Below are 115343 nucleotides of genomic sequence, written 5' to 3'. Positions count from 1 at the left end.
AAATTACATTTTGATTGACCAAACATTTTGGCTACCTCGATACAATAGCGAACCGCTTCTTCCACATCCGTGACGCGACTTGCACCGGTACCACATCCTGCAACAGCAGTTTCAGCCGTTATTGCAACACCCACTACAGGTTTGTCCGTCGCAACGGCTGGCTGAAGGATACTGTTAATATGATAAACACCATTCCCATAAGGTGTAATGTCTTGTGTGGTAATTGGCATTGTAACAGGTAATTTTCCAACTGATTGTGAATAAATATGAAGGAGGTCATCGCTTACTTTAAGAATATAGCCTTCTTTTACAGTCGGAGTAATTGCAAAACCTCGATGATTAATAATTTGATTTCCTTTTGTCGTATCAACAGAAAGAATGGCATCCATTTCCTCTGTCACTTCATATTCATTCATTGTTAAAATATCTACAGGGGAATCCATGAATGGAACAGGATCATGCGGTCTCGTTGGTGCATTTGGACAAATATGTGTTGTTAATATGACATCACCCTCTAATTGATCACCTTTATTTGACATGTCCAAAAGTTTCGCAGCAGATGACATACTCGTTAGTGCACCATCACCATCTGATACATAGCCTATCATTTCTGGACGTGCTCCAATTCCTCCTAATCGTCCAATTATTCCAAGGGTTGGCGCACTTCCACCTTTTGATTTTCCATTTTTCCCCGGAACCACTACTTTAATGAAATCAGTTGAGCCCTCTTTTCCTTCAATCGTGTGAATTGCGATTTGCCCGTTTTTACTAATGCTAGACAAATACTCTTTCACTTTTTCTCCTGTTACCGTTTGATCATCCATTATTTCGTACATTTCCATTACATATTTTAATGACATCTTTATACCTCCAAAATTAGTTAATTAAATGACATGATACTTGATGTGTATTTTCTGGTGTCACCACTTTTGGTACTGTTGTTTTACAAATATCTACCGCGAATGGGCAACGTTCGTGGAAGCTGCAGCCAGAAGGCGGATTGAGCGGACTTGGAACCTGCCCTTTTAAGATGATACGCTCTTTTTCTTCAAAAGGATTTTCTTTAGGAATTGCTGAAAATAAAGCCTTTGTATATGGATGTCGGGGATTTGAATAAATTTCTTCATATGTTCCAATTTCTACAATTTTTCCTAAATACATCACGGCAATTCGATCACACATATAACGTACGACATTTAAATCATGCGAAATAAATATATATGTTAAATTAAATTCTTTTTGCAATTTTTTTAATAGATTAATAACCTGTGCTTGGACAGAAACATCTAATGCCGAAACAGGCTCATCACATATGACTAACTCGGGATGCAGAGCTAATGCTCTAGCTATATTGATACGCTGTCTTTGCCCCCCAGAAAATTCATGAGGATATCGTGCCGCATATCTTTTGTTTAGACCTACCGTTTCAAGCAATTCTTCTACTCGTTCTCTCCTGCTTTCTTTGTTCCCTACATTGTGAATGACAAGAGGCTCTGCGATTAGTTCACCAATTTTCAAGCGGGGATCAAGGGAAGCATAAGGATCTTGAAAGATCATTTGAATTTTCTTTCGTGTCGCTCTTAATGTTCGTGCATCCATTTCAATCAGGTTTTTCTTTTTGAAATTAACCTCGCCACTAGTTGGCTTGATCAATTGATTAACAAGACGCGCCATCGTAGATTTACCACAGCCTGATTCACCGACGATTCCTAAAGTCTCGCCCGGATAAACTTTAAAATTAACGCCATCAACTGCTTTAACACTTTGCGTTGATTTTTTAAACGGAATATGATTTGATACTGGAAAATGCTTTTTCAAATCCTTAACTTCAAGTAGTGCTTCCATCAAAATATGCATCCTCCTTTCGTTCCAGCTTCTGATCCGATGTTTGAAAATGACAAGCAACCGCATGTCCCTTCGTTGGTTCCATTAACTGAGGGGTCTTCTCAAAACATACAGTTTGAGCGTACGGACAACGCTCTACAAATGGACATCCTTTGACTTCGAAGCTCAAGTCAGGCGGACTACCAGGGATTGTAGCCAGTGGTTTCAAATTATTTTGAGATTCAGTAATTTGTGAGTCTAATAACCCCCATGTATACGGATGCAACGAGTTCTTATATAGCTCCGCTACCGTCCCCGATTCTACTACTCTCCCTGCATACATGACGATGATTTTGTCACATGTTTCCCATACTACCCCTAGATCATGTGTAATCATAATGATCGACATGTTTAACTTTGCTTGTAATTCCTTCATTAGATTCAGTATTTGAGCTTGTACGGTTACATCTAATGCAGTCGTTGGCTCATCAGCTATTAAAAGCTTTGGATCACATGATAAAGCGATGGCAATCATCACTCGTTGACGCATTCCCCCAGAAAATTCGTGCGGATACATATCAATCCTTTTTTCCGGAGCTGGTATACCGACCAACTCTAACATTTTAATCGCTAATTCTCTTGCTTCTTTTTTCGAAACAGCCTTATGTGTTCGAATCGATTCAATAATTTGATTCCCAACCGTAAATACTGGATTTAAACTAGTTGAAGGGTCTTGAAAGATCATTGATATTTCATTTCCGCGAATCTCTCTTATTTCCCGATTTGATAATGTCAATAAGTTTTTACCTTTAAAAATAATCTCTCCACCTGTTATTTTCCCTGGAGGATTCGGTATAAGACGCAGGATGGAAGTCGCTGTCACACTTTTACCAGAACCAGACTCTCCAACAATGCCTAAACTTTCATTCTCATTTAGTGAGAAAGTAACCCCATTTACCGCTTTCGTAACAATGGATCCAGATTTAAATTCGATTTGTAAATCTTTTACACTTAAAATTGGTTCTGACATACTTTTGCCACCCCCATCCTATAACTTCATTTTTGGATCAAGAGCGTCCCTCAATCCATCCCCAAATAGATTAATACCTAGTACTGTAATCAAAATGACTAACCCAGAAAAAGTTGCTAGTTCTGGACTTAGCACGAGAAAGTTCTTACCTTCTTGAAGCATGCTACCCCAAGATGCAGTTGGTGGCTGTACTCCCAATCCTAAGAAACTCAATGATGCCTCTGATATGATCGCTCCCGCAACACTCATCGTTGCATAAACGATTAAAGGAGCAACACTATTGGGAACGACATGTTTAAATAAAATTCTTCCGTGCTTAGCTCCTAAGGAACGAGTTACTTCTATAAATTCTGATTCTTTAACAGTTAAGACTTGACCTCTAACAACCCTAGCAAAACCAGGAATATTCGATATTCCGATCGCAATGATGACATTCACTAACCCTTGTCCTAAAACAGTCATTAAGACGATAGCTAATAAGATAAACGGAAAAGCCATCATTCCATCAATAATTCGCATGATAATAGCGTCTGTTCTTCCTCCGAAATAACCCGAAATTAACCCTAGTAATGATCCAAGGACAGCTCCAAATAATACAGCAGCAACTCCAACTAATAGCGATATTCGGGCACCAAATACAATCCGACTAAAAGTATCGCGTCCGTAGCTGTCTGTTCCTAAAATGTGGCCGTCCTCTCCTGGTCCTAATAATGTTTTTGTGACATCCATCTCATACGGATCATGAGTTGCGAAATACGGGGCAAAAATTGCTGTCGCCGTTAAAAGTAAGATCACAAATAATCCGAGTGCAGCAAAACGATTTCGCAGCAATTTACGAATAAAGGATTGTTCTTTTTTTGATTTTCTATATTGAATGTCTCTCGCTTCTTCGATTCCTTGAACATTGTTCATTCTTACTTTCCACCTCCACTATTGGAGTCAAGATTAACTTTTGGATTCACAACTTTATAGAGGATATCAACGATTAAGTTAATCACTACGTATATAACGGCGATGAAAATAACTGTGCTCTGAACGACGACAAAATCTCGCTTTTCTATCGCATCTACGATCAATAACCCCATTCCTGGCCAACTAAAAATTGTTTCAGTTAATACAGCCCCACCTAATAAGCCAGAAAATTGCAATCCGATAACTGTTAATAAAGGGGTCAACGCATTTTTAAAAGCATGTTTATTAATCACTTTGAATTCTTTTAATCCTTTTGAACGTGCTGTTTTTATATAATCCTGTGAAATGGTTTCCAGCATACTTGAACGTATAATTCTCGCAAACTCAGCAGTAGGGATAGTCGCCAATGCCACACTAGGCAAGATTAGATGGCGGATAAAGCTCCCGAACCCTTCCTCAAGAGATCCCATTCCTGTTGCAGGAAACCATCCTAAATTAACACTAAAATAGAGAACTAACATGACACCTAACCAAAATATCGGCATCGAAACCCCAATTAAAGAGAGAGTTGTAACAGAGTAATCGATAATGGTGTTTTGTTTTCTTGCTGCAATAATCCCTGCTGGCACACCAATCATTACCGCTAGCAATAAAGCACTGACTGCAAGAATAATAGTGTTAGGAAAACGTTCAATAATTAAATCCATAATTGGCCGGTTATACGTAAGTGAATTTCCAAAATCGAACGTCGCTAAGTTTATTAAATAATCAAAAAACTGTTTGTGAAGTGGTTCATTTAACCCCAGCTTTTCCGAATACGCCGCTATATCCTCCGCACTTGCCTGTGGCCCAAGCATAACGGCAGCTGGATCACCTGGTAACATTCTAGTTATAAAAAAAACGATAATCGCTACGATTAATAAAGTCGGTATTAGTTGCAGTATTCTTTTATAGAGAAAACCTTTCAAAATATCCCCTCCTTGATTCATTATCTGAACTATTGTTTTATTATGTGAATTAATAGAATGTTATCATCCTTTTTTTTGTTCGTAAAGTAAAATTAAAAATTTTTTGACTATACCAAACAATTTATATTTACATTATTAAAAATTTTGTGTAAATTATTTATATATTCATTATTTGAACTTTTGTATCACTATGTGAATCAATTAAAAAGGGGGAAAACTAGTGAAAAAGAAAATATGGAGATTAGCACTATTGTCTATGATCATCACGATGGTATTAGCAGCATGTTCTTCTGGAGAAAATTCAACGGAAAATAAAGGTACTGAAAATGAAAGTTCAAGTAATAGCGGCGGTGTTTTAAATATCGGCCTATCATCTAATGCAGCCACTTTAGATCCGACCCTATACACTGGCGTATATGAATCTCAAATCATGCGTTCAATTGCGGATACATTAATTGTCTATGATAAAGATTTACAGAGCTTCGTACCGTCATTAGCAACTGAATGGGAAGCAGCTGATGATATGATGTCCTACACATTTAAATTGAGAGATGATGTACATTTCCAACCAGGTGAATATCAAGATGGTAGACTAATGACGGCAGAAGATGTGAAATACAGCTTAGAACGCTCCGCTAATAAATCAGCACAAAATCGTCTATCTGGTGTCGCAGGTGTCGAAGTTGTGAGTGAGTTTGAAGTAGTAATCCACTTAGTGGCTCCTAATTCAGCTTTACTGGCTATGCTAACTGACCAAGGAAATATCATCATTCCAAAAGAAGAGGTCGAAGGTTGGGGCGATCAATTTGGGGCACACTTAGTCGGGACGGGGCCCTTTATGCTTAAAGAGTGGAAAACAGATCAACAAGTAGATTTAGTAAAGCATGAAAACTACTGGGGTGAAGAGCCTAATTTAGATGGGGTAACTTATAAATTTATTTCTGATCAGTCCATGATGACGAATGCTTTACGTTCCGGTGATATAGATATTGCTACAGATATTAAAGGGCAAAATCGAGAAGTCATTGAACGTGATGAAAATCTAGAATTGCTTTCAACTCCAGGTCTTTCTATTACGTATCTTGACATGAACTACAAACAAGGTCCTACAGCAAATCCGAAAGTCAGGGAAGCTATTTCAAAAGCTACTAACATCGACGAAATTGTTCAAGGTGTTCACCAATGGGGCGGTGGGACTCCAGCATACGGTCCACTCCCAAAAAGCTCTTGGGGCTATGATCAATCTTTCGAATCATTGCGACCAGAGTATAACCCTGAGGAAGCGAAAAAAATCTTAGATGAAACTGAATATGCTGGTGGATTTGAAATTGATCTTTACGTATTAGAAACGCGCCAAAACTATGCTACGATCTTCCAAAATCAAATGAAAAAAAATCTAAATATTGATGTTAATATCAAGGTCTCTGAATGGGGAACATTAACAGAAACAATCTCTAAAAATAACGCGCCAATGAACATCGGTGGATGGTCTTGGTATCCTGACCCATATTTCTTCCTTAACCCACGCTTTCACTCTGACCAAGTAGGAAGCAACGGAAATGGAAAAGCTTACACTAATGAAAAAGTTGATCAATTACTAGACAGAGCGGTATCTGAGACAGTGGACCAAGAAGAACGGGCTAAGTTATATCAAGAGGCAGTCACAGAAATCTTAAATGATTACGCTACTATTGAATTCGACTACTTAGATATTGCAACAGGCATCAACCCAAAGGTAAAAGGATTCAACCTTTCTCCAGATGGAACAATTTCTGTTGTCAGTCCAAACGGGGTCAACATTTCGATAGAAGAATAACAACAGAGAGAAGCAGGAGTGACTCCTGCTTCTCTTTAATTAAAGGAGAGGAATAAATGTGAAAAAACAAATCGGTGTGATTACCATTGGCCAAGCTCCACGAACTGATCTATTACCTGAGATAGAAAGATTCTTTCCAACAAATGTTGAATTTATTCAACGGGGGGTTCTCGATGATTTTAATCAGGAAAAATTACAAAAAATAAAACCAGAATCCGGTCAAACAACACTTGTGTCAAGACTTAAAGATGGAACATCAGCCACAATGGCAAAAGAGAAAGTAATTCCGATTATTCAACGAATCATTGATGATTTTAATCAGAATCAAATCCAATTGATTATTGTCGCATGCACAGGTGAGTTTCCTCCTTTTGACTCGAAAATTCCAATCATCTATCCAGATTATTTATTAAACCATGCAACTCAAGGTATTTTTAGAAAGAAAGAGCAAATAGGTGTCATCATTCCTTTACCTGAACAAGCTGACTCTATTCAGAAAAAATGGCATACTGCAGGCTTCAAAACAATAACGGTCGCCAGCTCTCCCTACCAATTCGACGAACAATCACTTATTCGCGCAACAAAATATCTCGAACAATCTTCCATCCAGACGATTGTACTTGATTGTATCGGTTATACACAGAAAATGAAAGCAATAGTTAGAGAACATTCAACTAAAAATATACTATTATCACGAAATATCGTATTTAAGAATGCCGGAGAATTGTTTTAACGATAAGCTATGCTACATCATGAGAATGACAATTTAAATATACCGATATTCATAAACTGCATTCCAAATGTTAGCCTAACATATAGAGTGCAGTTTTATTTTTTTACCTAATAATTTTCAATCGCCATTTTCCTGTGCAGACGATCATGATTGAATAAGAGACTTGTGATTGCTTAAGCATTTGAAATGGAACTATCCTTAAAACCCTTTTTCTATACGACCTACAAGCTTTTCGCCTCTCCACTTTTTCATTATTTACACATTTCAAGCTGAATAATTTTTTAAAGCGGACATCAAATAGCTGCTCGTCTATTTAATTTGCAGTTGTGAAGTTCATTCAATGGACTGGACAAACTGAATAAGTAAGTGATTAAACTCCTCATAGTTGTCATAATTTGCATTATGAGAGGCATTCGAAATTATTTTCAACGGATATCCTGTTTTTTCAGTCCATCGATTGCAGTATTCTTGAACATACCCTGTATGATCATATTCTCCATAAGTAATCAAAACAGGACAATTAAATTTTACTTCGTCTTCTATCTTAAGAAACTCTCCATATACTGCACTACTAGCTTTTAGCATGCCTTCCTTACCCAATTTTACTAATGACCGGTACATACTTTCTCTCGCTTCATCAGATACAGTAATACTTTTCGCAACAGCTTTACAGTAGTAACGATAGGGATATAAACGTGCAATGGTCGAATAATGTTTTAGAAAAAAAAGTTCTGAACTCTTATAGTAATGTTTACCAAAAGGGGTTGTACCGATTCCTAAAAACCCGATCACTCTCTCTCCATGCTCTTGAATAAAGGACTGAGCGATATACCCCCCTGCCGACTGCCCTACCAGAACTATTTTTTCAATCCTCTCCTGTTCAAGGATAGCTAATAACTCTTCGTTTACGTTCTTGAAGCTGAAATTTGCATACGGTCTCGACTTTCCATGTAAAGGATAATCCCAAGTAATTAACGGATATTCAGGTTTAAGATGATCGACTTGCTTATCAAAAAGGGTATGATCGGCGGTTAATCCGTGACAGAATACAATCGCAAATTTATTTGATGCCACCATTTCGTTCTTCCAATAATAGACGACTCCCCTTGATGATTGTATTCTTCTTTCCCTCATTAACAGCCCTCCAGATAATAATTTCGTTTTAAACTTGTTAAATACAAACGAAACTCCTCTAATACCACTTCTTTCTTCGTTTCACCCTGATCAAAGACTCTAACATAAAATCCATTTGATAAATCTAGGAGGATATCATAGAGTATCCCTAAGTCCTCTTCAAATTTAAATTTAGATTTATCAACAAGATTTAATACTTCGGTTTTTCTTCTACTTATATCTTCCAATATAATCCGATTGATTTCTTCATTATTAATTAAATTATTTTCATCGTATACCCTCATAATAAATTTGTATTGAAACGGGAACGTCTCAACTAATTTTACACGTTGATTAACTTCATTTTCTATTAGTTCAAAAAAATCTTGTCCTCTATCTATTTTGATTCTTTTTTCCCCTTGAATTATTTCCATAGCTGATTGAAACAAAAATTCATATAATGTTTGCTTGTTACGAAAATAGTGGAACAATAAAGATTTAGATATTCCAGCATCATCTGCAATCAGTTGCATGGATGCTTTTTTGTAAGTATGACTTGAAAATACTTTAAAACCTGCGTTAAGTATTTTCTGTTGCTTTAATTCAGGTAATGTTAAAAAACGTTTATTCATTTCCAACCTCTTTTGACCGAATCGGTTTATAATTATAGGCTTTGTTTAATGTCGGTGCTAATTTTCTCTTATCATAGAATCAGAGGAACTTTTTGCATGGTGTGTGAAAACAAGGCTTCACACAAAATGAGGCAAAAATCGGCCACAACATTGCTTAACATAACGTAATTATAAAAAAGATACACGGATTGACCGATTTTGTGAAGGGGACAAATCTCTTTTCACGTCAAAATTCCGTTACGAAAGTACTTTTGTTTGAAATAAAAGGAAAAATAAATTGACAGGAAACACCGTGTCATAAAAAAAGAAAAGACCGGTTACTTGATAAAATTCCTTTCAAGTAACGGGTCCTTAAAATCAGCATTCGCATTTCTATCTAGCTAGTTCTTATTTTCCAGCGGCAAGGCCTTCCTTAGTAATGACTTCGTCAATACGTGCCATTGCCTCTTTTTCATCTTCACCTTTTGCCATTACTTTGACATTCGCCCCTTTTGGGATTCCGAGCGACATAACACCCATAATGGACTTCATATTCACCTGTTTACCGTTATATTCAAGAGTTACTTCCGACTTAAACGGTGAAGTACTATTCACTAATAATGTCGCCGGTCTCGCATGAATACCTGCATCATCAACGATCGTATAATTTTTTTCTATCAATGTTTACTCATCCTCCTATAAACCTTTAATCTAATTGCTCTCCATTACTTGCTATTACGTTTTTATACCACTCAAAAGATTTCTTTTTAATACGGCGTTTCGTTCCTCTGCCCAGATCATCTTGATCTACATAAATGTATCCATATCGTTTCGACATTTGGCTAGTTGAAGCACTTATCATATCAATACAACCCCAGCTCGTATAGCCAAATACATCGACTCCATCTATGATGGCTTCTTTTATTTGCTTGATGTGATCCCTTAAGTAGGAAATGCGATAATCATCAATAATTACATCGCCTTCTTCAACAACATCTGCTGCGCCCAATCCATTTTCGGCAATAAATAATGGCTTTTGGTAACGATCGTATAGTTGGTTTAATGCGGTTCGCAATCCTTTAGGATCAATCTGCCATCCCCAATCACTAGTTGGCAAGTATGGATTTTTAATTCCTCCCGTTATTAAATTCCCCACTGCTCCTTCTAGATTTTCAGGATGGGCGCTTACTGCACTAGACATATAATAACTAAAGGAAATAAAATCAACCGGAAACTCTTTAATCATTTGTTCATCTTCTGGCTCTGTTTCGAGTTTAACACTCTTTTCAGCAAACATCCTTGCTGTATATGCTGGATAATAACCTCGTGCCAGAACATCTGTAAAAAATAGGGATTCACGCTGCTTCTCTATTGTTTTTTGAATATCATCTGGATCACAGCTATATGGAACAAGGAGTTGATAACTAATCATACACCCAACTTTTGCAACAGGGTTAATTTCTTTACAAGCTTTAGTTGCCAAAGCACTGGCAACAAATTGATGATGCGCCCCTTGAAACTTTGCTTGTTCAATATGAGGGTGATTTTCCTCAACAACACCGATACTGACAAAAGGATGATGTTTCACGCAATTTATTTCATTAAAAGGAATCCAATATTTTACTTTACCTTTGTATCGATTAAAAACAGTCGTTGCAAAACGGACATAGAAGTCGATTACTTTACGGTTTACCCAACCGCCGTACTCAGTGGCTAAATATAGGGGCATTTCATAATGTGATAAAGAAACGAGCGGTTCAATGCCATATTTCTCTAGTTCATCAAAAACGCGATCATAAAAAGCCAACCCCGCTTCATTCGGTTCCAGCTCGTCTCCATTTGGAAAAATCCTTGTCCATGCAATCGACATTCGGTATACTTTAAATCCCATTTCAGCAAATAAAGCGATATCTTCTTTATAGTGATGATAAAAGTCTACTCCATGTCGCTTCGGATAATATTTATCACTGGAAGGATCTTGAGCTTCTTCAACTTGTCGGTGGGTCATCATATGCCATTGATCCGTCCAATTTTCTTTCGGCATGCTCTCATCAAAAATATAAACATCAGAGACAGATAAGCCCTTACCACCAACATCACTCGCTCCCTCTACTTGCATTGCAGAAGTGGCTCCTCCCCATAGAAAGTTATCTGGGAATTTGGTTCTCAAGTGAAACATCTTCATAAACCTCCACTTTTTTATTTCTCACATTTGAATCGATTTCATCATCTACAACTGTTCATTCATTTAAACGAATTTACTTATTAACGTTCGTTTTTAATTCCTGACGAATTGACTCCGTTACAAACAGGCACTCTTCCTTTACGTCAAGCCATTCCTTTTAATCACATCTTGGTACCAGTAGAAACTTTTCTTTTTAATTCGGCGCAAATCTTTTTCATCCACTTCATTGCGATTGACATAAACAAAGCCGTAGCGTTTTTGATAACCATTCAACCAGCTTAACAGATCGGTGAACGACCAAGCACAATACCCTATTACATTCACTCCGTCCGATATTGCATCCTGAATGGCCGATACGTGGGATTCCAAAAATTTAATGCGGTAATCATCATTGATGACATCACCTTCTTCAACCGTATCAAATTCACCAAGTCCATTTTCTGTAATTAATACTGGAAGATGATAGCGTGCTTCGATACGTCTAAGAGCAATACGAATTCCCATTGGATCAATCTCCCAATCCCAATTCGTGGTTTCAACGAAAGGATTGTCAGTCGTTTTGTACATACCAGGTACTCCAGAATGCTTCGTAGAGCCCTTTTTGCCGGTTGTATTTTTCACGCCCGCACCGACTCCGCCTACCAATGGATTCTTCTCGACAGCAGTCGTACGGTAGTAGTTTACTCCCATAAAATCAGGCTTTGCTGAACTCAATAATTTGAAATCTCCTTCTTCAACTGTCGGAGTAAGGCCATTCTCCTCTAGGTATTTCCAAGCGGCAGTCGGATATGTTCCCCAAGCGTAAACATCCATCCAAAAATAATTAAGGAGATCCTCTGCGTTTTCAAACGCCATAATATTTTCCGGGTTTGAATTGATTGGATAGTACGGTCTATACGCAAAACTTGGTCCAATTTTGCCATCTGGAACATATTTTCTAAACGAATGAATGACGGTAGCGTTGGCTAAGTTTGCAATATGGTTTGCTTCATACATTCTCTTTTTATCACGAATCCCAGGTGGATGAAGCCCCGAGTCATAACTATAACCTACAAAATAATTTTGCTCATTAAGCGATACCCAGTATTTCACTCGGTCACCGTAGCGCTTGTAGAGAATGACCGCATATCGATTGAAATCCTCAATAATCTTTCTTGATTCCCAGCCACCATACTCTTCAAGAAGTGCTTGTGGCAGATCCCAATGATACAGAGTTAGAATGGGCTCAATATCATATTTCAGAAGCTCGTTAATTAAATCATCATAAAACTGCAAACCCTGTTCATTGACCTCTCCATTACCATCAGGAATAATACGGCTCCATGCGACCGAGAACCTGTAAGCTTTAAGACCCTGTTCAGCCATCAGCTTTACATCTTCTTTAAAACGGTGATAATGATCAACAGCCACATCTCCATTAGAGCCTTTATACGTTCTCCCTTCCTCTCGAACAAAAATATCCCAAACAGATGGACCTTTACCATCTACATTCCATGCACCTTCAACTTGATAAGCAGCAGAAGCCGCTCCCCATAAAAAATGAGGTGGAAAATCAGCCTTATTTTTATGTTCCAAGATAAACCCTCCTTCAATAATCTTGATTTTCGGTTCTTGTGTGGCAAAAAATGAGGTTATTTTTTTTCGTTCCTCTCATACAACGCTCTGCCATCTGTTTCAATCACATTCTTGTACCATCCGAAGCTCTTCTTTTTTCTACGTTCCAGTGTCCCATTTCCATCATTATCTTTATCGACGTAAATATAACCGTAGCGTTTCTCCATTTCTCCTGTTCCAGCACTGACAATGTCTATTGGTCCCCACCATGTATAACCGATAACTTCACACCCATCCTCGATCGCTTCCTGCAATTGAATTAAGTGTTTACGGATATAGTCAATTCTTGCGTCATCATGAATCTCGCCATTCTCGTCAATTTCATCACGTCCACCATAACCATTTTCAACGATGAATAGTGGTATTTGGTAGCGATCATATAGTTCATTACATACGTACCTTAAGCCTTTTGGATCAATGGGCCATCCCCATTCCGTTTTTTCCAAATATGGGTTTTCAAGACCGATAATGCCGCCCGTGTTTCCTAGGATTGGCATCCCAGCTTTATGGGTGGAACTTCTGTAATAACTGAAGCCAAGATAATCCACCGTGTTTTCCTTAATTAGTTCCAGATCTCCGTTCTCCATCACTACTGAGATTCCATGCTCCTTCCAAATCCGCTTCGCATAGCTTGGGTAATAACCTCGAATCATCACATCTGAATAAAATAGCGATCTCCTTCTCAATTCATAAGAGTCGAAAATATCATCCGGATTACATGTGTGAGGATATATCGGACTTAAAGAAAGCATGCAGCCCATTTTGGCATCTGGTGAGATTTCATGGCAGAGTTTCTTAGCAAGAGCACTTGCGACAAATACATGATGTGATGCCTGGTAAATATCTTGCAATTTCTGTTCTTCATCCTTTATCAAAATTCCCCCTGCTGCAAGTGGAATGGTATGAAAATGATTTATTTCATTGAAGTTCATCCAATATTTAACTTTATCCTTGTATCTGGTAATGATCGTTCTTGCATACCTTTCATAAAAACCGATTAGTTGCCGATTCTTCCAACCATCATATTTGAGTATTAAATTCAAAGGGATTTCAAAATGCGAAATAGTGATCACTGGTTCAATCCCATATTTCAGAAGCTCATTAAATAGATCGTCGTAAAATTGCAACCCTTTTTCATTGGGCTCTTCTTCATCACCATTGGGGAATATTCTTGACCACGCAATCGAAGTTCTAAAGCACTTAATCCCGCTTTCTGCAAGTAATGCAATATCCTCTTTGTAACGGTGATAAAAGTCAATCGCTTCATGACTGGCATAAAAGTGTTCTTCATGCACTTCTCCATCAAAATGCCCGCCTACTATCCCGTTTCGATACACATCCGATATAGCCGGTCCTTTACCATCTTCGTTCCATGCGCCTTCCGCCTGATTCGCGGCAATGGCTCCGCCCCATAAAAAATCTTTTGGAAATTCCTTCATACTAAAACCTCCTTAGTTTTCACTAAGAACCGCTGCGCTGAATTTACACAGCGGTCCTCATTGCTTACAAAACAACTGCGGTCAACAATACATCTTGCTTCTTAACCGATTGTTGCTCGGTTTCTATGACATCTGTATAATCATTTGAATTCGTAATAATAACAGGAGTGGTCACATCATAGCCAGCTTCCTTGATTTTCTCTAGATCAAATTCAATCAAAAGTTGACCTTGCTCAACATCATCATCTTGGTTGACATGTGTTTTAAAGAATTCTCCCTCTAGTTTGACAGTATCAAGGCCGATATGAATTAAGATTTCAGTATTAAGATCTGAAGTTAGACCTATTGCATGTCCTGTGTGAAACAGGGTTGTTACTTTCCCTGAAACTGGAGAGAAAACTTTTCCATCCTCTGGCAAGATAGCAATGCCTTTGCCCATCGCTTCAGTAGAGAAGACAGGATCATTTACTTGGTTAAGTGGAACAATTTGTCCAGTCATTGGAGAAAGAATTGTTGAGCGTTCAACGGGCTTCGTTTTTTTCGGTTCTTCTTTTGGTGAAGGCTCTTCTGTCCCTTCTTCATCAAAACCTAAAATATAAGTTAATGCAGCAGTTACAGTAAATGCGATCGTAATACTAATAATGTAATACACAAACGTTCCTGTCATAAATGCAGGGAGAGTAGTTAACGCAGGGAAAACATATGCCATTACCGTTGTATTCATTGCCCCTGCAAAACCTCCACCAAGCATTCCCCCAATTACTGCCGCGATCATAGGACGCTTGTATTTAACCGATAAACCATACACAATCGGCTCGGTGATACCAGCAAGAATAGCAGGCATTAACACTGATATCGCTGTTGATTTTAGCTTTTTATCTTTTGCTTTCAAGAATACACCAAATGCAACACCAGCTTGGGCAAACGTTGCATTCGCAACCGGTGGGCGAATCGTATCAAAACCGGTTGTACTAAGGTTGTTAAGCATTGCTGGTACAATCCCCCAGTGAATACCAAACATAACAAGGAATGTCCAGCCGGCTCCTATGACAGCACCTGTCACCATACCACTAGTGCCACTCAAGTAAGAGATCGCATCACCAATCCAGTTCCCAAGGAATACACCTACAGGACCGATCACACCGGCTGTGAGTGGGACCATAATTAGAAGTGATAACATTGGGACCGCAAACATTTTGATTAAATTAGGAATGTAACGATTCAAGAAACGCTCTAAATATGAAAATGCCCAAATCGCTAAAATAGCAGGGATGACGGTTCCGCTATAACCCATTAGAACGATAGGAAGTTTCGCAAATTCAACGACATCACCAACTTCACTCATTAGACCCGTAAACTTTGGTTCAAGTAGAGCCGCCATAATCGCAAATGACACAAATTGGTTTGTGCCAAATGCCTTCGCTGCTGAAAAAGCGAGCACAAGTGGGAAAAAGTAAAATACTGCGTTAGAAGCTGCACTTAATATCAAATACGTACTGCCTTCTTCAGACATCCCGAAATAGGTTGTCATGATTACCAGCAGAGCTTTCAGCATACCTGAACCTGCCAGTAATGGGACTATCGGGGTAAAGATACTTGACATGATATTAAACATGCGGGCAATTGGATTGCCTTTCTTTTCATCTGTTGCTTTCTCTGAAGATGCTACTTCAATTTTGTACATGCTCTTAATCGTTTCAAAAACATCCGCAACATGATTGCCGATTACAACCTGAAATTGACCGTTGCTTTCGACAACCGTGATAACACCATCGGTATTTTGCAATTCCTTTTTATTGAACTTGCTTGCGTCTTTAAGTTTAAAACGTAGGCGTGTCATACAGTGATATAAGCTTTGTACATTTTCTTCTCCACCTACACCATCGATAATTGACTTAGCCAGATTTTTATAATCTGCCATTGTAGTTTTCCTCCTATCTGTCATCTTTCTTAGTTTTTCAATAAAAAAACCTGAAATGAATACAGAGTCCACAGCTTGCGACCGTTGTTGATCGCTGCTGTTTCCTTCTCTGTTTCATTTCAGGTAATGCCTTTTACAGTAACACCCTGAATAATTAAGTTGTTTGTATCGTTATCCTTCGTTTCGGCTCGTTACACGGTTTATATGAAGGACTAGATAGACCATTTCTGCTTTTGAAAGAGAAACCCCATAACCATTTGCCACATATTTTTCAATCTTCTTGATACATTCAAAAGCTTTTTTATACTTATGCTGAACTTGCTCGTATAAATAGTCATCATCCTGATGTCCGGTATCACCGGAAAGTATTCGTTGTGCAAAAAATTTAAGATGGGTGACAAGTCTTCCATAATTCCAGGAATCCTCATCGAACTCAATTCCAAAGTGGTATTTTATAATTCCGAGAATATCTTGAACGAATTGAGTAATTTTCACCGTCCTGTTGACTTCCTCCCCTTCCATTTGTGCATTGGCAAAATGAAAGGCGATAAACCCCGCTTCATCCTCACTGAATTCGACACCGACTTTAGCCTTGATAATCTCGAGTGCTTTCAGGCCAATCTCAAATTCTGTCTTGTACAATTTCCTCGCTTCCCATAGCAATACGTTATGGATATCTAGGCCATCCTTATATCGTGAAACAGCATAGTAAATATGGTCTGTCAAAGCCAAGAAAAGATAGTCACCTATTGGCGTTTTGATTTTTGTCCTTGCATACTTAATAATTTCTTCGGCAATCTCAGCGTACACAACCGGAACTTCTTTTAGCAGATTTGCCATTTTCAATGAAAGGTTCTGGGATTGAAGGGTAAACACCTTGCTGATCTTCGACTCATCAATAATATCTCCCGGCTTACGATTAAAGGCTATCCCATTTCCGAAAACAACAACTTCCTGGTGGTTTTCGTTTTTGGCCAGTACAACATTATTGTTCAGTGTTCTCTTAAGAATCACAGCACCATCCCCCCTTTTCATTTCAACATTGCACTTGATTCTAAAAAATTTACCCTTTTAATTTGGACAAAATAACCTATTTTTATGTTCCCACCACAAATCAAGAATAAAATAAAAAACCCGAATCTGCATGCAAGAAAAAATGTTCCCTTGCTTGTTTGCAAATTCAGGTTATGCCTTCTTCAGTAACACCCTGATAATCATTAAATTATAAGTGAAGCGCTTACTTATGTCATTATTTTAATATATGATGAAACTCTTGTCAAATATATTTTAGATCGCTCTTAATTCGTCCAATAAAAATGGGTCACGTTTGCTTTCCTGATTAGAAAAAAAGAACTTTGCCGAGAGAAAATATGAAGAATAGCTATTAATATACTTGACTACCATTGTCTTGTTATACTAATTAAAAAAGGAGTTTGCTAATACATATGTTCATTCTTATTTTGCTCATCGCCATGCTGTTGTATGGCGCGATTGTCTACTATATCGGTTGGGTAGGCTATCGTTGGATTCGACCAGAATCATCAAGCCGGCGCTTTAAAGCGCTTTATATTATCATCGTTGGATTGACAGCAAGTTCATTTATTGTCGGCCGCATGTCTGGACTCACATTTGTAAATATTGTTGGCGCATATTGGATGGCTTGCTTGTATATGTTAATACTTTTAGTTCCACTTGCCCATATTACGGTTATCCTATTACGATTCACCCCATTACCAAAGAAGAGAACGCAAAAATGGGCTGGTTATGTTACGCTTGGCCTACTCATATCTTTTTTAGGATATGGCAGCTTTAACGCGTACAGCCCTGTTGTTAACAGCTATGAGATTACAGTCGAAAAAGGTTCTTCCTCACTTGATAATCTGACAATTGCAATGGCAGCTGATACTCATTTCGGTCTGCTCTCCGGAAAAGATCACGCAGAGCGGTTTGTCAAAGAAATAAATGCACTTCATCCAGATTTAGTCCTTCTACCAGGTGACATTTTTGATGATGATATCCAGCCATTTCTTGATCAGAAGATTGATCAAATCTTAAGGAAACTCGAAGCACCTTATGGTGTCTATGCTTCACTCGGTAATCACGACAAACATGATGGCATGATGCAAGAGCTTATCGATGCGTTGGAAGGCAGTGGAATTCATGTGCTATATGATGATGCAGTGAATATTGAAGATCAATTGACCATTATCGGTCGAAAAGACAAAACGGATACCAACAGGCTTTCTTTAAATGCCCTAATGAATGATGTCGATCTTACAAAACCAACCATTTTACTTGATCATCAGCCATATGAGCTTGATATTGCCGAGCAGGAAGGCATTGATTTAATGGTGTCCGGTCATACACACGGAGGGCAGGTCTTTCCCGGAAATCTAATTACGAATGCGATGTATGAAAATGACTGGGGCCATTTGCAAAAGGAGCAGATGCACTCGATCGTCACAAGCGGCTTTGGTTTCTGGGGGCCTCCTATTCGGATTGGGACACGTTCTGAAATCGTCAATATTCAAGTAAAATTTGAATAAAATTTTGTATTAATGCTTTCGCAAAAAACTATTCTCTGCCAATTTCAAACAAAAATAAGCAATGAATGATGATTGTTCAACTAGAGAATTAATTCACTTATCCAAAAATCAGGAGCTTGTGTATTGACACACAAGCCCTTTTTTGAGTTCCCTATCCAAGCTTGCGTTCTTCTTTATCTTCTTCCTTCAATTCATCATACCAACGGCCATGATGCTCCTCCGCATACTTCTCTGTCACATCCCCTTTAAAAATTCCATTTAATGATGGTTTTGCTAGCTTTACAGACATATAAATATGAGCAATAGCAACAGCTGCTGAAAGTCCTAAGCCGACATTATGGACTGGATATGCCCACAACACAAAACCTTGAGGGAAATATTGAGGGAACCACATTACAATACCAGAGCCAATTAGCATAATCGCTGTCACAATCATTAACCAAGAGTTAATTTTTTCTCCCCCGTTAAAAAAGTCTTGCTTCGGCGTCTTAGCCTTCAAACCAAAAAATTCTTTAGGAAATTGGATTAAAAACTGAATATCATGTTTTTTCCATGAAAATATATTTTTGCTCCACCTTCTTAACCCTTGGCGGTCAAAGAAAATTAAAATCGGGAGCGGCAGCATAAATGTCACTGCTGCAATACGGTGCACTAAACGGGCGCCAGCTGGACCACCGAACACAGGGTAAAGCCAATCGAAAAATTCAGTGTACATTGGCAGGGCAGAAATATAGAGTATAAAAAATGAGCCTGCATTTACCCAGTGTGAGATAATAAAACCTTTATTAAAGCGTTTTACCATTCTCGGATTGCCTCTATTGCTCATGATCCTCTCCTCCTTCTGCTCCTCCTTTTTCTTTTTTCATCGCATGGGTGATAATGGAGCCGACAACCGCCATTGTAGTTGCTCCTAACATCATTTTTCCTGCTGGTTGAACGACATCTTTCCAGATTGCTAGACTCGTAGGAACTTTTGGACTTTCAGGCAGGCCAAACGTTGAAGGATGATCAGTCAAAACATACATCATTGTTGTCCCTCCAACACCATTAGACTGATCGACCCCATAAAGCTGTGCATTCGGGTAATCCTTCTTAAGCGCCTCTAACCTTTTTTCTGCTATCGCTGTCATTTCTTCTCTTGTCCCATACAAAATTGCATCCGCAGTACAGGTTTGTGCACAAGACGGCACCATCCCATTTGCAATTCTATCCTCGCACAAATCACACTTGGTGCTCTTATTTGTTGTTTTATCAATTTTGGGAACGCCAAATGGGCAGTTGGTTGCACAATATCCACAACCGACACATTTATCATAATCAAAGGAAACGACACCGTTATCTAATTTTGTTAATGCATCCTCCGGACATGCCTTCGCGCATGCAGGGTCGCCGCAATGCATACACTGGAACTTAAGAAAATCCCAGCGGAATTGGCCATTTTCATATGTTTCTTTCATTTTTATTAAATTATAAGTTGTTGGACTTAAATCACTATGGGACTGAAATTCTCCCTCAAATGGCGTAGGATCTGCTGGGAGGTTTTTCCATTGTTTACATGCAACCATACAAGCTCTACAAGCGGTACATTTCGAGATATCATGCAGCATTGCTATTTCCTGTGCCATACATTCACTCCTTTCCTTAATACCAACCTACTTTTGTTGACGTTATATTTTTTATCGCCTTTAGGAATTCTTTTAATTCTAATTTAGTCGTAAAAAAACCTGGACTGACTCGTATTGTTCCTTCTCCATCATCACCGTATGTGCCGATTGTTTTATGTGCTGACGGAGCACAGTGAAGACCCGTTCTCACATATATTCCATAATTTTGATTAAGCATATGTCCGATATCCTCAGGATCCCAGCCTTTGATTGTAAAAGATAGAACGGCTACTCTCGCTTCATCGGGTGAAGGCCCGTACAGGATAACTTCCTCGTTATAAGATAGCTTTTCCCAAAGATAACGTAAATGGGCGAGTTCTGTATCCGCAATGGTCTCTATACCAGTATTTTCAATAAAGGTTAGCCCTTCTCCAAGGGACAGTATTCCTGGAATATTATGTGTTCCAGCCTCGAAGGCTTCCGGCCAATTAACAGGCTGTGATTCAGATTTAGAGTCAAAGCCTGTTCCTCCTTCTCTCCATGCTTTCAAGCCTTCAATACGAGAGCCAATCACAAGTCCTCCTGTCCCTTGCAGCGCAAATAATCCTTTATGTCCTGCAAAAACAAGCATATCGATATGCTGCTTTTCCAGATGCAGAGGTAAAACACCAGCTGTTTGAGCGGCATCAACTAATAGAAAAGCACCGCGCTTCCGTACCTCTTTCCCAATTTCTTCAATCGGTTGAATTGCCCCTGTCACATTTGACGCATGACTGACAACAACCAACCGTGTTTTTTCATTTATTTTTTCATATAAAGCTTTCGTATTGAGATATCCTTTCTTATCACAAGGAATAATATCTAAAACAATTTTTCCTTGTGATTCAAGGCCACGGAGCGGACGCAGGACAGAATTGTGCTCCATGCTCGAGATGATGACATGGTCACCATCTCGAACAAATCCCTTTATTGCCATATTTAAAGCATCTGTTGCACTATAAGTAAATACAACGCGAAAATCCTCTAGAACGCCAAAAAACTTGGCTAACTGCTTTCTTATCACAACAATCTCATCGTTTGCTTTTGCTGAAATTTCATGCATGCCTCGACCAGGTGTTCCAACGCCACGCGAAATCGTTTCAAATACTCTTTCTAAAGAATGAGGCGGTTTTGGAAATGATGTAGCTGCATTATCTAAGTAAGCTTTCATTATATGTTTATTAAGTGAGTACCCATTTTTACATACCCACGCTCCTTAAGTAATAAATCGAGATGTAAAGTCATCCAATCAAGAAGTGCAGCCTCTTCCTCTCCTTTATTGGTATAGACTTTGATATAACTGTTGCAGCTATTGCATACATCAACACGTATATCCTCTTCCTCATTTATTTCCATAATGCGCAGCAAATTCGGATCTTCATTTTTACAATAAGGGCACCCCATTCTTTTATAGAGCCATTGTGACCTACAGCATCCACAAATTAAATGTCTTTTTCTCCCTTTATTGCTTCGTTTTAATTGAGCCATATTAGGAAGTGCCCCACAAGTAGGACAGTACTCTCTATTCCATGATTGCTGCCTTTCCCATTGTTGTAGCTCTGATAGATGTGGCTGTAAAACATAAGAAAGTGCCGTCCAGCCTAGAAACCAAATGATCCCTTCATTCAATTGATGCTTTTCAATGATTTCACCGAGAGTTTGATAGTCTTCATTCATTAAAGAATGAATAACAGCTCTTATAAAAGCTTCATCCTGCTCCATCACTTTGCCTAAACTCGAACAACTGGCTCGAAACGGCTCAGGTACCTCTTTGTAGTCTGCCAATGATGTTAAAGCCTTCAACGCTTGACAAGCTTGTTCAAAAATTGGAACAGTTACATGTTCACACTTTAAAACGGGTATCCCTCTATTAAATTCATCCTTCGCCGCATCTAAATTTTTCATTTTCTCCACCTTAAATGGTACTTGGTCAAGAATCGTTTCAATGACTTCATGAAAACGGGCGATATCCTCTAAAAATGGCCGATCTTGCAACCATTTTTCTTTAAGTGTAAGTTGTTTCGTCATAGTCATATTGAGTCCCCTATTGCTTTATTAAGCTTTCTTAATGTTAACAAGACAAGCTTTTGTTTCTTGAATCCATGTGTTTGGATCACCTGCATCTATCGTTAATAGATTTGTACTAGCAGCCGTACTTAAACCTTTATAGCCCCAGTTGTAAGGCATCCAAACCACCGTAACTTCCTCACCATTGATCTGCAACGGTTGAATGCGATGTGTCACCATCACTTTTACCTCAATTTCACCACGTGCTGAGCTAACTGCCACACGGTCACCATTCTTAACACTTAATTTATCAGCTAACTTCACCGGCATTTCGATATAAGTCTCTTTCACCAATTCATTCAGCCAAGGTACATTTCTTGTCACTGAACCTGCACACCAATGTTCTGCAATACTTGAAGTGCAAAGGACATATGGGAAATCTTCTTTCTTCCCAATTGGTTGTTTCGCTTCTATCCTTGGATATTTTAAGCAAGGGTTGATAGCGACATTAGGATGAAGAATATTTGTTGTCGGACTTTCCACTGGCTCGTAAAATTCCGGAAGCGGACCATCTGCTGGAACGCTTGAAACATCACGTGGCAAAGGCTCATAAGTAACATCCGGATCATGATAAGTATTGGCAATGAGGCGGCCAACACCTTCCCCTGTCATTCTGAACGGCTTGCGTCCTCCTGGTTGATCTGGTCCATCATTGATATTTCCAACGTCTGGTATATCATATCCCGTCCATCTTCCTTCAGCAGCATCCCACCAAATGTATTTATTTTTTTCGTCAAAAGGCTTTCCATTTATGTCAGCCGAAGCTCTGTTGTAAATGATCTTAATATTTCCAGGCCAGCACCACTTAAATTCAGGAAACACACCTAACCCACTTGGATCGCTATTTCCAGTACGCATAGAATGATTTCCTTCTTCTGTATATACACCTGCGTATAACCAGTTACCCGAGCTTGTTGAGCCATCATCTTTTAAGGCGCTAATTCCCGTTGCTAGTTTGCCTGTTTTTAAATCATAGCCATTAATCTCTTTTAATACTGCATCTGCCATACTCGTATTTTCTTTTGGGTATTCCCATGTCATTCTCTTAAATATTTCATCTTTTGGATCAGTAGAATTTTTATATAAATCTCTCATTTTTGTATAAATTAAATCGAATATTTCGAGATCGCTTTTTGCTTTACCGACCGGTTTGATTCCCGTATATCGCCATTGAACAAGACGACCAGAGTTCGTTAATGTCCCCTCTTTTTCCAGGAAGGAAGCAGCAGGGAGGAAAATAACCTCTGTTTTTATTTCAGAAGGATCAACACCTGGTTTTTCCCAGAAACTTGCTGTTTCTGTCATAAATAGATCATTGACAACAAGCATATCTAGTTTACAGAATCCTTCGTGTACGAGATTCAAGTTAGGACTTGTCACCATCGGGTTTTGCCCAACGATATACATAAATTTCATCGTGTTATCTAACGCTGTTTCAAAGATTCTATAAATTGAATAGTTTTTGTTGGCATCCTTTTTCGGCAGCCAACCATAACCAAAGTCATTATCAGGCGTTGCATTTTCACCGAACCATGCTTTTAGAAGGTTAACAAAGAATCTCCTTCTAAATGTGCCGTTTTTCTTTGTCCAATCTTCCAATGTAGGTTGATTCGAGTTCGGCCAGTTAAAATACCCAGGAGCATAATTAAAAAGTAAGGCAAAGTCTGTTGAACCTTGAACATTCGGTTCACCGCGCAAAGCATTAATGCCCGTTCCCGGCTTCCCAACATTTCCTAAAAGTAATTGCAGCACTCCAAATGAACGAATATTTTGAACACCTACCGTATGCTGCGTCATTCCTAAAGCATACATAATGGTACCTGGTCCAGCATTCACATATGTATCCGCTATCAACTTGATCGTTTCAACGGGAATGCCGGTAATATCTGAAGCTACTTGAAAAGTGTAGCGACTATAAAATTTCTTTAATTTAGTAAATCCACATTGCGGATCATCAAGGCTCGTGCCGATGATTGGTGTTCCTTCCTCATTAAGCTGATAAGACCATGAGTCTGTTGCATATTTTTTTTCTTCCTCATCATAGCCAGAGAATACCCCATTATCGAACGAGAAATCTTCGTTCGTATAATACAATGCATTTGTATGAGTTCTTACAAATTCCTCATTGTATAATTTATTCTCCAAAATATAGTTAATAATGGCACCTAAAAAAGCAATATCCGTTCCTGGGCGAATTTGTGCATAAATATCTGCTATTTTTGAAGTTCTCGTATAACGAGGATCGACATGAATAACCTTCGCACCATTTTCCTTTGCCCTCATAATCCATTTCATGGACATGGAATGGTTTTCAGCGGCATTACTGCCTTCAATTAAAATAACTTTAGCATTTTTTAAATCGATCCAATGATTTGTCATCGCGCCGCGACCAAACGAAGCCGACAAACTGCCGACTGTTGGACTGTGTCATAATCGGGCTTGATGCTCGATATAGGTAACACCTAATGCACGGGCCATTTTTGCTAACAAATAACACTCTTCATTATTATTTTGTGCTCCACCTACGATGCTGATCGCTTCAGTTCGATTAGCCGGATAATCCTTCCCGTCTTCGCTGTCCTTAGTTATCCAATTTTCATCGCGAACTTCCTTCATCTTTTTCGTCACTTTATCAATCGCTTCATCCCAGCTAATCTCTTGCCATTTATCACTCCCAGGAGCACGATATAATGGGGTTTTAACACGTTGGTCAGAGTTGGGCACAACTGACATGGATGCTCCCTTACTACAAAGAGAGCCTTCATTAATGACATGATCAGGGTCACCCTCTAAATTGATTAATTTCTCATCTTTCACATGGCAAATCATTCCACAACCAACTGAACAAAACGTACAGACAGATGTAAATTCTTTAGAATCTTCCAATTTAAACTCTTTTGTCGAAGCCTTTATCTTCTTTACATCAAATCCAAGCTCTGTTATCGCCAAGCCTACCCCAAGTACACCGGAAAGCTTCACGAATTCCCTTCGATTTATCTTCATCCCTTAACCTCCCCAGCGTGAACGTTCTTTTTCAATGTCATGAGCAAACATTCCTCCCTATGAAAAGCTTTATATGTCTTTTTAGACATATATAAATCGCTTTCATTTTTACAGAATATAAAAAAGTATTCTATAACATATGTCACAGTAGACATATATGGAGGAAAGGCTCTTATTTTTTGAGATGATCGAAAGAACTATACAAAAGGCGAATAATTTCATATTTAAGACAAATTAACTGGTTTAAATTCCGAACAATCAAAAAAATAATAAAATTTTTATTCGCAAATAAACGATAAACTGTTTAAATGTCGGTACAAAATAATTTTACGGTTGCAACCGTATAAAATTACAAATTTAATGTAATTGTGACCATTTTTTGAAATTTACCTTTACTCCGTTAACCACTTGTAGATTTCTAGTAACGTTTTTTCCATATTGCTGTGTCCACCCAAATAAAAAAGCGGTGTTCCTTTTTTGTTCATCTCTTTCATCACTTTCTTATAAAATGCATGTGATAACACTGCTGTATTAATAAAAACCGCATCAACTCTTTTTATCTTGGAGATATCTCTTGTAATTTCATCCGTTTCAAACAATTCAACAGAAGGTAACCATTCCTTTAATTTTTGTTGCCAATTAAGAGAACCGCCAATTATGACAATATTCATAGATTTTATATACTCAATCATCGTTCTAAGAGAGGGAGCTTTCTCTTCCACATTTTCTTCTGTTCTCTCCACTTTATAAGCATATTTTCTAAGTGCAAACACCTCTTCAGAATAATCTTCCATATTCTCAATTTGCTGCTCTAATTGCCGAATCATAGAATTTTTTAACCGAAGTTCCTCTGTAAGTCCCTCAACCTCTCGCTGCAATTGCTGATTTTTCAGCTTCCATTCCCTTTCCTTCCTAGAAAGTTCAGCTTCTTGCTCTTTAATGCGCGACTCTTTTGCCTTTAACCCCAAATAGTACTCTCTTTTCGATTGTTCTAAATACATTTGCTTTGTTTCGTGGTAAAGTGAAACAAGACATTTTTGATAAAGACATGTAATCAGAAACAAATCTTGATCGTCATTTGTTATATAATGATATTTTTGCGCATACAAAAGCTCCAAAAAAACAGTATCTAATTCCATTTTGGAGAAGGGGATTTGATTAAGCGCATCCATTTCGTGAATCTGAAGCGTCTTCAGCCACCCTCCAACTGCTCCTATATACCGGGTTGGCGAAACTTCAAATACTTTTTTCTCAGCATCTTCAACGCCTATTTTTGGGTTAGCTTCCTGAATTTTTTTTAATCGGACTGAAATAAGATAGTCTAAAAAAGTGCCGATCGTATCGAAACGAATATTGCGCGGAATCTCGTATTCTCCATATAGCCTCTCTATAGCTTTCTTGTTCTCAGCCAAACTTTTTTTGGAAAACATGACTTTTTGAATTTTCACTTCATTGAAGGTGGCCAATAAAACATTCTGAAAAGACTGCCAAGCAACATTTTCCGTATTAAATGGTTTCCTGTATTGTTTACAGAGGTACCAAAGAACGATATTTTGATAAATCAGATCTATTTCTTTAACTACTTTTATCTTTTTCCTCTTAGCGTAGCTTCTCATGAAATGTTCAAAATCAATTCGTTTATTCAAATGAAAATATTGATAGACAAATTTATATCCTTTTTTAATCAATTTTTCAATTTGTGCAAATTGTTGTGATCTATTGCTCCATTCTAAAATCGCTGCTACTTGTCTAATCTTCTCTTCACTCTTCGTCGAATACATGGAGAATAGCGTATTTCCTTTTAAAGCACTCGTTTGGAATACTTCATAATACTCCCATTCTCTCTCCCTGTAACAGCTGTCAATGTATGGATGCAAATAAGAATTCCCGCCCAGTGCGATACTTAAATAAATATGTAGAATATTTTCGTCAAGCTCAAGATCTTGCGCTTGAAATAACACAACAAGTAACCTCCTTCTAATTTTATTTGTGTTGAACCATTCATCACGAATCAGAAAGATTCTAATGGATCTTTACAGATGCGACTATGATTTTTGTTATATTTCATTATGTTTTATTGAATTTTATAGAAAAAATCAATGAAACAGACACAATTTTGTCACAATTTTCTTTCGCAAAAAGAAACAGGAACGAGCGAAAATCGTTCCTGTTTCTAAAATTAGTTCCTTTCTAACAAGTTTCATAATCTTGATATCATTCTTTTTCATTACGTCTGTTTCCATAAATCTTCAGGATGTTCACCAAATGAATGTTCATTTCATCTGCTGTTTCTTGAAAATCACGACGGTACCACTCAATAACTAATCCTATTATGGCATTGGCTGAAAAGGAATATAAATAATCGCTAGGCTCTCCAAAATAGACAACATTTCTATCTTCAATGCAAATAGCTCTAATTTCGTCAAAAAACATGTAATAATACGCTGTCGAGACTTCTTTAGAAAAAATAATTCTATAAAAATCTTCATATTTTTTGATGTGATGAAAGATACGAACCGTTTTTGGATCTAACTTTTCCACCTCAAGAAACTCTGTATGACGATAGGGTTCGTGATAAGATTCCCTCAAATCGAACATAACTTCTTCAAACAATTCCTTAAATACATCCCCTATTTCTCGGTAATGAAAATAAAATGTACCTCGATTGATATTTGCTTCTCTACAGAGTTCAGTAACTTTTATTTGTGCTAAAGGTTTTTTCTTCAATAGATTCGTTAATACTAGATGTACGTTATGCTTTGTTTTTAAGATGCGCAAATCATGTTTATTCAAATAACCATCTCCCCGTTTTCGAACATATTTTATAATTTTGTTCAATATTGGTCAGTTTGTCTCTTATTGTATATTGAAATTGATTCCCATTTAATACTATGATTTTATTGAACAAATGTACAATAATTGATTACGGGGAGTTGTTGTACATTTCATTAATGTCAAGGGGGATTTTGATTATGAGATTGAAAGACAAAGTAGCTATTATTACAGGTGCAGCTTCAGGGATGGGCAAAGCAATTGCTGAATTGTATGCAAAAGAAGGTGCCAAAGTCGTTGTTTCAGACTATAATTTTGAAGGGGCTCAGGCAGTAGCAGAAGCCATTAACAATGACGGGGGCGTTGCCATTGCAAATCGCACTAATGTTGCAGAATTAGCCGATCTTGAAAATCTATTCATTGAAACAAAAGAAGCATTTGGGAAGCTTGACATCTTAGTGAATAATGCAGGCATTATGGATGGAATGGAGCCGGTCGGAGAGGTTACGGATGAGAAATGGGAGCGCGTCTTTGCGGTGAACACAACTGGTGTCATGCGAGCAATGCGAATTGCAACAAACATCTTTTTAGAGCAAGGTCATGGCGTCATCGTCAATAATATTTCAGCAGGCGGACTCCGCGGTGCTCGTGCCGGTGCAGCCTATACTGCATCCAAACATGCTGTAACCGGATTAACCAAAAACACTGCCTACATGTATGCGCAATCTGGCATCCGCTGTAACGGCATCGCTCCTGGCGGGGTCGAAACGAACATCGGTTCAACAATGACCAACATTTCAGAGTTTGGCATGGGACGCCAAATGACCGGTAGTGGAACAATGCCACGTGTTGGACAACCAATGGAGATTGCGCAGCTTGCCCTCTTCCTAGGCTCAGACGAATCAAGCTTCGTAAACGGACAAGTTATTGCCGCTGACGCAGGCTGGACAGCATACTAATGATGAACAATCCACCCCTGAAAATGACTTCAAGGGTGGATTTATAATACGCAATATACCCATACTATTAATAAATTAATTAATTGCTGATATATCTTTCAAAGTTTCTTCCACTCATCCTCATCAATAAAGCTCTGCATTTCGCAGAAATCCTTTCGATCAGTAGTGCCCTCCTCCGTTTTGACGCATGGCTCTAGTTTTTTAACATTTCTAGGTGAAAATATGCTTTTTATAAACAGAATAATGCTCTTTTCAAATTTTTTTCATTAGAAACAAGTAAACGATTGAATTTGCTGTAAACTTATTCCGAAGTAAACCCAGTTAAATCCAGTCCAACGCCAACCTGCGACAGAGTTTCGACCAACAAAGATTGGGAAAAACCAAAATTGCTGAAAACCTCTTAGCCATACGTAAGTAAACCTAAATAAACAACCCCTTATGCCACCCGGATCAACAGCAAATGCTTCTATTTGTTGTGTTTGTGCAGGAACAAATGATGGCGGTGGTGATGTTGGTGGTCCTCCTGCTTGACTTTGACCAGGAGAGCTAAATGGTGGTTGGAATCCAGGTGGTCCAGAAGGTATCCCTATTGAAGGAAATAATTGGCCAAACAGTCTTTCATTAACGTCTTCGTTATAATAGTAAGGATTCTGGTGATGATGTGAAGATAAATCAGCTTCCCCATTATAAGGAGGATGATACATATTTACTTGACTTGGATACATAAAATACACTCCTAACTTTAGTTAGTTCACACCATCCTATTCTTTGGTCATTAACCTAGTTACTTGTTTTCTAGGAAATGTGTCTTTACCCAAAAAAATAGCTTGTCTCGGATTAACTTTACAAAAATTGAGACAATAAACCACTTTGTCCTTCAAAGTTCTGCTGAACAGTAATCTCATCTCTAATGCAAATCCCTACTACCCAATCCTTTTTTCGAACTTCACTTTAAATTAATTGGAGACAATCAATAAAAATCCCCGAAACAGCTAGTATAAAAACGAATATCTGTACAAATGTTATTACTGTAATCAAATTCATATTTAAAGGAGTTTTTATTTATGAAAATCATTCAACGCATCGCACTGACATTAATTATTATCGGAGCGATTAACTGGGGCCTCATTGGATTTTTTCAATTTGACCTAGTAGCAGCTATATTTGGTGGTCAAGAAGCATTTTTGTCCAGATTAATTTACGGTCTTGTTGGATTGAGTGGATTAATTTGCTTAAGTCTTTTATTTTCGCCGATGAATGAAGAAGTTGAGCGAAACGATGATAGACGACAAACAAATAGAAATCCTAATTATGCAACTGAGTTTGGCGAAGATGCAGATTTATCGAAATTGAAGGATGATGAATAAACTGCTCTAAATGAGGTGAGTGGACAATTGCCCATTCTTTTACACTTTTTATCATAATATTGAATGATAATTATTAGAATTACGGTAATAATATAAATCGGTGTTAATACACCAAGTTAACTTCGATGTGGAGGGGTTTTATTTTGAATATTCGTGAAGGTATGATCCCAACTGTATTAGGTGCCGCAGTTACTGCTACTGGTTACGCTTTAAAACAAAAACGCGGTTCTAATAAAATGATCGCAAATACCGTATTCGGTTTTGGTTTAGCCCACATTGTACTAGGAACAATCGACCTGGTTGAACATCGTCGTTAGCAAGGAGGAGAGCATGTAACGTGCTCTCCTTTCTCATTATTAAATTTTATTGGGAAACCGTATAAAGTAGATTACATCATTTCCATATATCCCCTATCGTGCGGTGTTGGATTTTTTTACCACACACCCCTGTTTCTTCATCCTTTATACTCCGAAAAACGCCATCATTTCAATGAAAAAGCGTACACAGCCTTTTAGTCAGCAGGAGGCTTGAAATGATCTAAAAGTTTCCTCCCCTTCACAGTTTCATTGTTTAAAAAAAGAAACAGATCTTCTTTTGATAATGGATAACTGATGAAATATCCTTGTACTTCATCGGAATTCATTTTTATAATTGCTGCTAACTCTTCCTTTGTCTCAATTCCTTCACAAACTACCTTGATGTTTAAATCATGTGCGAGATTGATCATTGCAGCCGTAATTGCCGCATTCTCCTTTGCACCCGGTAAACCTGTTATAAATGAACGGTCAATTTTAAGTACATCAACTGATAATCTTTTCAAATAGGAGATTGACGAATTGCCTGTGCCAAAGTCATCAATTGATAAACATACGCCTTGGGCACGTAAACTTTTTAAAACATTTGATATTTCTTGGTCATCATTTATAAGCATACTCTCAGTCACTTCAAGTTCCAAAGAACTAGGAGGCAACTGATATTGTTGGAGCATGGAACTTATCGTTTGGTCAAAGTGTGAATGGTATAATTGCCTCACTGAAACATTGACAGAGACTTTTAAATGTTTCATCCCAGACAAATGAAGATGTTTCAAAGTTCGCAAAGACTCCGAAAGTACCCACTCTCCCAAAGGGACGATGTCCCCAGTTTCCTCTGCTATCTTGATAAATTCGCTTGGATTCACTAAACCTAATTCGGGGTTATCCCATCTTATTAAAGATTCAAATGTAGAAGTTCTCCCTGTTTGAACATCCATTCTAGGTTGATACATCAGATAAAAGGCTTTATTCTTAAGAGAACTTTCTAAGCTAGTCTGCAAAATAAACTTTCTTTTTTCTTTTTCGCTTAAATTTGACTCAAAAATTTTAAAATGATCCTTACCACTTGATTTTACAAAATACATTGCTTTATCCGCTTTGCTAATCAGATCATTTATTTCCGTGCCGTGAGTAGGAAATGCACTAATTCCGATGCTCGCTGTCGTACGAAACAATTTATTACCAATGATAAAACCTGCTTTAAAGGAATCCATAATCCCTTTTGCAATTTTTGTAGTAATTTCTAGATCTGGGATATTAGGGATGATGACAACAAACTCATCTCCCCCCACTCGAGCAAGGGTATCTTCAGCTCGAATGCTAGTAAGTATCCGTTTCCCCGCTTCTATAATTAGTTCATCTCCATAAACATGACCTAAATTATCATTAACAAATTTCAAACGATCGAGGTCAATATATAAAATACCCATCATAAGAGAATTATTTTTCGCTTCTTCAAGATGTAATGTCATTAGCTCCAAAAGTCTTCTTCGATTTGGTAATCCTGTTAAATGATCCTGATAAGCTAACTTTTCAATAGTTTTGACATGTTCTTTTTGTTCCGTTACATCTTTAGCGATGCAAAAGACACCTTCTACTTCCGACTTCACAGTGATTGGCATGACGGTTATATCTAAATCAACAAAGTGTCCTTGCTTATGAATGACTTGGAGTTGAACCCTTTTAGGTTCTCCCAGCAATACTTGCACAAATAAACGCTTTGCTGCTTCCGTGTACTCTGGTGAAACGACGTTGATGGCATTTTGGTGTACAATCTCTTCTTTGGTGTAACCAAATGTGCTTAAACCCATCTCATTAATTGATAAAACATTGCCCTCCAGATCAAGTAAAACAACCGTGTCTAAATTATTTTCAAAAAGGGATTTATATTGAATTTCTGAACGTTCTAATCGATCTTCCTCATTGAGTCTTTTTGTCATGTCTTGCATCGTTCCAACAACCATGGTGGCTTGACCTTTATCATCTAGCATGGATTGTGATACGGTATATACCGTGCTTATTGTACCGTCTTTTCTAAGAACCCGGAACACATTCGTAATAGAGCGCCCCTTTAGTTCCTGTTCCTTACTAATTAACAGTACCTCCCGGTCATCGGGATGAACTTTTGATAGCAATAATTCAAAACTTGCTTCCTCATGCTCTGGAATTTCAAGCAGTTCGTAAATGGGGGTGCTCCAAATAAGCTCATCACGAAGAATATCGTATTCCCAATAAAAAATTCCGGCCGTTTTCTGCGCCTGAGTTAGAGCCTTTTCACGTTTCTCCAATTCAATTAGCATAAAATGTTTCTCAGTTCTATTTATTACATTTCCAATAATAACATTTATACCATTAAACACTTCTAGTGAAGGATACAACTCTAAATATAGCTCAGTCCCATCTTTTCTTCGAGCCTTTATTTGGTAATTGGCTACAACATCTTTTCCTTTAAGTCTATCTTTCATGTTTTTAGAAACTATATCGTGAAATTCAACTTCTATGAGATCATTTAGAGCAATTTTCCCTTCATAAAATTCTTCTCTGGAATAGCCAAATAACTCTGCAAAGGCAGGACTAATATACAAGAACCCTTTATCACTTATAATATAAGCAGCTATAGTAGATTTTTCCAAGGTCAGTTTATATTTCTGTATTTCCATTTGGGAAGCAATGTATTTCTGACGTTCTTTCCTTATGTAATTCAAAAATAATAATAATAGTGGTATCAATAAAATCAATAGGATTCCATTAAGGATAAAAGAGGGAACTTGAAGGGGATCGAAAAATCTGTGAATAATAAGTTGGTCTAAAAGAATAAATAATACAACCAATAAGACAAAAAAAGTTACTAACCCTAATGAATAAAATACGGTATATCTCACCTGCCAACCTCCACATTTTTACGAAATAAATCGATCCAAAAAACTCTCGTTTCAAGTAATTATTCATTTATTATTACCAGCATATCGATTCCTTATGAGTTTCTCAAAACCTGTTTCTTTGGATATCATGAAACATCGAGTGATTACATTAAAATAAACAGCCAATCATAAATGATCTCTTGAAGGGATGAATTACAAAGAAAATCACTTTGAAAACAGGCAATATATACTAAAGTTAAAATAATCAGAAATCAGGATATACATGTTGGAAAGTATGCGAAAGCTGACTTCAGTTTCTTTTTCATATATTGACATTGTTAATATAACGATTTCTGGCTCATTTCGTATGAAACCTTAATTTCACACGAAATGAGCCAAAAATCAACACCGAAACATAACGAAGAAAAAGCTGAGATCAAAAAGTCATTTTAAACAACTTTTTGACACAGCTTTCATCTCACCACTTCTACCAACTTAATTTCGAATTAAGTAATCAAAGGCACCTAATGCTGCCGTTGCACCGGAACCCATTGAAATAATGATTTGTTTATAGGCACTGTCGGTACAGTCTCCTGCTGCAAAGACGCCAGGTACCGTCGTTGAACCGCGCTTGTCGACGATAATTTCACCGAGACGATTGCGCTCAATGATGCCGTCCAACCATTCTGTATTCGGTACAAGACCGATTTGAACGAAGACTCCTTCTAATTCAATATGGTGAATTTCTTCTGTTGCCCGATCCTTATACGAAATCCCATTTACTTTGTCAGTACCTGTAATTTCTGTCGTTTGAGCGTTCTTGATCACCGTTACGTTTGCTAAACTGGTTAATCGCTCTTGAAGGACGGAGTCCGCCTTTAGTTCTGGAGCAAATTCAATCACTGTGACATGCTTCACAATACCGGCCAAATCAATGGCAGCTTCAATTCCAGAATTACCGCCACCGATAACGGCTACACGTTTTCCTTCGAATAATGGACCGTCACAGTGAGGGCAGTAGGCTACCCCTTTATTTTTGAACTCTAACTCGCCCGGAACGCCAACATTGCGCCAACGCGCACCTGTTGAAAGTATGACCGTTTTACTCTTTAACACGGCCCCATTTTCAAGTTCAACCTCAACTAGATCCTTTTTCTCTAAACGCTTTGCACGCTGGAGGTTCATAACATCAATATTTTCATACTGTTTTACATGCTCCTCAAGGCTTGCTGCAAGCTTAGGACCCTCTGTGTACTTAACGCTAATGAAGTTTTCAATTCCGAGTGTATCCATAATTTGACCGCCGAAACGCTCCGCGACAATCCCCGTACGAATCCCTTTACGTGCTGCATATACAGCGGCACTAGCACCAGCAGGTCCCCCTCCAACGACAAGGACATCATAGGGTTCCTTGTCAGTAAGTTCTGAAGCATCTGGATCACTGCCTATTTTCGCCAAAATTTCCTCCAGGGTCATACGCCCGCTGCCAAACGGTTCACCATTAAGGAAAACCGTAGGAACAGCCATAATGTCTTTTTTCTCCACTTCTTCCTTAAAAGCAGCACCATCAATCATGGTGTGACTGATTCCAGGATGAAGAATGCTCATCACGTTCAGAGCCTGAACAACATCAGGACAGTTATGGCAAGTCAAGCTTATATAGGATTCAAAGTGAAACTCACCTTCAATCTTCTTCACTTGCTCGATGACTTTCGGATCCACTTTTGGAGCACGTCCACTTACTTGAAGAAGAGCGAGAACGAGTGAAGTGAATTCATGTCCAAGGGGAACTCCGGCAAATGTAATGCCTGTATCCTCCCCGATGCGATTCACACTGAAGCTAGGTGTTCGCTCTAAAGTTGTCTTCTCTACTTTAATGTGGGAAGACATTGATGATATTTCATCTACTAAAGCAAGCATATCGTGGGATACTTGGTCATCTCCAGCACTCACTTTAAGAAGAATGTCACCCTCCATCATCTGAAGATATTGAGCTAACTGTGCTTTAATATCTGCTTCTAATAACATGATATTACTCCTTAAATTTTCCCTACAAGATCAAGACTTGGCTTCAGTGTTTCTCCGCCTTCTTGCCATTTTGCCGGGCAAACTTCGCCTGGATTGTTGCGTACATATTGTGCCGCTTTAATTTTGTTTACCAATGTGCTTGCATCACGTCCGATGCCGTCAGCGTTGATCTCAACAGCTTGAACAATACCATCTGGATCAATGATGAAAGTGCCGCGTTGAGCAAGTCCTGCTTCTTCATCCAAAACTTCAAAGTTACGAGTGAGTTTTTGTGAAGGGTCACCAATCATAATATACTCAATTTTGCTAATTGCTTCTGAATGATCATGCCAAGCTTTATGTGTGAAATGAGTATCTGTAGAAACGGAGTATACTTCAACTCCAAGTTCCTTTAATGTAGCATATTCATTTTGCAGATCTTCAAGCTCAGTTGGGCAAACAAATGTGAAATCCGCAGGGTAAAAACAAACGACACTCCATTTCCCTTTGAAATTTTCATCACTTACAGTGATAAAATCTCCATTGTGATACGCTTGTGCTGTGAATGGTAATACTTCTTTTCCGATTAAAGACATTTTAAAAATTCCTCCCAAAAATTTATGTAATAAAATTTTATAAAATTTTATTTATAATAAATATTATATAATAGTTATTACATGTCAAGATCACGTGTGTTATTTCACAATATCGTCACAAATATTACACTTTTTTACGTTGAAAGTAAAGTAGATAGTTCCCCTTAAAGTAAGGTTCCGCTCCCTTAGAATTGTTGCACAATTTTCTCAAATATATTCAAGCACCAAATTCCATATTGGTCTCCACACTTGAAAAGTCCCCCCCATCTTTTTTCCTCCAACGATTCTCCCGCCATCAGTTGATTTTCTTCCCATTTGTGATAGTCCGCAAAAGCTATTGGGCCAATTAATTTAAAAAACGATTCTTAGACCTAATATTCAATAATATGATAATATTAATTTTAAGAAAATTTAAAAAGGCGAGGGAGAGGAATTCATGACAAAAGAAGTAAGTCATTCTTATTATAAAGAATTAATAGATTTACAAGATGTAAAAGAGGTAGAAGCTCAAATTCAAAGCTTACTTGACATCCCCATTACATCTGTTACTGACCTAGAAAAGTGGTTAAAAGAAGAACGAAAGTTCATGATAAAAATCGAAGAGGCGATGACAGGTCACCAAGTCGATTTTTATAGGAATACAGAGGATGAGAGCATTAAGTCAATCTATCTGCACGATCAGCAGGTCGTCCAACCACTCTTAATGAAATATGAAGCTAAACTAAATGAAAAATTATGTGAGTCGCCCTATTTTCATCAATTAGATGAAACTCGTTATGGTCTCATGCGACGTGTTCGTGAGTCTAAAATTAAACTGTTCAGAGAAGAAAATATTCCATTAAAAGTGAAAGAACAAGAGCTTTCTACCAAGTACAGTGAAATTATGGGAGGATTAACAGTTGAATGGGAAGGAGAGGAAAAACCTTTTCCATTTATCCAAGCCCAGCTTGATCATCTAGATCGAGCCGTGCGAGAAAAAGCTTATAAAAAGATGGGAACTGCCTTTCGTCAAATTAAGCCTGAAATGGACGCCCTCATGGATGAACTCATTCAATTACGCCATCAAATCGCTTTAAATTCTGGCTTTGAAAATTATCGAGATTATATGTTTGTCGCTAAAAATCGGGAGTATAGTGTCCAAGATTGTTATGAATTTCATGAAAATGTAGAGAAACATATTATCCCAGCTTGGAATCGACTCGCAGCTATTTTTAAATCCAAGCTCGGTGTCGATACATATCGCCCATGGGACAATTCGGCTAAATTGATGAAGAAGCCACCGTATTCCGAAGTGTCTGCGCTTATGGATGGTGTCACGGAAATGTTAGGAAAAACTGACCCCTATTTTGCAGACCGATTCAATCACATGAGAGAGAACGGGTTGCTAGATCTTGGAGAGCGGAAAGGAAAAAGCCCAGGCGGTTTCTGCACCTTCTTACCCGTTTCAGGGGATACCTTTGTTTTTGCGAACTTCAGTCCTTCCTTTTTCTCTTTGATCGCATTAATTCATGAAATGGGCCATGCGGTAAATGGCTACCTTGAGTTTTCTGAACACGGTCCTATTGAACGCTACCAACTCCGCTCGGAAGTTGCTGAATTGTATTCTCATGGAATGGAGTTATTGTTACTGGATAAGCTGGATCGTTTTTATCCAGATGAGGAAGATTTCAAAAGTGCGCAGCGGGAAGAGCTGAGAAGGGCATTTACGATGTTATTCGGCCCATTGTCAGGGGATCTTTTCCAGCATTGGATGTATACAAATCCTAACCACACTGCCAAGGAGCGGGATGAAAAATACTACGAAATCTCGAAACGCTATGGTTTAAATCCTGTTGATACTTCTGGACTTGAGGAAGAAGTTGGGATGAGCTGGGCAGGAACCATTCATTATTTCCAATACCCTTTCTATAATATTGAATACTCCATGTCAATGCTTGGTGCACTCCAATTACTTGAAAATTATCGGAGCAATCCAGAGCGGACTGTTGAAGCTTTTAAAAAAGGGGCAGGTGCTGATTATAATCAATCCATCGCAGCAATTTATGAAGAAACAGGCGTCAGTTTTGATTTTTCTGAACCAGCCGTTAAACGGATGGGTGAATTCTTAGAAAAAATTATCCAAGATATTGATTAATAGAGGTTAAGCACAGGAAGCCGACAAAGGCACAACTAGTTGATATTATCTAGTTGTGCTGTGTTGCTTTACTTGGCAAAATATTTGTCTGTTTACATTCTACTCTCTGTTCAACTAATGTAAAGTTACTTCGATAAATTCCACAAGCGCAGTCACAATTCGTTTTACGGATTAACGGGTGCTTAAATCTTTCAATGCAAATACAAACTATTCAATTAAGTCATTTATTCCAATAAGCTTTAGCTTCATCTTCAAGTACCTTTAATCTTTTGTAATAATCAGGGAACTCATTAAGATGTGCCAAAGCAATTTTTCCAGTAATAATTGGATCATCGCCTGTAACATTGGTCTGGCTCGATATTTTCCCATGTTCTAGCTCTGTATTTACTCCCATCCAAAACTCATCTAAATCAAACTTGCTTTTATTAAAATCAATACCTAAAAGTACAGCGATTGCTGCTGCTTCATCTTTGGAAAATGATTTTACCCGAGTTGTATAGCGATTATTTCTATAACAGTTTGGACTTGCAGTGGTTGGATATAGATATGGCATAGCATAGTGGTAACGGTTAATGAAGCGGTTCAAATTCGGACTATTATAGTTGTACAAAACATATCTCTCCTAATAAAGATAGTTATCAACAATATACGTTAGTTCCCTTTTTTTGAGCATGTCTAGCTGTGTAAAGTACATTTTTTGAAAAGCTCTCTTATCTATAAGGTATTTTACTAACGGGGACGACAACCTAACTCTCTTATTAACATAACTTTTTGAATAACTTTGAAAATATTAGACTACAATCTATTATTTACTACATTTTAGAGCATGATTACTTTTCTGTTGTATTATTTATGATGTACATTGAAAGCAAAGTAAAATTTTAATTTGCCAAAAGAAACGAATTTTGTTTTAGGAGCAGTTATCGTAGCTATGGTTAATCTTTCGTGAAATTTTATTATCAGATTTATAGAGATTATGAAAGAACCAGGGTAAATGCAATTTCTCGAATATAAAGAAAAAAAAAGCACTTACCGAAAAGTGTTCAACACTCGTTTATAGGGTCTTATATTGCTCCATTGTTTCTCAAATTTGAAATTATTTGCGGATTGTCATTTTCAACTTTCTACTTAATTCAACAAAAAGAGATGGTTTCCTTCAATATAAACATTTATGAGTTTTTACTCTCGTGCCAGGCATTCCAACATAATCATATTCGTATTGAAATTTTGAAATGGGTTAGCAAATCCAAAATTTCGTCTCAATGTGCGTACCAGGATGAAAAACAAAAAAAGGCTGAAACCCTTGATATATCAAGAATTCCAGCCTTTTGATTATGATGACCTGTGAGGGACTTGAACCCCCGACCCCCACCCTGTCAAGGTGATGCTCTCCCAGCTGAGCTAACAGATCATTTGATGAAGTATAGATATTATTATACTTGTCTAAAATAATTTGTCAATATGGTTTATTTCAACAAAAAGAGAACACACATTCTCCTTCCCCTTGCATAAAGAACATAAGTTCGCATATAATAAAAACATAAAGTCGCATTTAGCACTTAAACAGAAAGTGGTGTTTCTCCATGAGTAAGTTACTAACAAAATCTCTAGAAGAGCAAATTCCTGTTGAAATGATTTATATTTCCTCTTCGAATCAAATTACGCAGCGGAAAATAATTGTGAAAGAAATCAACGGTTCGATGGTTCGAGCATATTGCTTTATGCGTAGGCAAACAAGGTTATTTAAAATTGAGCAGATTTTATCATTAATGCCAGTTAGAACCTTTCATAAAGAAATCAGTTAAGACAAAAAAGGAAGCTCTCCCATGAGAACTTCCTTTTTGGTTTATTCGCTAACTGTTTCTGGTTTTGCAGTACCTTTGCCTTTAAAAAAATTGTAAGGCAGCAAGAATAAGGAAGATGACAAGTCCAATCATATCTGTCATGCCCTCTGGATAAATCAGCAAAATTCTACCGGCAATGACGTGACTAAGTCATTTAAAAATGTATTTCTAAATCTCCTATGGTACAATCTTCTGTAAATACGATGTAACTCACCAATTAGCCTAAAACATAAATGCAAGGAGGGATTCGCATGGAATTTTCAAACGGGCGCATTACGGAATTTTCGTTTGCAAGCAAGGAGTTAAATGAAACCATTCCCATACTGGTTTATTTGCCAGCTTCATTCTCCCCTTTGTATAAGTACACATTAGTCATTGCTCAAGATGGAAGAGATTATTTTCAGCTCGGTCGAATCGGAAGAACAACCGATGAATTGATTAATGCTGGAGAGATCGAGAATATCATAATTGTCGGAATCCCATACAAAGACGTGAAGGATCGCCGAGCAAAATATCATCCGCAAGGAACCCAACATCAAGCATACATACGCTTTCTTGCTAAAGAGCTTGTTCCCTTTCTCGATCAGCAATTTCCAACTTATCAAATGGGCTTAGGAAGAGCTATAATTGGAGATTCGTTAGCAGCTACTGTTTCATTAAAAGCAGCATTGCAATTTCCTCATACCTTCGGCAAAGTGATTTTGCAATCACCTTTTGTAAGTGAAGAAGTAATCGATGATGTTGCAGCGTTTGAACAGCCCCATTTGCTTTCAATCTACCATGTAATTGGAAAGCAGGAAACAGAGGTAAAAACAACGGCTGACAAAATTGAAGATTTCCTTACACCCAACCGGGAGCTAAATGTTGTAATTGACAGTAAAGCATTTCCCTATTTTTATGAAGAATTCGACGGAAATCATACATGGACATATTGGCAGCCTGATCTTAGACGTGCCTTAAAAAAGATGTTTCCGAAATAGAATCACGCTTCATTTTACTTTTCAAAATGATTAAATAGAGAAATGAAATCCATTATTTGCTATAATAGAAATACAAGCGTTTACAAAAATTGGACACAAACCTTTATTTATTTGTTCCTTTCATATGCAGAAATAAAAATTTAAACATTTTGGAGGTTATACAATGAAATACGGAATTGTTATTTTTCCATCCAAAGCCTTACAAGACAAAGCAAATTCATTTCGAAAAAGATATGACCCACACTATGCCCTAATTCCCCCACATATCACATTAAAGAGTACTTTTGAAGTGAATGATGTGGATATTAAGGATATCGCTGACCAATTGCATCAAACTGCTCAACGATTTGCACCTTTTCAGATTAAAGTAACGAAGTTTAGTTCATTCCAACCTGTTAATAATGTCATTTATATGAAGATTATTCCTGAGCCGGAAATCGTCGATTTACATGAAGCTGTAAATGCAGTTATTGCCGATAGCCCATCTGAATATTCATTTGTCCCCCACATCACAGTTGGACAAGACCTGTCAAATGATGAGCATTCAGATGTTTATAGTTCACTAAGACTCCAAGAGATCAATCATGAAGAAACAATTGATCGATTCCACTTGCTTTACCAGCTTGACAATGGTTCTTGGACCGTATATGAAACATTTCGTTTAAGAAAGGAATAGAGAAACTTGAATTTGATAACCGTTACTACTAATGAACAACTAGAAGAAGTCTATCGCGTTCGAAAAATTGTGTTTGTTGATGAACAGCATGTACCTTTAGAAGAAGAAATCGATAATCTTGAAGCAGTGTCGACACATTTTCTTTTACAAGACGAAGGTCAGTCGGTCGGTGCAGGACGTTTTCGCGTTGTTGACGACTATGGCAAAGTTGAAAGAATTTGTGTCTTAAAGCATAAGCGTAAAAGTGGTGCAGGACGAGCAATTATGGAGGGCATCGAAGCGTTCGCCAAAAAAGAAGGCATTAGGAAGCTAAAGTTGAATGCTCAAACCCATGCTATTCCTTTTTATGAAGGCTTAGGCTATGAAGTTGCTTCAGAGGAATTTCTCGATGCTGGAATTCCTCACAAAACAATGGTTAAGCAGTTATAAAGGAGCAATTTTAAAAAACGAGACTCTACTCAACGTGCGGCCTGGTGGACCCAAACGGATTACTTCATAAAGCAGAGTGAAAAAATTGCTGTTGTTTGTTATGGGAGGGCTAGAGCTTAGAAACATGAGAAAAGTGGCTCTTTCCCAGCTTAGCACCCGTCAAAAAAGGGAGTTCCATGAAGCTGAAATAAATACCATTTTATTTGGCCTTATTAACCGATAGGCTTTGTTTTGTCACAGAAAATGCTGACTAGATAATCATGATTTCCCGCTTGCTTTAACCATTCTTAAAAAGATATGTTCTTATTCAAGAAGAAACGGGCACGTCTCTTGGTGCCCTTGCCACAATGAAAGTTTTTACAAAGCTATTTTTAAAGTAAGAACAAATATTTAACCGCCCCATTCCCCATACTAAGAAATAATTACTACTGGGGAATGGGGGTTAATGATGGACGGTTATTTGCAAATTCTGATTGAATTGATTTTTGGATATATAGCTTTATTTGCTTTAACAAAGATTATGGGGAAAACACAAATTACACAGATTACACCGTTCGATTTTATCTCCGCCTTAATTTTAGGGGAATTAGTTGGAAATGCTATTTATGATAATGACATTAAATTTCAAAAAGTCATCTATGCTGTTGTCATTTGGGGCATTCTTATTTTTATAACTGAAATCTTAACACAAAAAAAGAAAGGGCTGCGCAAGCTTTTAGAAGGGAAACCATCAATTGTTATTCGCAAAGGGAAAATTGATTACGGTATGCTGAAAAAAGCACATTTGGATATTAACCAGCTTCAGCACCTCCTTCGATCAAGAGGAATCTTTTCGGTTCGAGAATGTGAGTATGCCATTTTAGAAACAGACGGTTCCATTAGCGTTTTAAGAAAATCTAGCTATGAACCAGTAACGATACGTGATCTTAACCTTCCTCGTTCACCTGTTAAGCTGCCGGTTACCTTAATACTGGATGGAGAAATTGAAGCCGATAATCTACTGTTTATTAAATGGAATGAAGAGATGCTTTTTAATGAAATGAAAAAAGTCGGCATCGATTCTGAAAAGGATGTTCTCTATGCTGAATGGAGAGAAGGGGAAGAATTATTTATTCAAACGTATTAGCTTCTCCTAAACGACTTCATTAAAATAACGGCCCTTTCCCGTAATTTCACTATAGATCTCTTCAATCCTATATTCTCGCGTCAGCTCCTGAACTGGGGAGCTTTTTTTATTGAATTTTCGCTCATCCTGCGGCAATTTCGCCAATCTTCCTCCATCTGTCATGCCTGCAGCCCGCCTTGTCCTTTCGACTGGGAAAATTTGAAACGGTTCATACCTGTTTTTTAACTCTCTATCGCCGTAATGATGATATTGATTGTTTGTTGTCGGAGGAATATAGCCCATGCTAACCACCTCTTTTAAAAATTTTAAATGAACAAAAACTCTTTAGAATATATATACGATTTGGTATGATAAATCTTGTCTGTATTTATAAAGAAACATCCATTTTACATTAGACAAGAGAGCAGTTAAGGGGAACATGATGAAAACAGCCGTATTAGAAAACCATGTACTCAACATAGAGCAACTAAATAGAGAACATTTTCAATCGATTCATGATGAAGGAAGAAAAGGGAAGCTTTTTTGTTCGGTTTGTGGAGAGCCTGTTCGCTTCTACATAGGCATTGAACAGCAGCCTCACTTTTTTCATATGACAAAAAAGGCTAATTGTCAGGAGCTTGAATTTGACGTGGAGCAGTCCTCTAAGGAAGACGTAGAATACTTGGAACGAAACGGCTTCAAGATCCCAGTTTCGCGTACCATTACAACAGTGAAACATCGCACTGAATTCAAACCTCCACAATCAGTGAAACAAGCACCACCATTTATAAGTACAAACAAGTTGGAGACGACGGCTTACAGTCCCTATATACAAGCCTTGAAAGAATCCGGTTTTTCCTTAGATGCGAATCAATTGGAAGCTGTCACTCAGACTGAAGGTCCTTTGCTCGTCCTAGCGGGAGCAGGCAGTGGAAAAACGCGGGTGCTGACGGCACGGACGGCTTATATGATTCAAGAGAAAAACGTCGATCCCCGCTCCATTATGCTCGTCACCTTTACAGCTAAAGCAGCTCAAGAAATGAAAGAGCGATTACATCAATATCCTGAGATGAAACAGCAGCATATTCAACAGTTATTAGCCGGTACTTTTCATAGTATTTTTTACCGAATTTTATCCTTCCATGAGCGGAATAAATGGAATTCTGAAAAATTATTAAAAAAAGAGTGGCAAAAAGAACAAATTATCAAATTAGGTGGCAAAGAGTTAGATTTGGATGAGAAGGAGTTTGCCTATGATTTGGCACTGCAACAAATTGGCTTATGGAAAAATTCATTGATCCTGCCTTCTCAAATTAAGCCTGAAACTCCTTGGGAGGAAAAGGTTGCTTATCTCTTTCAATATTATGAAAAAGCAAAGCAAGAAAAAGGGTTATTTGACTTTGATGACATGCTCCTTGGCTGCTACCAGCTTTTTCAAGAGAACCCTTCCCTACTTGAAAATTACCAAAAGCGATTCCGCTATTTTCTTATTGATGAGTTTCAAGATATCAATAAAGTTCAGTACGAATTGATTCGTATGCTGTCAGCTTCAAGTCATATTTGCGCAGTCGGGGATGATGATCAATCTATATATTCATTTCGAGGTAGTGACCCACAATACCTGCTGGAATTTGAAAAAGATTTTCCAAATACAAAATTAGTTATTTTAAATGAAAATTATCGTTCGAGCCATGAAATTGTGACGACCGCTAATACAATTATTAAAAAGAATCAGGAGCGTAGAACAAAGGAAATGCACGCACAATTTTCTACTGGACTCCCGCCCATACTGTTCTTCCCCTATGATGAAGAAGAGGAAGCAACCATGATCGTTCAAGATATACAGGAGAAACTTGAAAAAGGCTATGAACCTTCTGACTTTGCAATTTTATTTCGGACAAATACAAGCAGTAGAGCCATTTTTGAGCGGTTAGCCAATTCCAGTCTCCCTTTTAAAATTGATCAAGATGTTGAACCCTTTTATGAACGCTTTATCGTTAAAGGCATGCTTTCATTTCTAAGACTTTCGTTGAATGAAGAGGATCAAGAAGCCATACGCTCGATCCTTCCCGTACTATTTGTGAAAAATAACGTCCTACAGGATTTAAAGGCTGACAGTATTCTTAATGATCGTTCATTACTTGAATGTGTCAGTCAATTTAAAACCGGCTTTGCTTTTCAAGAGAAAAAGCTAAAAAAGTTAGTTCCTGTCATTCGTTCATTGCACCGGCTCTCACCAGTAACAGCGATGGATATTCTAGAAAAAGAATTAGGGTACGGAGACTTTATAAAGAAAAGAGGAAACGAGGGCAACAAGCTTGATAAAGGCTCTGACGATATTCGAGATTTAAAAGTGGCAGCGCGAGGTTTCAAAACGATTCTTGAATTTTTAGATCATGTTAGTCATATGACGGCGATGAATAAAGAAATAAAAAAGCTTAGTAAAACGCTTGATCATGCTTTAACATTAAGTACCATTCACCGTTCAAAAGGATTGGAATATAAAATTGTGTACGTAGTAAGTACCGTTGATGGCAGCTTACCACACGATTTTGCACTAGATTCTTACCGCAATGGTGACGTTTCTCCATTAGAGGAAGAAAGAAGATTGCTCTATGTTGCCATTACAAGGGCAATGGAGCAATTGTACTTATCGATTCCGGAAAAACGACGTGGCAAAAATGCCCATCCTTCTCGCTTTTTAAGTCCTGTAAAAGAACAAAAGCGCTAGCGCCATTCGCATCGATGTACATAACTGGAAGGGCCTGATCTTTCGATATAGGAAACCAGATTGGAAAAGCAATTCTTGGTTGACTTGTAGTAGAAGTTTGTTAGGCTCTGGCTGCTTGCGCTAGACGTAGATGCACTCATTAAAAGCGTTATACACAACTACGAAATCTATAATATCCGCAAAAATAATAAAAGAAGCGCCTTCGGAATCATTATAGTTCAAATGGTTCCTACAAGAATTAATCGTAACCAATAACTCAGCACTTTTATCTTAAGGAATTTGAGATTTATTCGGAAATCGGCTGCTTTACTTAAATAAATGAAAGAGCATCCCAAACGGCTGCTCTTTCATAATTTTCTCGAGGAAGGGCAAAAAACTTCACCATTTCACAAAATTTGTTTAAAAATCTCCCATTCATTAGTAAACCCCTGCGATCGTCGCCTATGCATCCTCCATTTACATAAGAAGTACGCAATTTTAACTAATTTACTTAGAGACTCAATTTATCATCATCCAAAGAGTGCTCTTCAAGAATTGTGGTAGCTTTTTCAACTGAAACTTGCCCATGAAATTTTTCACATTTGCCTTTCAAAGGGGCTCCAAAAAAAGATGCCCCTTCATTAAACCTATTTTTTATTAAGCATTTTCGAAATGGTGTTGAAATCAAGCTGCTTCCCGTCACTAACAATCGACTTGACGATTTTATCTTCCGTTTCCTTATTAACAGGTTTGTTGGCAATTTGTGATACCCGTCTGATCACGTTGCGCACCGTTCTTTCATCCTTGAAATTTGCCCCTTGTAATGAATTGGCCAAATCAAAGACATCCTTCATATTAACGCCTGTCTTCTTCTCGATATTTTTAAAGAATTGATTATCCATTTTGTGAAACTACGCCTCCTTTTTAAGCTACTTACATTTTATGAATGTAGCTCCTGAAGGGTGATATGAAAAGCTAAAGAAAGGCGTTTTTCATAGTTTTATAGATTTCACAATAATCGATAAATACGATTGTTACTTCATGATCCAACCTCCATCGACTAGAATGTCGCTTCCCGTCATATAAGATGCCTCTTCTGAAGCAGCAAAAACAATGACATTCGCAATTTCCGAAGCTTCCCCCATTCTCCCTAAAGCGGTATTTTCTTCAATCATTTTTACAAATTTTTCATATTGCAAACCCTTTTCTGGTAATGGCGCATCAACAATTCCAGGAGATACAGAATTGACACGAATGCCGTACGGTGCCAACTCTAAAGCTAATGATTTTGTAAAATTAATGACTCCCGCTTTCGCAGCGCTATAATGAGGAATTAGTGCTCCTGATTGATGTCCAGATATTGAAGCAACGTTAACGATGGCACGCCCCTGCCTCCTATTTTCTTCTTTTGACTGTAAAACCATTAAATTGCCCAGCACTTTCGAAACAAGGAAGATACTTCGTAAATTTGCACTTTGAATATCGTCCCATTCCCCCTCTAAGGTTTCTAGCGCTTTCGAACATTGGTAACTGCCTGCATTGTTTACTAGAATATGTAGATCACCAAAATGTATACGGATATAGTCGGAAAGCTCCTGAACATCTTCCTCATCAGTCACATCCGCTTGAAAAATTTCTGCCATGGGAATTTTTTTAGTCTTATTAATCTCGGTTGCAACCGCTTCTAATTTTAACTTCTGCCTTCCCACTAACACCACCTTTGCCCCTTCTTGTGCAAGCCTAATTGCCACCTCTTTGCCAATCCCACTGCCTGCCCCTGTAATTAAGGCGATCCTTTGAGCAAACCTCATTTCATCTACATCCCTTCCACACATTTTTCTCATTTTACATTATGCAGTAAAACCCTGAAAATTCATAATATTCAATTCTATAATCATAAAGAAAAATGCCGTTCTTTGCAAAACGGCATTTCTTTCATGCAATTAATAGAAGCTGGCGCCTACAATAATTAATAGGATAAACAACACAACGATTAATACGAAGGTTGATCCGCCATAGCCAGCGCCTCCATATCCGTAGCCACCATATCCTCCAAAGCCACATCCGAAGCCCATCTATGTCACCTCACTTTATACGGTCTCACTAGTAACATATGTACGGGTTCAAAAAAGTGTATAGGCTGTTTAATAGATTCCGCAAATGAATCATACTCATCCTTTTGGTTTAAAAAGCAAGGCGCCGATAAAAGCAAAAACAATCGCAGCTGAAATTCCTGAACTGGTTACCTCAAACATCCCTGTCAAAACTCCCACTAGGCCATGCTTCTCTGCCTCTTGTAATGCCCCGTGTACAAGGGTATTCCCAAAATTTGTAATCGGAACAGTCGCACCAGCTCCAGCAAAATCTGCCAACGGTTCATATAACCCAATGCCGTCGAGTATTGCCCCCATTACGACGAGCAAGCTGAGTGTATGGCCTGGTGTTAATTTAGCAACATCAAATAATAATTGCCCAAATACACATATTAAACCACCTACTACAAACGCCCAAAAAAACATTGGCAACAACAAGAAAACCTCCTTATTATTCGTTCATTTCAATTGAAACCGCATGTGCAATACATGGAATGCTCTCATTTTGTTGGTATGTTAACGGAGAAAGCAAGGCACCAGTTGCTACAACAAGTACTTTTTTATATGTCCCTTTTTGCATTTCATTGAGAATATGACCATACAATACTGTAGCTGAACAGCCTGCACCACTTGCTCCCGCTTGAACCGGTTGATCATCCTTATAAATCATCAATCCACAATCTTGGAATTTTTCCCATTCAATATTCAAACCATTTTTCTTTAAAAGTTCAAAGGTGATTTCTCTACCAATTTTCGCCAAATCTCCCGTAAGAATTAAGTCATAATAAGAGGGATCTAAACTTAAATCATTAAAGTGTGCTGTAATTGTATCAGCTGCGGCAGGTGCCATTGCTCCCCCCATATTGTAGGGATCTGTCATACCTAGATCAATGACCTTTCCAATCGTAGCAGAAGTGGTCACAGGCAACCCTTTTTCATTTTCGTTTTTCTTGAGCAACGCGGCTCCTGCCCCGGTCACTGTCCACTGGGCAGTTGGCGGCTTTTGTCCACCATATTCTGTAGGATAACGAAATTGCTTTTCTGTTGCAGCATTGTGGCTTGAAGCTCCCGTTACCACATAATCTGCGCCATTGTAATTAAGAATAAAAGAGGCTAAGGCAAGTCCCTCCATTGAAGTGGAGCATGCGCCAAAAATACCAATATACGGTAATTGAATGGTTCTTGCAGCCATGCTTGAAGGAGTAATTTGATTGATCAAATCGCCTGCAATAAAGAATTGTACATCGTTTTTAGTTTTATTTCCTTTTTGAATCGCCGTTTGCGCCGCTTCCTCCATTAAGACGCGTTGCGCTTTCTCGTACGAATCCTCTCCCATCCATAAATCATCATGTATGATGTCAAAATCAGCAATTAATTTCCCGCTTGCCTCAAAAGGACCTACTGATACACCGGTTGAAACGATGACTGGTTTATTTGGAAATATCCATGACTGCTTTCCCTTGCGCATGATTATATAACCCCCCATTTGATGAGAAGGACTTTTATTAGAGCAACAACAAAAGCAGAAAAAACTCCGAATAAAATAACAGAACCTGCTAGCTTAAACATATTTCCTCCAACACCTAATACAAAGCCTTCTGTTCGATGTTCAATTGCAGCCGAGATAACAGCATTCCCAAAACCCGTAACAGGAACCGCACTGCCAGCTCCAGCGAATTGGCCAATATGATCATAAACCCCAAATCCAGTTAAGAGCATGGAGATAAAAACCATCGTTGCCACAGTTGGATTGCCCGCCGTTTGTTCAGTAAAATTAAAGAAATAAATATAAAAATAGGTGATTGCTTGACCAACTATGCAGAAAAGCCCTCCAACAAAAAACGCCTTAATGCAATTTTTCAATACGGGTCTTTTCACTTCATGTTTTTGTTCCAGGGATTGATATTGTTTTTGTTCTTTTGTTTTCCCCCCCATGACTGAGGCCTCCTTCAAGTTAGTTCTTTCTTTAGTTTTATTATTTCCTGAAGCCTTTTCTCCGCTTTTTCAGTAGAATAATTTGGATCCTTTAAATTTTCTTCTAACTCTACTGCTTCGAGAAAAATTTTGTAATCACTTGAAACAATAAAATTTTCTTCTGGATATTTTTCCTTGAGCAGCTTCTTGATTTTTTTCTCAATTTTCTTCATGTGAAATCGTTGCATATGTCTTACCTTATAAGCAACAAGAATATCCTCTTTTCCCTTTAATACAGAAACATCGTAAAGCTCCTTAAAGCTTTCAACATCTTGCTCAATTGCTCCGATCAAATCCAATTCCTTTTTCGTGTTTTTCTCAAGTGAAAGTGGTGCTGGATTTGTCGTTTTCAGCAAAGCAATCCCGTTTCCCTTCGGTTCATCATCGTTACAAGCACATAATAAAGTAACGATGACTAAAAAATATGTAATCAGTATTTTCCTCATTAATTCCCATCCCCTACACCAGCTAATATTGTTTTTATTTTCCACGACTTTGCCCTAATTTATGAATATTAGTTCCCTTCCAATATTTAGAAAATACGATGATCATTTTAAGTACAAATTAACAAATACTAGAATAAAAAGGGGAAAAAAATCGCCCTTTTAAATAAAATATAAGGTGACCGGACGATTTTTTTTGAGATGTGGATTGCTCAATGAAAGTACCATGTACGAAGGCAAAGGGAAATCGCCAAGCCCATTGATACCTTCTTCGAGGAAATGAAAACGACGCAAAAAGGCCCTTGAATGTGAAGAGAAAGCCACTATCCACGCTCGACGCAAAATCGAAGCAGAAAGTGGCTCAGTCACATCAAGGGCAATTAATCGTTCCATAAATTTTCTCTTTCTGGAACCCGATAAGGGATAATCAAGCTCGAAAAAGATAGCGTAAGCTCACAACACCCTCAGAGTATCCATTCAAAAGAAAAACGAACCGTTTTCTCACTTCCTTTATTTTAGTGGCTTTTCAGAAGCCCTGAGTCTTGACTTGTGAATTATCTTATTTTTTTCTTTCCACAGCCACAACCCTTTTTTTTCTTCGTCATTTTCGGTTGTTTTTTTACTTTATGGTTAGCGTTAGTGCTTTGTAATCTCATGCTTCTCTCTCCCATCTGTTATATTTCAGCAACAAGACCTGGAGCCCAGTAAGGATGATATGTGAGTATCATTATGATAATGTATGCAATTTATAAAAAGCATGTATATGTGCATTACCCAGATTAGCTTAAAAAGTTAAGTAGCTATCATAATAATCGTTGTATTATCGTTTCAATAATTGCTGCAATCCCTGCAACCGCCAAAATTAGAAGAAAAGGAAAAGCAAAAAGCGGCCATTTTAAATAAAAAAGACATAATCCGGCGGCAGACCAAATGCCCGTACACCAATAACAGCTTAACAATTCACCAATAAAATTTTTGATTAACCCCTTTTTAGGGACTAAATAAACTTCCTCATTCCCGTTTTCATTTACCTCTATCTCTTCTTCAAAGAAGGGATTTCTGATAAATTCGCTAATTTTGTCAAAAACAATTAAACGAGTTAGGCGAAAGCTAGCCAATGAAATAACAATTAATTCCATCCAAGAAATAAACATATTCTTCATCCTTCAATATATATTTTCCCGCCCATTTTTAGGAAATAAGGCGATTGTCCGTTACCCAAATACCTCCACTACAATATGTTATTAATGTAATATTACTTCTCAGAATATAAGGAGGAATAACGAATGGGTTGTGGAAAAAAAGATGACGAAAAAAACGTTAGACACGACAACTGTGTATGCGAAGTTGTCCGTGCTATAAAAGACATCCAAGATGCAGCGGATGCTACTTGTGAGTGCCCAAGCAACTGCTTCCAAGAACCACTTGGCTCTTTAATTAAACCGGGTAAAAGACAAAGAGCAGATACTCGCGTATTCGTACTAAAAACAGCTGATGGATCTCCATTTCATGCATTTTTCAGACACGATGAATGTGCATGTGTATCCATTTTTTTCAGAGTTGAAGAAATCTTTGATAACTGCTGTGCTACGTTACGTGTCATTAAACCGGTTCATAACGGTGAAGCAGTGGATTTAACTCATGATTGCTGCATCGACTTAAGTAAAATTTGCCAAGTAGAAGGCTTTAGAGCAACTAATGATTGTGTAACAGTTGACTTAAGCTGCTTCTGCGCTATCCAATGTATTGCTGATGTTGACTTAAATATTTGTGAAGACTAATAAAAAGAAGTCATGTGAATTAGGGTTGAAATTGCCGACCTATTAGGAGAAGTGTCTAGACATTGGCTAGACACTTCTTCTGATTAAAGCAGTCAGACAAATGGTAAATTGGACTTGCTTCCGCATTTCATAAAATGGACTATAGACCGATCATTCTAACCTCTATTAAATCTTTCGTAGGAATGGTTACTTCTGTCTTATCAAAAAGCTTCACAATCACCTCCTGCTCCTTTTTCTCCTTCAATATACCTCGAAGCACTTTATCCTCTGTTTGAAATAAACACGGTACCGGAGGTAATTGGCGTGGAAAATGAGTAAGATAATCTAGCTTTTCTTCTATATTCATTTCCCTAAAGGGCTTCACTCTTTTAAAAGAAAATCCATGTTCATGCCCTTTTGCCTTACCTTCGTAACCTTCGATCGCTTCTTGTACTTCCTTTGCAGATTGTGTTATTTCATCATTACTTGCTGGTGCTCCGAAAATAGGCTCCTCTTCTTCAAGAATATACCCTTTATTTTTTCTTTTCTTTTCTCCTGCTTCCGTCATTCTTATCTCATCTTTCTGTCTTTGAAGCGATTGCTGATTCTTTTCAGCTTGCTTTAAAGAAAATGTTTCCTGCATTTTTCCTTTTATAGGTTTATTATCCTGTCGCTGAATAAAAAGCAAGGGATCACGCTTTTTCTGGTTTTTGCTCAATTTATCACACCTCCAAATTCAATTGATTCACCTTATATGTATGCCGTTGCTTCGATTTCGTTTCCAAGAAGAGAATACTTTATCATGATAAAATGGCTTTTTAGACACACCCTCGTGTTTTCGGTCAAATAGGAGCAGCATGAAACAATATTGTTGATAAAGTAAGCCAATCGATATATAACAAAGACAAAAAAGAAAGACTGTAAACAAATCGAGTTTGTTTACAGTCAGAATTCGCCCTAATTGGCGAGCGCTCAATACTTTTTATAATATATGATAACCTGAATCTACATGAAGATTTTCTCCAGTCATACCACGGGACAAATTGCTAAAGAGGAATAAAGCCGCATCTCCAACCTCTTCAGGTGTTGTCGTTCTTCTTAATGGAGAACGTTCTTCAATTTCTTTTAAAATTGAATTGAAATCACTGACTCCTTTTGCTGAAAGAGTACGGATAGGACCTGCTGAAATCGAATTTACCCGAATGCCTTGTGGTCCAAGATCATTCGCTAAATATTTTACACTTGCATCCAGGGATGCTTTTGCTACACCCATCACATTGTAATTTTGCACAACCCGTTCTCCGCCTAAATAAGTCAGAGTAACAATGCTTCCACCTTCTGTCATGTATTCCCTTGCTGCTTTCGAAACAGCAGTTAAAGAATAGGAACTGACATTATGCGCTAACAAGAAGCCATCACGAGTGGTGTTCATATATTCCCCCTGCAGTTCTTCCTTATTGGCAAAAGCAATACAATGCGCGATTCCATGGATCGTCCCAACCTCCGAATGAATTGTTGCAAAACATTTTGCAATATCTTCATCAACAGTGACATCACAAGGTAAAATGAGAGAATGATTTCCCTCTAATGTCGCAACTAGTTCTCTTACACTTTTCTCAAGTCTTTCTCCTACATATGTAAAGATCAATCGCGCCCCAGCAGCGTGCAATGAACGAGCGATTCCCCAAGCAATACTGCGTTTATTTGCTACACCCATCACTACTATATTCTTTCCTTCTAACGAAAGAGACATTTTAGTTACCTCCTGTTTCATTAATACAAGTTATTAGAACCTGATACTAATTCTAACTGATTTCTTCGAAAAAGAAAAGCAGCAATACAATTTCTAGTACTGCTGCACCAATTTTAATATCATTGACAAAATTCTAATTCTCGTTTTAATTCGTCAACATATTCCTTTGTTCCTGTCACAATTAAACGGTCATTCACTTGCAATTCTGTATCTCCATGTGGAACGAGCGAATCCTTGCCCCGGAAAATCCGCACGAAAATGATGTCGCCGGTAAACGGGAATCTTCTTACAGTCATGCCATCAAATTGATCATTTAGTAAGCGGATCTCGTAAAGGGATGTTTCTTGATTTGTTAAAATATTCATCACCCTCGGTGATTCAATTAAAGCTCGAAGCAGTGCTTTTGAAGAGTTAAAGACTGAATATACTTCAACCCCTTTTTCTCTTAGCCCTTCTTCTAAATCAGGACTTTCAATCCGGACAATCACCCGTTCGATCCCTTTTTCTTTCACTGCAATAGCAAGAGTTGCATTGATTTCATCACTCCCTGTTGAAACAACAACAATATCAGCAGAAAAGACTTCTGTACTTTCTAATGCTGATATAGAGAAATCGGTAATTCCCTTTACCTCAAACAATGAGTTGGCTATTTGAGCGTCTGATTTTTCCTGTTTCGTATGGTAAATGACAGTCTCATATAAAGACGACTTTAATTCTCTTGAAATCGGAAGTGTCAATTGATTCGCTCCCACAAAAGCTATTTTCAGCTTTTTCTCTGAAACAGTTTCTTTCGGAAGGAGATTTTTAAAGATAATCGGGGTGATGACACATGAAATAACAGCAACCAATATCAACGTTCCGCTTAATTCTGACGTAATCACACCCATTCTTTCTCCTATCGTTGCTGCAGCAATGACAAGAGACAATGTCGATGTCAATAAAAAGCCGGCAGCTAAAACTGTCTTTGTGTCATACCATATTTTTAATACGGCGACTGGGAGCAATTTTGAAATTAGCAATGCAAGCAATAGAAGCGGGATCAGCATAAGCATTTTCGGATCGCCAAATAGCTGCCATATATCCAAGTCAACCCCAACCATGACGAAGAAAATAGGAATGAGAAAACCATATCCGAATGAGTCGAGCTTATGCACTAACTCCTGATTTGGAGAAAGAAGCGATACTAAAACCCCAGCCAAAAAAGCCCCTAAAATATTTTCAGCCCCAACTGTTTCTGAAATGGCAACAAGCAAAATAATTAAAGTGAAGACAGCTCTTGTCCCAATTTGTATCGTTCCAGTGGACATTCCTTCAAGCAGTTTATTATTCTTAAACCTTTTCCCCACAAAGAATAACAATAAGCCAGCACCGAATAATACAAGCAATAACCATGTGTTCCCTTGTCCGCCATCATATAAAGAAACAAAGACAGCTAGAAGAACCATCGTGACTAAATCAGCAATTACAGCGATTAAGAGAATAATCTGCCCTATTCCTGTTTTCATCAAACGCGCTTCCTTAAGAGTAGGAACGACCACTCCCAAGGAAATGGTAGAAATGATCAAGGTCATCAGAAAAGCATTTTCAATCATTCCGGCAAGAACAAATAAATAAGAAAGCCCGTATGAGACTATAAAAATGCTTAGGAAAATAACTGAAGCAACAAAGAAACCATTAGGCTCGTCCTTTCCATTCGGAAGCCGTTCTTTTTTCTTCTTCCTGGAAAAAGCTGAGAAATCAATCTCCAACCCACTTAAAAACATTAAAAATATAAAACCAAGGGTGGATAGTGTTTCAAGCCACATATCGTCTTGAACAAGATTAAATCCACTTTTTCCAATTACTAACCCCATTAATATTTCGGCGACAACTACCGGTATAAATGCCAGTCTTAACCGGTGCAAAAACAACGGTGTTAAAAATGCTACGATAATTACTATTACTAATGATGCTACGGACGCACCATGCTCTTCCATTTTCACTCCCCCTAATACGAATAAAATATGAGCCCTCTTCATCTCCACTTCACCAGTTATTGTGAACGTTCAAACATTCAGTTGATACATGTATAAATGGTACTAAAGCTCTGACTTATGTTGCAACTATTTAGACAGTATAAAATAAAATCAGGTATTTCAGTGAAAGAGCAGCACATTATTTAAAGACAAATGATGTGCTTGTAAAATGATTCATGTGTACATTAATTATGATTATACTAATTAGTATCGATATTTTATTAAAGGGAGTCAGCACATGCAGATTGATATTATTGGAGATATTCATGGCTGTTTTCAAGAATTTAAAAACTTAACGCTGGAACTTGGTTATCAATGGTCAAATGGATTTCCGCTTCACCAGGCTGGAAGGAAGCTTGCTTTTGTAGGAGATTTAACAGATCGGGGCCCACAATCTTTAAAAGTGATTGAAGCTGTGTGGGAGCTTGTCATGAAAGAGAAGAGTGCCTTTTATACTCCGGGTAACCATTGCAATAAACTCTATCGCTATTTTCTGGGCAATAAAGTTCAAGTTACACATGGATTAGAAACAACCGTTGCGGAATATAAAGCGTTAGAGCAAAAAGAACAACAGAAAATTCGCGCAATGTTTATGCAGTTATATGAGGAAAATCCACTTTATCAAGTATTGGATAATGGTAAGCTGGTTATTGCACATGCGGGAATTCGCGCCGATTACATTGGCAAGCAGCATTCAAAAGTGAAGACTTTTGTGTTATACGGGGACATTACTGGTGAAAAATATCCAGACGGCTCTCCAGTTCGACGTGATTGGGCAAAGCTCTATCAAGGTGATGCAGCAATCGTTTATGGCCATACTCCAGTATCGAAGCCACGTGTCATAAATAATACGTACAATATTGATACTGGAGCTGTATTTGGTGGAAAATTGACCGCCCTAAGATATCCAGAGATGACATTCGTTTCTGTTTCTTCCTCAATGCCGTTTATTGCGGAAAAATTTAAGGAATTCAGCTAAACTAGCCCCTGCATATCTTTCGGAAGTGAAGTTTGAAAGAGTAAAGATTTTTGAGTTATTGGATGGATAAAAGCAAGACTTCGGCAATGCAAGGCCTGTCGGGTTATGGCTGCAACAGGGCCACCGTAAAGGTCATCGCCAAGCAATGGATGACCAATATGAGATAGATGAACTCTAATTTGATGAGTTCGACCTGTTTCTAACATCAGCCTTACATGGGCAAAACCCTCCATCTGCTGTAGGACCTCATAATGGGTGCAAGCATACTGCCCTTCTTTCTGTACTGTTCTCGCAATAATGCTCCCTTTTTTTCGCCCGATTGGCTCTTCAATCGTTCCCTTTTTATGCAAAAATACACCTGCTGCTAAGGCCTCATATGTTCTTTTGATGAGCCCTTGCCTTTGCTGCGTACTTAATAAATGATGGATATGGCGATGCTTCGCCACCAAAACAAGACCGGATGTATCCCGATCTAGTCTCGTCACAATATGAACCGTTGCGTCATGATTCTTTTTTTCGTAATAGCCGATAATTCCGTTTGCAAGGCTTCCTGATGGATGCTCTCTTGAAGGAATAGTAGCTATTCCTGCTTCTTTGTTTAAAATAAGAACATAGTCATCTTCATAGAGAATATCCAACAGAAGTTCTTCCCCCTTAAGAGAATCGCTTCGATTTTCAAGAGGAAACTCAACCACTAAAAGATCACCGGTTTGCAGCGGTCTGCGGACGGTTACCTCATGATTGTTTACACAAATGCGACCGCCTGCAAATTTAATATCTGTTAAGGCTGATTTGGATATAGATTGTTCTTTTAAAAAATCTCTTACAAGTTTTCCTTGGTTATCGATGTCAATTTCCCATTGAAGTTGAAACCTAGACACTGTCATTACTCCTATCCCATCAGGCAAACGCTATATCCAGCAATAGCATTTCCTTATTCTGAAATAAATGAGTCGCGCACTCTTTTCCAAAACGGAAACGGTCTGAATCTCGCAAAGCGAATTTTCTCGTCGGCAACTCGGAATTGAATCGATTTTACATCTTTATGGAGCAATGTTAAATGATCCACTGTTATCTGAAAATCCGCTCCGTTAACAGGCTTTAACATGCATGTATGGTGAGCAGGCAAAACAAGTGGAGACCCGACAGTACGAAAAACCCGATTATTAATCGAAGCCATTTCCGCAAGCTGTATGGCTTGAATTGATGGGTGTAAAATCGCGCCTCCCAACGCTTTATTGTAGGCAGTACTTCCCGATGGAGTGGACAAGCAAAGACCATCTCCGCGAAAACGTTCAAAATGCTGTCCTCGTATTTCTACATCCATCACTAACGTTGCATCGACACTTTTTACTGTCGATTCATTCAATGCTAAATAACGATTTTCTTTCCCACCATGCGAATATCGAATAATTACTTCAAGCAAAGGATATTCCACCACTTGAAATGGTGTTTTCGCAATGGCAATGACCAGTTTTTCGATTTCATCTGGAAGCCAATCGGCATAAAATCCTAGATGGCCGGTATGAACTCCAACAAATGCGGTCTTATGCAAACGACTTTTATAGCGATGAAAGGCATATAGCAAAGTCCCATCCCCACCGACAGAAATAACGATGTCAGGATTATCCTCGTCATAAACAAGCTTGAAATCAAGTAAATAGGATCTCATTTTGTGCATCAATGTATTTGATTTTGAATCCCCTTTTGAGGTAATGGCAAAGTTCATAATTACTGGCTCCTCTTTCTGTAGGCTTATTCTTAAGAGCGTTCACAACAAGCTTTCGTCAATTATTTTGTTCAATTGCTTTCATCGTTTCCCATCCTGCTTCAGTTCTTTCTTTCTAGTAAAGAAAGCTTGTGCTTCCTGAATTTCTCCACGAATTAGGGACATTTCTTCATCCAATCGAAAAGCAGCCTCAGCTGCTCTTTGTAACCGGAGAAGAATGTCATCTGGAAATTGACCTTTATACTTATAATTTAAAGAATGTTCGATTGTCGCCCAAAAATTCATGGCTAGTGTTCTAATTTGAATTTCAACAAGAATCTTCTTTTCGCCTGAAATCATTTGAACTGGATAACGAATGACAACATGATAAGAACGATAACCGCTTGCTTTTTTATGAGAAATATAATTTCGCTCCTCTACAATTTCAAAATCATTTCGTTTCCGCAGCAGTTCAACAACCAACTCAATATCATCAACAAACTGACACATCATTCTTAACCCGGCTATATCCTGCATTTCCGTATCCAATTTATCTAATGGGATTCCCTTCTGGTTCGCCTTATCAAGAATACTGGCAATGGGCTTTACTCTTCCTGTTACAAATTCAATTGGTGAATGATTTGAATTTAAGTCGAATTGTCCCCGCATACCCTTTAATTTAATTTTTAATTCGTCAACCGCTTGCTTATAAGGTGCTAAAAACTGATCCCAATGCTTCACTGTACGTCTCACCTCATCCGATATTTTCTTTCTCCGGAGTGATGGATTGGTCACTCCTTTCTCTAATTGACGGATGGAAGAATAGAAACTTAAAAAAGCGCTTCTACCTTCGTGACCATTGTTTCACCATAATTGCCATTCCCTTTAATATTTTCAATAAGATATTCCAATTCATCAACAAAAGATGGCAGCTCACATTGACCGGCATCATTTTTCAAAAAGACCGGCAATCCCTCTGCCAAACTATCTTTTAATAAATTCCATAGCTCTTCTTTCATCACTAAATATGTATATTGCTCATTTTTTTCAAGCAAATAGATGAAGGAAACATCATCGGAATCGACGAGCATTTGACCTAAAGGCTTGAAATCCGCAATCTTAATTTCTTTTTCAACAATTAAATGAAGCTCTTTTTCTTTTGTAATGGTTGCACTGACCACATTCATTTTTTCTCTCATATTTTCAACTCCTATACAATCATATTCTATCACAAACGAACATTTATCACATAATCGATCAGTTCCAAAGCAACGAGGAAAAGTGGTATTCTTAACATAACCCCGATTAGAAAGGTGAAGTTAATGTCACAAAATATAGAAATTGAATTTAAAAATCTTTTAACAGAAACAGAATTTATCCGTTTAAGAAACTTCTTTCACATAGACGAATCCATGTTTACAAGCCAAGATAACCATTATTTTGATACTCAGCAATTTTTATTAAAAGAAAAAGGCTGCGCACTTAGAGTTCGCTTTAAAAATGACAAATACGAGTTAACGTTAAAAGAACCCCATTCAGAAGGTTTGCTGGAAACCAATCAAGCCCTCAATGTAAAGGAAGCGGAGGAAATTTTGGATAGACATTATGTCATTGCCGGTCCAGTGCAGGAAAGATTACGTTCTTTAAATATCCCTCTCGAACAATTAACACTTTTTGGCACACTCACCACTAAGAGAGCGGAGACGAAATTTCAGAACGGTATCATTGTTTTAGATTATAGTACCTATTTAAATCAAAGCGATTATGAGTTAGAATATGAAGTAGATGATTATCAATTGGGCAAGGAAAACTTTGAAAAACTACTGAAGCAGCTAGAAATTCCTCAAAGACCTACTGATAATAAGATTCGCCGCTTTTACCAAGCAAAGTATATCGATTACAACGGAAATCCTTGAGGTGAATGATTATGATGAACGTGGAACAGTTAAAGATTATGCTTCAGCTTCAAGCACTGCAAAACTTTAATAATTCGCCATCCTCTTCTGGAAATTCAATTTTCCAAGAAATGATGAATGATTTTTTTGCAAATAGCCAAGAAAAGTTATTGAATGATGAATCTACTAACAATAATGAAAACTCTTTTATACCATTGCCAATGACAGCTTCACTTCCGCCAATTCAGCTCACGAAGCTTGTGCAATCAACATCTGAAAAAACAAACTATGATGAGCTGATTGAAGAGGCCGCCAACAAATATAATCTTCCAGTTGAATTAATTAAATCAGTTATTAAACAGGAATCTAACTTTAATGCCAATGCAGTGAGTTCAGCCGGTGCGTCCGGTCTAATGCAATTAATGCCAGGAACAGCAAAACAACTTGGCGTTTCAAACATTTTTGATCCGAGGGAAAATATCCTGGGCGGCAGCAAATATTTACGGCAAATGCTTGATAAATACAATAACAATATTGAGCTCGCATTAGCAGCTTATAATGCCGGTCCTGGAAATGTTGATAAGTACGGCGGCATTCCCCCATTTAAAGAAACGCAAAACTACGTAAAGAGAATCACAAGTCAATTTTTAGCATAAAATAACGACCACCTGTTATCACTCGTAGTTTTAGGCTGCATGCAAATGCAGCCTTTTTTATTTAGGCTTTGTTTATCTGCCGTGATGATTTTGGCTCATTTCGTATAAAGCTAGAGCTTCACACGAAATGAGCCAAAAATCGCGTTATCAACGAAGTTGTTTATTTGAAAAAAATGGACAAGAAATCAATAAGAAATGCTTACGATTTCCACAACTGGAGCAGAAGGTGCTTACTCCCAGGGGATTGCTGTTACAATCAAAAGGCATGCTTTGCTGAATACTTTAGTGATTCAACCGAAAATTTGAAAGAATCGCTTTCCTTCCTCTTTCTGCCAACCGGCCTCCGCAGGATCTTTGGCTTTGGCTTTGGCATTAAGCGTAAAATCAACAATTTTATCGCTACTCACGCTACCTTTTTCTACAAACTTACCAGCCTTGATTTCAAGGCTATTTTTTTGAACCTTGATTTATCATAAATCCTTAAACGATTTCTTTCTCTTTCCATTATCGCTTTAAGCCAATTGTTTGAGATATGACAAACTCATTGATAAAATAAAGTAAGCTTGTAAAATGAATAGTGCAATTGACACCTATCTTTTCTCATTGCCTTATGTTATTGAACATTTGCTCTTAACAAACTGCAACTAGGAAAGTAGAATTATACAAAATTAATTTTGGCATTCCATGGCATTGATTGCTGTTTTCGGAAGTCGTCTTCATTCTATATTATCAGGCGTTTAAGCCAAAATTAAAAGGAGTTTTTCAATATGGAACATATGCCTACACCGTTCGAAGCAATTGGAGAAGAAAAATTAGCTCAACTCATTGATGCATTTTATCGCAGAGTGGAGCAGCATCCAGAATTGGCACCCATTTTTCCTGCTGATCTTTCTGAAACAGCACGAAAACAAAAACAATTTATGACACAATTTTTAGGTGGGCCACCTATATATACAGAGGAGCATGGGCATCCTATGCTGCGAGCAAGGCATATGCCATTTCAAATTACGGAATCAAGAGCAAAGGCTTGGTTAGCTTGTATGAAAGAAGCCATGGACGAAGTCGGACTTGATGGTATGATTCGTGAAGCGTTTTTCTCTAGACTTGTGTTAACTGCACAGCATATGATTAACAGCCCTGAAAAGGAAGACATGAAAGGTGAAGACTTGTGAACGAAAAAACTTTTACATCATCCAATTCTCATCATTGTCATGGCGCCGAAAAGAAACCAATTGAAATCTATATGTTCATTGACCCATTATGTCCTGAATGCTGGGCTCTTGAACCCATTCTAAAAAAATTACAAATTGAGTACGGACGTTATTTTTCAATAAAGCATGTCTTAAGCGGTCGCCTTGCCATGCTCAACTTAAATAAAAAACAGCATTATGAAAACATTGCAGAGCTTTGGGAAAAAACTGCCACAAGAACAGGAATGTCTTGCGATGGTTCATTATGGTTTGAGAATCCAATCTCCTCTCCCCATATCGTCTCGGTTGCCATTAAGGCAGCTGAGCTACAAGGAAGAAGAGCTGGAATTCGTTTCTTAAGAAAAGTGCAGGAGTGTCTTTTTTTAGAGAAACAAAATATTTCTGAGCTTGATGTACTGGAGGAATGCGCCGAGGAAGCAGGTTTAGATGTGGAGGAATTTATTTCCGATATTCATTCAGACAGTGCAGCAAAAGCTTTTCAATGTGATTTAAAAATCACCTCAGAAATGGAAGTACAAGAAATTCCCACCCTTGTTTTCTTTAACGAAAATATTGAAGAGGAAGGTATTAAGATCACGGGAGTATACCCTTATCAAGTATATGAACAAATATTGCTTGAAATGCTTCCATGTTCGCCAGAAAAATCGTATCCACCGCCAATTGAGGATTTCCTGAAATATTTCAAGCTAGTCGCATCAAAGGAAATTGCTGTCGTTTACAGCATGTCGATTCAAGAAGTGGAAAAGGAAATGAAAAAATTAAAACTTAAGCAATTAGTTGAGAAACTCCCAGCAAAATACGGTGTTTTTTGGCGGTATGTTTCAAAATAAAGAAAGATTATTTAAAGGAAAAGACCGTGTAAACTTAATGTTTACACGGTCTTTTCCTATATAAAACGAACAAAGGGGATGGGAGAAATTTTTCACGGTCAAACAAGGGGTATGTTTGCTTGTGATTAACTTCACGATATAAATATAACACGCATTCGCCTATTCAACAATAAGATTGTGTCTCATTTCACAATATTGTCAAAAACTAAGTATATATTTTCATTTTAACGAATATGTTTTAGTAAACGGGAGAATTCCACTCCCATTAAAGATACTCTTAGTACCCAAATTCTCGCTTAAAATCAATTACATATGTAGGGGAGTTTCACTGTGAAAAAAGTACAAGTTTCACTTATGCTTTTATTTATTCTAATTGCCTTCTTTTTTAATATTCTCGGACTTATGGATTTAGTCTCCATCTTTATTACTGCCCCAATCTTGTTTATTTCCTTATTAATTTTTATTATTTATTTAAATGAACGTAACCGTTTTCGGGGCTTTTAGTTAAAAATTTGTTCTGTATCACGTAATTCTCGTGTAGCTCAGAAACAAGCATCTCATTCATCGGTCTTCGCGCCTTTTACCGGCTCTAAGTTACATCAGAATTTTTTCATTCAAAAAGGAGATGGCTGCACTTCGGCCATCCCCTTTTCTTATTATCCCAATAAATTTTCCATTTCATTCAGCTTTTCTTCAAACACCTTCAAAGCTTCTTCAATCGGCTCTGAGCTTGTCATGTCAACTCCAGCCTTCTTTAAGACTTCAATCGGATAGTCTGAGCTTCCAGACTTCAAGAACTCAATATAGCGTTCGACGGCTGGTTGTCCCTCTTCTAATATTTGCTTGCTTAAAGCAGTTGCAGCACTAAAGCCTGTTGCATATTGATATACATAATAATTGTAATAAAAATGTGGAATTCTTGACCACTCTAAACCAATCTCCTCATCAATTACCATGTTTTCACTGCCGAAATACTTAACATTTAAATTATAGTATTCCTGTGTCAACAGCTCTGCTGTTAAAGGCTCATTATTTTGTGCTTTTTGATGAATTAAATGTTCAAATTCGGCAAACATCGTTTGACGGAAAACAGTACCTCTAAAGCCTTCTAAATAATGATTTAATAAATATAATCTCTTTTGCTCATCATCGATCGTTTTTAACAAATAGTCATTCAAAAGATTTTCATTACAAGTAGATGCTACCTCGGCAACAAAGATGGAGTAATCTCCGTATGGAAAAGGCTGTGTCTTGCGAGTATAATAGCTATGAACAGAATGACCAAACTCATGAGCTAGTGTAAAAAGATTATTTACATTATCCTGCCAATTCATTAGAATGTAAGGATTTGTCCCGTACGTACCAGATGAATAGGCGCCACTGCGCTTCCCTTTATTTTCATGGACATCGACCCATCGATTTTCAAAACCTTCTTTAAGAACATTTAAATAATCCTCACCAAGTGGCGCAAGCCCTTTTAAAATTAACTCCTGAGCTTCCTCATAAGGAATTTCCATTTTTACTTCTTTTACTAATGGGGTAAATAAGTCATACATATGAAGCTCTTCAAGGCCGAGCACCCTTTTTCTCAGCTTCACATACCGATGAAGAAGTGGAAGATACTTATTTACTGTGTTAACAAGGTTTTCATACACCGCTTCAGGGATATTATTCGCCGCTAAAGCAGCATGTCTTGCTGAATTATAGTTACGGATTTTCGCATTAAAATTATCCTTTTTTACCTGTCCACTCAATGTGCTTGAAAACGTATTTTTGAACTTCCCATATGTTCCGTATACAGCTTTAAAAGCATCCTCGCGAACACGGCGATCTGTACTTTCAAGAAAACGGATATAGCGTCCATGCGTGACTTCGACTTCTTCACCATTTTCATCCTTAATGCTTGGAAATTCTAAATCAGCATTATTAAGCATTCCAAATGTATTGCTGGAAGCATCCATTACTTCAGAAGCCTCAGCTAAAAGGCTTTCCTGTTCCGCAGACAATACATGAGGGCGCTGTAAATTAATTTCATCCAATGCGTGTTCGTACAGCTTAAGCTCCTCTTTTTCCTCTAAAAAAGCTTGTAGCTTACCTTCCTCAATTGAAAGAAGCTCCGGAACAATGTAAGCTAGTGCACTTGCAACCTGTGAATATAATGCCTTAATACGTCCATCTAATCCTTGATAAAATGAGTTTGTCGTATCTTGGTCGTAACGCATATGGGCATATGTATACAGTTTGCTGATTCGCTCCAAAATATGATCTTGCTTTTGCAATGCTTCATATAATGTATTCGCACTTTCAGCCAACTTTCCTTGGTAGGCAGCAATCCCTGGGATCAATTCGGAAACTTCCTGGAATTCTTTCTCCCATGCCTCATCTGTTGCAAAAATATCTTCTAGTCTCCACGTATCTTCAATTTTTATTTCACTTCGTGCTGGAAGCCTCTTAACAGCAGTTTCATTCGACATAGTTCATCCTCCATTCGACAATTATTTCGCAATTCGAAAAATATTTTTTCCTCTTTATTCTATCTCAAGAAGGGGATTTTAACAAATTATAACCGCTCTCCCCATGTTAGTTATACTTGTTTGCGTTCTTGCAAAACCCCCTGTGGAAAATAATATCCTCTTGTATCCATTCCTCCATATTGTTCGCCATTTTCATCGATTTATTGATAATAAAATGATGCTTTTTCACTTTCTGTAATACGTTATTAAGCGCAAGTTGTTCCAAGTACTCTTCAATTGCAAAGGGGAGTATATTTCGCTTGATACTTGGTAAACTTCTTCTTTTTATTCTTTCTTTCTGGATTTCATGTAATACTGTCGTGTATACGTCATGAAAATAAATATTTCTTCCCTGCTCATATCCGTGAAAGTGTTTAAGAAAAATGAAGGCTTGCCAAATAAATGAAGGCGTTTCAAGGGCACAACTGTACTTAAGGGGAATTCCAACAAACGGGGGGAGATAATAAGGGTTAATCGCACTGGAGTAGAACTCTGCAAAAAAATTAGTTGTTTCTTTTGAACGTTTTCCTAAGAGCTTCATTTTATAGCGATACCTCTCTCTCAACCAATCTTTTATTGGTGGTAAATTCGAAATATTCGGTTCGAGAAAATCGTCCATTCTTTTTTCCATTAGCTGTGTTATTGAAAAGTGACAGTAAGCATTTCTTATAGAGGGAGTTAATAAGTTATCAAGTTGAATATATTGATTGGTTTGTGGGCAAAAAGCTGGAAGATAAATTTGGTGAAGATTGTTTTCTTTTAAAAATAAATAGTGAAATGAAGTCAATGATACTTTATGGGAATGTTTACGCTGAATATTTTTACCACCCAAAATCCAAAGAGGCACAATCGCTAATTTTTGATAACCTTTTGTTCTTCTCCGAAACACTTCCTCAGAAATGGGTGCACATTGAAATTCAATACAATACTGACGCTGTCCATATGTAAAGGCCAAATCTGCCCTCTGTTTTATTTCTGGATAATAGCGTTCCATTTCAACTTCAAAACCTTGCGACTTAATCCATTCATGCAATTTTAATTTTCCTGATAAATGATAATCCGATTCCCGTTCATATTCTGACAAACATTTTGAATCTTTAAGATGGGAAAAGTGATAAATACGCTTCTCCCCTAGCCTTAAAATAAGCTCCTCTCCACATGTTTGGCAATAAAACACCTCTTTTCTCCTTAATGTTTCAAGATAGTTTTTATTCATTGTTTCTGCTAATGATACTACTTGACCAGAATGAAGCTTCGCTGTCAGCACGTAACTTTCCTCTCCTTTCCCCTATAATTTTCTCTTTTTATTCAAGAAATCCTTTTCCTAAAATTGTCTATTATATGGCGATGTTGATTCATTTACAATATATCGGCAAAAATCGTATTATATCAGCGTTCTTTCAAATATATCAGCGAAAAATAAAATTTATCGGCGAAACGTAAAAATACGAACCAAAAAAAGAATCCTAAAACTTTAGGATTCCTTCTATAAAAACGGGGATAGCAGTCTTGATAACGATTCCATCAAACGATAGCCAAGATGACGGTTCTTGAATTCCTCTAAATTCAGTAAGCTCGCATCTTGCAGATCAAGTTCATATTGCTGCGCTAAATTTTTCGTGCTTCTCGTATGATAGAGAAAGGCATTCACTTCAAAGTTTAAATGGAAACTTCTCATATCCATATTTGAAGTCCCAATTGATGCGATCGAATCGTCAACGATCATTAGTTTGCTATGCATGAATCCCTTTTCATATTCATAGATTTTTACCCCTGCTTCTAAAAGCGCCGGAAAATAAGAGCGTGAAGCATGAAAAACAATGCGTTTATCCGGCTTATTTGGTACTAATAATCTCACATCAATGCCACTTAATGCCGCAATTTTTATAGCGCTAAAAATATCCTCATCAGGAATGAAATATGGAGATGCAATCCAAACTGATTTTTTTGCTGAAGTGATCATGGAAAAGAAAATATTTTTTATAACACTCCATTCATTGTCAGGACCACCTGCAATAAGCTGTACTCCACCATGATCATTCTCAATTAAAAGGGGTGATAAATATTCAGCAGTTAATAGGCTCTTCCCCGTCATGTAATACCAGTCTTGCAGAAAAATAAGCTGTAAAGAACGAACAGCCTCTCCCCTTACCCATAAATGGGTATCTCGCCAATGGCCAAAATGCCTGCTCCGTCCTAAATATTCATCACCGATGTTCAGACCCCCAACAAAGCCAATGCTTCCATCAATGACAATGATCTTTCTATGATTGCGAAAGTTAAACTTATCATTTAGAAACGGTATGTGAACTGGTCCGAATGGAATCATCTCTATCCCCGCTGCGCGCATTTCTTTTATATAGCTTTTGGAAAGCATCCAGGAACCGACAGCATCATAAAGAAAGCGGACCTTCACTCCTTCACGAACCTTTGAAATTAATATATCTTTTAGCTTCGAACCGATTTGATCATGACGGACAATATAATATTCAAGATGTATATGGTGAGTGGCTTTTTTTAAAGCATGAATAATTTCTTTGAAAGTTTCTTCACCATTGGTTAATATTCTTGTTTCTGTCCGAAAGGAAATAGGACTATTGCCTAACTTTTGAGCAAGAAAGAATAGTTTCCTTTCATCTGGCGCCATTTCCTCTACTCTTTCAACGATGGAATAATCAATGTCTCCTTCAATTTTTAAAAAAGTCTGTTTGTCCAATAAATATTTTTTCCTAAACATTTTCTCCTTGCTGTGGTTTCTGCCAAATAGTAGATAAAAAATAAATCCAAGCAACGGAAAGCTACCTAACACCACTAACCACGTTAAAGTTTGGCTTGGGTGGCGATTTTCCAAAAAAATGACAAAACCAATAAAAACGACAGAAAGAGTGATGATAATACTAGTGTAGCCTAGCAATCCGCCTTCAATATGTTCGGAAAAAAAATAATACAGCACAGATAGGATAGCTAGAAAAAAAAGGATTCTTACTGTATTTTTCAAATGCCTTCACCTCCGCTAACTCCATCCTTCATATTTTTGCCTTTATCAATACAGTCGGACATTGGATAAAAAAAGGCGAAGGAGTAAACAGGTAAAAAAATACCGATCTCATGACTGAAATCGGCAACTGTTAATTGAAATACTTTCTTAATTCTGCAAAAACATTTTCAGCTATGATAAGCTTCCCATATTCTTCAACTCGATGGAATGTCACTTGCGTTTCCACTCCATATTCAAGAAGAATGCTCAAGCAATCATCAACCTCATCCTCTTCAAACTCATCCTCATGAAATTCAATAAATAAATAATATTTCCCTTCAAAAGAATATAGTTTTGTATTTAATGCGTCGAGAATATTACGATTTGCTAAAGCGATCAAATCTTCAAAATCATTGAAGGCGATTAAAAATTCTAATGATTCTTCTAAATCCCCATCAAGCTCAACATTTTTTGTCGTAAAATGTTGATCAAGCAGTTCTTCAATTCTGTCATCCACAGGAAGGTCCTTATACTTATCCTCTGGTATTGGAAGTTCAAATTTCTGCCCATCTTTAGATACTTGAGCCTTCGTCACAAGAACTTCAAGCCCTTTATCCAATGCTTGTACTTGAATCCAAAGCGGGCCTTCAATCATGAATTCTTCCTCTTGATGGATTTCATCCATCATTTCCCAGAATAATTCTTCACTTCGCTCCCTGTTATACCAAATTTCTTCCCGATCAAAACCTCGTTCTTCTATATCAACGTATGAAATGTAAAACTTTACCGTATGATCATTAATGCGTTCTATTTCCATCAAGTAACCTCTCCCTTCTTGCATTATTGGAAGGGAATATATACCCCCATGCAGAACATGTTACCCTTTATCCGTCATTTTAATCTTAAAAAAATGATATGTGACCTTGTACTTATATTTTATGATAAAAATAAGATAAAGGGAAATAAAATATGATGGAATTCTAAAAACCATTATATGCCTAGTTTTGTTCAAATAATCAATAAGAACCTCATTTGTTGTATCTTAACAAAAAAAAGGGATCCTCACAATCATTTAAGCTTATTCTTTACCATATGAATTAATTTCATAATGTACCATCGCTAATTAAAAAACGGACAATATCATGTTTAATAATCATTTATATCAGCTTTTACTCTTAAAATAATGTAAAAGTCAATGAACATTCGTTTTTTAACTTGAAGTGCGCAATTATGAAATGGACTGATATATAAGAAATTTCACAATTTCGTTTTATTTTGCCATTCTTTTATCTTTTTTGGGTGTTCGTGCCGTTAAGACTTATTATAACCTTTAAGGGAAAACAAAATAAGCCAACCGATGAAAATCTGAACGGTTCCCCTGTGCTAGACAAAAGGTTGAGCCAAACCTATCATAAATAAGAAAAAAACCTTCGATCCATTGATCGAAGGTTACTTGTTAGTTAACAAGACGCCGAGCCTCTTGAAGTTGAAATGTCCGAACCTTTCTTGGTAGGAAACGGCGAATTTCATCCTCATTATAGCCTACTTGAAGACGCTTTTCGTCAATAATGATTGGACGTCTAAGCAGACCAGGATTATCCTTAATGAGCTCCAATAAATTTTGAAGTGGCATTGTTTCCAAATTCACATTCAATTTTTGGAATGTTTTTGATCGCGTTGAAATTATTTCATCTGTTCCATCCTCAGTCATACGAAGAATTTCTTTAATTTCTTCTATCGTCAAAGGTTCGGAAAAAACATTGCGCTCTTGATAAGGAATTTCATGCTCTTCAAGCCAAGCCTTTGCTTTTCGGCAAGATGTGCAACTAGGTGAAGTGTATAATGTAACCATTTTATTTCACACTCCTTCAATTTCGACAAAATCGAAAAATCTATATTAGATTCATTCTCATTTGAGTACTAAATTAAAATTACTATAAATAAGTAATTTCTATTGTTTTATTATACACCAATGTTGACTAAAAAGGTATAGTTTTTTGCGGAATACAGAGAATGTTTTTTTGGCAAAGCCTGTTTTATAGCACTCTTTATATAAGACGAATGAGTCGCAGAAAAGTTTCACTTTTTACCCAAAATCGTTAATTTTTTTTCACCCGAGATTTTAGTACGATTTCGTTTTTGATCTATAATTCTCAATTAAATTGATGAATTGAAAAAAATTATAAATCCTTTAACATGTCCTCTCTGTCACTATCCTCTTGAAACGTTAATACCTCCTCTACAGGTTGATAGGAAGAGCCGTAAATTTCTTGATCCTTGTAAGTGTGAATCTGGTCATACGTTTTACGCATCGCCTCATAAATCTTTTCTTCACTTTCACCGCTCGGAGTCCAATATAAGATTTCCATCTCATTTATTTCTTCTGTAGCAAGGGAGCGTCTTCGGTATCCAATCGATTGGGCATGTTGAAATCCTTCTCTTTTATAGAAACGCAATCGCTTCTCAGAATCACTGTCTTCATAATCAACAGGCTCAACTTCAAGTATAATCGGTTTTTCTTTACGCTTTAATTTTTCAAGCAGTTCATGTCCCAATCCTTGACCTCTCGCATCCTTTGACACGAATAAGTAGTCAATAAAGACAAAATAATCAAACTCAGCATACATCAAAACATGGTGCGGACCTTCATCCTTATGATAAACATCTGAGCGTTCCTGCAATAACGTCTCCATATGCTTCTTCGATTTCATTTCTTCAATCGGGAAATACTGATTGAGCTTTTCATACCAGTGCATGGTTCATCTCCTTTACTTCGTACAAATTGTTTCTTTTTAAACTTCCCTATTATTTTCCTATTAAACCAATTTTATTACGGTTATCTTATAATTTTCCCTTTTCTTCAATATGATCTTCTTTTACAATGAGGGTAGGGGATAATTATAGTTTGTATGAAAAATTTTTGAAACAAATATGGGGGGTTAACCATGCCAGGGTACATAATGGACTTAACAATTGTTGCTGTTCTCATTATTGGAATAACGGCGTTGATGGGAGTTCTCTTAAATGGAATCGGTACTAAAGTGTTCGGTGGTAAAAACAAATCGGAGTTCGTTGATAAATCTGAAAAAATTCAAACCGGCTGGAAAAGTGTCGGCGGATTTAAGAAATAATTGAATCACAAAAAATGGCAGGTGTTTACATGAACACCTGCCACCATTATTTATCTCGCTACCAGTCCCTGCCGCATCCCGAAAAAATTAACGCCCTGGAGTATAGTCCACATTCTTACTATAGGTATTACCAGCATTCCATAAAAGAAACTCATTGATACCATGATCATTTAAAGCCTTTATTTGTGCTTCAACCTCGGCCTTTCCATATTTTTTATAGTTTCCTTTACCCAACCAAGTGGCTGTAAAATCTTGAAGCCATGGTCTGGATATCGGAGGATTTTCAAGACTAGATAAAATATTGGATTCCAGCTTGGCATACTCAGAGACGAGCTTGTACGGCTCCAAATCAGGTTTGCTAATACCAAAATAAGAAGTCCAATGACTGGGATAAATCATCGAAGAGATGACATCAATATGCTCGCTTATTTTTGAGAAATTTTGTCCAATTCCTGGGGCTTCAGGCAATGTTGCCGTATATCCAAAAATATCGACTGAAACCTTAACCCCGTATGGTTCAAGTTGCTTTTTGGCATAGGCGATAAAATCGGTAACTGCTTGTACCCTTTTTTGCGTGTCATCTTCCTGTAATTTCTCATAATTGCCCATTGAATAATGCAATTTCTTATCTCTTGTTTCAAAACCCTCCGGAAAACGAACATAATCAAATTGAATTTCTTGGAAGCCCATCTTTGCAGCTTCTATTGCAATTTCAACATTATAATCCCAAACCTCTTGTAAAAACGGATTGACAAAGGATTCTCCACGCCCATTCACCCATACATTAGAACCACTCTTAAAAGATAGGCCAGGCTTTGCCGTTGCTAAAACTGTATCCTTAAAGACGACGATGCGGGCAATCGGATAAATTTTCTTTTCCTCCAATGTTTTTAACATTTGCGTTGGGTTTTTTATATAATTCTTTCCAATATTTTTATATGATGAAGAGTTATCAGGAATGTACGTAAGATTCCCCCAATCATCTTTTATATCAATGACCATCGAATTTAAATCAGTGTTCTCAATCAGTTTAATCAATTGCTTAAATTTTTCACTTCCAGCAGAATGCCCTGTAACATATATACCTCTTACAGCATCCGGATATTCGAACTGAAAACCGCTTTGATACTTAAAGCGCTTCATTTCGCTTGGTAAATCTTTCAGTAAAGAGATATGTTCACGCAGTGACTGTAACTTCGGTTGTTGCGCTTTTTTGTCGGGTGCAGCGAAAGCACTAGTTCCAAAAATAAAGGTAATTATAGTAAAAACAAAAACAGTACGAAGAAATTTCATAAATATCCCCTTTTCCCCGCTAACTTTGGATAAACAGGGCTCTTATACTATTTTAACGTTTCTTTGCCCTTAAATCTATCTGACTTTTTTCGATTAACATTTTGTAAAGAACCCGATAATCCCCATTAAATAGCTTTCTTACTGATGTACAAAACCAAAAGATATTCGACTAAAAAGAAAAAGGAGTCAAATTAAATCCCTTTCGCCCCAATGATTAGCAACTAAAAAAACATTGTGGAGAGAATTAACTATGACTCGATTTCCTTTTATTATTTTGCATATTGAGCTTTATACTGTTCCCATTCCTTAAGCGAACATTGAACAAAATGTCCAGGCTTTATTTCACGGAATTGGACATCGTCACCTTCAGTATATTGATGAACGCTTGGATTATATGTTTTTCGTTTACGATTGCGCTCATAATTTGGATCTGGCAACGGAATTGCCGACAATAAAGATTGTGTATATGGATGAATCGGGTTTTGATAAAGTTCGTCGGCTGGAGCTAGCTCGACTAATTTTCCAAAATACATAACACCGATTCGATCGCTTATATATTTGACCATGGAAAGATCATGGGCAATGAATAAATAGGTAAGTCCTTTTTCTTTTTGCAGCTTTTTCATTAAATTAACGACCTGTGCTTGAATTGAGACATCGAGTGCAGAAATTGGTTCGTCTGCAATAATAAATTCAGGTTCTACAGCAAGGGCACGAGCAATTCCGATACGCTGCCTCTGACCGCCTGAAAATTCATGGGGATAACGATTCGCATGTTCTTTATTCAAACCAACAGTTTCTAATAATTCCACAACTCGTCTCTTGCGCTCTTCTTTTGATTTAGCTAGGCCATGAATATCAATACCTTCCGCAATGATATCAGACACTTTCATCCTCGGGTTTAAAGATGCTTGTGGATCTTGGAAAATCATCTGCATTTTTCGATTGAATTCTTTTAATTCAGCCTTTGATTTTTTTCCATGAACATTGACGCCATCAAAGATCACTTCTCCATCTGTCGCATCGTAAAGGCGTATAATCGTTCTTCCTGTAGTTGACTTTCCACAACCAGATTCTCCCACTAGTCCTAACGTTTCACCACGATAAATATCAAAAGAGATGTCATTCACCGCTCTTACCTCATTAGCTTTGCCAATGTTGAAATACTGCTTTAAATTTTTAATTTCTACTAATTTTTCAGTCGTCGCCATTTTAGTTACCCTCCTTCATTTCAAGGAATTCACGTTGACGCCTTTTCACCGCTGGAGGCGGCTCTACTTTTGGAGCGTCTGGATGCAGCAGCCATGTCGCCGCATAGTGCGTATCAGATACCTTGAACATAGGCGGTTGCTTTTCTAAGTCGATTTTCATGGCGTAAGCATTACGCGGTGCAAATGCATCTCCTTTTGGTGGATGGAGCAAATCAGGTGGAGTACCCGGAATGGCATACAGTTCTTCATCATCCGAATCAAGTGTTGGCATGGAACTAATTAAGCCCCAAGTATACGGATGTTGAGGATTATAAAAAATCTCATCAACTGTTCCGATTTCAACAATTTTTCCGCCGTACATAACTGCCACACGATCTGCAACATTTGCTACAACACCGAGATCATGGGTAATGAAAATAATCGACGTATCAATTTTTTTCTGTAAATCCTTCATCAATTCCAAAATTTGTGCTTGGATCGTAACATCTAACGCTGTTGTCGGCTCGTCCGCGATCAGTACCTTCGGATTACAAGCAAGAGCAATCGCAATAACAACACGCTGACGCATTCCACCTGAGAATTGATGCGGGTATTGCTCAAAACGCACTTCTGGATTGGGGATCCCAACCAGATCAAGGATTTCAATCGCCCGCTTTTTTGCAGCCGACTTACTAAGCTTTTGATGCTTGATAATCGGCTCAATAATTTGTTTTCCAATTTTCATCGTTGGGTTTAAAGATGTCATCGGATCCTGAAAAATCATGGAAATTTCTTTTCCGCGTATCTTCTGCATTGCCTTATCAGAAAGCTTTGCGAGATCCTTTCCACCAAAAAGAATTTCTCCCGTTTTTATTTCAGAGTTGGATTCTGGCAATAAACGCATGAGCGCTTTTGTTGTAACTGATTTACCGGAGCCAGACTCACCAACAATTGCTAATGTTTCACCCTTCAACAGATCAAAATTCACTCCACGAATAGCTTGTACCTCTCCACCGAATGTGTGAAATGAAATGTGCAAATCCTTAACCTCTAAAATCTTTTCCATTTTCTTTTCACCTACCTTTTCTAATCGCGCATTTTCGGATCTAACGCATCTCGAAGTCCATCTGCAACCATATTAAAACAAATCATAATTAAGCTGATTACGGTCGCTGGAATAATCATTTGATATGGATAAAGCTGCAATACTTTAAATCCTTCATCAATCAATGTACCTAATGAGGCATCAGGCGGCTGTAATCCTAGTCCGATAAAGCTTAAGAAAGCTTCAAAGAAAATTGCACTAGGAATGGTAAACATTGTGTTAATGATAATAACACCAGCTAAGTTCGGAACTAAATGCTTGCTAATAATTTTCCCATTTGAAAGCCCTAATGTTCTTGCAGCTAGAACATATTCCTGATTTTTCAGTTTAAGCACCTGAGCCCGGATAACCCTTGCCATCGTAATCCAGCCTGTAATCGTCAGCGCCAACGTAATGGATAAAATCCCTGGATCTAAAAGAATCGTCATTAAAATTACAACGACTAAATTCGGGATCCCAGATAAAATCTCGATGACACGTTGCATAATATTATCTGTTCTTCCTCCAACAAATCCGGAAATAGCACCATAAATGACCCCGATAATCATATCAATTGCAGCGGCTAAAAAGGCAATGTAAAGTGAAACTTGTGTCCCTTTCCATAAACGGGTAAAAAGATCACGTCCTAAGCTATCGGTACCAAACCAATAATATTCCTCAACATTTTTTTGTTCATAAGCATTATAAACGTCACCATTTTTTCTAGTTAAATTACCATCAAACGGCAACCAACTTACATTTTCTAAAACTGGGATACGTGGCGGCAAATTATTATGCTGTAAATTTTGTTCCTCATAAGTGTGACCTGTTAAATGAGGTCCAACCAATGCCATAATCGTCAATATCGCGATAATCACCAAACTAACGATGGCGCCTTTATTTTTCTTCACTCTAAGCCATGCATCCTGCCAATAGTTTAAGCTTGGTTTAGAAATTTCTTCGCTTTTCGCAGAGTCCAATTGAGCGGGTGAAAACATTTCTTTTGCAATTTTTTCTTGCTCCATTATTTTTTCCCTCCCGCTAAACGAATTCGTGGATCAATGACACCGTATAAAAGATCAACGATTAAAATAACTAAAACAAATAATCCCGCAAATAAGAGCGTTGTTCCCATAATAACAGGATAGTCATTCACTTGGATAGATTTAACAAATTGTTCTCCAATTCCTGGAATACCAAAGATTTTTTCGATGACTAATGAACCAGTCATTAAACTAACAACAAGTGGTCCTAGCACCGTAATAACTGGAATAAGAGCATTTCTCAATGCATGCTTGAAAGCTATCTCAAACCAGCTTGCCCCTTTTGCTTTTGCAAGGGTAATATAATCAGATTCCATTACTTCAATCATTTCCGTTCTCACAAAACGCGAAGCTGTTGCAAGAGGGAACATTGCTAGCGCAATAGTTGGAAGCACCATATATTCTGGACCGCGCCAAAATGCTACTGGGAACCAACCTAGTTTCACGCCGATATAATATTGAAGCAATCCGGCAAATACAAATGACGGAATGGATTTACCAAGTACAGCAATAAAGGTCGAAGTATAATCTACCCATGTATTTTGCTTTAGAGCAGCTACAACTCCTAAAATGACCCCAAAAAATGTGCCAAACAGTATTGCTAACCCCCCTAGTGTTGCTGAAGGACCAAGGCTTTTAATGATAATGTCAGTTACCCCAACGTTATTAAATTGAAATGAAACACCTAAATCTCCTTTTAATAAGTTCATCATATAATTTGCATATTGCACTGGCACTGGGTCATCGAGACCGTACTTATCAATCATAATGCTCAGCTGTGTGTCTGATAATTTATCTGCATTTGAAAAAGGCGTACCCGGGATAATCTTCATGAGGAAAAAAGTAAACGAGGCAATTAAAAATAGAGTTACCACCATATAAATGATACGCTGAGTCAGATATTTCGCCATTTCTTACGCACCCCCTAATTTTTCTAAATCTCAAAAAAGTTAGACTGTTTTTTTGCAAAGGGAAAAGAGAGTATATTGAGAAACAATATACTCTCTTCTTATAACAATGTTAGTAATTGTCATAATTTTCCTATTATTTTACAGAAGTCCACTTAAAGCTATACTCAGGTCCTACTAAATGGTAAGTAAAGTTTTCTACTTTCTCATTTACAAGTAGGTTAGAAGAACGTTGATAAAGCGGTGCAATGGCTGCATCCTCTTCAAGCAAAATTCTTTCTGCCTCAGCAAGCGCTTCATAGCGTTCCACCGGCTTCTGAGCTAAAGTAGTTTGAGCCTCTTCAATAAGTTGGTCATACTTCTTATTTGAATAGTCCATCTTATTGTTTCCTCCGCCTGTTAACCATAAGTCAGAGAACGTCATTGGGTCTAAATAGTCAGGTCCCCAACCATGCATTTGCAGATCGTAATCCTGCTTATTCTGGCGGTCAATACGTACGCTGAATGGCACGCTTTCTACGTTAATTTTCATTCCAGGAAGATTTGTTTCTAATTGATTTTTCACATATTCAGCCGATTTCTTTGCCGTTTCTGTATCATCAGTTAAATATCTTAACTCAACAGAATCAGTACCAAGCTCAGCTAAACCAGCTTCCCAAGCTTTTTTCGCTTCATCTAAGTTATATGGCAACAATTCATTTCCGTTAATGGCACGGAAATCTTCGCCAGTCTCATCATTCTTAACAAATTCATTAGGAACAGCATAGTTTGCCACGATAGAACCGTTGTTTAATACGCTATTAACGAAGTCTTCCTTATTAATAGCTTGTGCAATTGCCTTGCGAATATTGACGTTTTTCAAAGCATCGCTCTCTTTTTGGTTCATTTTCAACCAGAAGATCGTTGGTTCTAACCACTTAACTAATCTTGGGTCTCCCTCATACTGAGGAACTACGTCTGAAGATAATTTAGAAGTAATATCAACTTCTCCTGTCTCAAATGCATTTGCTGCAGATTGAGATTCTTTTAATACATTCCATGTAACCTTTTCTAATTTAACAGTATCTGCATCCCAATAGTCTGCATTTTTCACATATGACCATTCAGAATCAGTGCTTCCATCCCAATCTGCTAAAACAAATGGACCATTGTATAGGATAGAATCAGAATTTACACCATAGTTTTCGCCTTGTTCTTCAACAAACTTTTGGTTTTGTGGATAGAACGTTGGGAACGTCATTAATGATTTGAAAAAAGGAACCGGTCTCTCAAGAGTGACTTCAAGAGTTTTATCATCGATTGCCTTTACACCTAGAGTATTGAGATCATACTCTTTCTTTTCAGCTGCAGCAGCAGTTATTTCGGCTGCACCTTTAATTTTTCCATCCATCATATATGGACCATACTCGGAAGCAGTTTCAGGATCAATCGCACGCTGCCAAGCATAAACAAAATCGTGTGCCGTTACAGGTTCACCGTTAGACCATTTAGCATCTCTTAGTTTAAAAGTGTACACTGTTCCGTCTTCACTTATTTCTGGCTCACCTTCTGCCATTCCTTCAACAACTTCTTGATTTCCATCTAAACGATATAAACCTTCATTAACGTTGTTTAATGTCGTAAAGCTTATTGTATCTGTTGACTTTACACTATCCATGTTCGGAATAGCTTGCGCTTCCAACATTTTTATTTCTTGTGCGGCTGTTTCGTCAGCACCCTTTTTGTTATCATCTTTACCAGCATTATCTCCGCCGCCACCGCAAGCAGCTAAAAATGTGCTAAGTACGAGCATTAGAGATAAAAGTAGAAAAAATTTCGACTTTTTCACTAGTAGACCTCCCCTTCTTTATTTTCAGAAAAATGGTTACAATGACTATTATACAGATAATAAAGTTTTTGTAAATTATTTTCTTGCAAAAATTTTATTTTACAGAAATGTCAGTAATTTATCCTTTTTATAATTTCAGAATTATAAAAAAACACCTGTATATCAATATTTATACACTAAACGTGATAATTACTGCATTTATATTAATTTTATCTTATTATAGATTTGAATATTTTTTTTATACGGAGTTGATATTTTGAAAAAACAATTATCCCAAATAGCTTGGTTATTTTCCATTTCTAACTTTTTAATATTTCTTCTTTCCTTTCTGGTTTATCGTGAAATTTCTTTGTTGCTCTATATTAATATTTCATTTTATATTGGGGCATTATTCATATTTATTTCTTTACTATTTTTAACCATTAAAAGCGGTTTTTTTGACCAAATGACAAGATCGTTTCGCCTTGTTTTTGCAGGCAAAAATAGCAATAAGAAGGAAATAGAAAAAATGGTGTTGCCATCACAAATGATTTCAATAAATACACTTCCCTTTTTAATTAACGGCCTTTTAATTATTGCTTTTATGCTTCTCGCATTAGCAAACTATTCACGATAGCATTTTGCAGGTCTGTCCCCAGCCCTTCTCAATGTTTTAAGTCAAATAGAAAAATGGTATAATTTATTAATCGAGAATAGGAGGAAATAGGAATGGAAACGATTTTTTCAGGTATACAGCCAAGCGGAACCATTACACTTGGAAACTATATTGGCGCCATGAAGCAATTTGTTGAATTGCAAAATGAATATAATTGTTATTTCTGCATCGTTGATGAGCATGCTATTACTGTGCCACAGGATCCGATTCAACTTAGAAAAAATATTAGAAGCCTTGCTGCACTTTATTTAGCAGTTGGAATCGATCCTGAAAAAGCGACGCTCTTTATTCAATCTGAGGTGCCCGCCCATGCCCAAGCAGGATGGATGCTTCAATGCGTCACTTATATTGGCGAATTGGAAAGAATGACTCAATTTAAGGACAAATCACAAGGGAAGGATGCTGTCGTTGCCGGATTACTGACATATCCCCCATTAATGGTGGGAGATATTTTGTTGTATCAAACAAATTTAGTCCCTGTTGGAGAAGATCAAAAGCAGCATTTGGAACTGACAAGGGACATTGCAGAGAGATTCAATAAAAAATACAACGATATTTTTACGATCCCTGAAGTACGCATTCCTAAGGAAGGTGCAAGGGTCATGTCTCTTCAAGATCCATTAAAAAAGATGAGTAAATCGGACCCGAATCAGAAGGCATTTATTTCTTTATTAGACGAGCCAAAACAAATTGAAAAAAAGATTAAAAGTGCTGTTACAGATTCGGAAGGTATTGTTAAATTCGATCGAGAAAAAAAGCCCGGAATTTCTAATTTACTAACGATTTATTCAATTTTTTCAAATAAATCTATTCCAGAACTGGAAAACGAATATGAAGGCAAAGGTTATGGAGATTTCAAAGGCGATTTAGCGAAGGTATTAATTGAAGCGCTCGAACCTATCCAAAAGAAATACTATCAATTACTGGACTCTCCTCAGCTAGATGAAATTCTAGATCGAGGAGCAGAAAAAGCAAATACCGTTGCAAGTAAAATGGTTAAAAAAATGGAAAACGCTATGGGGCTTGGAAGAAAGAAAAGAAGATAATTGATTCAATATAACTAGCCGCTTGTCCCGTTCGACAAGCGGCTTGCTCTTAACACCTACAACCTAATTTACCCTTGAGCCATGCTCCATCTCCCACAATTTCTCAAAGAAAGGCTGTCCCTTAATTAAATTCTCACAAAATTGTTCATGCTTGGCTGACCAGCCATATTGAATCTCTTCATATAATTGCTGCCACACCTCTTCAAAAGGCAATTGTTGTATTTCACCGTAGCGTTCTGGACTCCACTCCGTATACCAATAGCGAATCTCAGCAACATTATCACAAGCACGAAGCTGATCAAGAGCCATAAACAACAATTGTTTTAATTGTCTTTCTTTCCTTGTTAAACCATTCATCAATTCTGGTGCAGGAGATAAAATATGAAATTCCTTTAAGGAAGACGAATCATTAAAGGAATAGTCAATCGGTTCATGACTTTCAATCATTTCATAGACCAATTGCTCCTGTCTCGGAATCAACCTGCTTTTACGTATCGGAATGTTGTAGCCAATCGTATCAACGACGATAATATCCATACCATCTGTAGCAATGAAACAATAATCAAGTTGAACTCTTTCATGATTCTTTCGTAAATACGCCTTTTGATAAATGTCATCCAACAACTGCTGTGGCAGTTCAGATAAATCATTTTCTATGTATTTAAACAAAACCGTACTGACTTTCAATAATGGCACTTGATCGAGCAACTCCACACCATCATCCTTGCGCCATTCATGGAAGTGACATACATTATATCCATTCTCTTCACCTTCAAACCAATTGACCCAAACATCATGGAGATATAACATGAATCTACCCCTCACTCCTTCAATCATACTTCCTCCACATCTAGATGCGAAATACTTTATGCGCAATAAAGTAATCTGTTTGTCACTCAGTATGGGCAGTGAGGGGGCAATTTATTCCCAAAAATCCCACCTTAAACCAATTTCTTTAAAGTCGGTGTTGATGTTTGGCTCCGTTCATTTGAAACAAAAAGTTTTTACACGAAAGAAGCCTAACTTCGTCTTATCAACTTCCAGAAAGCCAATCTTTAGCAATCTTTATGTTGGCTAAAAAAAAAGAAAAGACCCGCAAAACTTCGCGGATCTTTTCTTTTATATTTGTTATTCAGCTTTAATTGGTTCTTCTTGTGTAACAGAAATTTCATGATATTTTGTAGGTAGTACCCCTTCTTCAATCGTGTAGTTATGAACACGGTTGTTAACAGGTACAAGAATCGCACGATATAATGTTGGGAATACTGGCACTTCATCTACCATGAATTGTTGCCATTCTTTATATGCTTCTTTACGGTAATCCATATCAAACGCTTCTTGTGAAACCCCTTTTGCCATGATTTCATCATTCTTGTCACTTGCATAACGGGAGAAGTTATAGATGGCATCGCGACCATATAAACCTCGTGGGTCTACATCAATACCAACACCCCATGCACCTTGGAAAATATCAACTTTCGGATCATCATCGCCATTTTGCCCTACTCTCTCATAGAAAGAGTTAAACTCTTGGAGGCGGCCATCTAATAATTCAACTTTTAATCCAACAGCTTCCCATGCTTGGATATAATATTGAGCAAGCGGTTCAGCCGTGTCTCCACCAGACATTGTTGCAAAGTTAATCACTAACGGCTCTCCATTTTTATCTTCGCGAATTCCATCGCCATCCACATCGACATAACCTGCTTCTTCAAGCAATTGCTTTGCTTTTTCCGGATCATACGCTAATCCAGGATTTGTTTCATCATGGAATTCAGGATGAGACGGAGGAATTAATGTTGTCGCATTCCAGCGAAGACCGTGATAGAACTTGTTACCAACTGTATCATTATCAACCGCATGCCACATTGCTTTTCGGAGATTGACATCTGCCATTTTTGCATTTGGATCAGGTTTTACGGTTGCTGTTTCCTTATCCCATGTACCTAGTTTAAAACCAATATATGTGTAAGCACGGTCGATCTTTCCTAACCATTCAACATTAGATAAATTTGCATTGCTAGGGAATTGATCCACATCAAATTTATCTACAGTATCAACCTCACCCTTTTGTAGAGCTTGAGCTACAACATTCGGGTTGATGACTTTGACTGTAACTTGGTCTAGCTTTGGTTCTCCACGCCAGTAGTCCGGGTTTTTCTTCATCACTACTGCTTCACCAGGAGTGATGCTCTCAACGATGAAAGGACCGAAACCAATTGGATTTTGACGCACTTCCGCTGATGCTGACATATCTGCTACTGCCATATCTCCAAAAATATGTTTTGCAAGTGGATATGTCCAAATACTTCCTGTTACTAATGACGGAGTTGATTCTTTATATGTGACTTGCAACGTTTTATCGTCTAATACTTCAATACCAGTAATCGTATCTGCCTCTCCTGCACGGTAAGCCTCTACTCCAACAATATTCGTGAAATCTGAACCGTAGCGCGGACCATCATAGTCAGGATCGGAAATCACTTCATGGGCAAATAACCAATCTTCTGCCGTTACAGGCTGACCATCATGCCAGTTCACATTATCTCTAATTTGGAACTTGATTGTAACACCCTTGTCTGTTACTTGAGCTGCTTCTTCGGCAGGCAATGTTGCAAGGACATCAGCAGAAACTTCATCTAAAGGCTCATAAGTTGCCGCCCCATCATTTGTGTACACATAGCTCTCATCCCAAGTTAATAACGATTCGTCAAACCAAGACAGAATTTCCCCATCTGGATTTCCAGAATAGAAATTCCAGTTTAATGTACCTTCAAACGCAGTATCAGAAACAAGACCAAAGGTAAAATTCCCACCTTCTATTGCTTCCCCTTCATTTGTTTTAACCTGTTTGAAATCATCGATGGAATATAGTCCATCTTCCTTTTTTGTATCTTCTGATGTCTTGTCTCCAGCATCTGACTCTTTAGCAGAATCATCCTTGCCGCCAGAACAAGCTGCTAATGCAAGCACCAATACAAGCATAAGCGCCAACAGAAGCTTACTAAATCTAGCTTTCTTCATTTTATTGCCTCCCTTTTATCCTCTTCTTTGTCTTGCGTCAGTCGCACGCTTCAGCGCTTGACCAACATTGTTTATACTTAACATCAATACTAAAATTAGCACTGATGCTGGTACCCAAACCCACCATCTAAATTCAAGCGTTTGCGGGTTTCTTGCATAACTGACAAGAGTCCCTAAACTTGGTGTGCTTTCAGGGAAGCCAAATCCTAAGAATGATAACCCTGATTCCAAGCCAATATTTGCTGCCAAATTCAATGTCATCGTAACGATGATTAACGAACTTAAATTTGGCAGAACTTGTGTGAACATAATCTTAAAATTTGATGTTCCAAGTGTTTTCGAAGCTTGTACGTAATCTAGTTCTTTTTCTTGAAGTGCTTTCGATCGAATTAATCGGGCGATTCCCATCCATAAGAAAGCAGTCATAATTAAAGAGAATGTAAGAATACTATATTTCGGAACAATTGCAACGAACACGATAACAATCATCAAGAAAGGTAAAACTTGAAAAAAATCCAAAATCCTCATCATGATATTATCAACGGTCCCACCGAAATAACCTGCTACTAAACCATAGATAATGCCAATAGCACCAGTCATCAATGTAACTAAAATTCCAATGGATAAAGAGTTACGTGTTCCGATAATCAATTGACCAAATACGTCCCGTCCACCATAATCGGTTCCAAGTAGAAACTCTTCAGAAGGCGGCTGATGAATTGAAAATAAATCAACCTTTACAATTTCTCTCACATCCAACAGTAACGAAGTTCCATACACTATAATCATAATGGCTATAAGAAAGATTAAGGAAAACAATGCTACTTTGTCCCGCATAATCTCCCGACCGACAATTCTCCAGCCAGAAGGGCTTTTAACGATTTCCGATCCTTCTTTTCCAATATCTATTTTGTTTGTTTCCATTTTTGCTCACCTCACAGTTTACGATGCTTATTTAATCCGAATACGCGGGTCAACTAGGCTTAAAATAATATCTGATAGCAATGTACCCAAGATGGTTAAAATTCCAAATAATAAGACAAGAGATGTTACAACACTATAGTCACGAAGAAGAATGGAATTTAAGAATAATTGCCCCATACCTGGATACCCAAAGATATTTTCGATAAAAATGGAGCCTCCGATTAACCCAGTGATTTCATATCCGAAGAAAGCAGCAATCGGCAACAGTGAATTTCTTAAAATATGGCGATTATACACTCTCGATTCAGATGCACCTTTTGCCCTTGCCGTTAAAATAAAATCCTTTTGCTTCGTATCAATAATCTCACTTCTTAAATATTGAACAGTTGATACGGTCGTGATCAATGCCATTGATAACGCCGGAAGCAGCATATGATACAGCTTGCTCATCACATATTCAAATGTTCCAGGTGTCAGCCCTGGCTTAACACTGCCCCCTGTTGGAAACCAGCCAAGATGAAAACCGAAGATCCACAACATCACTAGTGCGAAAATGAAAAGTGGTGCTGCAAAACCAATATACGTATAACCTGTAATTAAACGATCCGCCCACGAATCATTATAGCGTCCACTCGTAATCCCAAGCGGAATCGCAATTAAATACGTTAAAACTAAAGTCAGAAGTGAAAGCCAAAATGAATTTACAATTCTTTGCCACACCAACTCAGAAACAGGCATTTTAAAGTGAAAGGATTGGCCTAAATCACCTGTGAACACTCCAGCAACCCACCTCGTGTATTGCTCATACCACGGATCGTTCAATCCTAACTCTTCCCGTTTTTCGGCGATCGTGTTCGGATCAACATTTGGATCAATCAATCCGGTTAAAGCATCACCAGGCATCATTTTTGCTAGCATAAATACGATAATACTGAGTAAAATTACTTGTGGAATCATTATCATGATTCGTCGTATAGAAAATTTCCACATAACAATCAACCTTTCTCAGGCAAAGCCACTAGATGTGTGTCCGATACGGGCTGTAGTTGAAAGGCCAAGCCCTCGTCATCAAAGTATTGATTATATGCCTGTTCATACTCGTTCTTAACTTCTTGGCGAAATTGCAGGTGCTGCTGCCGATTTCGTGGATTCATATCAGGAATCGCTGCAACCAGACGTTTTGTGTATATATGCTGTGGATGATTAAAAATATCCTCTTTCGTTCCAGACTCTACATATCTACCTTTATACATAATGCCAATTTGGTCACACATATGTTTGATAACCCCTAAATCGTGGCTAATAAACAAATAGGTTAACCCTAGTTCTTTCTGAATTTCCTTCATAAAATTTAATACTTGAGCTTGTACGGAAACATCAAGTGCAGACACAGGCTCGTCTGCAATAATTAGTTTTGGTTTCAATGCAATTGCTCTTGCAATGCCAATCCTTTGTCTTTGTCCACCTGAAAACTCATGGGGGTATTTGAGAATACTTTCCGGATTTAAACCGACAAGTTCCAATAATTCTTGAACTCTCTTTGTTTCTTCCCCTTTTGTTAACTTTTCATAATTTCGTAAAGGTTCAGAAATAATATCAATAACCCGTTTTTTAGGATTTAACGAGGAATATGGATCCTGAAAAATCATTTGAATATCTCTGCGAATATCCTTATTCGCTTTATTTAAATTCGTGATATCCTGTCCTTCAAAAAAAACTTGTCCAGAGGTAATTTTATTTAGACCAATAATTGCCCTTCCTGTCGTTGTTTTACCAGAGCCAGATTCGCCAACTAGCCCATATGTTTTTCCTTTTTCTATAGAAAAATTGACCCCATCTACTGCTTTGATATGAGCCAATGTCCGACCAAATAATCCGCCTTTCACAGGAAAGTGAACCTTTAAGTCTTTTACTTCAAGATACGACATGCCGATTACCCTCCTTATCTCGATCAGGGAAATGAAAATCCTTGTAGCAGGTGCAGCGAACAAAGTGCCCTGGGCTTACTTCATGTAGTTGAGGATTTTTCTCATGTGCTGAATCCGCAATCCAGGGAATTCTCGCACCAAATCGACAGCCTTCTCGCGGTAAATTTTGTAATGCTGGAACTACACCTTGAATAACATGTAGGGTGGATTGCTCCTCGTTTGCCGTCGGCACCGAATTCAAGAGCGATCTTGTATAAGGATGTAAAGGATTTTCAAATAATGTATAGACATCAGCTATTTCAACAATTTGACCTGCGTACATCACTGCGACTCGATCAGCCATTTCTGCTACCACTCCTAAATCATGGGTAATCAGGATAACGCCAGCTCCAGACTCTTCTTTCAATTCCTTAATTAAATCCAGAATTTGTGATTGAATGGTAACATCAAGAGCAGTTGTTGGTTCATCTGCAATTAACAGTTCCGGATTATTAGCAATTGCCATTGCAATCACAACCCTTTGTCTCATCCCTCCAGATAGTTCATGAGGAAACTGATTAAAAACATGTTCAGGGCGGGGAATACCAACTTTATTCAATAATTCTAGTACTCTCTCTTTTCGCTTTTCCGCAGAATTTGTTCCATGTATGAGCAGTATTTCTCCGATTTGCTCTCCGATAATCATAAGTGGATTCAAGGCTGTTAAAGGATCCTGAAAGATCATCCCCATGTCCTTTCCACGTAGTTTATTTAATTTACTAGTTGGTAAATTCACAATATTCTGACCTTTAAAATTAATATTTCCTTCAATTTTTGCTCTGCTATGTAGATTCATAATGGAAAAGGCTAAAGCACTTTTACCGCATCCGGATTCTCCGACAATCGCGAGTAATTCATTTTTATTAACTGTTAAAGATACTCCGTCTACTGCTGGATAATAGTCATCTTTAATTCGAAAAGATGTCCGTAAATTATCTATTTTTAAGATTGGTTCGCTCAAAATAAATCCCCCTACCCTTTCACATAAAACTATGAATAGTGAACTTAAGCTTTTTAACAGCTATATTTTGAAGGCAAATTTGCATTTTGCCCGTTATTCAAATTATTCTGTTTATTTGTTCGGTTGATTAAAATATTATTACAATTTTGTTAAAATAGCAAGAGTTTTTTTACAATTATCAAAGTTCTCTTTATTTATAAATTTTCAAATGCTTGTCCAACAAGGTTTTATTCAGGTTATACTTATTTCATTATATGAAATTTTCGGAATTCGAATAAAAATTTATTTTTTCAGAAAAGTTTCCGTCTTTAGGCATTGCTTTTGTAAGATGATATCCAAGCGCATAACCAAGCAGCTTCGGGTAGCCCCTTTTCCCAAATAAAATCCTGTCATGAAGTGACTGCTCCCTCTTTATTTCAATAATTTTCTCTTTTAGCCCTTGCCAGTATTGCTCTAATTCTTTCTCCTCATAATAATCGCACCATTTTGCCCGATATTTGCTGCCGCAGTAGTACTCTACAGCATATTCTGCAAGCCCCTCTAATATGATGGAATCTAGTAAATTATAGTCAATTATTTCCTTTTTTTGCTTATTCATCCTGCAAACATGGTGATATTCATGGACAAACAAAGCTTCCAATTCCATCTGGTCTTCAAGTGGAGATAAAAACAAAAACATTTTCTTTTTAAAGGAAACACCGCCTTTATCACCAAATCTGCGATCAATCGGAAATATATAAATATTCACGTCGGGCCCATTCCATAGTTTTTGATATTTCGTTAATAACTTTCTCACTTCTTCCCATATCTTATTTTTTTGTAATCTTTGAAAATAGTCCCACGTCCTTCTATTCGGTGTATACATTCCAAACTGGACTAAATATGAATATAAATCGGGCTTACCCGAATCAATTTGTTCGCATATTTTACTCGGATGTTCAAAATTTTCATTTAGCCATTTATCAGTTTCAACAACTCCCACATGCTCCACCTCCAATTTTTCAATAGTTTATGAAAATAAGATTAAAAACGAAACTGGAAGCAGATAAAAAAGATTTAAGTGTATTCCTTCTCGAGGGTCTCTTGTTATTTTTGAATGAGCTGCAGTTCCAATTTGTCTACAGCAGCTCTTTTGTTTCTGCACCGGGCAGCCAGATTTTTATAATGCTTCCCTTCAGTGCAAAGAAAAAAGGGTTCAAAAAAGTGAAACACTTTTTTGAACTCTTTCTCATTTCCCCATTATTAACTTTTATTCTTCATATTTGCGAAAAACGATGGTTGCATTATGCCCACCAAATCCCAATGAATTACTGAGAGCAGCATGTACTTCCTGCTTTCTAGCAACATTTGGAACATAGTCTAAATCACATTCTGGATCTGGTGTTTGTAAATTGATTGTTGGTGGTAAAACAGAGTCTTTTAGAGCCAATACGGTGAAAATAGCTTCAACTCCGCCAGCAGCTCCAAGCAAATGACCTGTCATCGACTTCGTCGAACTCACGGCCAGCTTATTAGCATGATCACCGAACACTTCCTTAATGGCTAATGTCTCAAATTTATCATTATAATCTGTACTCGTCCCATGGGCGTTAATATAGCCAATATCTTCTGGCTTAAGCTCAGCGTCCTCGATCGCCATTTTCATCGCTCTTGCTCCACCTTCTCCACCTGGTGCGGGAGCTGTAATGTGATATGCATCTCCTGTTGCGGCATAGCCTACGATTTCAGCATATATTTTGGCGCCCCGTGCTAACGCATGCTCTAATTCTTCAAGCACAACAATTCCCGCTCCTTCTCCCATGACAAAGCCATCTCGATTTAAATCAAATGGGCGGCTTGCTGTCCCTGGATCAGGATTTGTAGACAGTGCCTTGTTTGCACAGAAACCAGCTATTGCCATTCTAGAAATAGGTGCTTCTGCTCCTCCAGTTACCATCGCATCTGCTTCACCACGTTGAATGACCTTAAAGGCATCGCCTATCGAATTTGTACCTGTTGCACAAGCGGTAACCGTACAGGAATTAAATCCTCTTGCTCCCAATGTAATTGAAACCTGACCTGCTGCCATATCAGGAATCATCATCGGAACAAAGAACGGACTCACTCTACGGTGGCCTTTGTTTAAGAATGTTTCAAATTGATTTTCAAACGTCTCCATTCCACCGATGCCTGAACCAATCCAAACACCGACACGATGTGAATTATCATCATTAATTTCTAATCCTGCATCTTTAACCGCCATCAGTGAAGCTGCGACAGCATAATGGGTGAAACGGTCCATTTTTCTAGCATCTTTTTTATCAATAAAGTCTTCAACATTAAAATCCTTAACCTCTGCCACCACTTTGGCAGGATAATCATCTGGGTTCAGTCTTGTTAGGATCCCAACACCTGAAATCCCTTCTTGAATCTTCTTCCAAGTTGTCTCAGCATCATTTCCAAGTGGAGTAACGGCGCCAATTCCCGTTACAACTACTCTTCTCTTCGTCATTTTATCCTTCTCCTTTGCACATAAATAGGTATGCTATCTTCCCCATCTTAATGCTATTGCTCCCCAAGTTAAGCCTCCACCGAAGCCAACCATTACAATAACATCATCATCTTTAATTTTTCCAGCTTCAAGCTCTTCGACAATTGAAATCGGAATCGAAGCTGCCGAAGTATTACCATATTTATGAACCGTTTTTGACATCTTTTCAAGTGGAAGCTCCAGCCTTTGTCTTGAAGCCTCCATAATTCGAATATTAGCTTGATGAGGAATGAGCATGTCTACATCTTCTTTTGTCAATCCAGCTTTATCCAGTACATTGACACTGCTTTCACCCATCTGCCTTACAGCAAATTTAAATACTTCTCTACCATTCATCATAATATATTCGTCTTGATATAGGTATTTTCCTCCTGTACCATCCGCTCCTAATTCAAAAGCTAAAATCCCACGGTTTTCCGATACTTGACCGATAACAGCCGCTCCAGCACCATCACCAAACAATACGGCCGTACTGCGATCGTCCCAATCCATGATCTTCGATAACTTTTCTACCCCAACTACTAGAACATACTTATATGCTCCACCTTCGACAAATTGCTTCGCTGTTACCATGCCATACATAAACCCAGCACATGCTGCACTTATATCCATCGCTGCGGCATTAACTGCCCCAAGCATCTCTTGAATTTTACATGATACAGATGGGAAAGGGGTATCTGGCGTCACAGTAGCGACCAAAATTAAACCAATTTCCTCCGGTGAAATATTTGCATTCTCAATCGCCTTTTTCGCTGCCCTATATGCCATATCAGAGGTATCTATATTGTGATCAGCAATTCGCCTTTCTTCAATTCCTGTTCTTGTGCGAATCCATTCATCAGAGGTATCCATTTTCTTTTCTAAATCCGTATTTGTAACAACATTATCCGGAAGAAATCTACCAATTCCTATAATCCCTGCGTTCATTCCTTATCTCCTTTCATCCAAAAAAGATGTAAGATTTTATTTATTATCCCGATTCATTTTTCCTAAAAAAGATTAGCCAGCCATTTTTTATTATCAATTATTATGACTTGGTACTAATTATTTTATCAAGATACATCGTTTCCTGCAACCTTTTTCGCCAGTATATTAGTTTCCTTCAAACTCCACGTTTGTCTATACCATTACAAATTAGAAAGAATAACCTAATATGGGATGAAAATAAGGAGGTGCTAGAAATGGAGGAGAAAAACACAAAAACGGAAGTAACTGATCGCTTTTCAAAATTCATGTTTGGAGAACGAAGCACACCTATTGTTGAGAAAACAACAGAAAATGAACAAAATAATTGGGACTGGATTCTCGGTGCACAGACAAGCAATAAAGCAAAAGCAGTAGGCAAAAGCAGTCATCATAACGGAATCAATAAGTCGATTGAACAATTTTTACAAAATGTTGATTACATGAAAGTAATGCATCATGTTGATACATTAATGACATCGACAAAGGAGCTAAAACCACTTTTAAATAAACTCAAGCCAGTTCTTGAACATTTCATTTCAAAGAAATAATAAAAATAAAAACTGCCTATCAATTTAAACAGGCAGTTTTGTTTAAGAATGTAAAATTATCGATAAATTTCATAATAGCAATTTCAAATATTTTTTTTTGGCAACTTACCTGTTTCCTTATACGTATCGATCATTTTGTTAAGGGTATCGATAAACTCTTGATCGACTAGCGGACTAAATTCCCCTAATGAAATAACATCATCTTGAAAATCAAAAGTGAGATTACCTGATTCCAATTTCCCTTTGTTAAATTGTTCTGCCACCAATTCGTACAATGAGTCGACATGCTGAATCGTACTCGTCAATACAGTTGATTCACCTAAATCGGACTGATCAGAAATATAACCGATCGCATAAAGCCCCTTTTCCTTTATCTTTTCAATAACTGGAACGTTATAACCATCACCAGCAGGATAAATGACATCGACGTCGTTATGAAGCATTTCGTCTAAAAGTAACTGGGCACGTTCATCATCATCCCATTGCCATACAAATTTAATGTCCACTTCAACATCGTTGTTTGCGAAAACCGCTCCCTCATAAAATCCCTCGACCTCAGGCTGCCATTCATATGCAGCAATAATCCCCACATGATTTGTGCTTGTCATATGACCAGCGACCATTCCGCCAAAATAGCCCATAGCATAAGCATCAAAATTCAAGCTTGTCGTATTTTCCTGAGTCGCATTTCCATTAAAACTGACAAAATGAATATCCGGATATTCTTTTGAAAGCCTATTAAAATAATCAGCATACTCATTACCATGGCCAAAAATTAAATTAACACCTTTTTGATCAAATTCCTTTACAGCTCTTTGGACAACCGCTTCTGAATTCATGCCCTCTTTATAGTACACATCCACATTAAAGTGCGATTGGATTTTTAACATACCTTTATAACCTTTTGTACCCCAAACCTGATCATTCACGGTTTCCGGCACTAATAATCCTGCTTTTTTTAGTTCGCCTGTTCTTAATGTTTGTCCACACGCTGAAAGCGTAAAAAGGCATAAAAGAATCATCCCGAAACATGCTAATATCTTTTGCATTCTTTTTCCGCCTCTCAGATAAAATCGAAGATCAATCTTTCGTCCTAGTCGAAATGATGTAATCATTTTAATTCTACATTTATCAGGCATAATTGGGAAGAATTTTTTCTTTAACTCTACATTCCTAACGTTTCAATTATATTTTTCTGTTTTATTAATCCCATTTCAAATGATGTTGCTTGATGAACGATGACCTCACATCCATCGTCTCCCCTGTCAATTGTTCGAACAGGCACTTCTTCTATTTCTAAAAACTTTGCACACTTTTTCCAAGCAGCTGACACCGCATTTTTCAAAATATATCGTTTCTCGTCTTGCTCCATTAGCTTTAAAATATTGGCAACAACATCCTCAACGTATAAAGCATCAGCGGTCCACTCTCTTGCAGTCAACTTCCATTCATCTCTTTTTTTAACAAATGTTTGTTGAAAGAGGAACGCTTCAGACTGCCATGGTCCATATACGGTAGGTAAAAAAAATTCCTGTACGAACTGATTTTGTTTTTTTACAGACGAAATTAACTTTTCTAAATTATTTCTATTATCCTTAAATTCTTTATTAAATATGGAGAGAGGGAGTAAAAAAATGATTTTTTCGCGATTTTGCAGCAACAACTGATTTTCAATAAGCGCAACTAATTGCTCTTCATCCTCCCGCATAAAAAAATCATAATAATCCACGATCAGGGGCGCTGATTCAAAGCCTTCCCCATTGAAGGAATTAAACTTCTCCTCCAAAAAATTCGCATTCCTCCCAATTTGTAACCGTTTTTCTTCTATTAAGTATGATTCTTTTTTTTCTTTGTTAAAATGAACACCAACAACTTCCATTCCTTCTTCCAACATTTTCTTAGTAAAATGAAATCCCAAAAACTCAAATGTTCCAATCATAATTACCTTGTCCATAGCAAAAAGCCTCCCTGAGTAAACTCTTACTCCATCATATGCTGCGGGAGGCTTGATTATTTCAAATGACAATCGAACTAGTTTTAAGGATATTTTAAAGAATGCCTTCATGTGTTTTCATAAAGGTAATCATATAATAGTCCATCTGTGACTTCTTTTCAGGAAGAAGATAGCTGATTGTAATCGGCACTTCTTCGCTTTTCCATATCACGGAAAGATTCTTTAATAATGTTGATTGTTTATAGGCTCGATTTCCTGACAAAACATGAATAATTTTCGTCGGGATATCCGAATGAAATTGGGGACTGGCAAATTCAGGATTGCTTATAATTTCGATAATTTGCTTACTTTCCTTATCGAACGAATAGGAAAGCTCTTTTAATAATTTTTTGTAGAAAAACTTATGATCCTTCTCTTGCTCTAAATGATGCTTTAAAGATAAGACGGGATTTAATAATACAACAGAGCGTATATTGCCGTTCATTTCCTTAATAAGCTTTAGTGCAACTAAAGCTCCCATCCCTTCAGCTAAAATGTGTATTTTGCTATTAATAATTTCAGTGCGAATAATATATTCATATAGGCGCTTTGCCAAATTAACAGCTTTTTCACTTCCCCAATTTTTCCCATATAAATTTGAATAAAATACGGTGTACCCCGATTTCTTAAAACTCTCAATCAATCTTCGCTTCCCTTCATTTTGTGTCCAAAAACTCGACTTCTCATCAACATAATGACGTTCATCACCAATAATAAGGATACCGAAACCAGTAGGTTTTTCGGGATAATGAATCATGTTCCATTCGGTATCCAGCTTAAAGTTTCGGTGCTCCATACGAAAAACTCCTTCTGTGAATTTACTCTTATTAATGTATGAAGTTATGTTTAAAGTGAAAGGGGGTTCGCCCATATTTACATTATTTCTTTACGCTCTTTTTTGCAGTGCTATTTTTAACACCTTAATCGTTCGGTACCAAACTGGCTTCTTACATTCATCAACCTGATTCATCCCCGATATAGCTGCAAAAACCAATCGTGATAAAAAGCTGTGAAAGCCTGGCTATTTATTTACTTTCCAAACCCAAGCTAATATAAGGTATACAAGTAAATATGAAAGCGGTGCATCTCCTTTTACGTCAAAGTTTTACTTTATCAATTGGAGCCACTATGGTAGAATAAAACAGATGTTATTTAGGTAAGAGGTGATTACGGTGAAATACTTTTGGACTTTTTTCTGGACATTCGCTCTAGTTCAAATGTTAACGTACGTAGCAAGCTCAATGATCGGAGTACAATATGAGTTTGTAACTGGTGCCATCTTAGGCGTAGTGGCTACCATTTTTATTTTAATTTTGCCTGCCATTATTCCTAATGAACCAAGTGGAAAAGAAGGGATTCATTAATTAAGGTTGTTTTTTACAGCATTGCCTTGATGATGAATAAGTGAGAAGTACACGTAGCAATAGTACAGTCATACAACAGGCTCGCATGAAAAAGACAAGCCCTTAGTGGAGCGATCATTCTTTAAAGCAACATCTATACGCTTAGGGTAAAAAAGTCATCCTGATTTCAGAGGATGACTTTTTTGTTGCGATTTTTATCTATCAATGGTTGATAATTTGATTGTATCGTTTTGAAGAATGATTTGTACAGCACTATTTTCCCCAATGTGACCAGCAATAATTTCTCTTGCCAGCATCGTTTCAACATTTCGTTGAATAAAGCGTTTCAACGGCCTCGCTCCATACACCGGATCAAATCCATTTGCTGCAATATATTCTTTAGCACCCTCGGTTATGCTTAATTGAATTTGTTGAGCCTCTAATCTTCTCTGTAATTCTGCAATCAATTTTACGACAATCATTTTTATATCTTGCAATGACAAAGGTTTGAAAAGGATCGTTTCATCAACCCGATTTAAGAATTCTGGTCGAAAATGCCCTCTTAACTGTGTCATGACTTGATTTTTAACGTCTTCAGAAATGAACTCATCATTTCGATCTTCTAATAAAAAATTCGAGCCAATATTAGATGTCATAATAATAACGGTATTCTTAAAATCAACGGTTCTTCCCTGGGAGTCAGTTATCCGCCCATCATCAAGCATCTGCAGCAATATATTGAATACATCTGGATGAGCTTTTTCGATTTCGTCCAGCAATATGACTGAATATGGTTTTCTGCGAACAGCTTCCGTTAACTGACCACCTTCCTCATACCCGACATAGCCTGGAGGTGCTCCAACCAATCTTGAAACAGAATGTTTCTCCATATATTCAGACATATCAATGCGAATGATTTGCTCCTCACTATCGAACAAAGATTGTGCCAATGCCTTTGCAAGCTCGGTTTTTCCTACACCAGTAGGACCAAGGAAGATAAACGAGCCAATCGGCCTGTTCGGATCTTTTATCCCCGCTCTTGCTCTAAGAACGGCATCAGATACCAATATTACCGCCTCGTCTTGTCCGACTACACGCTCATGGAGAATTTGTTCAAGGCGCAACAGTTTTTCCCTTTCACCTTCCACAAGTTTTGCCAATGGAATGCCTGTCCACCTTGCAACAATATTGGCAATTTCCTCTTCTGTCACTTCTTCACGCAAAAGTCTTTCATCCGCTTGCTTACTTACTTCATCTTCCAACTCTTTCAATTCTCTTTCAAGGGACGGGATTCGTCCATGGCGGAGCTCAGCAGCTTTATTTAAATCATATTGATTTTCAGCCTCTTCTAATTCTCTTCGCAATCGTTCCAATGTCTCTCGCTTCTCTTGTACTTGTTGAATACTTTCTTTTTCAGCCATCCACTTGGCTTTCATTGAATTGGCTTTATCACGCATATCTGCAAGCTCTTTTTGCAAGGTAGACAATCTAGTTTTGCTTTGATCGTCTTCTTCCTTTTGCAAGGCGGCCTCTTCAATTTCTAATTGCATCACACGACGTGTAACCTCATCAAGCTCTGATGGCATTGAATCAATTTCTGTTCGAATCATCGCACAAGCTTCATCAACAAGATCAATCGCTTTATCAGGTAAAAAACGGTCTGAAATATAACGATCCGATAACATGGCCGCTGTTACAAGAGCGCGGTCATGAATATTTACCCCGTGATGGATTTCAAACCTTTCTTTTAAGCCACGGAGAATGGAAATCGTATCTTCCACATCGGGTTCCTGTACAAGGACTTGCTGAAAGCGTCTTTCGAGCGCAGGATCTTTTTCAATATACTTACGATGCTCATCTAAAGTGGTTGCGCCAATACAATGTAATTCACCACGGGCGAGCATTGGTTTTAACATATTGCCAGCATCTATGGCTCCTTCCGTTTTTCCTGCACCGACAATGGTGTGGATTTCATCAATAAAAAGGAGAATTCTCCCCTCGCTTTTTTTGATTTCATTTAGAACTGCTTTTAACCGTTCTTCAAACTCTCCTCGAAATTTAGCCCCAGCGATGAGTGAACTCATATCAAGTGAAAAAATCGTTTTATCCTTAAGTCCTTCCGGTACATCTTTCCGTACAATTCTTTGTGCTAATCCCTCGACAATGGCCGTTTTTCCAACACCTGGCTCACCAATTAAAACGGGGTTATTCTTTGTTTTACGCGAGAGAATCCGTATCACATTTCGGATTTCCCCGTCACGGCCAATGACCGGGTCAAGCTTGCCAGCCTTCACTTCCGCCACCAAATCTCTCCCATATTTATTTAATACATCGTATGTGGCCTCAGGATTTTGTGAAGTCACTCTTTGATTCCCCCTTATTTTTTTTATTTCTTGAAGCAAAGCATCATATGTGATCCGTTCATTCTTCAAAATTTCACCAATGCTAGATTGCTGATAAATCATTGAAGCAAGCAACACATGTTCAACGGAAAGAAATTCATCTTGAAGTTTTTCCATCTCCCGCTCCGCCTCAGTTAATAGTCTTTGCAATCTAGTTGTGATATAGAGCTTACCTTGCTCTACCCCACTTCCAGATACTTGAGGTTTTTTATGAAGCAATTCATTTATTTTTTGTTCAAATTTTGCAGAAGGAAATTGGATTCTCTCTAGAATAGCAGCGACAAGGCTCTCATCTTGCTTCAGTAAAGCTAAAAACAAATGGTCTTCATCGACCTCCTGATGCTCATTTGAAACGGCTAAAGACTGGGCACTAAACAATGCCTCTTGCATTCGTTCCGTCATTCTGTTCAAATCCATTTTAACTCCTCCTTTGACCTATTTTGACCTTTACTTCATTATAAGCCTTTTTCTGCATATGTAAAGCCACCCATTGAAGAGGGTGGCAAAGGTACATAAAATTTCTGAATTATAAAGTAAAATGACACCAGCCCATGAGTGGAGGGTGTTTAAATCAGCTTTATTACAATCACAAAGACGGATAGGTACGATGATCAACCTGAATCTCTAGGTTTTGTTTTGTAAGTCCAGTGGCGATTATGATTTGAGTTTTCAGGGAAGTGATCACCTGCTTTGAGTTTTATCTTTTTCGGATTCATGACACCATCGCCCTCTTCACCAATCTCTACATATATTCCATTGTTCGGCGCCTTTTGACCTGCACGAAATTTATGGCTCTGTCCCATAGATACTCTCCTTTCCTTTTTGATAAGATTATTATTTCCTTCCATGAATCTTTCATGAATCTCAATGAATGAAACTTTCTATTTTTCTTTTTCGTCTATACTTTACGTACATGAACGCGAATAGGTGTGGTATAGTAGAATCTGTGAATTTTGTTTAAAATCAGGAGGCATATTATGGATTTTTTTGAAATTGTTAAATACTTTCTTTTAGGACTTTTACAAGGTTTTACCGAACCGATTCCGATTTCATCAAGTGGGCATTTAGAAATTGCTGGTCATTTTCTAAACGTTGAAATTAAGGGATTAAGCTTTGCTATTCTTGTAAATACAGCATCATTAATCGCTGTCCTGATTATTTATCGCAAAGATATTTGGAGACTGATTGAGAATGGGCTTGCTTATGTCATAAGAAAAGAAGAATCAGCTAAATCAGATTTTCGCTTTATTATTTACTTAATCATTGGAACAATCCCAGCTGGTGTGGTGGGGATTTTATTTGAAGATTATATCTCATCGCATTTAACAGGCATTAAAGTTACAGGTGCTACTTTATTAATTACAGGGATTGCTTTGTGGCTTATTCGTAATCTACGTGGGCGTAAAAACGACGCAGATTTGACTATGCGTGATGCAATAATTGTTGGACTTGCACAGGCAGTTGCTCTCATCCCTGGAATCAGTCGTTCTGGAGCAACAATTGTTGCAGCGATGGGTTCAGGAATGAAGCAGGAAACTGCTTTAAGATATTCTTTTCTATTATATATACCCGTTAGTGTCGGTGGTATGATTCTTGGATTTAAGGATATATTGGGCGACGAGAATCTTGCTCAATTAGCATTGCCTTATACATTGGCATTTTTTGCTTCATTAGTTGCATCGTATTTTTCCCTAAAGTGGTTTATGAATATTATGGCAAGAGGAAATCTTAAATATTTTGCCATTTACTGTTTTATCGTTGGACCATTAGTATTATTGTTAACTTAGTTGTATTAAATCATTTTACAAAACATATTTTCATGGTGCTTGGCCATTTTTTAGTTCTTGTGCCTTTAATGGTAATCTTTTTTTAGTTTTTGAGCTGTATTGCAGATTACCCAGACGATAGACAAATAATAGAGCAGCCGACTGTTGGCTGCTCTATTATTTGCTTGACAGTATTGTATCTCAACAAGAACCATCTCATTGTGAAATTATTTTAAAATTTCCACTAATAATGCTTTCTGTACATGAAGTCTGTTGCCTGCTTGCTGAAATACAAAAGAGCGAGCCCCATCAATCACTTCTCCAGCAACTTCTTCACCTCTATGGGCAGGCAGGCAATGAAGGAATAAATAATCTTCCTTTGCTCCTGCAACAAGCTTTTCATTCACTTGAAAACCCTTGAAGTCAAGTAGTCTCTGTGCATTTTCAGCTTCTTGGCCCATACTCGTCCACACGTCCGTATAAATGACATCGGCTCCAGCAACAGCTTCTACTGGATCATTCGTGACCGCAATCGCTCCACCACTTTCAAAAGCAAATTTCTTTGCTAATTCAACAACTTTCTCTTTTGGCTCATAGCCAACAGGGGTCGCAACAACTAGATTCATCCCTGTTTTTGCTGCAGCAATCATCAAAGAATGGGCAACATTATTTCCGTCACCTATATATGCCATTTTAACCCTCTGCAATTTTCCTTTTTCCTCTTCAATCGTTAATAAATCAGCTAACGCCTGGCATGGATGATACAAATCAGTCAATCCATTAATAATCGGGATCGTTGCATGCTCAGCAAGCTCTACGACACGCTCATGAGAAAATGTACGGATCATAACAGCGTCAATATATTGTGAGAGTACTTTTGCTGTATCCGAAATCGGTTCTCCTCTACCAAGCTGCATTTCTTGGCCATTTAGATGAATCACTTGACCACCTAATTGCAGCATCCCTGCTTCAAAAGAAACTCTTGTGCGGGTTGAAGGTTTATCAAAAATTAATCCCAATATTTTACCTTTTAGAACAGGGGTCGCTTCTCCAGATAGATAGGCCGCCTTTAATTCCTTTGCTTTTTTTAACAGTCCTGTAATCACTGCAGGAGAATAATCAGCTAATGTTAGTAAATCTTTGCCCTTAATACTTGTGATTTCATCTTTCGCTTGTAATGATAACATCTTCACTTCCACTTCCTCTCCCATTTCACAACTCTTCCTCACACTTTAACAATTAATGAAGAATGCCAATCCTCCAATGCTTTTATCTCAAAATCCTTTACTTTTAAAGCTCGATTATACGCTTTAAGACTCTCCGGTTCAGTGAAGCTTATAATCCTCCTCTTCGTTGCATATTCACGCAATCGTTTATCTTCAAGCTCTTCCTTCGGATTAAAGTAGGCAATCGTCGGTTCCCCCAACAGCTCTTCACTGTCAGACACGACAAGTTCGAAAGGTTCAGCTAAATCAACGAGCTCAATATTTTCTTTCACCACAATCCTACCCGAAGGCCGAATTGCCTGATGGAAAGCTTTTCGCAAAGCTTCTCCCTCCGAGGTTCCTAAACTAATTCCTTCACCAGTGGAACGCATTTCCGCGCTAACCTTCGAATCCATCCCTTTTAAAGCATAATTAGAGAAGACAGGGTATTTTACACAAACAAACGGAATCGCCATTAAATTTTGTTCTTCATCAGCTTTCGACACTTTATATTTCCCAAGCAATATTTTTGTCGCTATTTGCACAAGCGGAACACCTGTTACTTTACTAACGATCGGTACAGTTCTACTAGCGCGAGGATTAACTTCAAGTACATAGACATCATCATCCTCAATGATGAATTGAATATTCATTAGTCCTTTATAATGCAAAAAGGTAGCGATTCTCTTTGCATAATCACTTATTTTCCCTCTAACTGTAGGTGATAGTCTTTGTGCAGGAAGGACAGATAAACTGTCGCCTGAATGAACTCCTGTTTTTTCAATATGCTCCATAATCGTAGGCATAATAATAAACTGTCCATCTGTGACAAGATCAACCTCTGCTTCGGTTGCATGAAGAAACTCATCTACTAAAAACGGGTAACGCGCCAGCCCCTTATCCATATATTCCTGCAATTCAATTTCATTTTGAATGATTTCCATTCCTTTTCCGCCTATAACGAAGGACGGTCTCAATAAAACAGGATACCCGATTTTCCCCACCGTTTTCACTAATTCATCTCCATTATGAACGATGTCTCCTTGTAAATGGGGAATAGCCAAATCGTCTAGTAGCTGATAAAAAAGTTTGCGATCTTCGAGTACATCAATAACATCTGATTTTGTTCCTAAAATATTTACATTCCACGCCTCAAGCTCTTTCGCTAAATTGATCGCTGTCTGTCCTCCAAGCTGGATAATACAATCAGTTACTCCTTCAGCATCGATCACATTTAAAATATCCTCCAGCATTAACGGTTCAAAATACAATTTGTCTGCTGTTGCAAAATCAGTGCTAACCGTTTCAGGATTATTGTTGATCATAATCGTTTCCACCCCTAGCTCTTTAAGAGCAAAGACGCCGTGAACGGAACAATAATCAAATTCCACTCCTTGACCAATGCGGATCGGCCCACTTCCAATAATGAGAACCTTTTGTTTAGAAGATGTAATTTGTTCATTTTCGCCAAAATAAGTCGAGTAATAATAATTTGATTTTGCTTCAAATTCTGCTGCACAAGTGTCGACCATTTTATAAGAAGGGACGATTCCATATTCTTGTCTTTTCATCCTTACAGCCTTTTCAGTTACGTTCCAGCATTTGGCTAAATAGCTGTCACTGAAGCCTTTTTCTTTAAAAAGCTGAAGTTCGTTTCTTGAAACTTGTGTAAAACTCGTGGCATCAATCATTCTCTCAATTGAAACAAGTTTTTTGAAATAGGATAAAAAGAAATGATCTATTTTAGTTATAGTATGAAGTTGTTCGATGTCATAGTCTCGGCGCAAAAGCTCCAATAAGATAAAAAGTCTTTCATCATTTTGTTGGAGTAGCTGCTCGATTAATTGCTCTGTGTTACTGCTAGATAAGCCCGGTAGCTGTAAATCCAGCACATCAATCTCTAAGGAATGGATCGCCTTAAGCAGTGCACGTTCAAAGCTCCGATCGATGCTCATGACTTCGCCGGTAGCTTTCATTTGTGTACCAAGCTTTCGTTCGATTTTTGGAAATTTATCAAAGGGCCATTTTGGTATTTTCACAACGACATAATCAAGCGCTGGCTCAAAGCTCGCAAATGTATCTCCCGTAACGGGGTTAATAATTTCATCTAATCTGTAGCCAACAGCTAGCTTGGCTGCCATACGGGCAATCGGATAACCTGTTGCTTTTGAAGCAAGAGCAGACGAACGACTTACCCTTGGATTCACCTCGATTAAATAATAATTTTTACTCCTCGGATCAAGGGCAAACTGAATATTACATCCACCAATAATCCCCAGTGCAGAAATAATCTTGATGCTTGCCGCGCGCAGCATTTGATATTCATCATCTGTTAATGTTTGTGACGGCGCTACAACAATTGAATCGCCTGTATGGATGCCAACCGGATCGAAGTTTTCCATATTGCAAATGGTAATACAAGTATTGGCTCGATCACGCATGACTTCATATTCCACTTCTTTAAAACCAGCGATGCTTCTCTCAACTAAGCATTGGTGAATAGCACTTTCCTGCAATCCACCTGAAACAAGCTGAGTAAGCTGCTCTTCATCTTCAGCGATTCCACCACCTGTTCCTCCAAGGGTATAAGCTGGTCTTACAATAATGGGAAAATCAACCTTCTGTGCAAATTGTTGCGCTTCTTCAACAGTGTGGACAATTTCACTTTCAGGCACCGGCTCTTGTAAATCTTTCATAAGCTGACGAAACGCCTCTCGATCCTCTCCTCTTTTTATGGAATCAATTGAACTTCCAAGCATTTTAACTCGATACTTCTCCAGAATACCTTGTTCACTTAATTGAAAAGCTAAGTTTAATCCAGTCTGTCCTCCTAATGTAGCCAATAACCCATCAGGCCGCTCTTTTTCAATAATTTTTTCTAACACATCCACTGTTAATGGTTCAAAATAAATGCGATCGGCAAAGTTAGAATCAGTCATGATCGTAGCTGGATTATTGTTGACGAGTATGACTTTGTAGCCTTCTTCTTTCAAAGCAATACAGCCTTGTGTACCTGCATAATCAAACTCTGCTGCCTGCCCGATAACAATCGGTCCTGATCCGATAACTAATATGGTTTCTATGCTGGTGTCTTTAGGCATATAATGCGGCACTCCTCTTGTTTTCAGTTATCATCTGTAGAAATTCATCAAAAATATAGTCGCCTTCTGATGGACCGGGATTTGCCTCCGGATGAAATTGCACTGTTTGCAGTGGCAAATCTTTATGAATTAAGCCCTCAACAGATTGATCGTGTAAATGATAAAACCTGCCCACTAATCCCGTTCCTTTTATGCTATCCTCATCAACCACATAACTGTGATTTTGAGATGACATAAATACTCTGTTTTTTTGATAATCCTTAATTGGATGATTGGCACCTCGGTGACCAAATAATAGTTTTTTCGTATTTCCTCCCAATGCTAAAGCAACAAGCTGATGTCCCAAACAAATGCCAAGTGTCGGATACGTTTCAACAAGCTGGCGGATCGTTGGCAATACGTCCTGCAGTTGTTTTGGATTCCCCGGTCCATTCGATAACAGAACCCCATCAGGAGCAATAGCCGTAACTGCTTTGTAAGATGTATTGTATGGGACAACCGTTACTTGGCAATCTCTTTTAAGCAGTGATGACAAAATTGAATTTTTTGCGCCGAAATCGATCAAGACAATATGAAGACTGCCTTTCCCATACGTTTTCATTAGTTTTTCTGACACATGTGAAACCTTTTCCGAATCTAATGATTGTCCGCCAAGTTCACTATTTTCTTGTTTCTTTGAAATAAGAGCTGGCATAGAACCATAGGCACGAATCTTCTTCACAATGGCACGCGTGTCAATATGAGATAGTAGAGGAATTTCCCACTTTTCAAGATACTCTTGAAGAGAGTAAGCTGCTTGATAATGGGACGTTTCCATATTGGCTTCATATACAACAACGCCTGCAACATGAGGTTTCTTGCTTTCAAAATCCTCCTCATTAATCCCATAATTTCCAATAAGCGGATATGTGAAAACAATAATTTGATCCTTATAGCTCGGGTCTGTCAGAACCTCTTGGTAACCGGTCATTCCAGTATAGAAGACAACCTCTCCCTCTATCTGCTGTATCGGAATATTCGTATTCCAGTTTCCTTCATATATATCTCCACTTTGCAAGTGTAAATATCCCTTCATAGCAAACACCTCAAACCTATACGTATATTTATATTCTAGATCACATATTTATGCATTTTCAGGATAAAAATTAAGCCTTTACAACAGGCTCTGCTATTGCTTCAACGACCTTTTTTAAATGAATAAGAAATTCATCAATTTCATGAATGGTTGCCGTTAATGGCGGCAAAAGCCTAAGAACATTTTCTCCTGCAGGTAGGGCAAGAACACCTTCTGTTCTTAATTCTTGTAAAATCGCCTGAATTGATTGTTTAAATTCGATTCCTATCATTAATCCTTTGCCACGAACTTCCTTCACTAAGGTGTTGCTTTGAAAAAACTTTGCTAACTGTGAGATTAAGTAATCGCCTTTATGTTCAACCTCTTTCAGAAAAACCTCATCAAAAATAATGTTCATCGTCGCATTTGCAGCCGCTATACTAATCGGATTACCGCCAAAAGTTGAACCATGGCTTCCAGGTCCAAAAAATGCTTTTAAGCTTTCCTTCCCCAAAACGGCACCAATCGGAACACCACTTCCCAAACCTTTCGCGGAAGTGACTATATCAGGATTTAAGGAAAAATGTTGAAACGCAAATGGTCTTCCTGTTCTCCCAATTCCAGTTTGAATTTCGTCAACGATAAGGAGGGCATTCTTTTCATGACAAAGCTTTTCAACTGCCTGTAAAAAGCTTTTATCCCCAACATGAACTCCACCTTCTCCTTGAATGATTTCTAACATCACAGCAGCGACATCGTCAGTGAATATTTCCTTTACAGAATCGATATCATTATAGGTTGCATAGGAGAATTTCTCCAGCATAGGCCCATATCCAGACTTGATTTTATCTTGACCTGTTGCTGACATTGTCGCAAACGTTCGTCCATGAAATGATTTCTTAAACGTAATAATTTTTGGCTTTCCTGTCGCCTTTCGTGCTAATTTAATTGCCGCTTCATTCGCTTCGGCCCCACTGTTTGCAAAGAATACCGCATCCATCTCAGCGGCCGTTGCCAACTTTTTAGCTGCTTTCTCTTGCTCACCACTAGCAAAAAGATTAGACACATGCCAAAACCGATTGAGCTGATGTTCAATCGCTTCCTTTACTACCCGAGGTCGATGACCGAGATTGCAGACACCAATTCCCGATGTAAAATCCAGATACTGTTTCCCTTCGCTATCGGTTAAATAGCTTCCCGCTGCATCAACAGGCTCTACATCCCAACGGGCATAAGTCGGAAATAAATAACTCATTTACATAACCTCTCTTTTCCAAGGATCTTTGTACCAAACCATTGCTCATTCTGATAAATTTTCTTCTTTCCAGTAACAATTCTTACGCTCTCAATTCCTTTTTGTAAAACGGACAACGCTGATGTGACCTTTGGGATCATCCCCCCATATATTTCACCCGAAGCGATGAGGTTTTCAACTTCTTCTGCTGGGAGAATTTCTTGGACTGCTCCGTTTACCATAATTCCTTCCACATCAGTGACAAATAAGCATTGTTCAACTTTAAGAGCATTAGCAACAGCTGCAGCTGCATAGTCAGCATTAACATTCAGCTTTATGCCAGCGTTCGTTATCGCAATTGGAGTGATGACAGGGATGATTCCTTGAGCTAAAATAGAGTCAATAAGTTCTCCATTCACTTCAGTAATTTCTCCCACATAACCTAATTCCTCCTTATTGAGATAGCATCCTTTTAGCAAGCCGGCGTCACTTCCATTTAAACCTAGTGCTGAAAGCTTATGGCTTTCTAACATATGAACAAGTCTTCGATTTGTCTTGCCTGCTAATACAAGCTCGACTACTTCTAATATTTCTGCAGTTGTTTTTCTTAATCCATTAACATACTCTGCCTGAACATTCAATTGCCCCAACATTTGATTTATATCGGGTCCCCCACCATGAATAATGACAATACGATAGTTTTGTTTCTTCAATTCTTGAAGACTTTTAAAAAATTCTGCCGATAATTCTTCAAGGGTACTGCCGCCACATTTAATTAATATGATCTTCATGTTTCGCTCCCCTATGTTCGATAGCTCGCATTAATTTTCACATAATCATAAGTTAAATCACAGCCCCAGGCGGTACCACTTCCCTCTCCCATATGCAAATCAACAAAAATCTCAATAAAATCTGCTTTTAAATACTCGCTTGCTTCTTCCTCAGAAAATAAAATGATTTCGCTTTTATCAAGCATCTTCACTGGACCAATCGATATCGTGATTTTATTTGCTTTTGCTTTCGTATCCGCTTGCCCGATCGCCCCAATAATTCTTCCCCAGTTTGCATCGGCTCCATATATAGCTGTTTTCACAAGATTTGAACCCACAATTTGTTTTGCAATCTTACGTGCATCCTCCTCATCGTATGCCCCTGTTACATGTACCTCTACAAGTTTTGTAGCACCTTCACCGTCTTTGGCAATTTGCTTTGCTAAGCTTTCACAAGTTTTAGTTAAAAGCTGAATAAATACTTCCCATTCAGGATGTGATGGTGATAGCAATTGATTTTCAGCCAAGCCATTTGCCATTACAAGAACCATATCATTTGTTGACGTATCCCCATCAACGGTAATTTGATTAAAGGTATAATTAGTAACTTCTTTTAAAGCTGCATGCAAGTTTTCAGAAGTGATATTTGCATCGGTTGTAATAAAACCAAGCATTGTCGCCATATTCGGATGAATCATTCCAGAGCCTTTCGCAGCTCCACCCATGTGAACGATCTTGCCGTCGATTTCAGCTTGAAAGCCACACTTTTTCATACATGTATCTGTCGTTAAGATAGCCGTCTGGAAGTCCATTGCATTGGTGGAAGCATTCCCTAACTGAATTTGCTCGATTCCTTTCTTAATTTTATCCATTTTCATATATTCGCCAATGACACCTGTAGAAGCAACAGCGACTAAAAATTCATCCACCTGAACTTTATGTGCGGCTAATTCCCTCATCTCATAGGCATCTTTTAAACCTTGTTCTCCTGTACAAGCATTGGCGCAAGCGCTATTGACAACCACTGCCTGCAATTTACCACTATGGCTTATGCTTTCTTTCGTGACAGCTATTGGTGCGGCTTGAAAATCATGTAAAGTATAAACTGCCGCACTCTCAGCAGGAACTTCACTAAAAATCATGCCCACATCTTTTTTAGCATATCTTAACCCTGCATGAATTCCACCTGTATGAAATCCTTGTGGTGATAAAATACTCCCATTCTCAATTTCTATTATTTTGGCCACCTTTGTAAGTGTTTCCACCTTTTTTCCTCCTTATGATTATTTCTTTTCAAAGCTATTTCTTCGCCAATTTACGGATAGAGAGGCAGCATTTCTAAGCCTGTAGCCGGATTTAAACGATTGAGAATATTCGCATTTTGAACAGCCTGACCTGCTGCTCCTTTCATTAAATTATCAATGACAGAAACGATTGTTAATCTTCCTGTGCGCTCATCTACATTTAAACCGATGTCACAGTAATTTGAACCTTGCACTTCTTTTACAGCTGGATAGTTTCCATGCGGTCGAACTCTTACAAACGGTTTTCCCTTGTAAGCTTCCTTATACAAATCAACAAGCTGCTCTGTACTCGATTGTGCTCGAAGCTTAACATAGATCGTTGTCATGATTCCTCTCGTCATCGGTAAAAGATGGGTACTAAATGTAATCGGTTCAATGTTCTCATCCCATTCGAGTAGCTGTTGTTCGATCTCTGGTGTATGCTGATGTTCATTGACCTTATAAATCTTAAAATTTTCATTCACCTCTGCAAACAAGGAGGCTTTTGACAATGATTTTCCAGCACCAGAAGTACCTGATTTCCCATCAATAATAATGGAGTCAGGAACAATTAATTTTTCTTTAGCCACTGGTGCTAATCCTAATAGGACAGCAGTTGCATAGCATCCGGGATTCGCAATAAATCTTGCTTTCTCGATTTGTTTTTCATTCCATTCACTTAATCCATAAACAGCTTCTTCTACAATGGACTGATCGGCTCCTGTTTTTTTATACCATGCTTCATATTCACCTGGTTCTTTTAATCTGAGATCTCCAGATAAATCAATTACTCTTATATTGTGATGAAGAAATTGTGCAGCTAGCTTACTAGAAACCCCAGACGGAGTCGCCAGAAATACAAGATCACTGTTTAGTGAAATTTCCTCCACATCAATCTTCTCTAATTGTTTCCCTAATACTTGATAAAGATGGGGATACTCATGCCAGATTGGAACCTCATCCTTTGTAGAATGAATCGATTGTATCTTGAATACAGGATGATGATGCAATATTCGAAGTAGTTCAACACCACCATACCCTGTCGTTCCTATTATTGATATCTTCATCCTTTATCCCTTCCTCATCAAAATTATGTATATTTAATCACTTTTATTAATTTTTATTAATTTTATGTTGTTCTTATTATAAGAACTCATATCTCTAAAAGCAACCCGTTTTGATAAATTAATAAAAATATAGGTACGATTAACCGGAAGTGCTTTAAATTGGTTGACTATACATATGTTTATTTCTAAACTGTTTGTAGGGAGAAGTTTTTTTGCCTCACAGAAGGGGGTAATAGCATGCAAGCATTTACGAAAGTATCGAACGAGCTTCAATCCCTTTTAGAAACAGTCCATCATATTCGTAAAATGGAAAAGGGGACATATCTGTTTCAAGAGGGCAGCAAAGCAAAGGAGCTATTCGTTGTGATCAACGGAAAGATACAAATGAGCAAAATGATTCCAGACGGACGTGAGTTAACATTAAGAATGGCTTCTGCAGGAGATCTTATCGGTGAGCTCTCTCTGTTTTGTTCTGCCCAAACACATATGCAAAATGCAAAGGTAATAGAAAGTGGAGAAGTAGCCGTTATCTTCAAAAATGATTTAGAAAAAAAACTCGGGGAAGATCACGCCATTGCCTTAGAGTTTATGAGATGGATGAGTCAAGAACATCGCAAATCCCAAACAAAATTTCGCGATCTCGTTTTACATGGCAAAAAAGGGGCCCTCTATTCAACGTTAATTCGTCTTTCAAATAGCTATGGCATACACACAGATGCAGGAATTATCATTAATACATCGCTAACTAACCAAGAATTGGCCAATTTTTGCGGAACCTCCCGTGAAGTGGTTAATCGCCTATTAAGTGAGTTGCGTAAAGCAGACATAATCAGCATTGACAAAGGAATTATTACAATCCACGATTTAGATTATATAAAACTTGAAATTGATTGTGAAAATTGCCCTATCGATATTTGTAACATCGAATAGCTTAGCTTATAACAGCAAAAAATCGGTCTCAATTCAAAAATGAGACCGATTTTTTGCTGTTAAGTATTTTGGCTCATTTCGTGTGAGGCCAAGATTTCACACGAAATGAGCCAAACTTCACTATATCATCACTATTGTTTAACAAAACTAATCGCAAAAATAATCACGATAAAAAATAGAACGGAATTGACAATTTCAAGAATCCCGACTTTTTTCATTGAATAGGGCTTACCGTAAAAATATATTGCTCTTACCAAGCTTGGAACGTATGCAATAGCCACTATTGAAAAACCAATAAGGAGAAAACAAATCGGAACTAATCCATGATATATCCAGGAAATCCATTTATATACTATATTTTTCTTTTCTCGAATCATTGTTTTTACATAAAAAGTAGAGCCGATGAAAAATAGTATTGATGTAATAAAGACTAGAATGGTGGCTTCATTGATTTTCCCATTTGCTAAAAATCCACTTGCCAAGCCACCAATCGCAAATACAATGATAGCACTAAAATCATTCCATAATGCCCGATCCTGCTTCCTTTTCGAGAAATATAAATTAACAATAAAAAACGGTAGCATCAACAAACCAAATATAGCGATGGAAGGTCTCGTCACGAAAGGGATCATCAAAAATAAGAATGCTGGAATTAAATAAATGAAAGTCCACTTTCGATAAAAGGAAACATTTTTTCCTTTTGCCATTTGCAGCATTGGAAACGTTGCTAAATATAACAGCAACCATCCGCTAAATAAAGGGATGTGCTGCCAGATAAAACCAGATGCTACGACTGAAAGCCAAAATGGTATGATTAACATGGCCCAAGCGCCATGCTGCTTTGGTAAAAATAATTTCATTAAAAAAGCACTCCTTTCTTTTCCTATCATAACTATATCGAGACAAGAAAAGAAGTGGAGTGAATGACATCACATATATAAAATTTGACACACAATGTTCATTTTAAGCCAGTTCTCATTGATTTCGACCAATTCCTTTAAAAAGTTGTATTGGCCTTGATAATAATCCGATATATTTAGAGAACGACAAAGCCAGCAATAATGTCAACAATAATAGGAAATGTGTGCGCGACAAAAAAGAGATACTGCCAATTAAATCGAGATCAGGCTGCAAATATATTAAGCTTCTAACCCAATAAAAGAGCTTCTCTGGCTCATTCGTCATACTGTAGAAGGCAATGACACCGAAACCTGAAAGAAAGCTTAATACCATTAACACGAGAATCATTCGATTGACGATCGCACCTAGCTTATAAAGAAACTTCATTTCCTCTTGTACCGAAGGCCCATTAACTCGCCAGATCAGCGCCATTCCCAAAACAGCTACTACGACATACGGATAGATTAACCATATGATTATTTGCAGTAAATCCATTTTTCTCTCTCCCTATCGCTCATAAAAGCCCTTACAAATATAGTAGTAAGATTCAAGGGAGAACACAGTGACAAAAGTTACGTTTTTGACAATTTTTTTAACATTTTTCGACTATTTTTTGAACTGCAAATAGTTGGCTAACCATTCATATCCAGCAGGATCATTGATAGAGAAACCTTTTATGTCTGTCATATTTTTGCTTGCTTCCAATAATTTCTCATCCCAATAAAAAATTACACGAATATTGTCAAGCTTCAAAAGTATTTCTACATCGGCTTGAGTTCGAATTAAAACTGCTTTTGGATATGGTTCTCTCTTATGCCCTTCGATTAATATAAGATCAGGACGAAAATAAGAAAGGAGGTGCAACTTCTCCTCAAGAGACCAATGGCTTTTTTCCGCATGCAACAGCAAATGTCCATCACCTTCTACAAGAGAAGCAACGGCACCAGCTTTCAAATGCTGATGCGAGTCCTTCTCTTCTTGAAAATCTGGTTTTCCGCCATGACCATGATGCTTTAATGTCACAATCGAGAGATTACTCTGCTGCAATTGTGAAAGCATTCTCTTGATAAAGGTTGTTTTGCCACTATTTTGATAACCTACTATTTGAAAAATAGTAGCATCTACCATGGCCACTCGCTTCCTTCATGATCTTCAAGCATGAGTACAGCTACTTCATCTCCAGCCGAAAATCCTCTCGTCCCACCTGGGAGGACGGTTAAAGAATTGGCCCCTGCTAAACTCATGACGATATTTGATTTATCCAAACCACTTGGGGTGACAATTAGCTTCCCGTCTGACACCGATAATTTACTTCGAACAAAACGAGTAAATGGATTTGCTTTGGGAAAATCGACATCAAGTATTGCTTTTTCTTTTCGGAGATGCGGTTTTGGCGAGAAAAGCATTTTCCGAATCACCGGTCTGGCAAAAAGCTCAAACCCTACATAGCAAGCAGACGGATTCCCTGATAAACCAAATAGAATCTTGCCGTCCAGCTCCGCTACTGTTGTCACACTTCCTGGGCGCATGCTTACTTTATTAAATAAAACCGAAGCATTAAGTTTTTCATAAATAGCAGGTAAATAGTCAAAATCTCCAACAGAAACACCGCCTGTTGTCACAAGCAAATCTACTTTATTTAGCGCTTCCTTTACTGCTGTAAAACAAGTATCAAAATCATCTGGAAGTGTACCGAAATATAAAACATCTGCACCAGCTCTTTCAATTTGTGCACTTATCATATACGAATTGCTATTCCGAATCTTCCCGGGCTGTAGCGGCTCATCTACAGATAATAATTCCGTCCCGGTTGCAAATAACCCCACCTTCGGCTTCTGTGCAACATGAACCTTCGCATAGCCAAAAGTAGCAAGCATCGCTTGAATGCCTGGGTTTATTTTTGTCCCTTTCTCTACTAAAACTTCCCCTGTTCGGGCATCTTCACCACGGCGAGAAACATTTTCGCCAGGACGATGCTTACGCTTTGTACTCATGTAGGACTTGCCATCTTTAATATAATCCTTTGCAAGCTCCAGCATGACAACACAATCACAAGACTCTGGCATTTGTGCTCCCGTCATAATTCTAACTGCCTGAAATGGACCAACGTTTTTATTTGAGACAAGTCCAGCTCCAATATGATCAACTACTTCAAATTCTATCGGATTATCGCGGTTCGCCTCCACAGTATCGATTGAACGCACTGCATAACCATCATACGGAGCCCGATCGAAATGAGGTACATCATTTGTTGCCAGCAAGTCTTCTGATAGAAAGCGCCCATAGCTTTCATTTACTGAGACATACTCAGATTTTCCTTCAATATTAATTGCCATAATACGAGAAACTGCTTCTCCAATCGGGATTGATTTTCTAAATTCCACCATCTCAACCACTCCATTTATGTACGTTAATTTTTTTATTGAGTCTCATTCATACCGGCTTACTTAACCTATATTTGCTAAATATGCCTCATAAAATTCATGACTGTATACTCTCTATTATAATCGTACATAAATGTGTTCTACAGGACAAATATCACAATATTGTGAGAGTGAAGGTTTTTATTATTTACAAGTTAAAAACGATGTTACTGACTAGATTGACGATGAATTTGATGTTACCTAATCCATTTAATCTTGCACTTAACTTTTCACCATTTTCATCAAGAGAAGTTGAACTCTGATTGCTTAAAAAAATCCATTCGTTCCTAACAAAATAGCTATTATCCTAGTTCAAGCCCCTGTTTTTTCAAGTGATTTACACCATTCGCCAGTTTGTCATCGACTATTTGAGCATCTTCTATATGCTTTACAATCAAGCCTTCGATTTCTTCAAAAATCCGACTTGTTAAATTCATTTCCTTTAATGTATTTTCACAATAACTATTTTGACTAGCGATAATGTCACTTGCATCACCCACCATTGTTTTGACGTGATCAATAATTTTTACCACTTCAGTCATTTTTTCTGTTGTTTTTTCACTTAATTCTATTCCAGAATGAACAAGATCAAAGCATTCTTTCGTATTATCGACTGCCTTTTCAATATCACCTTGAAAACTCTTCGTCAGTTCCATAATATTATGTGAGCTTGTTGACGTTTCTTCCGCAAGCTTTCGAACTTCTTCAGCCACAACTGAAAATCCTTTTCCATATTCTCCCGCCCTTGCTGCTTCAATTGATGCATTTAAAGCAAGCAGGTTCGTTTGCTCTGCAATTCCTTTTATTAAATAGACAATGTCGTCAATTTCTTTTGAACGCTTTCCTACTGTCATAATAGAGTCCATATTGGTTTTAATTTCCCCACCAAGCTTTTGCATTAAACCTTCTAAATCCTTAACAATCAATTGGCCTTCCTCACCGCGTTGCTTGAGTATGTCGGCAGATTGATGCAATTCTCTTCCTGTTTCATTTAACTGATTCGCACATTGACCTGAACTTGTTACCAATTCGCTGACTGTTTCGAAATGACCTTTAATTTGTTCCACTAGAGCTCCAAGTAAACCATGCTGCCCATTCACGGTTTCATGCTGTTCAATCGTTGTAACCAGCTCTTCTTGAAGCTCATTCATCAATAAGGTCAGCACCTCTTCTTTCTCCCTTACCGTTTCATGCAAATTATTTATTTCATCTTTCAATTGTTGATTCTCCATCAATAATTTTTTCATCTGGCTGCGTTTAAACATCCTTGCTTCCTCCGTTCTGCGAAAACATCTCTGTCTTTCATTCATCATGGCACATTATAAAAATGACCTAAGTGACATTGGTCACATATTTTATCAGAGCCATTTAACGAAATTTGAAATTTTCCTGATTTATATAATCAGGTCTATATTCCTATTCTGATTGAAAAACAAAAGTGCATTTTTGAAAATTAAAGGTGTGGATTCATTCGAAACAATAAAGAGCATTTTCTGACGGCTCCTCATATCTGAATTAGGGAAAACTGGTAATCAATCTAATGACTTATCAGATAAGAAAGAGCTAATACCTTTTCAATAAAAATTGATTTTCACTTAACGGAAATATTCATGACAACGAGTTTTTTCATTGCTTAAACAACAAAAAACTGACTACAAAAAGTCGTTTTGGTGGTGACCCCACAAAGTTAGAGTTTTTATTAAGCAGCTGATTGGCTGGTTTGAGTTCGGTATTGTATTGGACTTAAACCAGCCAATTTTACTTTTATACGCTTATTATTGTAGTAAT

Annotated in this window: 108 protein-coding genes and 1 tRNA gene (1 of these 109 running past the window's edge); 27 read left to right on the top strand and 82 right to left on the bottom strand. The window is 37.7% G+C overall.

Features of this window, described 5'->3' with window-relative positions:
- The 5 genes in view from FCJ93_RS00535 to FCJ93_RS00515 are tightly spaced (at most 18 nt apart) and all read right to left on the bottom strand, a layout consistent with a single transcriptional unit that may run on beyond the window.
- Positions 1 to 860: the 5' portion of a DUF1177 domain-containing protein gene (locus FCJ93_RS00535; RefSeq protein WP_095311149.1), read on the bottom strand. The gene continues 76 nt to the left of window position 1, outside the view; the window shows 860 of its 936 coding nt (coding positions 1–860); its start codon is at positions 858 to 860; the stop codon falls past the left edge of the window.
- 16 nt (positions 861 to 876) lie between these two features.
- Positions 877 to 1845, bottom strand: coding sequence for an ABC transporter ATP-binding protein (locus FCJ93_RS00530; protein WP_137742877.1), 969 nt, complete (start codon positions 1843 to 1845; stop codon positions 877 to 879).
- Entirely contained in the window at positions 1829 to 2854 is a 1026-nt protein-coding gene (locus tag FCJ93_RS00525) for an ABC transporter ATP-binding protein (RefSeq protein ID WP_137742721.1), read from the bottom strand. The genes FCJ93_RS00530 and FCJ93_RS00525 overlap by 17 nt, the downstream gene beginning before the upstream one ends.
- An 18-nt stretch (positions 2855 to 2872) precedes the next feature.
- Positions 2873 to 3766, bottom strand: a complete 894-nt coding sequence (locus tag FCJ93_RS00520) for an ABC transporter permease (RefSeq protein ID WP_137742720.1) — start codon at positions 3764 to 3766, stop codon at positions 2873 to 2875.
- A 2-nt stretch (positions 3767 to 3768) separates the two neighbouring features.
- Positions 3769 to 4755: an ABC transporter permease gene (locus FCJ93_RS00515; protein WP_408014784.1), complete on the bottom strand. Its 987-nt coding sequence runs from the start codon at positions 4753 to 4755 to the stop codon at positions 3769 to 3771.
- Between the two features lie 199 nt (positions 4756 to 4954).
- Here FCJ93_RS00515 and FCJ93_RS00510 point away from each other — a divergent pair, with 199 nt between their 5' ends.
- Positions 4955 to 6550 carry an ABC transporter substrate-binding protein gene (locus FCJ93_RS00510; protein ID WP_373315158.1) on the top strand — a complete coding sequence of 532 codons (1596 nt, stop codon included), beginning with the start codon at positions 4955 to 4957 and terminating at the stop codon, positions 6548 to 6550.
- Positions 6551 to 6608: 58 nt separating this feature from the next.
- Positions 6609 to 7283 (top strand): AroM family protein, encoded by a 675-nt coding sequence (locus FCJ93_RS00505; RefSeq protein ID WP_170211179.1) that lies wholly within the window; start codon positions 6609 to 6611, stop codon positions 7281 to 7283.
- A 333-nt stretch (positions 7284 to 7616) separates the two neighbouring features.
- Here the strand turns inward: FCJ93_RS00505 and FCJ93_RS00500 are convergent, their stop codons facing one another.
- The 8 genes from FCJ93_RS00500 to licT all read right to left on the bottom strand — a co-directional run bounded on the left by FCJ93_RS00500 (position 7617) and on the right by licT (position 17180).
- Positions 7617 to 8417 carry an alpha/beta fold hydrolase gene (locus tag FCJ93_RS00500; RefSeq protein ID WP_137742717.1) on the bottom strand — a complete coding sequence of 267 codons (801 nt, stop codon included), beginning with the start codon at positions 8415 to 8417 and terminating at the stop codon, positions 7617 to 7619.
- The gene (locus tag FCJ93_RS00495) at positions 8417 to 9028 is read right to left on the bottom strand and encodes a TetR/AcrR family transcriptional regulator (protein ID WP_095311166.1); all 612 of its coding nucleotides are present in this window, start codon (positions 9026 to 9028) and stop codon (positions 8417 to 8419) included. Before FCJ93_RS00495 ends, FCJ93_RS00500 begins: the two co-directional genes overlap by 1 nt.
- A gap of 387 nt (positions 9029 to 9415) precedes the next feature.
- Entirely contained in the window at positions 9416 to 9688 is a 273-nt protein-coding gene (locus tag FCJ93_RS00490; RefSeq protein WP_095311169.1) for a phosphocarrier protein HPr, read from the bottom strand.
- A 25-nt stretch (positions 9689 to 9713) separates the two neighbouring features.
- Entirely contained in the window at positions 9714 to 11186 is a 1473-nt protein-coding gene (locus FCJ93_RS00485) for a glycoside hydrolase family 1 protein (RefSeq protein WP_095311171.1), read from the bottom strand.
- Positions 11187 to 11330: 144 nt separating this feature from the next.
- Positions 11331 to 12767, bottom strand: a complete 1437-nt coding sequence (locus FCJ93_RS00480) for a glycoside hydrolase family 1 protein (RefSeq protein ID WP_137742716.1) — start codon at positions 12765 to 12767, stop codon at positions 11331 to 11333.
- 56 nt (positions 12768 to 12823) lie between these two features.
- Positions 12824 to 14245, bottom strand: coding sequence for a glycoside hydrolase family 1 protein (locus FCJ93_RS00475; RefSeq protein WP_095311175.1), 1422 nt, complete (start codon positions 14243 to 14245; stop codon positions 12824 to 12826).
- 64 nt (positions 14246 to 14309) lie between these two features.
- Positions 14310 to 16166, bottom strand: a complete 1857-nt coding sequence (locus FCJ93_RS00470; protein WP_095311177.1) for a beta-glucoside-specific PTS transporter subunit IIABC — start codon at positions 16164 to 16166, stop codon at positions 14310 to 14312.
- A 171-nt stretch (positions 16167 to 16337) separates the two neighbouring features.
- On the bottom strand, positions 16338 to 17180 hold the full coding sequence (licT, locus tag FCJ93_RS00465; protein ID WP_095311179.1) for a BglG family transcription antiterminator LicT: 843 nt from the start codon (positions 17178 to 17180) through the stop codon (positions 16338 to 16340).
- Positions 17181 to 17611: 431 nt separating this feature from the next.
- Here licT and FCJ93_RS00460 point away from each other — a divergent pair, with 431 nt between their 5' ends.
- Positions 17612 to 18712, top strand: a complete 1101-nt coding sequence (locus FCJ93_RS00460) for a metallophosphoesterase (protein WP_137742715.1) — start codon at positions 17612 to 17614, stop codon at positions 18710 to 18712.
- Between the two features lie 151 nt (positions 18713 to 18863).
- On the opposite strand, the gene FCJ93_RS00455 is transcribed toward FCJ93_RS00460, so the two are convergent.
- From FCJ93_RS00455 to FCJ93_RS00425, 7 genes are all read right to left on the bottom strand, one after another.
- Entirely contained in the window at positions 18864 to 19538 is a 675-nt protein-coding gene (locus tag FCJ93_RS00455) for a formate dehydrogenase subunit gamma (RefSeq protein WP_137742714.1), read from the bottom strand.
- Positions 19528 to 20337 carry a 4Fe-4S dicluster domain-containing protein gene (locus FCJ93_RS00450; protein WP_137742713.1) on the bottom strand — a complete coding sequence of 270 codons (810 nt, stop codon included), beginning with the start codon at positions 20335 to 20337 and terminating at the stop codon, positions 19528 to 19530. The genes FCJ93_RS00455 and FCJ93_RS00450 overlap by 11 nt, the downstream gene beginning before the upstream one ends.
- Before the next feature lie 16 nt (positions 20338 to 20353).
- Positions 20354 to 21526 carry an aminotransferase class V-fold PLP-dependent enzyme gene (locus FCJ93_RS00445; RefSeq protein ID WP_137742712.1) on the bottom strand — a complete coding sequence of 391 codons (1173 nt, stop codon included), beginning with the start codon at positions 21524 to 21526 and terminating at the stop codon, positions 20354 to 20356.
- Positions 21526 to 22389 carry a formate dehydrogenase accessory protein FdhE gene (locus tag FCJ93_RS00440; protein ID WP_137742711.1) on the bottom strand — a complete coding sequence of 288 codons (864 nt, stop codon included), beginning with the start codon at positions 22387 to 22389 and terminating at the stop codon, positions 21526 to 21528. The genes FCJ93_RS00445 and FCJ93_RS00440 overlap by 1 nt, the downstream gene beginning before the upstream one ends.
- A 21-nt stretch (positions 22390 to 22410) precedes the next feature.
- Positions 22411 to 25425, bottom strand: coding sequence for a formate dehydrogenase-N subunit alpha (fdnG, locus tag FCJ93_RS00435; RefSeq protein WP_137742710.1), 3015 nt, complete (start codon positions 25423 to 25425; stop codon positions 22411 to 22413).
- A 392-nt stretch (positions 25426 to 25817) separates the two neighbouring features.
- Positions 25818 to 27386, bottom strand: coding sequence for a hypothetical protein (locus tag FCJ93_RS00430; RefSeq protein ID WP_137742709.1), 1569 nt, complete (start codon positions 27384 to 27386; stop codon positions 25818 to 25820).
- 253 nt (positions 27387 to 27639) lie between these two features.
- Positions 27640 to 28218 (bottom strand): TetR/AcrR family transcriptional regulator, encoded by a 579-nt coding sequence (locus FCJ93_RS00425; RefSeq protein ID WP_095311197.1) that lies wholly within the window; start codon positions 28216 to 28218, stop codon positions 27640 to 27642.
- Between the two features lie 179 nt (positions 28219 to 28397).
- On the opposite strand from FCJ93_RS00425, the gene FCJ93_RS00420 reads away from it, so the two are divergent.
- Complete coding sequence (locus FCJ93_RS00420; RefSeq protein WP_137742708.1) at positions 28398 to 29156, top strand: SDR family oxidoreductase; 759 nt, start codon at positions 28398 to 28400, stop codon at positions 29154 to 29156.
- 266 nt (positions 29157 to 29422) lie between these two features.
- Here FCJ93_RS00420 and FCJ93_RS00415 read toward each other — a convergent pair whose 3' ends face one another.
- A complete protein-coding gene (locus tag FCJ93_RS00415; RefSeq protein WP_408014787.1) occupies positions 29423 to 29860 on the bottom strand; it encodes a hypothetical protein in 438 nt (145 codons plus the stop codon).
- Positions 29861 to 30220: 360 nt separating this feature from the next.
- Between FCJ93_RS00415 and FCJ93_RS00410 the strand changes: the two genes are divergently transcribed.
- Both FCJ93_RS00410 and FCJ93_RS00405 read left to right on the top strand, forming a co-directional pair.
- Positions 30221 to 30523, top strand: coding sequence for a DUF378 domain-containing protein (locus tag FCJ93_RS00410; RefSeq protein WP_095311203.1), 303 nt, complete (start codon positions 30221 to 30223; stop codon positions 30521 to 30523).
- Positions 30524 to 30666: 143 nt separating this feature from the next.
- Positions 30667 to 30840: an asparagine synthase gene (locus FCJ93_RS00405; RefSeq protein ID WP_095311205.1), complete on the top strand. Its 174-nt coding sequence runs from the start codon at positions 30667 to 30669 to the stop codon at positions 30838 to 30840.
- Positions 30841 to 31034: 194 nt separating this feature from the next.
- On the opposite strand, the gene FCJ93_RS00400 is transcribed toward FCJ93_RS00405, so the two are convergent.
- The 3 genes from FCJ93_RS00400 to ahpC all read right to left on the bottom strand — a co-directional run bounded on the left by FCJ93_RS00400 (position 31035) and on the right by ahpC (position 36301).
- A complete protein-coding gene (locus tag FCJ93_RS00400; protein WP_095311208.1) occupies positions 31035 to 33719 on the bottom strand; it encodes a sensor domain-containing protein in 2685 nt (894 codons plus the stop codon).
- A 474-nt stretch (positions 33720 to 34193) separates the two neighbouring features.
- The gene (gene ahpF / locus FCJ93_RS00395; protein WP_137742707.1) at positions 34194 to 35726 is read right to left on the bottom strand and encodes an alkyl hydroperoxide reductase subunit F; all 1533 of its coding nucleotides are present in this window, start codon (positions 35724 to 35726) and stop codon (positions 34194 to 34196) included.
- Between the two features lie 11 nt (positions 35727 to 35737).
- On the bottom strand, positions 35738 to 36301 hold the full coding sequence (gene ahpC / locus FCJ93_RS00390; protein WP_137742706.1) for an alkyl hydroperoxide reductase subunit C: 564 nt from the start codon (positions 36299 to 36301) through the stop codon (positions 35738 to 35740).
- 436 nt (positions 36302 to 36737) lie between these two features.
- Here ahpC and FCJ93_RS00385 point away from each other — a divergent pair, with 436 nt between their 5' ends.
- Complete coding sequence (locus tag FCJ93_RS00385; RefSeq protein WP_095310134.1) at positions 36738 to 38435, top strand: M3 family oligoendopeptidase; 1698 nt, start codon at positions 36738 to 36740, stop codon at positions 38433 to 38435.
- A 220-nt stretch (positions 38436 to 38655) separates the two neighbouring features.
- On the opposite strand, the gene FCJ93_RS25205 is transcribed toward FCJ93_RS00385, so the two are convergent.
- Positions 38656 to 39045, bottom strand: a complete 390-nt coding sequence (locus FCJ93_RS25205) for a DUF5661 family protein (RefSeq protein WP_170943576.1) — start codon at positions 39043 to 39045, stop codon at positions 38656 to 38658.
- Positions 39046 to 39773: 728 nt separating this feature from the next.
- Positions 39774 to 39846, bottom strand: a tRNA-Val gene (locus FCJ93_RS00375).
- A 172-nt stretch (positions 39847 to 40018) separates the two neighbouring features.
- Between FCJ93_RS00375 and FCJ93_RS00370 the strand changes: the two genes are divergently transcribed.
- The 5 genes from FCJ93_RS00370 (at position 40019) to FCJ93_RS00350 (ending at position 43490) form a co-directional block, all read left to right on the top strand.
- Complete coding sequence (locus FCJ93_RS00370; RefSeq protein WP_095310132.1) at positions 40019 to 40240, top strand: hypothetical protein; 222 nt, start codon at positions 40019 to 40021, stop codon at positions 40238 to 40240.
- A 290-nt stretch (positions 40241 to 40530) separates the two neighbouring features.
- Positions 40531 to 41259: an alpha/beta hydrolase gene (locus tag FCJ93_RS00365; RefSeq protein ID WP_095310130.1), complete on the top strand. Its 729-nt coding sequence runs from the start codon at positions 40531 to 40533 to the stop codon at positions 41257 to 41259.
- A 163-nt stretch (positions 41260 to 41422) separates the two neighbouring features.
- Positions 41423 to 41935 (top strand): YjcG family protein, encoded by a 513-nt coding sequence (locus FCJ93_RS00360; RefSeq protein ID WP_095310128.1) that lies wholly within the window; start codon positions 41423 to 41425, stop codon positions 41933 to 41935.
- 6 nt (positions 41936 to 41941) lie between these two features.
- Entirely contained in the window at positions 41942 to 42364 is a 423-nt protein-coding gene (locus FCJ93_RS00355; protein ID WP_095310126.1) for a GNAT family N-acetyltransferase, read from the top strand.
- 448 nt (positions 42365 to 42812) lie between these two features.
- Positions 42813 to 43490 (top strand): DUF421 domain-containing protein, encoded by a 678-nt coding sequence (locus FCJ93_RS00350; protein ID WP_137742705.1) that lies wholly within the window; start codon positions 42813 to 42815, stop codon positions 43488 to 43490.
- A 6-nt stretch (positions 43491 to 43496) separates the two neighbouring features.
- Here FCJ93_RS00350 and FCJ93_RS00345 read toward each other — a convergent pair whose 3' ends face one another.
- Positions 43497 to 43772, bottom strand: coding sequence for a hypothetical protein (locus FCJ93_RS00345; RefSeq protein WP_095310122.1), 276 nt, complete (start codon positions 43770 to 43772; stop codon positions 43497 to 43499).
- 139 nt (positions 43773 to 43911) lie between these two features.
- On the opposite strand from FCJ93_RS00345, the gene FCJ93_RS00340 reads away from it, so the two are divergent.
- Positions 43912 to 46200: a UvrD-helicase domain-containing protein gene (locus tag FCJ93_RS00340; protein ID WP_137742704.1), complete on the top strand. Its 2289-nt coding sequence runs from the start codon at positions 43912 to 43914 to the stop codon at positions 46198 to 46200.
- Positions 46201 to 46826: 626 nt separating this feature from the next.
- Here FCJ93_RS00340 and FCJ93_RS00335 read toward each other — a convergent pair.
- The 9 genes from FCJ93_RS00335 to FCJ93_RS00295 form a co-directional block, all read right to left on the bottom strand.
- Positions 46827 to 47081, bottom strand: coding sequence for a stage VI sporulation protein F (locus FCJ93_RS00335; protein ID WP_095310119.1), 255 nt, complete (start codon positions 47079 to 47081; stop codon positions 46827 to 46829).
- 132 nt (positions 47082 to 47213) lie between these two features.
- Entirely contained in the window at positions 47214 to 47990 is a 777-nt protein-coding gene (locus tag FCJ93_RS00330) for an SDR family NAD(P)-dependent oxidoreductase (RefSeq protein ID WP_137742703.1), read from the bottom strand.
- Between the two features lie 132 nt (positions 47991 to 48122).
- The gene (locus FCJ93_RS00325) at positions 48123 to 48254 is read right to left on the bottom strand and encodes a YjcZ family sporulation protein (RefSeq protein WP_095310115.1); all 132 of its coding nucleotides are present in this window, start codon (positions 48252 to 48254) and stop codon (positions 48123 to 48125) included.
- A 96-nt stretch (positions 48255 to 48350) separates the two neighbouring features.
- On the bottom strand, positions 48351 to 48707 hold the full coding sequence (gene spoVAE / locus FCJ93_RS00320) for a stage V sporulation protein AE (RefSeq protein WP_095310113.1): 357 nt from the start codon (positions 48705 to 48707) through the stop codon (positions 48351 to 48353).
- A gap of 16 nt (positions 48708 to 48723) precedes the next feature.
- Positions 48724 to 49740, bottom strand: coding sequence for a stage V sporulation protein AD (gene spoVAD / locus FCJ93_RS00315; RefSeq protein WP_137742702.1), 1017 nt, complete (start codon positions 49738 to 49740; stop codon positions 48724 to 48726).
- A 2-nt stretch (positions 49741 to 49742) separates the two neighbouring features.
- A complete protein-coding gene (spoVAC, locus tag FCJ93_RS00310) occupies positions 49743 to 50207 on the bottom strand; it encodes a stage V sporulation protein AC (RefSeq protein ID WP_095310109.1) in 465 nt (154 codons plus the stop codon).
- A 14-nt stretch (positions 50208 to 50221) separates the two neighbouring features.
- Positions 50222 to 50692 carry a YhcN/YlaJ family sporulation lipoprotein gene (locus FCJ93_RS00305; RefSeq protein WP_095310107.1) on the bottom strand — a complete coding sequence of 157 codons (471 nt, stop codon included), beginning with the start codon at positions 50690 to 50692 and terminating at the stop codon, positions 50222 to 50224.
- Between the two features lie 159 nt (positions 50693 to 50851).
- Positions 50852 to 51082: a hypothetical protein gene (locus tag FCJ93_RS00300; protein ID WP_137742701.1), complete on the bottom strand. Its 231-nt coding sequence runs from the start codon at positions 51080 to 51082 to the stop codon at positions 50852 to 50854.
- Between the two features lie 410 nt (positions 51083 to 51492).
- Complete coding sequence (locus FCJ93_RS00295; protein WP_095310103.1) at positions 51493 to 51843, bottom strand: DUF1360 domain-containing protein; 351 nt, start codon at positions 51841 to 51843, stop codon at positions 51493 to 51495.
- Positions 51844 to 51975: 132 nt separating this feature from the next.
- Between FCJ93_RS00295 and FCJ93_RS00290 the strand changes: the two genes are divergently transcribed.
- Complete coding sequence (locus FCJ93_RS00290) at positions 51976 to 52470, top strand: CotY/CotZ family spore coat protein (RefSeq protein ID WP_095310101.1); 495 nt, start codon at positions 51976 to 51978, stop codon at positions 52468 to 52470.
- 139 nt (positions 52471 to 52609) lie between these two features.
- On the opposite strand, the gene FCJ93_RS00285 is transcribed toward FCJ93_RS00290, so the two are convergent.
- From FCJ93_RS00285 to FCJ93_RS00275, 3 genes are all read right to left on the bottom strand, one after another.
- A complete protein-coding gene (locus FCJ93_RS00285) occupies positions 52610 to 53167 on the bottom strand; it encodes a CotO family spore coat protein (protein ID WP_170211178.1) in 558 nt (185 codons plus the stop codon).
- 264 nt (positions 53168 to 53431) lie between these two features.
- Positions 53432 to 54202, bottom strand: coding sequence for an enoyl-ACP reductase FabI (gene fabI / locus FCJ93_RS00280; protein ID WP_095310096.1), 771 nt, complete (start codon positions 54200 to 54202; stop codon positions 53432 to 53434).
- Between the two features lie 119 nt (positions 54203 to 54321).
- Positions 54322 to 56178: a monovalent cation:proton antiporter family protein gene (locus FCJ93_RS00275; protein WP_137742700.1), complete on the bottom strand. Its 1857-nt coding sequence runs from the start codon at positions 56176 to 56178 to the stop codon at positions 54322 to 54324.
- 277 nt (positions 56179 to 56455) lie between these two features.
- On the opposite strand from FCJ93_RS00275, the gene prpE reads away from it, so the two are divergent.
- Complete coding sequence (prpE, locus tag FCJ93_RS00270; RefSeq protein WP_095310092.1) at positions 56456 to 57196, top strand: bis(5'-nucleosyl)-tetraphosphatase PrpE; 741 nt, start codon at positions 56456 to 56458, stop codon at positions 57194 to 57196.
- On the opposite strand, the gene FCJ93_RS00265 is transcribed toward prpE, so the two are convergent.
- The 4 genes from FCJ93_RS00265 to FCJ93_RS00250 form a co-directional block, all read right to left on the bottom strand.
- The gene (locus FCJ93_RS00265; protein ID WP_137742699.1) at positions 57193 to 58077 is read right to left on the bottom strand and encodes an RluA family pseudouridine synthase; all 885 of its coding nucleotides are present in this window, start codon (positions 58075 to 58077) and stop codon (positions 57193 to 57195) included. The two genes, prpE and FCJ93_RS00265, sit on opposite strands and share 4 nt — an antisense overlap.
- A gap of 53 nt (positions 58078 to 58130) precedes the next feature.
- On the bottom strand, positions 58131 to 58925 hold the full coding sequence (locus tag FCJ93_RS00260) for an NAD kinase (protein ID WP_095310088.1): 795 nt from the start codon (positions 58923 to 58925) through the stop codon (positions 58131 to 58133).
- 81 nt (positions 58926 to 59006) lie between these two features.
- Positions 59007 to 59645, bottom strand: a complete 639-nt coding sequence (locus tag FCJ93_RS00255) for a GTP pyrophosphokinase (RefSeq protein ID WP_095310086.1) — start codon at positions 59643 to 59645, stop codon at positions 59007 to 59009.
- Between the two features lie 89 nt (positions 59646 to 59734).
- Positions 59735 to 60103, bottom strand: a complete 369-nt coding sequence (locus tag FCJ93_RS00250; RefSeq protein WP_095310084.1) for a UPF0738 family protein — start codon at positions 60101 to 60103, stop codon at positions 59735 to 59737.
- 123 nt (positions 60104 to 60226) lie between these two features.
- Between FCJ93_RS00250 and FCJ93_RS00245 the strand changes: the two genes are divergently transcribed.
- From FCJ93_RS00245 to FCJ93_RS24720, 5 genes are all read left to right on the top strand, one after another.
- Positions 60227 to 60820, top strand: a complete 594-nt coding sequence (locus tag FCJ93_RS00245) for a CYTH domain-containing protein (protein ID WP_095310082.1) — start codon at positions 60227 to 60229, stop codon at positions 60818 to 60820.
- A 14-nt stretch (positions 60821 to 60834) separates the two neighbouring features.
- Positions 60835 to 61455 carry a lytic transglycosylase domain-containing protein gene (locus FCJ93_RS00240; RefSeq protein ID WP_095310145.1) on the top strand — a complete coding sequence of 207 codons (621 nt, stop codon included), beginning with the start codon at positions 60835 to 60837 and terminating at the stop codon, positions 61453 to 61455.
- Positions 61456 to 62222: 767 nt separating this feature from the next.
- On the top strand, positions 62223 to 62627 hold the full coding sequence (locus tag FCJ93_RS00235; RefSeq protein WP_095310080.1) for a globin domain-containing protein: 405 nt from the start codon (positions 62223 to 62225) through the stop codon (positions 62625 to 62627).
- Positions 62624 to 63496, top strand: coding sequence for a ClpXP adapter SpxH family protein (locus FCJ93_RS00230; protein ID WP_095310078.1), 873 nt, complete (start codon positions 62624 to 62626; stop codon positions 63494 to 63496). The genes FCJ93_RS00235 and FCJ93_RS00230 overlap by 4 nt, the downstream gene beginning before the upstream one ends.
- Before the next feature lie 330 nt (positions 63497 to 63826).
- A complete protein-coding gene (locus FCJ93_RS24720) occupies positions 63827 to 64000 on the top strand; it encodes a hypothetical protein (RefSeq protein ID WP_170211177.1) in 174 nt (57 codons plus the stop codon).
- Between the two features lie 152 nt (positions 64001 to 64152).
- On the opposite strand, the gene pepF is transcribed toward FCJ93_RS24720, so the two are convergent.
- From pepF to FCJ93_RS00200, 6 genes are all read right to left on the bottom strand, one after another.
- On the bottom strand, positions 64153 to 65970 hold the full coding sequence (gene pepF, locus FCJ93_RS00225; protein WP_137742698.1) for an oligoendopeptidase F: 1818 nt from the start codon (positions 65968 to 65970) through the stop codon (positions 64153 to 64155).
- Between the two features lie 106 nt (positions 65971 to 66076).
- Entirely contained in the window at positions 66077 to 67276 is a 1200-nt protein-coding gene (locus FCJ93_RS00220) for a competence protein CoiA (protein WP_095310074.1), read from the bottom strand.
- A gap of 219 nt (positions 67277 to 67495) precedes the next feature.
- Positions 67496 to 69007, bottom strand: a complete 1512-nt coding sequence (gene cls / locus FCJ93_RS00215) for a cardiolipin synthase (RefSeq protein ID WP_137742697.1) — start codon at positions 69005 to 69007, stop codon at positions 67496 to 67498.
- A gap of 130 nt (positions 69008 to 69137) precedes the next feature.
- Positions 69138 to 69803: an adaptor protein MecA gene (mecA, locus tag FCJ93_RS00210; protein ID WP_095310070.1), complete on the bottom strand. Its 666-nt coding sequence runs from the start codon at positions 69801 to 69803 to the stop codon at positions 69138 to 69140.
- 639 nt (positions 69804 to 70442) lie between these two features.
- A complete protein-coding gene (gene spxA / locus FCJ93_RS00205) occupies positions 70443 to 70838 on the bottom strand; it encodes a transcriptional regulator SpxA (protein ID WP_137742696.1) in 396 nt (131 codons plus the stop codon).
- A gap of 328 nt (positions 70839 to 71166) precedes the next feature.
- On the bottom strand, positions 71167 to 71742 hold the full coding sequence (locus FCJ93_RS00200; protein ID WP_137742695.1) for a GNAT family N-acetyltransferase: 576 nt from the start codon (positions 71740 to 71742) through the stop codon (positions 71167 to 71169).
- Between the two features lie 189 nt (positions 71743 to 71931).
- On the opposite strand from FCJ93_RS00200, the gene FCJ93_RS00195 reads away from it, so the two are divergent.
- On the top strand, positions 71932 to 72117 hold the full coding sequence (locus FCJ93_RS00195; RefSeq protein WP_095310064.1) for a hypothetical protein: 186 nt from the start codon (positions 71932 to 71934) through the stop codon (positions 72115 to 72117).
- 87 nt (positions 72118 to 72204) lie between these two features.
- On the opposite strand, the gene FCJ93_RS00190 is transcribed toward FCJ93_RS00195, so the two are convergent.
- The 6 genes from FCJ93_RS00190 to FCJ93_RS00165 all read right to left on the bottom strand — a co-directional run bounded on the left by FCJ93_RS00190 (position 72205) and on the right by FCJ93_RS00165 (position 79463).
- On the bottom strand, positions 72205 to 73410 hold the full coding sequence (locus FCJ93_RS00190) for a putative glycoside hydrolase (protein WP_137742694.1): 1206 nt from the start codon (positions 73408 to 73410) through the stop codon (positions 72205 to 72207).
- 269 nt (positions 73411 to 73679) lie between these two features.
- The gene (locus FCJ93_RS00185) at positions 73680 to 74621 is read right to left on the bottom strand and encodes an ABC transporter ATP-binding protein (RefSeq protein WP_137742693.1); all 942 of its coding nucleotides are present in this window, start codon (positions 74619 to 74621) and stop codon (positions 73680 to 73682) included.
- A 1-nt stretch (position 74622) separates the two neighbouring features.
- On the bottom strand, positions 74623 to 75666 hold the full coding sequence (locus FCJ93_RS00180; RefSeq protein WP_137742692.1) for an ABC transporter ATP-binding protein: 1044 nt from the start codon (positions 75664 to 75666) through the stop codon (positions 74623 to 74625).
- A gap of 20 nt (positions 75667 to 75686) precedes the next feature.
- Positions 75687 to 76709, bottom strand: coding sequence for an oligopeptide ABC transporter permease (opp3C, locus tag FCJ93_RS00175; protein ID WP_137742691.1), 1023 nt, complete (start codon positions 76707 to 76709; stop codon positions 75687 to 75689).
- The gene (gene opp3b, locus FCJ93_RS00170) at positions 76709 to 77638 is read right to left on the bottom strand and encodes an oligopeptide ABC transporter permease (RefSeq protein WP_137742690.1); all 930 of its coding nucleotides are present in this window, start codon (positions 77636 to 77638) and stop codon (positions 76709 to 76711) included. Before opp3b ends, opp3C begins: the two co-directional genes overlap by 1 nt.
- Before the next feature lie 133 nt (positions 77639 to 77771).
- Complete coding sequence (locus FCJ93_RS00165; RefSeq protein WP_137742689.1) at positions 77772 to 79463, bottom strand: peptide ABC transporter substrate-binding protein; 1692 nt, start codon at positions 79461 to 79463, stop codon at positions 77772 to 77774.
- Between the two features lie 256 nt (positions 79464 to 79719).
- On the opposite strand from FCJ93_RS00165, the gene FCJ93_RS00160 reads away from it, so the two are divergent.
- Together FCJ93_RS00160 and trpS are read left to right on the top strand one after the other, a co-directional pair.
- Positions 79720 to 80079, top strand: coding sequence for a DUF3899 domain-containing protein (locus FCJ93_RS00160; RefSeq protein ID WP_170211176.1), 360 nt, complete (start codon positions 79720 to 79722; stop codon positions 80077 to 80079).
- A gap of 92 nt (positions 80080 to 80171) precedes the next feature.
- Positions 80172 to 81164 carry a tryptophan--tRNA ligase gene (gene trpS / locus FCJ93_RS00155; protein WP_137742687.1) on the top strand — a complete coding sequence of 331 codons (993 nt, stop codon included), beginning with the start codon at positions 80172 to 80174 and terminating at the stop codon, positions 81162 to 81164.
- A gap of 63 nt (positions 81165 to 81227) precedes the next feature.
- Here the strand turns inward: trpS and FCJ93_RS00150 are convergent, their stop codons facing one another.
- The 9 genes from FCJ93_RS00150 to FCJ93_RS00110 all read right to left on the bottom strand — a co-directional run bounded on the left by FCJ93_RS00150 (position 81228) and on the right by FCJ93_RS00110 (position 91497).
- On the bottom strand, positions 81228 to 81974 hold the full coding sequence (locus tag FCJ93_RS00150) for a YjbA family protein (RefSeq protein ID WP_137742686.1): 747 nt from the start codon (positions 81972 to 81974) through the stop codon (positions 81228 to 81230).
- 318 nt (positions 81975 to 82292) lie between these two features.
- Positions 82293 to 84188, bottom strand: coding sequence for an oligopeptide ABC transporter substrate-binding protein (locus FCJ93_RS00145; protein WP_137742685.1), 1896 nt, complete (start codon positions 84186 to 84188; stop codon positions 82293 to 82295).
- 15 nt (positions 84189 to 84203) lie between these two features.
- Positions 84204 to 85112, bottom strand: coding sequence for an ABC transporter permease (locus tag FCJ93_RS00140; RefSeq protein WP_137742684.1), 909 nt, complete (start codon positions 85110 to 85112; stop codon positions 84204 to 84206).
- A 27-nt stretch (positions 85113 to 85139) separates the two neighbouring features.
- Positions 85140 to 86102: an oligopeptide ABC transporter permease gene (gene opp4B, locus FCJ93_RS00135; protein WP_137742683.1), complete on the bottom strand. Its 963-nt coding sequence runs from the start codon at positions 86100 to 86102 to the stop codon at positions 85140 to 85142.
- A 5-nt stretch (positions 86103 to 86107) separates the two neighbouring features.
- Complete coding sequence (locus tag FCJ93_RS00130; protein WP_137742682.1) at positions 86108 to 87040, bottom strand: ABC transporter ATP-binding protein; 933 nt, start codon at positions 87038 to 87040, stop codon at positions 86108 to 86110.
- On the bottom strand, positions 87027 to 88040 hold the full coding sequence (locus tag FCJ93_RS00125; RefSeq protein WP_137742681.1) for an ABC transporter ATP-binding protein: 1014 nt from the start codon (positions 88038 to 88040) through the stop codon (positions 87027 to 87029). The genes FCJ93_RS00130 and FCJ93_RS00125 overlap by 14 nt, the downstream gene beginning before the upstream one ends.
- Positions 88041 to 88290: 250 nt before the next feature.
- Positions 88291 to 89022 (bottom strand): DUF2268 domain-containing protein, encoded by a 732-nt coding sequence (locus FCJ93_RS00120; protein ID WP_095310037.1) that lies wholly within the window; start codon positions 89020 to 89022, stop codon positions 88291 to 88293.
- A 267-nt stretch (positions 89023 to 89289) separates the two neighbouring features.
- The gene (gene fabF / locus FCJ93_RS00115) at positions 89290 to 90531 is read right to left on the bottom strand and encodes a beta-ketoacyl-ACP synthase II (protein WP_137742680.1); all 1242 of its coding nucleotides are present in this window, start codon (positions 90529 to 90531) and stop codon (positions 89290 to 89292) included.
- A gap of 33 nt (positions 90532 to 90564) precedes the next feature.
- Positions 90565 to 91497, bottom strand: a complete 933-nt coding sequence (locus tag FCJ93_RS00110; protein WP_137742679.1) for a beta-ketoacyl-ACP synthase III — start codon at positions 91495 to 91497, stop codon at positions 90565 to 90567.
- 254 nt (positions 91498 to 91751) lie between these two features.
- Here FCJ93_RS00110 and FCJ93_RS00105 point away from each other — a divergent pair, with 254 nt between their 5' ends.
- Positions 91752 to 92084, top strand: a complete 333-nt coding sequence (locus FCJ93_RS00105) for a hypothetical protein (RefSeq protein ID WP_095310031.1) — start codon at positions 91752 to 91754, stop codon at positions 92082 to 92084.
- Positions 92085 to 92167: 83 nt separating this feature from the next.
- On the opposite strand, the gene FCJ93_RS00100 is transcribed toward FCJ93_RS00105, so the two are convergent.
- The 3 genes from FCJ93_RS00100 to FCJ93_RS00090 form a co-directional block, all read right to left on the bottom strand.
- Complete coding sequence (locus FCJ93_RS00100; RefSeq protein WP_095310029.1) at positions 92168 to 93133, bottom strand: BMP family ABC transporter substrate-binding protein; 966 nt, start codon at positions 93131 to 93133, stop codon at positions 92168 to 92170.
- Positions 93134 to 93249: 116 nt separating this feature from the next.
- Positions 93250 to 94038 carry a hypothetical protein gene (locus FCJ93_RS00095; protein WP_137742678.1) on the bottom strand — a complete coding sequence of 263 codons (789 nt, stop codon included), beginning with the start codon at positions 94036 to 94038 and terminating at the stop codon, positions 93250 to 93252.
- Positions 94039 to 94132: 94 nt separating this feature from the next.
- Positions 94133 to 94873 (bottom strand): lipase family protein, encoded by a 741-nt coding sequence (locus tag FCJ93_RS00090; RefSeq protein ID WP_137742677.1) that lies wholly within the window; start codon positions 94871 to 94873, stop codon positions 94133 to 94135.
- A 376-nt stretch (positions 94874 to 95249) separates the two neighbouring features.
- Here FCJ93_RS00090 and FCJ93_RS00085 point away from each other — a divergent pair, with 376 nt between their 5' ends.
- Positions 95250 to 95441: a YjzD family protein gene (locus tag FCJ93_RS00085; RefSeq protein ID WP_137742676.1), complete on the top strand. Its 192-nt coding sequence runs from the start codon at positions 95250 to 95252 to the stop codon at positions 95439 to 95441.
- A gap of 194 nt (positions 95442 to 95635) precedes the next feature.
- Here the strand turns inward: FCJ93_RS00085 and clpB are convergent, their stop codons facing one another.
- Complete coding sequence (gene clpB, locus FCJ93_RS00080) at positions 95636 to 98239, bottom strand: ATP-dependent chaperone ClpB (RefSeq protein ID WP_137742675.1); 2604 nt, start codon at positions 98237 to 98239, stop codon at positions 95636 to 95638.
- A gap of 194 nt (positions 98240 to 98433) precedes the next feature.
- Positions 98434 to 98625 (bottom strand): YjzC family protein, encoded by a 192-nt coding sequence (locus tag FCJ93_RS00075; RefSeq protein WP_095310019.1) that lies wholly within the window; start codon positions 98623 to 98625, stop codon positions 98434 to 98436.
- A gap of 171 nt (positions 98626 to 98796) precedes the next feature.
- On the opposite strand from FCJ93_RS00075, the gene FCJ93_RS00070 reads away from it, so the two are divergent.
- Positions 98797 to 99609, top strand: a complete 813-nt coding sequence (locus FCJ93_RS00070; RefSeq protein WP_137742875.1) for an undecaprenyl-diphosphate phosphatase — start codon at positions 98797 to 98799, stop codon at positions 99607 to 99609.
- Positions 99610 to 99815: 206 nt separating this feature from the next.
- Here the strand turns inward: FCJ93_RS00070 and argF are convergent, their stop codons facing one another.
- The 7 genes from argF to argC all read right to left on the bottom strand — a co-directional run bounded on the left by argF (position 99816) and on the right by argC (position 109302).
- Positions 99816 to 100775, bottom strand: coding sequence for an ornithine carbamoyltransferase (gene argF, locus FCJ93_RS00065; RefSeq protein ID WP_137742874.1), 960 nt, complete (start codon positions 100773 to 100775; stop codon positions 99816 to 99818).
- Between the two features lie 38 nt (positions 100776 to 100813).
- Positions 100814 to 103894, bottom strand: a complete 3081-nt coding sequence (locus FCJ93_RS00060) for a carbamoyl phosphate synthase large subunit (protein ID WP_095310015.1) — start codon at positions 103892 to 103894, stop codon at positions 100814 to 100816.
- The gene (locus FCJ93_RS00055; RefSeq protein ID WP_137742674.1) at positions 103887 to 104969 is read right to left on the bottom strand and encodes a carbamoyl phosphate synthase small subunit; all 1083 of its coding nucleotides are present in this window, start codon (positions 104967 to 104969) and stop codon (positions 103887 to 103889) included. Before FCJ93_RS00055 ends, FCJ93_RS00060 begins: the two co-directional genes overlap by 8 nt.
- 70 nt (positions 104970 to 105039) lie before the next feature.
- Complete coding sequence (locus FCJ93_RS00050; protein WP_137742673.1) at positions 105040 to 106203, bottom strand: acetylornithine transaminase; 1164 nt, start codon at positions 106201 to 106203, stop codon at positions 105040 to 105042.
- A complete protein-coding gene (argB, locus tag FCJ93_RS00045; RefSeq protein ID WP_095310009.1) occupies positions 106200 to 106973 on the bottom strand; it encodes an acetylglutamate kinase in 774 nt (257 codons plus the stop codon). The genes FCJ93_RS00050 and argB overlap by 4 nt, the downstream gene beginning before the upstream one ends.
- An 11-nt stretch (positions 106974 to 106984) precedes the next feature.
- The gene (gene argJ, locus FCJ93_RS00040; RefSeq protein WP_137742672.1) at positions 106985 to 108217 is read right to left on the bottom strand and encodes a bifunctional ornithine acetyltransferase/N-acetylglutamate synthase; all 1233 of its coding nucleotides are present in this window, start codon (positions 108215 to 108217) and stop codon (positions 106985 to 106987) included.
- Between the two features lie 50 nt (positions 108218 to 108267).
- Complete coding sequence (gene argC, locus FCJ93_RS00035) at positions 108268 to 109302, bottom strand: N-acetyl-gamma-glutamyl-phosphate reductase (RefSeq protein WP_095310005.1); 1035 nt, start codon at positions 109300 to 109302, stop codon at positions 108268 to 108270.
- 237 nt (positions 109303 to 109539) lie between these two features.
- Here argC and FCJ93_RS00030 point away from each other — a divergent pair, with 237 nt between their 5' ends.
- Positions 109540 to 110232 (top strand): Crp/Fnr family transcriptional regulator, encoded by a 693-nt coding sequence (locus FCJ93_RS00030; protein WP_095310003.1) that lies wholly within the window; start codon positions 109540 to 109542, stop codon positions 110230 to 110232.
- A gap of 131 nt (positions 110233 to 110363) precedes the next feature.
- Here FCJ93_RS00030 and FCJ93_RS00025 read toward each other — a convergent pair whose 3' ends face one another.
- From FCJ93_RS00025 to FCJ93_RS25815, 6 genes are all read right to left on the bottom strand, one after another.
- Positions 110364 to 111092, bottom strand: a complete 729-nt coding sequence (locus FCJ93_RS00025) for a YwiC-like family protein (RefSeq protein ID WP_137742671.1) — start codon at positions 111090 to 111092, stop codon at positions 110364 to 110366.
- Between the two features lie 115 nt (positions 111093 to 111207).
- Complete coding sequence (locus tag FCJ93_RS00020) at positions 111208 to 111627, bottom strand: respiratory nitrate reductase subunit gamma (RefSeq protein ID WP_137742670.1); 420 nt, start codon at positions 111625 to 111627, stop codon at positions 111208 to 111210.
- Between the two features lie 111 nt (positions 111628 to 111738).
- Complete coding sequence (gene mobB / locus FCJ93_RS00015) at positions 111739 to 112260, bottom strand: molybdopterin-guanine dinucleotide biosynthesis protein B (protein WP_137742669.1); 522 nt, start codon at positions 112258 to 112260, stop codon at positions 111739 to 111741.
- A complete protein-coding gene (locus FCJ93_RS00010) occupies positions 112254 to 113519 on the bottom strand; it encodes a molybdopterin molybdotransferase MoeA (RefSeq protein WP_137742668.1) in 1266 nt (421 codons plus the stop codon). The genes mobB and FCJ93_RS00010 overlap by 7 nt, the downstream gene beginning before the upstream one ends.
- Before the next feature lie 338 nt (positions 113520 to 113857).
- A complete protein-coding gene (locus tag FCJ93_RS00005; protein ID WP_170211175.1) occupies positions 113858 to 114820 on the bottom strand; it encodes a methyl-accepting chemotaxis protein in 963 nt (320 codons plus the stop codon).
- Positions 114821 to 115254: 434 nt separating this feature from the next.
- The coding region (locus FCJ93_RS25815) for an IS3 family transposase (RefSeq protein ID WP_170211189.1) at positions 115255 to 115343 on the bottom strand (89 nt) is incomplete at its 5' end.

It is taken from the genome of Robertmurraya siralis (assembly GCF_005502275.1).
GTDB classification, from domain to species: Bacteria; Bacillota; Bacilli; order Bacillales; family Cytobacillaceae; genus Robertmurraya; species Robertmurraya siralis.
This window is presented reverse-complemented; position numbering and strand designations above follow the sequence as displayed.

Excerpts from the sequence above, each read along its gene's own strand:
- FCJ93_RS00300 (WP_137742701.1), bottom strand. The coding sequence starts at position 51,082 with ATGGAACGATTAATTGCCCTTGATGTGACTGAGCCACTTTCTGCTTCG.
- FCJ93_RS00140 (WP_137742684.1), bottom strand. The coding sequence starts at position 85,112 with ATGGAAACAAACAAAATAGATATTGGAAAAGAAGGATCGGAAATCGTT.
- FCJ93_RS00095 (WP_137742678.1), bottom strand. The coding sequence starts at position 94,038 with ATGGACAAGGTAATTATGATTGGAACATTTGAGTTTTTGGGATTTCAT.
- FCJ93_RS00245 (WP_095310082.1), top strand. The coding sequence starts at position 60,227 with ATGTCACAAAATATAGAAATTGAATTTAAAAATCTTTTAACAGAAACA.
- FCJ93_RS00330 (WP_137742703.1), bottom strand. The coding sequence starts at position 47,990 with ATGAGGTTTGCTCAAAGGATCGCCTTAATTACAGGGGCAGGCAGTGGG.
- pepF (WP_137742698.1), bottom strand. The coding sequence starts at position 65,970 with ATGTCGAATGAAACTGCTGTTAAGAGGCTTCCAGCACGAAGTGAAATA.
- FCJ93_RS00235 (WP_095310080.1), top strand. The coding sequence starts at position 62,223 with ATGGAACATATGCCTACACCGTTCGAAGCAATTGGAGAAGAAAAATTA.
- FCJ93_RS00335 (WP_095310119.1), bottom strand. The coding sequence starts at position 47,081 with ATGGATAATCAATTCTTTAAAAATATCGAGAAGAAGACAGGCGTTAAT.
- FCJ93_RS00075 (WP_095310019.1), bottom strand. The coding sequence starts at position 98,625 with ATGGGACAGAGCCATAAATTTCGTGCAGGTCAAAAGGCGCCGAACAAT.
- FCJ93_RS00365 (WP_095310130.1), top strand. The coding sequence starts at position 40,531 with ATGGAATTTTCAAACGGGCGCATTACGGAATTTTCGTTTGCAAGCAAG.
- FCJ93_RS00410 (WP_095311203.1), top strand. The coding sequence starts at position 30,221 with ATGAAAATCATTCAACGCATCGCACTGACATTAATTATTATCGGAGCG.
- mobB (WP_137742669.1), bottom strand. The coding sequence starts at position 112,260 with ATGGTAGATGCTACTATTTTTCAAATAGTAGGTTATCAAAATAGTGGC.
- FCJ93_RS00460 (WP_137742715.1), top strand. The coding sequence starts at position 17,612 with ATGTTCATTCTTATTTTGCTCATCGCCATGCTGTTGTATGGCGCGATT.
- FCJ93_RS00530 (WP_137742877.1), bottom strand. The coding sequence starts at position 1,845 with ATGGAAGCACTACTTGAAGTTAAGGATTTGAAAAAGCATTTTCCAGTA.
- FCJ93_RS00440 (WP_137742711.1), bottom strand. The coding sequence starts at position 22,389 with ATGACTATGACGAAACAACTTACACTTAAAGAAAAATGGTTGCAAGAT.
- FCJ93_RS00100 (WP_095310029.1), bottom strand. The coding sequence starts at position 93,133 with ATGCAAAAGATATTAGCATGTTTCGGGATGATTCTTTTATGCCTTTTT.
- FCJ93_RS00420 (WP_137742708.1), top strand. The coding sequence starts at position 28,398 with ATGAGATTGAAAGACAAAGTAGCTATTATTACAGGTGCAGCTTCAGGG.
- argF (WP_137742874.1), bottom strand. The coding sequence starts at position 100,775 with ATGTTATCATTACAAGCGAAAGATGAAATCACAAGTATTAAGGGCAAA.
- FCJ93_RS00295 (WP_095310103.1), bottom strand. The coding sequence starts at position 51,843 with ATGTTTATTTCTTGGATGGAATTAATTGTTATTTCATTGGCTAGCTTT.
- argC (WP_095310005.1), bottom strand. The coding sequence starts at position 109,302 with ATGAAGATATCAATAATAGGAACGACAGGGTATGGTGGTGTTGAACTA.
- fabF (WP_137742680.1), bottom strand. The coding sequence starts at position 90,531 with ATGACGAAGAGAAGAGTAGTTGTAACGGGAATTGGCGCCGTTACTCCA.
- FCJ93_RS00500 (WP_137742717.1), bottom strand. The coding sequence starts at position 8,417 with ATGAGGGAAAGAAGAATACAATCATCAAGGGGAGTCGTCTATTATTGG.
- FCJ93_RS00130 (WP_137742682.1), bottom strand. The coding sequence starts at position 87,040 with ATGTCGTATCTTGAAGTAAAAGACTTAAAGGTTCACTTTCCTGTGAAA.
- FCJ93_RS00145 (WP_137742685.1), bottom strand. The coding sequence starts at position 84,188 with ATGAAGAAAGCTAGATTTAGTAAGCTTCTGTTGGCGCTTATGCTTGTA.
- FCJ93_RS00180 (WP_137742692.1), bottom strand. The coding sequence starts at position 75,666 with ATGGAAAAGATTTTAGAGGTTAAGGATTTGCACATTTCATTTCACACA.
- FCJ93_RS00010 (WP_137742668.1), bottom strand. The coding sequence starts at position 113,519 with ATGGTGGAATTTAGAAAATCAATCCCGATTGGAGAAGCAGTTTCTCGT.
- FCJ93_RS00055 (WP_137742674.1), bottom strand. The coding sequence starts at position 104,969 with ATGAAGGGATATTTACACTTGCAAAGTGGAGATATATATGAAGGAAAC.
- argB (WP_095310009.1), bottom strand. The coding sequence starts at position 106,973 with ATGAAGATCATATTAATTAAATGTGGCGGCAGTACCCTTGAAGAATTA.
- FCJ93_RS00455 (WP_137742714.1), bottom strand. The coding sequence starts at position 19,538 with ATGAGCAATAGAGGCAATCCGAGAATGGTAAAACGCTTTAATAAAGGT.
- FCJ93_RS00485 (WP_095311171.1), bottom strand. The coding sequence starts at position 11,186 with ATGTTTCACTTGAGAACCAAATTCCCAGATAACTTTCTATGGGGAGGA.
- ahpC (WP_137742706.1), bottom strand. The coding sequence starts at position 36,301 with ATGTCTTTAATCGGAAAAGAAGTATTACCATTCACAGCACAAGCGTAT.
- trpS (WP_137742687.1), top strand. The coding sequence starts at position 80,172 with ATGGAAACGATTTTTTCAGGTATACAGCCAAGCGGAACCATTACACTT.
- FCJ93_RS00030 (WP_095310003.1), top strand. The coding sequence starts at position 109,540 with ATGCAAGCATTTACGAAAGTATCGAACGAGCTTCAATCCCTTTTAGAA.
- spxA (WP_137742696.1), bottom strand. The coding sequence starts at position 70,838 with ATGGTTACATTATACACTTCACCTAGTTGCACATCTTGCCGAAAAGCA.
- FCJ93_RS00350 (WP_137742705.1), top strand. The coding sequence starts at position 42,813 with ATGGACGGTTATTTGCAAATTCTGATTGAATTGATTTTTGGATATATA.
- FCJ93_RS00020 (WP_137742670.1), bottom strand. The coding sequence starts at position 111,627 with ATGGATTTACTGCAAATAATCATATGGTTAATCTATCCGTATGTCGTA.
- FCJ93_RS00340 (WP_137742704.1), top strand. The coding sequence starts at position 43,912 with ATGAAAACAGCCGTATTAGAAAACCATGTACTCAACATAGAGCAACTA.
- FCJ93_RS00260 (WP_095310088.1), bottom strand. The coding sequence starts at position 58,925 with ATGAACTTTGCCATTACCTCAAAAGGGGATTCAAAATCAAATACATTG.
- spoVAC (WP_095310109.1), bottom strand. The coding sequence starts at position 50,207 with ATGGGGGGGAAAACAAAAGAACAAAAACAATATCAATCCCTGGAACAA.
- clpB (WP_137742675.1), bottom strand. The coding sequence starts at position 98,239 with ATGGATTTGAACAGAATGACGGAACGAATGCAAGAGGCATTGTTTAGT.
- FCJ93_RS00290 (WP_095310101.1), top strand. The coding sequence starts at position 51,976 with ATGGGTTGTGGAAAAAAAGATGACGAAAAAAACGTTAGACACGACAAC.
- opp3b (WP_137742690.1), bottom strand. The coding sequence starts at position 77,638 with ATGGCGAAATATCTGACTCAGCGTATCATTTATATGGTGGTAACTCTA.
- FCJ93_RS00275 (WP_137742700.1), bottom strand. The coding sequence starts at position 56,178 with ATGGAAGAGCATGGTGCGTCCGTAGCATCATTAGTAATAGTAATTATC.
- FCJ93_RS00360 (WP_095310128.1), top strand. The coding sequence starts at position 41,423 with ATGAAATACGGAATTGTTATTTTTCCATCCAAAGCCTTACAAGACAAA.
- fabI (WP_095310096.1), bottom strand. The coding sequence starts at position 54,202 with ATGTCTCTTTCGTTAGAAGGAAAGAATATAGTAGTGATGGGTGTAGCA.
- FCJ93_RS00060 (WP_095310015.1), bottom strand. The coding sequence starts at position 103,894 with ATGCCTAAAGACACCAGCATAGAAACCATATTAGTTATCGGATCAGGA.
- FCJ93_RS00325 (WP_095310115.1), bottom strand. The coding sequence starts at position 48,254 with ATGGGCTTCGGATGTGGCTTTGGAGGATATGGTGGCTACGGATATGGA.
- FCJ93_RS00050 (WP_137742673.1), bottom strand. The coding sequence starts at position 106,203 with ATGAGTTATTTATTTCCGACTTATGCCCGTTGGGATGTAGAGCCTGTT.
- FCJ93_RS00470 (WP_095311177.1), bottom strand. The coding sequence starts at position 16,166 with ATGGCAGATTATAAAAATCTGGCTAAGTCAATTATCGATGGTGTAGGT.
- FCJ93_RS00150 (WP_137742686.1), bottom strand. The coding sequence starts at position 81,974 with ATGTTATATCTCCATGATGTTTGGGTCAATTGGTTTGAAGGTGAAGAG.
- FCJ93_RS00385 (WP_095310134.1), top strand. The coding sequence starts at position 36,738 with ATGACAAAAGAAGTAAGTCATTCTTATTATAAAGAATTAATAGATTTA.
- FCJ93_RS00370 (WP_095310132.1), top strand. The coding sequence starts at position 40,019 with ATGAGTAAGTTACTAACAAAATCTCTAGAAGAGCAAATTCCTGTTGAA.
- FCJ93_RS00090 (WP_137742677.1), bottom strand. The coding sequence starts at position 94,873 with ATGGAGCACCGAAACTTTAAGCTGGATACCGAATGGAACATGATTCAT.
- FCJ93_RS00450 (WP_137742713.1), bottom strand. The coding sequence starts at position 20,337 with ATGGCACAGGAAATAGCAATGCTGCATGATATCTCGAAATGTACCGCT.
- FCJ93_RS00200 (WP_137742695.1), bottom strand. The coding sequence starts at position 71,742 with ATGCACTGGTATGAAAAGCTCAATCAGTATTTCCCGATTGAAGAAATG.
- FCJ93_RS00195 (WP_095310064.1), top strand. The coding sequence starts at position 71,932 with ATGCCAGGGTACATAATGGACTTAACAATTGTTGCTGTTCTCATTATT.
- FCJ93_RS00190 (WP_137742694.1), bottom strand. The coding sequence starts at position 73,410 with ATGAAATTTCTTCGTACTGTTTTTGTTTTTACTATAATTACCTTTATT.
- FCJ93_RS00105 (WP_095310031.1), top strand. The coding sequence starts at position 91,752 with ATGGAGGAGAAAAACACAAAAACGGAAGTAACTGATCGCTTTTCAAAA.
- FCJ93_RS00110 (WP_137742679.1), bottom strand. The coding sequence starts at position 91,497 with ATGAACGCAGGGATTATAGGAATTGGTAGATTTCTTCCGGATAATGTT.
- mecA (WP_095310070.1), bottom strand. The coding sequence starts at position 69,803 with ATGGAAATAGAACGCATTAATGATCATACGGTAAAGTTTTACATTTCA.
- ahpF (WP_137742707.1), bottom strand. The coding sequence starts at position 35,726 with ATGTTATTAGAAGCAGATATTAAAGCACAGTTAGCTCAATATCTTCAG.
- FCJ93_RS00185 (WP_137742693.1), bottom strand. The coding sequence starts at position 74,621 with ATGGCGACGACTGAAAAATTAGTAGAAATTAAAAATTTAAAGCAGTAT.
- prpE (WP_095310092.1), top strand. The coding sequence starts at position 56,456 with ATGCAGATTGATATTATTGGAGATATTCATGGCTGTTTTCAAGAATTT.
- FCJ93_RS00250 (WP_095310084.1), bottom strand. The coding sequence starts at position 60,103 with ATGAGAGAAAAAATGAATGTGGTCAGTGCAACCATTACAAAAGAAAAA.
- FCJ93_RS00525 (WP_137742721.1), bottom strand. The coding sequence starts at position 2,854 with ATGTCAGAACCAATTTTAAGTGTAAAAGATTTACAAATCGAATTTAAA.
- opp3C (WP_137742691.1), bottom strand. The coding sequence starts at position 76,709 with ATGGAGCAAGAAAAAATTGCAAAAGAAATGTTTTCACCCGCTCAATTG.
- FCJ93_RS00445 (WP_137742712.1), bottom strand. The coding sequence starts at position 21,526 with ATGAAAGCTTACTTAGATAATGCAGCTACATCATTTCCAAAACCGCCT.
- spoVAD (WP_137742702.1), bottom strand. The coding sequence starts at position 49,740 with ATGCGCAAGGGAAAGCAGTCATGGATATTTCCAAATAAACCAGTCATC.
- FCJ93_RS00005 (WP_170211175.1), bottom strand. The coding sequence starts at position 114,820 with ATGTTTAAACGCAGCCAGATGAAAAAATTATTGATGGAGAATCAACAA.
- FCJ93_RS00025 (WP_137742671.1), bottom strand. The coding sequence starts at position 111,092 with ATGAAATTATTTTTACCAAAGCAGCATGGCGCTTGGGCCATGTTAATC.
- FCJ93_RS00415 (WP_408014787.1), bottom strand. The coding sequence starts at position 29,860 with ATGTATCATCCTCCTTATAATGGGGAAGCTGATTTATCTTCACATCAT.
- FCJ93_RS00475 (WP_095311175.1), bottom strand. The coding sequence starts at position 14,245 with ATGAAGGAATTTCCAAAAGATTTTTTATGGGGCGGAGCCATTGCCGCG.
- FCJ93_RS00345 (WP_095310122.1), bottom strand. The coding sequence starts at position 43,772 with ATGGGCTATATTCCTCCGACAACAAACAATCAATATCATCATTACGGC.
- FCJ93_RS00240 (WP_095310145.1), top strand. The coding sequence starts at position 60,835 with ATGAACGTGGAACAGTTAAAGATTATGCTTCAGCTTCAAGCACTGCAA.
- opp4B (WP_137742683.1), bottom strand. The coding sequence starts at position 86,102 with ATGTGGAAATTTTCTATACGACGAATCATGATAATGATTCCACAAGTA.
- FCJ93_RS00305 (WP_095310107.1), bottom strand. The coding sequence starts at position 50,692 with ATGAGGAAAATACTGATTACATATTTTTTAGTCATCGTTACTTTATTA.
- FCJ93_RS00520 (WP_137742720.1), bottom strand. The coding sequence starts at position 3,766 with ATGAACAATGTTCAAGGAATCGAAGAAGCGAGAGACATTCAATATAGA.
- FCJ93_RS00515 (WP_408014784.1), bottom strand. The coding sequence starts at position 4,755 with ATGAATCAAGGAGGGGATATTTTGAAAGGTTTTCTCTATAAAAGAATA.
- FCJ93_RS00495 (WP_095311166.1), bottom strand. The coding sequence starts at position 9,028 with ATGAATAAACGTTTTTTAACATTACCTGAATTAAAGCAACAGAAAATA.